The sequence below is a fragment of the Fibrella forsythiae genome (assembly GCF_017353175.1).
Classification (GTDB): domain Bacteria; phylum Bacteroidota; class Bacteroidia; order Cytophagales; family Spirosomataceae; genus Fibrella; species Fibrella forsythiae.
Window position 1 is genome coordinate 287,795 of sequence record NZ_JAFMYW010000008.1, and the last position, 86,109, is coordinate 373,903.

The window sequence follows — 86,109 nt, forward strand, 5'->3', positions numbered from 1 at the left end:
CATACACCGCCGTAATTGCGCCAAGCGCTGCCTGCACGGTGTTGCGTTCGTCGGCCTTCCGAAACTGGAGCAGCACCCGAAGTGGTGCCGTTGCCACTGCTTTTGCAGATGCCGACCCGGCCGTCGATATGCCGAGGCGATCGTCTGTACCAATGGCCAACTGCTTACCCGATGGCAGCGCAACGTACCTGGGCGACGTTTTTTTTGCAGGCACATCGGCGGTATGCAACATGAAGCCAGCCGGTACGTGCAGGCGCGGCGCCTCAACCCATTCGGGGTCATTGCTCAGGTACGTATGTAATTGGATGGCGGGTTCTGTCAGTTCATTAATAGCTGTTTGCCACTGAAGCGGATTAGGCGGCGAGGCTGATGGTAATTCAGTCAGTGTCACCACGGGCGTTACCGGCGTAGTAGCCCACATTACCCGTTCTTTCTTTGCCAGCGCCTGTTCCAGTTCAAACCGGTATGCGTTGGTCACAGTGGTATTTGGTTCAACCAAATGGACTTTACGCCCAACCGGGACCGTTTCATCTTTTTTAAAAGAGGGACGTGCCAGCAACAGGGTCAGGGCTATCAGCAACAGACAGCGCACTAGCAACAGCAGCCAGTTATCAAACCGAAATCCGCGTTTGGGCGGCTGGTTGGGCGTTTCGAGCCAGCGCAACATAGCCCAGGGCATTGGTTTGGCCTGTTGCTGGTGCCAGAAATGGAGGGCAATCGGCACGGCCACAGTTAGCAAACCCCAGAGAAGCGACGGATGTTGAAACAGCATATTGGTTGGTACTGGTCATTAAGTGGTCATCATACGTTACTGTCATTTGTTGTTTCAGGAAGAATGACCACCAATGACGACTTAACGACAGCGAAGCGTAATGACTATTTTTTCATCAATAATTCCTGCATAACCAGCGCGGGCGGGTCGGTCAGCAGGGCACGAACCCGACTCAGGTACGGCAAATGCAATTGCTCGTTCAGCGTCTGGAAGTAAGCTGTTGCCGCCGATCGTACCTGCGCCTGAACAGCCTCCGACTGTACTTCAACCGTTTGGCCGGTTTCCAGATCCTGAAACTGATAAAATCCGCTCAGGTTGAACGCCACTTCCTGTTGACCCAATACCTGGATGAGCAGCACCTCGCGGCGTGGTGTGGCGGCGGCCCGTAAAAGAGTCAGCCATTCATCGTTTAGTTGCAGCAGGTCGGATACCAGCACGAGCAGTTCGGTCTGGTTACGGCGTTGGCCCGGCAGCACCGGCACCGTATCAGACCAGCCACCGGCTGCTTTTACGCCCGCCAACGTACCCAGCACTTTCTGAAACGCCTGTTTACCCGGAGGCACCAGGGCATCGATCGTTCCGTTTTGCAGGCCGTATAAACTCAGTTGATCACCCTGCCGGTTGGCGATGTAGGCAATAGACGCCAGCAGCACCCTGGCGTAGTCGAGGCGGCTTACGGCTCCTTCGGTGTAGTTCATCGAACCCGACAGGTCGAGCAGTAACCGTACCTGATGGCTGCTTTCTGTTTCCGACTCGCGCACCAGGTGTTTATCCGTTTGGGCAAACCGTTTCCAGTCAATCCGCTTCGGATCGTCGCCGGGCCGATAGTCGCGGTACTGCGCAAACTCCACACCCACCCCCGACCGGCGGCTTCGATGTAACCCCAGCGTCATTTCATCGCTGACGAGTTGCCCCACCAGCGGAAGGTTATTGAGTTTAACGAGTTCGAGAGCGGTCATTTTGCTGATGAAGCGTACAGAGCAGAATACATAGCTAAAGCTACAAAGCTGCTACAATTGCCACGCATCCGGCCTCCCGTAGCCAGCAAAATTTATATAGATACGCGGTTTGATCCTATCTGCCTGCCTCGTTCAGCGGTTATCTTCTTCTTTCCATGGTAAATACAGGCCCTGTAACGACCTGCTGTACTGTGCTTCTGTCGGCCTATCCTTCTGGTCGGTTCAACGTTATCTCTCTATAAAATCGCCCTTGAACGCGTCAGAACGGACTGATACGAACCAGCCCCTTCTGCATAGACTAGGCTGTGTACGTCTATTAAAAGTAGAGGTTGAGGATTGGCGTGCTGCCTGAACTAAATACCTCGTAGCTAACCAGCCGATTCAAATTGAACCGGACACCGTCAACGACGATAAAGTCTCCGGCAAAACTAAATACGCCGTATTCCACCTGTGCGGTGCCAATATAGACCCTGGCAATACGCGTGGTCGACGTAGACGAGGGAAGTTCTGCCTGAATCCTGGTAGCGGTTTGTTGACCAAACGACACCACCTCATCTTTTTTGCAGGCGCTCAGTGCGCTGCCGAGCAGCAGGATCAAAACTAGTTTTTTCATAACCGGAACTGTTGACTTATTGACGTTCGATGTAAACACTCACTATCCGAAATTGCCTTTTAAAACTGAGCCATTTGTCAATAAATTATAAACGTTATGATATGGTCTTAAAAACGATGTATCTGGATCAACTTCCTGAATAGCCCTTCGGATTGCCGTATAGATCCTGAATACGCGTTCCAATCCTTCTTTCTCCAAATCAGCCTCTGGCAGTCCGCCAACATGAGGTGACCAGGTATATGAACCGCTAGTTTCAATCCTCCTTTCTCTGGATTAGCCTCTGTGAGATTGTCTCCTAGGCACTGTCCGGCCAAACAGGACCACCTCATAATTCTTGAAAAGTGACACAGGCTGTCATAAACTGGCGGCGTCATGTTTACTGTTAATCGGTTGTACATTCGTTCATCGCCTATGCCAATGACCACCAACCACCCATCTATTTCCGAAACCCCCGATGTTTTCATTGTCAATGGCATCGCTGTTCCTAAAATGAAGCGGGGGCAGATACACACCTATGACCCCGCAATCATTAAGGCTATTGGCCCCGATCTGTTCTTTTAACTGGTTGGCCCTAAAGAAGCATTACCCATCCCTGATTTAGGCTTTTCTGATGCAGAGTGGGACAACATGGAAGAAGAAATTCACTCTGATCAATGATCTTCGACATGAATCTGGTTATCCGATATGTCAGAACGCAGACCCTGCTGCCCATTCGCGTTGTCATTCCGATTGTAGTTGTCGGTGAATTGGAAGCATTATCCCTGAAAAATGGTTGGGGTTATTAAGAGTAAAATTCCTACAACACCTGATCGATTCGTGCCCTATCGCTGATCTGAATCGGGAAGTGACGCGCATCTACGCCGAGATCGATGCGTTCAGTCGAGGCAAATCGAAATAGATGCCTTTACCCTAAGGAGTTACCGCCCGTAATATGGGCAAAAACGCCCTCTGGATCGCCGCCCTTGCTTTATATCTCGACATGGAATAACACACAGCCGATAATGATTTTGATCATCTGATTTACAGCGCATTAAAATTGATCAAGCACAATGCCTGATCGTCATTCACACCTCAAACTTCCCAATTCTACCCTTCAAATACGCCCGAAAATCGTCGGGGGTGTCGATACGTACCTGACCGGGCAAGCCAAGCACGAACCGGCCGAGGCCAATTCAGCTACGTACCTAACCATGATAACGATACGGAAAGTCGGTATCGTCGCGGTCCCGGCTGGTGTTGGGGGGCGTACATTCCAGAAGTTGGGCTGACTGATTGAGGCTTTTACCGGGGCGCTGCTTGAGCAGACGAATAAGTTTGAGTACGCGGAGTACGTTTTGCTATGCAGCCAAGATGAGAAATAGTAGTGGTGTAGTTACGGTTAGGAGACACCAGTATACTCACAAGTCATCGAAGCAGCGATAAATTTTTAGTAATCGGTCGATGTAACGGCAGTGACAGGCAATTTATGAAACCAACGAAGTCTTCTCTCTTGTCATCCCGAGTGACGAGGGATCTTGGCGTTCTTTTAGGTAGTGCCTGGCCCTTTCATAAGGAACGCCAAGATCCCTCGTCACTCGGGATGACGAAAAAGGCCGTTTCTCTCACCTCCTTCTTGCTTCTCTTACCCTATTTCTTAACATCCCCTTGTTTCACAATTTCGCCGATCACCTTATCAGTTGTAATCCCCTCTGAATCGGCGCGGAAATTCAGTGCGATTCGGTGGCGGAGAACAGGGTAGGCCAACGTTTGTATATCTTCAGGAATCACCGAGAAACGACCATTCAATACGGCGCGGGCTTTAGCGCATAGAATCAGGGCCTGTCCGGCGCGGGGGCCGGCGCCCCAGTCGCACCATTGTTTAACGAACGGCACCGGGCTATCGGCCGGGCGGCTGCTACGCACGATCTTATTTACGTACCCCAGCAACTCGTCGGAGATGAACACCTGCCGGGTCAGCGTCTGCAGGTCCAGTACGTCATTATCCGTCAAGATCGTGTTCAGCACGGGGCGGTCGGTACCGGTGGTGGCGCGGAGTACGGCCAGTTCTTCCTGTTCCGACGGGTAACCGAGGCGGATGTAGAGCAGAAACCGGTCGAGCTGGGCTTCGGGCAGTGGGTACGTTCCCGCCTGTTCAATCGGGTTTTGCGTGGCAATGATCAGAAATGGTTTTGGCAGCGGATGGTCAGTGCCCGCGTAGGTCACCTTATATTCCTGCATGGCCTCCAGCAGGGCCGCCTGCGTTTTAGGTGGCGTCCGGTTTATCTCATCGGCCAGCACTACATTGGCGAAGATCGGCCCCCGGTTGAACTGGAAGAACTTCTTACCGGTATCATGGTCTTCTTCCAGCACTTCAGTTCCTACAATATCGCCGGGCATGAGATCAGGCGTGAACTGAATACGCTTGAACGACATGCTCAGCGTTTTTGCCAGCGTGCTGACCAGCAGCGTTTTAGCCAGCCCGGGCACGCCCTCCAGCAGGCAGTGACCGCCAGCCAGCAGGGTGATCAGCACTTCGTCGATGGCTTCTTCCTGACCAATAATAACTTTACCAATCTCTGCTTTCAGTAAGGGCAGTTTGGCAACCAGTGATTTGTAGTGTTCTGTATTCATAGAAAAGAGGGAGAGAAGGAGGAAAGGGAGGAGGGAGTAAAGGGAGCTTCGCTTAAATAAGAATGTCTGTTGATGGGGCGGAGCTCCCTTTACTCCTTCCTCCCTTTTCTCTTCTCCTCCTTTTTTAAATACTCGTTAAGGCATGAACCACAATATTGACCCCGAACTTGGTGTTGTCTTCGGCCAGGAAACGTTTGTTGCGGAAATCATAATCCCACTCGCAACCGTAGTCTTTATTACTATAGAGCACCCCGATACGCCCGTTGATCAGGATAGCCTTCAGGTAATCGTGCACCAGATCGTCGCCCCAGCCGTTTAGCTCGAACGAGGTAGTTGGCGGGCCATCGGGAAACTTAAAAAACGATTTGTAGAGGGGGTGATTATTCGGGATCTTCTGCAAAGCTTTCGGCCCAAAGGTGCGGGCCATCTCCTGCTCGAACGATTTGGCAAACAGGCCGTCGATGTCATGGTTGCAGTCATCGACGAACACGAAACCACCATTCTGCACGTACCGCTTGAAGTGATCGCGTTCGACAGCCGAGAACTCAACCAATTTGTGTCCGCTGAGGTAGCAGAACGGGCTTCGAAACAAGTCGTTGCTGTTGAGCTGCACCACCCGCTCCTTTTCCTCAACCGGAATGGTCGTGTACTCAATCAGCGAATGTAGGATGTTAGCGGGCATCCGCTGGTCAGTGTCCCAGTCGCCGGAGGTATATTGGATGCGTGTGAAGATGAAGGGTTTCAAGAGATTCCAAAGAAAAGACATATTAGACTTTTCTCATAGACCAAGATAATAAATAATTCTCTGACGAAAAAAATTGTAATTATTCCAAGATTTAGTTGCTAGCTGTCAGAGACACAGCCCTTTGCTGCTCAGCGATCGGTTTACCCCTACACTAGTAATCGGATAGCACGTCATCGTAGCTATAATAGACGGTTTTTATGGGTCGGTTGCCTGCTGACCACGCTGACGAAACTTTCGTGAAAAATTATCGGCCTATTTTCAAATCGTGCAACTTTTTACTCACTACCGTCGTTTTACCCATAACTATCGCAAAAATCCCGTCGGCACTCCGCCAACGGGATTTTTGCTTTTACGCGTTGCCGTAGTCCTCAGCAGAACGAGCCTAAACTATTCTGAAAAATTATCGGACTATGTTTAGCACCTGAAACTTTTAGTCCGCTTTGGTGGTTTTACCCATAACTATCACGAAAAGCCCGTCAGCACCCCGCCGACGGGCTTTTTGATTTTTGTTCAGCTGTACGTATGAAGCTGGGCCTAACTCATTTGCGCTCAACCATGAAAGACCCCGTTTCACCATTCGACTGGCAACGCATCTGGCTGCACGAGTATCCTCTAACGTACCTGGGCGAAGTTGCTTTCCGTACCTTGTTCATGTTTGTGATCATTCTGACAGCGTTAACCGTGTCAGGCAAACGAGAGGTACGTCAACTCTCGATTTACGAACTGGTATTGTTGATTGGTCTCGGCTCGGCAGCGGGCGATCCGATGTTCTACCACGACGTTCCGCTTGGTGCAGCTGTGGTTGTTTTCATCGTGATCATGAGTTGCTACAAATTCATTACCCGGCTGAGCGATCGCAACGAAACCATTCGCCATAAGCTGGAAGGGGAGCCGGTCTATGTGATCGAAAATGGCCGTATCCTGACCGATAATTTTGATGACGAAGATTTGGGTAAAGAAGAGCTCTTTGTTGACCTGCGTCAGGCAGGAATTGAGCAACTAGGTGAAGTTCGGGTCGCCATACTGGAGCCAAACGGGCAGCTCAGTCTGTTCAAACAGCCCGACGACCAGATAAGACCAGGTTTACCGATTTTACCGAAAGACCTGGCAAAAGCCACCAAAACCATTGATGTTGCTATGCTGTATGCCTGTATCCGTTGCGGTAATACACAGACACTACAACCGGCACAAACGTGCGACTGCACCAACTGCCAGGATCAGTTATGGGTGAAGGCTCGGGGAAAATGAAAGTATTCTGAAAAATTATCGGTCTATTTTTAAATCGTGCAACTTTTTACCCACTACCGTCGTTCTACCCTTAACTACCGCAAAAAAGCTCGTCAGCATCTCGCCGACGGGCTTTTTTGCTTTCCGGCCAACATGGCGTCAAGCAGTTGTACGACGCTTCACTGTAACACGATGAATAACGGCTTCCGTATTGGGATGCAGGCGAGGAAGTTGAGATCGTGAAAATTTTCCGAAAAATTATCGGACTATGTTCAGCACCTGAAACTTTTGGGCCGCTTTGGTGGTTTTACCCATAACTATCACAAAAAGCCTGTCTGCTCTCAGCCGACAGGCTTTTCTGTTTTCATAGAACTTTCCTTTCTGATTCACAAGATTGCTTACCCGTCAGCAAACTCCTTCGGCGACGTACCTGTGAACTTTTTAAACGCCCGGTTGAAAGTTGCTTTTGAGTTGAAGCCACAGTCGAGCGCGAGGCCCAGGAAACTCAGATGCGCATTGACCGGCTCACGTATCTGCCGCTTGAATTCGTCGACTCGGTACTCATTTACAAAATCATTGAAATTTTTGCCCGCCCCTGCATTGATCACCTGCGAGAGAATGACCGGATTTGTGTGCAGTCGCCGGGCCAGATCGGGTAACGCAAGGTCTGGCTCCAGATACGGTTTTTCGGTGCGCATGTAATCGAGCAGGCCCGCGAGTCGCTCGGGCAGGTCGGGCAGCATTGGCCCTTTTGTTACTTCATCGGGCAAGGCCACAGGTACGTTCGCCGCTGGGCCTGCGTCTATCTCTGCGGTTGTCAGAGCAACCTGAACCGGCATAGTAGGAAAGGTATCGGCCAGATCTGGTTTAAACACCAGTTTTCTGGTGACCTGTGCGTAGCCATTGATGCTGACGTAATAGATCAGAAAAACCCCGGCCAGATCACCCCACCAGTCTTGCCAGAACGACAGGTTTAGCCACAGATCAACTAAGGTTACGGCCAGGCTGAATGTCACGGTTGCGGTTAGGGCAATCAGAAAGTTGCGGTACCAGCGGAAACTGATCGTGTCGGTCTCAGAAAACTGGTGCTTGATCCATTGCCGGTACCCCCGGTAGAGCTGAAACGACCAGTAGAGATACAGGTATTGCTGCACCTCGCCGCCGATGAATTCCAGGTCGTTGATGCCTTTGTCATGGACGTTCATTTCCCACTGCCTCACAAAGTCGGGACCCTGCGCAAAGATGAGGATATGGTAGGCCCAGTGAATAACAAACGGTAGTGCGTGCCAGGCATCGCGGGGACGAAACCGGAAGGTAGCGTCGAACTGACTTTTCAGGTAAAAATAGATCAGCGGAGGCAGCAGGAAGGAAATGGTGCGCGGAAAGAATTCCAGCTCTTTCCACAGAACCTCGATACCGCCGAAACCCAGCATATAGACCCAAATCTGAAAACAAAGGCCCACAAGCACCCAACCCAGCAGCTTGTCAGACAACCGCTCTTCACGGTATCCTCTGATCCACAGAAGAATAGCATATAACCAGCCCTGAACGAAGCCGAACAACAAAGGAGTTGAATAAACTGAGAAATAGAACGACATGGACGTATTGGTATGAACAGGCCTATGGCTATACTAATCGAGATCGATTATCCGACCAGCGTCTTCTTTTTTCACAACCAAAAAAGGCAAACCACTATCGATCCGTTTACCGCTCATGACTATGCTGACGTCGTCGTCATTGGCTAGATAAAGCTTTGTATCGGCAGGGAACGAGAATTTTTTATTGCCTTTAGGTAAGATCGTAAAGATATTGGTTCCGTTGCCTCGCTCGCCAGGTTCGTAACTGATCAGCGCGATTTTTCGGGGCAATAAGCTCGTATTGTGAAGCACAAACGTGATCCGGTTCGGTGTTGCGCTGGCCGTTGGCTGTTCATTCCGTGTTTTATCGGTCGTGACATCGCCCGTTGTCAGGGTTTTGCCGGCGTCAGCCTCCGTGACGGTCAGGATGAGCCCTTTTGTTGTTTCGCCGTCGCTGCTAAAATAAAGCTTCGAGCCAACCGGCCAGCTACACGGAACGGTTTCGCGCCTGTTCATGGTGAATCCATATGCTATCCCCGGTCCTTCAACCCGGAACATGCGGTGGTAGCCCAGTGTATTTTTGAGCATAAACGAAATACGGTCTGTGCTACCCAACGCAGCAACAGGTACGTTGACCGGCTGGGTAAAACTAGTGGCCGGGGAAGCTGCCATAAGCAATGACAGGACTACAAACAAGCGTCTTATTTTCATGGAAGTGATTCGTTTAATTTACAGATTACCTTTTGTTTTAATGCGCTCAACACCGGTGTTGTCTTTGCGCTCGCGGACGCCCTTTACTTCGTTGTTGCCGAAGCGGTAGCTGAACCGGATCGTGGCGCGGCGGCTTTCCCATTTGCGGTAAATGTCGAACTGCGCGCCACCGGCAAACTCACCGGCCTGTTTCCAGCGCATGGTGTTCAGCAGGTCGTCGATGCCGAAGCTGACCCGGCCGCGACCATCCATCACTTTCTTCTGCACGTTCAGATTCAGCGCGCCCAGGCCGCCAATCTGGTAGATCGTTTGCCGGGTTGGTGCATTCCAGAAGCCCGATATCTGCGCTTCCCATACGTTCGAGAGCGTGAATGAGTGCTGCATGTACCCCTCGAAGGCAAACGCCCGCTGGTCGAACGCCTGGCCGGTGGTGATTTCACCCTGATACCGATTCCAGGTAGCACCGGCATAGAGGTAGGCATTCCACCACTTTTTGATGGGTATCGGTGTGTTCAGCGATAGGTTCAGCACATTGGCCTTGCCCACGTTGGCCACCGTCTGGTAGGCGGTCAACCCCTCCTGACGAATTACATCGGTCGAAAAATCGCTGGTACTGCTGTAGGCCACTTTAACGGTCATGGACCATTTGTAGGTGTAGCTCAGTTCGGCGTTGTGGGTGTAGGTAGGCCGCAGGAACGGGTTGCCGCGCTGACTGGTATACGGGTCGATCTGGTACACAAACGGATTCATATCCTGGTAGTTGGGCCGACCGATACGCCGACCGTAATTCAGGGAAAGCTGCCCGTTTTTCGATACCTGATACTGCACGTAAGCCGTTGGGAAGAGATTCAGGTACGTTGTATCCGGGCGATTGACGATGCGGTTCAGCAAATCGGTCGACCGGCCGTTAACCGTCGAGTTTTCGGCCCGAAGCCCCGCCTGCATGGTCAGCTTACCCGTTTTCCGGTTCAGCGACGCATAGGCGGCCGTCACGATTTCGCGGTAGGTGAAGCGGTTGGTTCGGGTTGCATCGGGCCGGTTTTCGAAGCCCGTAAAGGCCAGCAAGTCGTTGTTGGTATCGACGTCAGTGTGCTTAAACCCTGCTTCCAGTGTTACCGAAGCATCAGATTGGCTCCGACTCTTCCACTCCTTCGTCAGATCAGCCCTGAAGGTCAGAATCGTAATATCGGTGTTGGCGTCGAACCGGTTTTGGGTACTGTATAACGGCCGGCGATCAGCGTCGACGAAGTCACTGCTGATGCGGCTGGGGGCCGTGTTGGCAAAGTTGGTATAATCGGCATCCACGTACAGGTTCATGCCCAGCGTGTCGGTGTACTGGTAGTTGAGCGCCGCGTTGATCCGGTCATTGTTACTTGGGCTGTCGACCCGGTTTGTCAGGCTCGAATCGGGTGTGGTACGCTTACCGAAAATATCCGTAGTGGTATAGGTGCCAAACTGATTGCTGGCCCTGTTGCCCGCTACAATCAGGCCAACGGTATGGCGGGTGCCGATGGCGTAGTCGGCACCGGCTTTGTAAACGACTGCCCGCGTGCCGTCGGAATCGAACCCGCGCTGGGCAAACCGCGTCCCCGTCAAATACCGGTTGATGCTTACGTTAGTATTCTGGAAATTATCGCTCCCCGACAGGTTGCCGAACAGGTTCAGCCGTTTGGCGCGGTAGTTCAGGTCAACGGCGGCATTGGCACGATAATGATCGCTCTGGCCGTAGCCCGCCGAGGCGTTGCCATTCAGGCCCAGACTTTTGTCGCGCCGGAACTTGATGTTGATGATACCCGCCCCACCCTGTGCATCATACCGCGCCGAGGGGTTGGTGATGAGTTCAACCGTGGCGATGTTGGCCGCTGGCGTTGCCCGAAGCAGGTTAGCCAGATCACGCGACGACAGGTTAGCCGGCTTCCCGTCGATATACACATTTACGCCCTGCTTGCCCGCCATGCGCACGTTATCGTTCGGGTCGATTACCACGCCGGGGGCCTGCTGCAGCAGTTCATAAGCTGTTTTGCTCTGTGCCGACGCGTTGGCCGCCACGTTCAGCACCGTCTTGTCGGCCTGCTGGTCTACGTACGGTTTGCTGGCCCGAACCGTCACCGTTTTCATTGCCTGCGCCGACGACCGAAGAACAATAGGTTCCAGGTACGTTGCCTGTCCTGCGTACACCGATACTACGTTAGTCGTGGCATCAGTCATGCCTACAAACGAAGCCTGCACCCGGTAGCTGCCCGCAGGTACGTTGCCGAACGTAAAGCGGCCCGCTTCATCGGCCACGGTGCCTTTTACGAAGGTAGAATCGGCCGTCCGAAGCAATTTCAGAGCAGCAAATGAAGCCGGTGTATTCCCGGTATTCTGGATGGTACCCGTAATGGTCTGGGCTGAAGCCGAAAGCAGAACGAACAGAAAAAGCGTGGAGTAAAGTAAGCGTGCCATTGGTCGGATCATCAGCGGCATGTTGGTCGACGTTGGCCAGTTAATGCGCTGATTGATGATCCAAAGGTGGCCGATGCTCCTCCCCCACTCGCCTCATCATTAATTTGAGACGGCTCAGATTATAAGTTGAGCCCTCAAACGCGGCCCAACGGCCTCATTTCCGACCTTGTAGGTACGTTACGGCACGTTCCAACACAATGTCTTTGCCGCTGATAACGTCTGCTACCGTCGGTTTCACCTCGATGTCTGGCAAAACACCGATGCCCACAAAATCACTACCGTCGGCATACGTGTCCCGTTTAGTACAGATCCGTGCCGATCCGCCACCCGGCATATCGAATGGTAGCGGCTGGCCGGTGCTGCCTGTGGACGGTGCACCGATGATCGGAATTTTACGCGTTTTCAGTTGCTTCACCAGGATGAGCATATCTTCAGCGGCCGACCCTGTACTGTTACCGGCCAGTATAACAGTGGGCACCAGCAGTTTCGGCCCGGTCGCGTCGTTCTCAAACGTATTCACATCGGCTTTGTACCAGAAATCACCTTGCGCCGTTTTGGCCGAACGGACATACCATTCGTCTGTTTTCAGCCGGGCCGAATCAACAGCTTCTTTCAGGGCGTAAGTACCCCATGCTTTGTAGGCCGCACGATGCTCGCGGGTTCGCCAGGCTGAGCCCAGCAACTCTTTCTGTTCCGTGAAGTAGTAGAGAATAGCGGCTCCGTTACCAGTATTACCCCCGCCGTTTTGTCGGATATCGAGAATGATTCCTTTGGCCATGCGTAATTGCGGGAGCATCGCTTTAAACTCATCGACTATTTTCTCGTTCCCGAAGGAGTTCAACTCAACCCGGGCAATGTCCCCTGGTAGCATAGTCAGGCTGGATAGTTTCGATTGGGCTACCCCGCTTCCATCGCCGTTGATCCAGGCCGAGCCGTTGCGTTCACGCTGCGAAAACAGGCGGGAGTTGTAGGCAATCACCTTGCCGGCTGGCGTGCGCAACGTCATTGGATAAATGGTAGTGGTATCGGCAGTAGCACTCCAGAGCCGAAACATGGCGCTGTTCCATTTTTCGTGTTCAGCCGAAGCCGATACGTAGGGAAAGACCTGCTGCTCGAGATACTGCCGGATGGGTTGCCCGTTCACCGTCAGCAGCTCTGACCCCACCGGCACCGAATCTGACAACCCTTTCAGCACCCGCGATACATACGGTTTCTGGTCGATGATCGTCCAGCGGAACGGAACATAGGTTGAGAACTGATAGAGCGACCATGGGCCGTTTATGTTGGTATGGCCGTCTTTAAGCAGGGCACAAAACCGCTCCAGCGTACGGTAGTACTCGAAGTCGTTTTTAGTGGCCAGTACCTGCGGAATATAAGCCCGGTATGCGCTGTCCCAGTTAATCTTAGCCTTGTCGAAATAAGCAAAATTGTACTTCGCTTCTGACCAGAAAGTAGACAGACCATAGAGTTTTTCAGTATCCGTGATGGTAGCCGAACGAACTACCTGCGCCCGTAGCAGCACGGGAAACAGTAAACAGAGTGACACTAAAAGAGCTTTCATAAGCCGTTTGGGTTAACTGTGCAGACTACCTGAACGATGCATGTACAGCAATAATCGTTGCGTTATCAAGTACTGAAAATCGGATTAATGTATGCTACCGGTTGTTTGTAGCAGATAAACAGCCAAAAAAGGCGGCTACTGCGTGATGTCTTCGCCTATCGACCGACCAATTTGAAGTCATAGTATGACACAAAAAAAGGGCGAACTGAAGTCCGCCCTGCAAAATAGTGTATCACTCTAAACTACTGAAATCAAGCTGGTTAACAAACTGAATGCTCAAGCATTGTACCCTACAGACGCTCAGTTTTCATCAGTTGCTGTAGCGTTTCCAGATTCAATTGCTGGTCAAATATGGCTTTTACGGGAATACGAAATCCCACTACAGTCAGGGCGTCAAGTGTGTCGTCAACAAATAGGACCGCCGCCGAAGCAAAGGCCATCGTGGCCTCATCTAGCTGATATTGCTCCAGCGATTTGCGTACCGGGTCAATAATCCAGTATTCGCGAACGCCGTGCGCGGCATAATCCTCAAATTTTATCCCCCTATCCCGGCCGGTCGTGCTCCTCGACAGAATTTCAACGATTAAGTCGGGCGCCGGATGCACCGTCGTTTCGTCATCGGACGTACTGGCTACTTCTTTGTTCCAAAAGCAGATATCTGGCCGCATCGGCGGCCCGATCATAATCGTTCCGTGTCAGGCTGACCAGTGCTTTCTCTGAGTCAACAGCGCCAAGATCGTTAAGCTGCACATACACGCGCAGTAGCATCAGTAAATTTTGTGTAGCGTCTAAATGTCGACGGCGCACGGGTGAGTGCATAATCACTTTGCCGTTGATAAACTCGGCTTTCACATCATCCGTCAGCCATTCGCGGAACGCACGACGCCGTTGTGTTTCATCATCCAGAATAGCCTGAACGCGCTCAATAACGAGCCGGGCACCAGGTGCTTCAAGCAAACGAGCAACGCGAGTGGTTAGCATGGCACTAATTTAACAGTTAAACGGAACAAGAAAGCGGGCACGGTCGAATGAGGCGTTTCCGCTCGACCTGTGCCCGCTTTGACTAGCCATCGACCAATCTAATCAGTGAAGCATTGTGCAGTGGGCTGCATTCCTGTCATCCCGACGGAAGGAGGGATCTTGAGTTTTATTTAACCTTTTTGTCAGGAAACGTCAAGATCCCTCCTTCCGTCGGGATGACAGGAGTGCAGCCCACCAACGTCTAAAAATTCACCTTGAAGCGTGTTAGGCAGCACATCTCTACACCGCGTCTGACAAGCTGCTGAACGTGAACTCGCGGATTTTCATGGGCGGAACCAGGTAGTTCGCATCGGATTCGGTGCTGACCACGCGCTCGGGTTTGCCCAGTGTTTCGAGGTTGTTGAGCATGATCACCGGGCTTTCGTTGAAGCGGAAGTTCTTCACGGCATGCTTGATCTTGCCGTTTTCGATATAGAACGTCCCGTCGCGGGTCAGGCCGGTCAGCAGTAGGGTTTGTGGGTCTACGGTGCGGATGTACCATAGCTTGGTCACCAGAATACCGCGTTGGGTGCTCTTGATCATGTCTTCGAGCGAGGCTGTTCCACCCGCCATGATCACGTTATTGGGGAATGGAACGGGCTTCACCCCTTTTTTCTGTGCCCAATAGCGCGAGTAAGCCATGTTTTTCACTACGCCTTTCTCAATCCAGCTCATCTTCTGCTGCGCCTGTCCATCGCCTGCCCAGGGTGAAGCGGGCAGTTCGGCGTTGGTCGGATCGGAGTAGATCGTTACGCGGGGGTCAACGATTTTTTCGCCAAGCTTGGTCTTGCCACCGGGCTTACTCAGGAAACTCCGCCCTTCATCGGCCGAGCGGGCATCCATGGCAAAGAAGATGTTTTCGAGGAGTACGGTGGCCGCCGTTGGCTCCAGAATGACGGTGTACTTACCGGGTTCCAGCGCTTTAGCATCGGCCGAAGCAGTCGCTTTCTGCATGGCGATGCGCGTAGCGGCGGCCGTATCGAGCTTGCTCACGTCGCTGAAGCCTTTGATAACGTACCCAGACCCTTTGCCATCGTCGGTCCGTACCGTCAACGAGAAGTTGACATTGGTATCGGGGTAGTAGGCGAACAGGCCTTTCGAGTTCATCATGGCCGAATAGCCGTGGTAATCCTCCATAAAACCGGCGGCAGTCAGTTTGGCGGCGCGGGTCAGTTCCAGGCTTTTGGCAACGGCCTCGGCGCGGGCATAGGGCGATAGGTTGGCCGTGCTGGCAAAATAGCCGCTGCTTTTCAGGTACGTTTGTGGCCCCAACACACCCACGTATTCCGGGTTTTCGGGTGCCAGTTTCGCCAACTCTTCAGCCCGGCGTACTACTTTTTCGAGCGAGGCGTCGTCGAACTCGTCAATTGTGGCTGTCCCAACTTTTTTACCGAATGCCGATTGTACCACCAGGTTCTGGTTCGTTTTGGCACCGCTCGTAGATACTTCGTTGCGAGCGTAACGGATATTTCCCCGCTTTTCGCCCGACAGGTTCACTTCGCACTCGTCGGCCTTCGAGTAGCTCAGCACTTTAGTGAGCAGGGCCTTAGCCTCCGCTTCAGATAAGATAATTGCCATATTAGGGAAGTTTACTGTTTACAGCAAACTGCACACAGTAAACTGATTTTTAGATTTTTCTAGCTGTATTGATCACATTGACACCGTTGAAACGCGTCGTAGACGAACCGTGCGATACGGCGCTGCTTTGGCTGGGCTGTCCTTTGCCATCGAAGAAAGAGCCGCCGAGGCGGTAATCCCGATCGTCGCAGATAGCAGAGCATGAGTTCCAGAACTCCTGCGTGTTCGACTGGTAGGCAACGTCTTTCAGCATGCCGGCAATCTGACCGTCTTTGATCTCGTAATACAGCTGCCCACCGAACTGGAAGTTATACCGCTGCTGATCGATCGAGAACGACCCATCTCCTACAATGTAAATGCCTTTCTTGACGTCTTTAATCATATCCTGCACTGACAGCGGCGTTTGACCGGCCGCCAGCGATACATTCGCCATGCGCTGGAACTGCACCGTGCCCCACGAGTCGGCGTAGCAACAGCCCTGCGATTCTTTTTCGCCAATGATTCCCACCTGATCGCGGATAGCCTGGTAATTAACCAGAATACCATCTTTTACCAGATCCCAGCGTTTTGTCTTCACCCCTTCGTCATCGTAGCCAACCGCCCCCAGCGAACCAACCTGTGTTTTATCGGCGAAGAAGTTGACTAGTTTGCTGCCGTACTGGAAATTTTTCGATTGCCACTTATCGAGCGTGGCGAAGGACGTACCGGCGAAGTTGGCTTCATAACCCAACACGCGGTCGAGCTCCAGCGGGTGCCCCACCGATTCGTGGATGGTCAACCAGAGGTGGCTGGGGTCAAGCACCAGGTCATATTTACCAGCCTCGACCGATTTGGCCGACAGCTTTTGTTTTGCCTGCTGCGCCGCTGCCGTCACGTCCTCGAGCATGTCGTAGCCCTTGTTATACCGCGTGGTGATGCCGGTCACTTTGTCGGCCGGATTTACCTGCAAGTATTCATAGCCCATGCCGACCGGGGCGCTCAGAGCATTCCGCGTCTCGAACTTACCCGATTTAGGGTCGATGCAGGTCACGTTAAAAATCGGCCAGATACGGTGAATATCCTGATCGGCATATGTACCGTCTGACGAGGCAAAGTACTTCTGCTCGTTGACCATAAACAACACCGAGTTCACGTAGTTGGCACCGTTTTTCATGGCCGCCGCGTTTACGCCAAGCAGCAAATCTACCTTTTCCTGAATGGGCACCTCGAACGCGTTTTTCTTGATCGGTGCTTTCCATTCCACCTCGCCGTAGCCTTTTTGTGGGGCCAGCTCGACGGGCTTTTTCATCAGGCGCGAGTTGGCTTTGGCAATAGCCACGGCCTCTTCGGCGGCACGCGCTACGTCGGCTTCGTTCTTGGCATCGACCAGGGCCGAAAAGCCCCAGCAGCCGTTGGCAATCACCCGTACACCCACCCCGTAGCTTTCGGTGTTGACGATGTTCTGCACTTTGTCTTCGCGCGTGATCACAAACTGGCGCAGGTAACGGCCAATGCGTACGTCGGTGTAGGTGGCTCCTTTTGCTTTCGCAGCAGTAAGCGCTGCGTCGGCCAGCCGTTTTTTTACGGCCACGTCGAGGCCACTCTCAAGCAGCACACTCGGATCGACAGATCGACCGAATGAGGATACGTTAGGTAACAGAATGCCAGCAGCACTCAGGCCCAGCATTTGATTAAAATGTCGGCGGTTCATTGAGGTTTTTGGTTGAAAAATGAAGGCTGGGTACGTTGGTACTTGCGTAGTCTTCCCCCGGCTAAAGATGACGATAACGGTACTGATGTTGCACGGTTGATTAAGCCGATCAGGTCCATTGAAGCCAGCTTACAAACTTTACGCATTTCGGCTAAAAGACCGCCGGAATTTACACAAACGGCGGTTAGGGTACTGGTCATTGGATGGTTATCGAATAGTGCTTTGTTGTTCACGAGGCATAACTACCCAATGATTCCGTTATCGCTTGCTTGTGGTCATTGATAACGAAGTAGTCAACCAATTGCTGACGCCCAGCCCTTCGACAGGCTCAGGGTGACACTCCCACCCAAGTTCGTCATGAACATGCTTGTGTGAGTTGTCACCCTGAGCCTGTCGAAGGGCTGGGCGTCAGCAATTGGTTGGCTACTTGTCAAGCCTACCTGGACTATACTGCGTCTGAGAGACTGGTAAAGGTGAAGTCACGGATTTTCATCGGCGGAATCAGGTTGCCGCCGGCCCGAACAGGCTTGCCCAGGGCTTCGACGTTGTTAAGCATGATGACCGGACTTTCGTTGAAGCGGAAGTTCTTCACCGGGAATTTTATCTGCCCGTTCTCGATATAAAACGTCCCGTCTCGGGTCAGGCCGGTATAGAGCTGGGTTTGTGGGTCAACGGCACGAATGTACCAGAACCGCGTAACCAGAATACCCTTATCGGTGCTTTTGATCATCTCGGCCAGCGACTGATTGCCACCCAGCATGATGAATCCACCCGGTCCCGGAATAGGCTGCACACCTTTCTTTTCGGCCCAGAAGCGCGAATAAGCCAGGTTTTTCACGATGCCATTCTCGACCCAGGTACGTTTCTCCTGCGGTAGGCCATCATTGCCACCGCCGCCGAAACGGCCACCGCCCCCGCCGCCACCAAAGGGTGATTGTGGCAACTCGAGGTTCATCGGATCAGAGATGATGGTAACGCGCTCATCGAACAGTTTTTCACCCAGTCGGGTGCCGCCACCTTTCTTACTCATAAACGAGCGCCCTTCGTCGGCTGAGCGGGCGTCGACGCTCCGCATCATGTTTTGCAGCAGTTCAACCGAGGCCGTTGGCTCCAGAATAACCGTGTACTTACCCGGCTCTAGTGCCCGTGCGTTTACCGATGCCATGGCTTTCTGCATGGCAATTTCGGTTGAGGCACGGGTGCTGAGTTTACTAACGTCATTTACGTCGGGATTGGCGTAGCCAGAACCGGTACCATCGGCCGTGCGCACGGTAATCGAAAAGTCTACGCTGGTCGATTTGTTATAACCGAACAGGCCTTTGCTATTGCCAATGGCTGTGAAACCGGTGGTGTCTTCCATGTACCCGGCCGCCGTCAGGTTTTTCTTACGGCAGGGGTCAATGCTATCGAAGGCAGCCTGCGCCCGAAATTCCGGGTTGATGTTGGCCGTGCTCTGAGCAAACGTGCTCGTGTCCAGGTACTTTTGCGGTCCCAGCATCGGCATATACTCCGGGTTTTCGGGTGCCAGCCGGGCAATTTCCTCGGCCCGACGAACCGTCTTTTCCAGCGAAGCATCGTCGAACTCGTTGATGGTGGCCGTACCCGACTTTTTACCAAATACCGACGTTACCGAAAGACCCAGGCTGTCAGATTCACCACTGGTCGACACCGAGTTACGGGCGTACCGAATATTGCCCCGGCGTCCGCCCGACAGGCCCACACTCATCTCATCGGCCTTGGAATAGGCAAGTACCTTATCGATGATTTTTTTAGCTTCTTCTTTTGATAGGATGGCCATAAACAGTTTACTGTTTATAGTTTACAGTTTACAGTTTGCCGTTTACTGTTGCTTCGCTATGGCACGACACGTACCTAGAGCAGCGCAACAGTAAACGGCAAACTGTAAACTGTAAACTGTTTTTAGATTTTCCGAGCTGTATTGATCACGTTGACACCGCTGAAACGGGCTGTAGCGCTACCGTGCGACACGGCGCTGCTTTGGCTTGGTTGCCCTTTGCCATCGTTGAAGGCACCGCCCAGCCGGTAGTCGCTTTCGTCGCAGACTGCTACGCAGGAGTTCCAGAATTCGCGGGTGTTGGCCTGATAAGACACGTCTTTCAGCATACCGGCAATCTGACCGTCTTTGATCTCGTAGAATAACTGACCGCCAAACTGGAAGTTGTACCGCTGCTGATCGATCGAGAACGAGCCGTCGCCGATGATGTAGATGCCTTTCTTCACATCTTTAATCATCTGCTCGACAGAAAGCGGTGTTTTGCCCGGAGCCAGCGACACGTTGGCCATCCGTTGGAACTGTACCGAACTCCAGTTGTCGGCGTAGCAGCAACCCTGCGATTCTTTTTCGCCAATGATGTGCACCTGATCGCGAATGGCCTGGTAATTGACCAGTACACCATCTTTCACCAGATCCCATTTCTTGGTTTTTACGCCTTCATCGTCCCAGCCCACGGCCCCCAGCGAATTGGGCTGCACCTTATCGGCAAAGAAGTTGACCTGCTTGCTGCCGTACTGGAAATTCTTCGACTGCCATTTATCGAGCGTGGCGAAGGACGTACCTGCGTAGTTGGCTTCGTAGCCCAACACGCGGTCGAGTTCCAGCGGGTGCCCCACCGACTCGTGGATCGTCAGCCAGGTGTGCGATGGGTCGAGAACGAGGTCATATTTACCGGCCTCTACTGATTTAGCCGTTAGCTTTTCCTTCGCCTGTTTCGCCGCCAGCGTGATATCCTCCAGCATATCGTAACCCGTATTATAGCGTGTGGTTATACCGGTTACTTTGTCAGCCGGATTCACCTGCAAGTACTCGTAACCCATGCCCATTGGGGCGCTTAGCGAATTACGCGTCGAGAATTTACCACTTTGCGGGTCAACGGCGGTTACCGTAAAGCTGGGCCCTATGCGGTGAATATCCTGATCGGCGTAGGTGCCATCGGTCGAGGCGAAGTACTTCTGCTCATTAACCAGGAACATCACGTTGTTCACGAAGTTGGCGCCATTTTTCATGGCGGCGGCATTACAGGCCAGCAGCAATTCGACTTTTTCTTTCACGGGCACCTCAAAACCGTTTTGCTTGATGGGCGCTTTCCAGCTTACCTCGCCAAACCCTTTTTGCGGAGCCAGTTGTACGGGTTCGGTCAGCAGCCGGGCGTTGGCTTTGGCAATGGACACGGCCGTTTCAGCCGCTTTGGCCACCACTGATTCGTTGCGGGCGTCGCCTACCGATGCAAAACCCCAGCAGCCGTTGACAATGACACGAACTCCTACCCCGAACGATTCTGTATTGATAATGCCCTGCACTTTATTCTCGCGGGTCAGCACCGACTGATTGAGGTAGCGGCCAATCCGAACGTCGGCGTAAGTGGCACCTTTCGCTTTGGCCGCGTTGAGTGCCGCGTCGGCCAACCGTTTTTTCACGGCAATATCGAGGCCAGGTTCCAGCAGGGCTTCGGCTGATACCGAACGGGCAAAAGCTGGCATCGTGGGTGCCAACATGCCTACGGCACCCAGGCCCAGCATTTGGTTAAAATCGCGTCTATTCATGGAAGAAGGAATTTTTTAGTTTTCAGTTTACTGTTTGCTGTCTTCTGTTGCGCTGCTTAGTAGCAAATCGTTGCGTTATAGCAGAGCAACTGAAAACTGTAAACGGCAAACAGTAAACACCTTTTTTACACTGCGTCTGAAAGAGAAGTGAAGGTGAAGTCGCGGATCTTCATGGGGGGAACCAGGTTACCACCCATCCGAACCGGTTTGCCAAGGGCTTCGAGGTTATTGAGCATAATGATCGGACTTTCGTTGAAGCGGAAGTTCTTCACCGGGAATTTGATCTGCCCGTTCTCAATATAAAACGTCCCGTCGCGGGTCAGGCCGGTATAGAGAAGCGTCTGCGGATCGACCGGACGGATGTACCAGAACCGCGTAACCAGAATGCCTTTTTCCGTGCTTCTGATCATGTCGGCCAGCGACTGCGTACCACCTTCCATGATGAAGTTGCCACCGCCCGGCGTAGCGTGAACGCCCTTCTTTTCGGCCCAATAGCGCGAATACGGCATATTTTTTACCACGCCTTTCTCAATCCAGGTCACTTTTTCCTGCGGCCGACCGTCGCCACTGAACGCCCCGTTGGGTACGTCCAGATTCGTGGGATCAGAATAGATCGTTACGCGTTCGTCGAACAGTTTTTCGCCCAGTCGGGTGCCGCCGCCTTTCTTGCTCAAGAACGAACGTCCTTCGTCGGCCGAGCGGGCGTCCATCGACCGCACCATCGCGTTCAGCAGCGACGCATCGACGTTGGCCACCAGCGCCGCCGGTTCCAGAATAACCGTGTACTTCCCTGGCTCCAGGGCCCGGGCATTGGTCGAGGCCATGGCTTTCTGCATGGCGATTTCAGTGGCCTCGCGGGTGTTGAGCTTGCTCACGTCGGTTACGTCGCGGGTCGCGTACCCAGAGCCCGTACCATCAGCTGTACGCACGGTGACCGAGAATTCGACTGATGTTTCGCGGTTATAGGCCGACAATCCTTTGGTGTTGCCAATGGCGTTGAACCGGGTCGAATCTTCCATATACCCGGCCGCCGTCAGGTTTTTCTTCCGGCAGGGATCCACGCTGTCAAACGTCGCTTTGGCCCGGTAGTCGGGGTCCATGTTGGCCGTGCTTTTGGCGTACGGATCCGTTTTCAGGTACGTCTGCGGCCCCAGTAAAGGCATGTATTCGGGGTTTTCGGGTGCCAACCGGGCAACTTCCTCAGCCCGACGCACCGTCTTTTCCAGCGAGGCATCATCCAGTTCGTTGATGGTAGCCGTACCCGTTTTTTTGCCGAAAGACGCCGTTACGCCCAGCGATATATTCTCCGACTCACCGCTGGTCGACACCGCATTGCGGGCGTAGCGAATATTACCCCGGCGTCCACCCGACAAGCTCACGCTGAGGTCGTCGGCCTTGGAAAACGAGAGTACTTTATCAATAATTCGTTTTGCTTCTGCTTCTGTTAGAATAGCCATAACATTTCTGTTGGCTGTTTACAGTTTGCTGTTTACAGTTGCTTCGCTTCGGTACGTATCGTGCCATGGCGAAGCAACTGTAAACAGCAAACTGTAAACAGTAAACTTTTTTAGATTCTCCGTCCGGTATTGATTACGTTGACGCCGTTAAAGCGCGTGGTGGGTGAGCCGTGTGATACGGCGCTGACCTGCGAAGGCTGCCCTTTTCCGTCGAAGAACGAGCCGAACGTGCGGTAATCGTCTTTGTCGCAAAGTTGGGCGCAGGAGTTCCAGAACTCCTGCGTGTTGGCCTGATACGCCACGTCGTCGAGCATACCAACGATTTCGCCGTTCTTGATCTCGTAGAAGAGCTGACCGCCAAACTGGAAGTTATACCGCTGTTGATCAATGGAATACGACCCACGACCGATGATGTAAATGCCTTTATCGACACCTTTGATCATATCGATCACCGACCGTTTTTCGGTGCCGGGTTTTAACGATACATTCGGCATCCGCTGGAATTGTACCGAGTCCCAGTTGTCGGCATAGCAGCAACCGTTTGATTCTTTCCCGCCCAGAATAGCCACCTGATCGCGGATAGCCTGGTAATTGACCAGCACGCCGTTTTTGATCAAATCCCACTCCTTGGCCGGAACACCTTCATCATCGTAGCCAACCGTGCCCAGCGTGTACGGCTGTTTTTTGTCGGCCACAATGTTGACCAGGTCACTGCCGTATTTAAACGACTTGGTTTTCCATTTATCGAGCGTGGCGAAAGACGTACCTGCGTAGTTGGCTTCGTAGCCCAGCACCCGGTCAAGCTCCGTTGGGTGACCCACCGATTCGTGGATCGTCAGGCCGAGGTGGTTGGGATCGAGAACAAGGTCGTATTTACCCGCCGTAACGGTTTTGGCGGTCATCTTCTGTTTCGCCTGCTTGGCGGCCAGCGTCGCATCCTCAACGATGTCGTAGGAGTTACGGTAGCCGACGAGTCCGTTGGGACCAGGGATTTTCTCCGAGGCCAGCCCGTCCATGTATTCGTAGCCCATGCCCATCGGTGAGCTGAACGCGTCACGGGTTTTGAACTTCCCGGCGGCCCGGTCCACGGCCGTTACCGTAAACGTTGGCCAGATCCGGTGAATATCCTGATCGATGTACGACCCGTCTGTCGACGCGAAATATTTCTGCTCATTGATCATGAACAGGTTCGACGTCACAAAACCAGCGCCGTTGTCCATGGCGGCGGCGTTCGTTTTCAGCAGCAGATCGATTTTGTCTTTAACCGGAATCTCGAACGCGTTTTTGACGATCGGCGTTTTCCACGACACCTCGCCAACGCCTTTTTGCGGGGCCAATACTACCGGCTCACTCTGAAGCTTGGCATTTGCTTTAGCAATAGCTACGGCTGTTTCGGCGCATTTGGCAATACCGGCGGGCGTTACGTCGCTGGTGGCCGCAAAGCCCCAGGTTCCGTTGGCAATCACCCGAATACCCACACCAAACGATTCGGCGTTGCTGATATTCTGTACCTGCTTCTCGCGGGTGAACACGTACTGTTGCAGGTAGCGCCCAATGCGAACGTCGGTGTATGAGGCCCCTTTACTCCTGGCAGCGTTGAGCGCAATGTCGGCCAGTCGTTTTTTGGTAGCCACATCCACGCCGGGTTCAAGCAGCCGTTCTACCGATACCGTATTCCCGTAAACGGGCACGCCACCGACCAGCAGCCCCCCAACACCCAGTCCAGACAAGTTGATGAAGTTACGTCTATTCATATAATGAAGATAATATTGGATTATTGGGCAAACGCGCTAAAAAGCAGCACAATCTACTGCCTACACGCGCTACAGACAACTTTTTGTGACGAATGGCCGTATAAAAAAGGCATATAACAAAAAGAGGCGGCGTGTGCGGCACACACCTGTATAGTGGAACGCTAGTGTCTTTTGCTCAACTCATCAATTCTCACTAACTTGATTACTCATTCAACAAGAGGAATGTATGACTGCGATTGCCGACAAACAGACACGTACCCAACCGCGCCGCTCATCAAAGCGCAACGTACCTGCTGCGCTTATCTACGAGCAGTGGGTAGGGAAGCCTGTCTATTACAAAGGCTACCGCGATGTGCTGGCGGGGAAGAAGACCATCGAAGAAGTTATGTCATGCTCCGATTTACAGGGCGTCTTGGTAGCGCTGCTAACCGGTTATTTGTATGGTCAGATTGACCGTAAGCAATATCTCTTAGCCACGAATGAAATTGGCTTACATCTCGCTTTAAATGACAACCTCTGTAACGATGTCGTTATTTATGAGAAGGCAAAAATGGACAAACTACGTGGAAAGTACTTCGACATTCCACCCAAAATTGTCATTGAAGTAGACATCAAGGCTGATGTATCTGGGTTTGAGAACGGGGCTGATGGGTACGTCATGCAGAAAGCCCGAAAATTGCTCGACTTCGGCGTCGAACGGATCTTCTGGATTATCACGAGCATGCAAAAAGTCTACGTTATTGACCGCAACGACCCCACCTGGCACATCGTCGACTGGTCAACGTCTATTTCTGTTCTGGATGACTGCCCACTCAACATCAAGCAGTTGCTGGACGAGGAGGAGATTGAGTATTAACTCCCTTGTAAGTGCCAGGCTACGGCTGGCTTTACTGATTCTGTTACTCTCTGTAAGCATGCATGGCCAGTGTGCGCATGTACAAAATAGAGTATACACAGTCGTGAAAAGAACCCTGAATTTCCGGGTGGGCAAGCAGCGATGTATGCCTGGCTCGGTAGCAATCTGCGTTTTCCAGAACGCCCCTATGAGTATGTTGGAAAGATGGTTATTGGCTTCACGGTGAGCCAAACAGGGCATGTGCGTGATATTGATCTTGTACGACTACAGGCAGCCAGCAAACGTTACGTCATCTCAGTGTTCAAAAGAATGCCGCGCTGGAAACCCGGTTTCCATAAAGGGAAGCCTGTCATCGTGCGCTATTACTTACCCATAAACATTTAACGTGAGTAGCGTATAACTTACCACATCAATCGATCTACACCCATTTCTAACCCTAAAACCGGATCTTGCAGCAGGCCGTTTGGGTACGTTAGCTGAGTGCCATCTGGTAATAGAATCTGAACGAGATGAAGCAATGGAACAATGAGCTACACTGCTTTTACACCAGCCGGAAAGTAGACCTTGAATGCTTTGTTTGTCAGTTAGGTCAGATAAACCCTGTTTGGGAGACAGTACTTCAACGGCAATTAAAGGCGGCTGGGTAAAGTAGATTATATGGTTGAACCAGTCGTTCCCGATTTTAGCGTAGATGGGTATGTCAGGCTTGCATTTACTTGTTGATCATTCTAATTCCAGTTCTGGGAGAACATCATACTCAGTATCACATCAGTCAAGAGCAACGCATATCCGGCCAATCAGTTTTGAATGATTTACAGATTGCAGCGGCGAACCGATTACATCTTCAGATTGAAACTTCTCAGTTAGGTCAACAACAGGTGTTTCCATAGCACGAGGTGAGTTTTACCGAAGATACCCGAAAGCCTAAAATCGATTCACCATCCTTGAAGATTGTACACTGACTGTAGAATTTTCAAGGATAACTGCTGACAGCGAGTAAAACGTATAGCGTCATTCGGCTCAACAACGTACTATCCTGTCGGCGTACTACATCTGGCCTGACTCACCCGTCAATGCCGTACTCCTGAATCTTGCGATAAAGGGTTGTCAGTCCGATGCCGAGGAGGCGGGCGGCTTCGGGTTTCTGACCGTTGGTGTGGCGAAGAACGTACCTAATGTGCTGTTTTTCAACCGTGGCCAGATCGAATGTACCTACCGACGAGGTTCCGCCCGTTTGCAGATCGAAGGGCAGGGTGTCGGGCATTAGTTCGGTCGTGTCAGATAGGATCACGGCGCGCTCGATCACGTTTTTCAGCTCGCGGATGTTGCCCTTCCAGGTATGTTGCCGGAGCTTCTGCACAAAGGCAGGGCTGAGTTGTAGCGCGCGTTTGCCCACTTTGGCACCTACTTGCCGGGCAAATTGAGCGGCCAGTTCGGCAATGTCCTGCGGGCGGTCGCGGAGGGGTGGCAGTTCGATGGTGAACACCGAGAGGCGGTAATACAGGTCGAGGCGAAACTGGCCGGCCGCGGCTTCCTGTTCCAGGCTCCGGTTGGTGGCGGCAATGACCCGCACATCGGTTTTAGTGGGCTTGGTATCGCCTACGCGCAAAAACTCGTGGGTTTCCAGCACGCGCAGCAGTTTAGCCTGCAGATCGAGCGGCATTTCGCCAATTTCGTCCAGGAAAATGGTGCCTTTGTTAGCTTCGGCAAACAGCCCTTTCTGGTCGCGGCTGGCCCCGGTAAATGCCCCGGCACGATGGCCAAACAGTTCACTTTCCAGAATATCCTTCCCCAGCGCGCCGCAGTTGATGGCCACGAACGTACCTGAGCGGCGCAGACTGGCCCCATGAATCGCCTGCGCAAATACTTCCTTCCCGGTGCCGGTTTCGCCCGTCAGCAGAACGGTGGTGTCAGTCACGGCCACGCGTTGCGCCAATGAAATCGCCTGTTTAATGGCAGCAGATGTACCTATGATCCTGGCGAAGTCGGTTCGTTCGCTAATCTGCGCCTCCAGCTGACGTACCCGGAACTGCAGTTGCGCTTTCTCGACCGCCCGGCTCACCAGCGGAATGATCCGGTCGTTGTCATCGCCTTTGGTGATGTAGTCGAAGGCACCGTTTTTGATGGCCGTCACCCCGTCGGCAATGGTCCCGTAGGCGGTTAGCACGATGATTTCGGTGGCGGGGTAAAGTTGCTTGATCTGCGCGGCCAGTTCTATGCCGTTTCTATCGGGCAATTTTACATCGCTCAGTACCACGTGAACCTCTTCCCGTTCCAGTATTTTCAGCCCTGATCGGGCGTTTTCGGCCTCCAGCACCGTGTAGCCTTCAAGGCTCAGGATCCGGGCCAGCAAGCCGCGAAGCCGGGCTTCATCGTCAATAATCAGGAGAGTAGCGGGCATAGGACAAACGCTGAAGGCAATGCCAAAATTGAATTAAAAAAGCCGTGCCCACTAACGATGGGCACGGCTTTTTATAAAAAACCGGGTGATCGGCCGTCTGGTCAGTCACCAATGGTAGCATCATCAGCCCGTTTTTTGGCCCGTTTCCGGGCTATTGTACTATCCTGGCTCGCATTAATTGATGGCTTCTGCATCTTGTAATTACGGTTGGCCAGTTCTTCGTTCAGCGTATGCGGCACCGTTACCCCGCCAACCGGTGGCTGACCTGGCACCTGCGTTTTATAGTTGGCCAGGCGGCTGTCCTGCATCGAAGGCGTCTGCACGGTTACGCCCTCTTTGCTTTCCCAGTTCCGGGCTGTTACCGCCTTGTTCGGGTGTTTGTAATTGTGTGTCGAATAGGTTGGATCCTTGCGAAGCTTCGAATCATCCTGCGCCCTGGTGGGGGCAGAACAGGCCAACAGGCCGAGGCCTATCAGCAGGGTGGATATCGATTTCATGACGTTCTGTGGTTTTGTTGACGACAAACTTAGTTTGTCTTGTTTCACTTAAAAACACCCGGTAGAACCACTCTGTTTCAGCACCCAATCCTACTATTTTACCTCGTTTTGTTTATATTGTAATAGGCCGACATTCGTTCTCCTTTTTGCGATAACACTATATAATCCAATACTCATTACGCATTTTTACCGAATAAAATTTCCTCATTAGAATTTGCTTAGAAAGCTCACCTTTTGCCTGTTGGGTGTTCGAACCGGGTGTTGTTTAATCGTATCATTTACTTGTGCAGTGCCCTCGAATTCGGCTAGCTTTGTTAGATAAACAGGCAAAGTGATTCGTCCTGGTTTACTTGATAACCTGTCGTATACCCTTCATTTTACTAAATCATACGCTATTGTTTGCTTACCATAAGCCATTTTTTCCTTAAAAAAGTACCATCATCTTGTATATTGAAGCGTAAGCTTAACTGGTAACCATTCTTGACAGTCGATGTCGACCGATAAACTCAACACTAACGTAGACGATTGCCAGCTATGGAACGATTTCCGGGCAGGCGACCGGGTTGCGTTTGCCCAGTTATACGAGCGATATGTAACGGTGCTGTACAATTATGGCTTTCACATGGTTACCGATTCAGATTTGGTAGAGGATGCCATTCAGGAACTGTTCATTGACTTATGGCGGCTCAGAACAACCCTGTCTCCAACAACTTCCGTTAAATTTTACCTTTACCGGGCTATGCGCCGCCGAATCCGTGTAAGTATCGACGCACAACAGCATATGGTGCCCGTCAATGATATGTTTGCGACGGCAGCGCTCCCTTTAACTCCTCCCTGTGAGGCCGAATACATTCTGCAGGAACAGCAGGAATTGGATCTGCAACGCCTGCATCAGGTCTTGCCGCAGTTACCGCCCCGCCAATATGAAGTGATTCGCCTTCGTTTCTTCGACAATTTTTCCTGGGATGAAATTGCGGCCATCATGCAGATGAATGAGCAATCGGTCCGAAACCTGGTTCAGCGGGCTATCAGGAAGCTGCGCGAACTGTTCGGGATACTGTTCATGATTGCCTTGTGGGCTATTCTCAGTTGACACTATACGATGAATTTATTTTCATCGGAAGTGAGTTAAAACCAATTTTTCCCCCTTTAGTACTATCAAACCGCCGAAAAGGCATCCAACTTCCTGATGCAGCAGGGCGGATTTGATACGGATGAACTACGAAAATTACGAAGCTGACGAGTTTTTGCTCGACAGCCAGTTCGTTGATTGGGTCAAGACAGGACAGCACGATGCATTCTGGCAGGAGTTCCTGCATCTCCACCCTGCTCAACGTCCCACGGTCGATCAGGCCAGAGCAATCATACAGGCCACAGCTACCCTACCGTTGATCGCGCCTACAGGCGAACAGATTCGGCAGATGTGGCAAACGGTTGAGCAGTCGATTCAAGAGCAGCCTACCGAACCGATCATAAAACCACTTTGGTCGGCACGTACCTGGCTTTACTGGGCGGCGGCATCGGTCATCCTCCTCGTAATCGGCACGGTGTGGTACACCAGTCAGCCAACCTCAGTCACGTATAGTCAGCTCGTTACGCAGTCGGCGGTAGCCTTGCAGGAGGTGGTGAATACAGGCACGACGCCCAAACTGGTCAGGCTACCCGATGGCAGCACAGTTCGACTCGAGACCAACAGCCGCCTGAGCTACCCGGCTTCGTTCACCGCATTGGCCCGGCGGGAAGTCTATCTGTCTGGGAAAGCTTATTTCGACGTGGCCCGCAATGCCAAACAACCGTTTCTGGTCTATGCCAATGAGTTGATCACGAAAGTGCTGGGCACCAGTTTTACCATCGATGCCCCCGAAGGCAATCAGCGTATAACGGTCGACGTGCGAACGGGTCGGGTTGCGGTATTCACGCAGTATGACCCCCAGATTACCGAAAAACAGACTAATCAGCTAGTGTCGGGTCTAGTGGTCACGGCCAATCAGCACATTACGTTCAGCCGCGAAACGAAGCAGCTGGCTAAATCGCTGGTCGACCAGCCGGCTTTGCTGCCAACGGTACCTCCCACTACTTCTTTCGATTTCGATGAAACGCCGGCACCTGTCATCTTCAACGCGCTCGAAAAGGCCTACGGCGTAGAGATCGTCTACGATGCCGAGCTGCTGAGCAATTGTCGCCTCACCGCCTCGCTGACCAACGAGTCCCTGTTCGATAAGGTCCGACTGGTCTGTCAGGGTCTCGATGCGACCTACGAAGTCATTGACACGCGAATTATTATTTCCGCCAAAGGCTGTAGTACTCCTTAACCTTTAACCCCGTTCACGCCGATGAGACTTCCCTCAGGATAAACCGAAAAAGGCCAGCCATGCGCCACACAGCTGACCTTTCCCCGATTACCTCCCTACACGATTGCCATCGTTTTAGCCAACTCCGGACAGAGACTGGCTGGGAGATTTTTGCCTTCCGTTGAATAGCACCCCAAAAGACACATTAAAACTATGAAAAAAACACTACGATCCGATTCGTTCGTGGTCCAGCTTATGCGCATATCCATTACCCAGCTCTTGCTGCTTATACTGGGGGTGAGTTTTGCTCTGGCACATGATGGACGTGCCCAGGAATTGCTTCACCAGCCCGTATCGATTCAGGTTCATGAGCAAAGCCTGAAGAAAGTTTTTCAACTGATTGAAAAGCAGACAGCCGTTAAATTTCTGTACCGGGCCGACCTGATTCAGAACAGCCACCCCGTTACGTTATCGGTTACCGGAAAGTCGCTGAATGAGGTGCTGGAAAGTATTCTACAACCCAATCAGCTGACCTACAACCTCTCTGACCGACAGATCATCCTGTCACGGATCAGCAAGGCGAACGTACCCAGGGTGCAGGGCGCGCTGAGCGCACCCACCAGCGAACTGATCGACCAGGTGATCACGGGCAAGGTCACCGACGAAAAAAACGTTGGGCTGCCGGGGGTGAGCGTCGTGCTCAGAGGCTCAAACCGGGGGGCCACCACCGATGCTAATGGCGTGTATAAACTGACGGTTCCCGACGGTGACAATGTCTTGCTCACGTTCTCGTTTGTCGGGTATCAGAGCCAGGAAGTAACGGTTGGCAGCCGAACTACGCTTAATATTTCCATGATTCCCGACGTCAGCGCGCTCGATGAAGTGGTGGTAATTGGCTACGGTGCCGTTCGCAAAAAAGACCTGACCGGTTCGGTAGTGCAGCTGAAAAGCGAGCAACTGAAAGAAGTACCAACGGCCAACGTATTGGAAGCCGCACAAGGTAAAATTGCCGGAGCCGACATTACCCGCAGCAGCGGTCAGGCAGGTGCACGCGTCAACATCTCGATCCGCGGTAACCGCTCAATTGGCGGCAACAACTCGCCCCTGATCATTGTAGACGGTATTCAGTACAGCAACCTGGAAGACATCAATGCCAACGACATTGAAACGATGGATGTCTTGAAAGATGCTTCCTCGATTGCCATTTACGGCTCGCGCGGGGCTAACGGGGTTATCCTGATCACAACCAAGAAAGGCAAGACAGGCAAACCCGATATTTCGTTCAACGCCTATTCGGGCATATCGCAGGTGACGATGTATCCCAAAGCAATGGACATCAACGCCTTCCGCGATTTCAAACGGGAAGCCTGGCGCGCAGCCGGTGTCTGGAAAAGCCCTGCCGATGACCCGGCGATCTTTACCAATGTAGCCGAATACAATGCCCTGCAAAACAACATATGGACCGATTATCAGGACGCCCTGATTCACAACGGCCTGCAACAGGATTACCAGGTAGGCATCCGGGCAGGTACCGACCGTCTGAAATCGTACGTATCGGTTGATTATTACAACGAGAAAGGCATCTTGAAACTCGATGAACTGAGCCGGTACACCGGTCGACTGAACGTTGACTACACTATTAACGACTGGATGAAAGTGGGCCTGCAAAGCCAGCTGACCTATTACAACCAGAGCGTACGCCGCGACCCGCTCAACCAGGCGAACAAGATCAGTCCGCTGGGTTCGCTGTACGATGCTAATGGTAACTTCAACTACATCATGCTGGATGGGCAAACGGCCAATCCTCTCTCTGATGAGCAGCCCAACGTGTTTAAAAACCAGGTATTGACCACGCGTATGCTGACCAACGGGTATCTGGAACTCACACCGTTTAAAGGCTTCACGGCCCGCACAACGCTGGGGGTTAACCTGGCCTCGGTACGCGATGGAGCCTATTCGTCACCCAAATCAATTGATCGCTCCCTGACGGGCAAGTCACTGGCCACGTATAATACCAGCAACAGCCGGAGCATCAACTGGGAAAACGTACTGACCTATCAGCGGACTATCGGCCAGCACGCCTTCACCCTGACGGGTATTGCCAGCTACCTCGACAACTCGTCTGACAATGCCTCGGCCTCGGGCGTGAATCAGTTGTTACCAGCACAGTTGTTCTACTCGATCGGTAGCGCTACCGAAGAGATCAAAATCAACTCGGCCTACGCCCAGAACGACCTCGTTTCGTTTGCCGGTCGCCTGAACTACAGCTTCCGCGATCGGTATCTGGTTACGCTGACTGCCCGTGAAGATGGTTCGTCGAAGCTGGCCGTCGGCAACAAATGGACGTTTTTTCCCTCGGCAGCCGTTGCCTGGCGGTTGATTGAAGAGCCGTTCATGCAGAACATCAAAGGGCTGAGCGATCTGAAAATCCGGGCCAGCTACGGGGTTGCCGGTAATGACCCCTCTGGCCCATACGCCACCCAAACCACGCTCACCCGGATTGCCTTCGGGTATGATGAAGTAGCTGCCCCCGCCTATACGTTCTCCCGCAATGTGGGCAACGCGGCCCTGGGCTGGGAACTCTCGAACACCAAAAACCTGGGTCTCGATATCGGCCTGTTCAACGGTCGGGTCAACGCATCTATCGATTATTATGACACCCGTACCTCTGACCTGCTGCTCGACCGGGGCCTTCCGCCAACGACGGGGGTGACCACCGTGAAGCAGAACATTGGCAAAACTCGCAACCGCGGTCTGGAGATGTCGATCGGCACAACCAACATCAAAACCCAGCAACTAAGCTGGACCAGCAACCTGACCTTCAGCCGCAATAAAGAAGAGATCACCGAACTGGTTACCGGGGGCAACGACATTGGCAATGGCTGGTTCATCGGGCAACCCATCAGCGTATTCTACGACTACGAAAAGCTGGGCATTTGGCAGACGTCGGAGGCTGACCTGGCGGCTAAACTGTCGCCCACGCAACTACCGGGCGAAATAAAGGTGCGCGATCAGAATAACGATGGCAAGATCGACGCCGTTAACGACCGGATCATTCTGGGTACGCCCCGCCCGAAGTGGAGCGGCGGTTTTGATAACACTATCAAGTACAAAGGGTTCGATCTGAACGTGTTTCTCTACGCACGGGTCGGGCAAACGATCAACTCCGACCGGTCGGCTCGTTTCGATCAGCAGGGTGTTGGCAACAGCACCGCCGGCCTGGATTACTGGACCCCTGAAAATCCAACAAACGCCTATCCCCGTCCGAACAAGAATGGTGGCCTGAAATACCTGTCGACCCTGGGCTATCAGGACGGCACCTATGCCCGGATCAGGAACATTACGCTGGCCTATAACTTGCCGGCAGGGTTACTGCGGTCGAAGATTATCCGGAGCGTTCGGCTCTATGCAACAGGTAAGAACCTGTTCACTTTCACCAAGCTGAATTATGACCCGGAGCGGGGTGGTTCCGAGAACTTCCCCATGACCAAGCTCTACGTCTTTGGCCTGAACCTTTCTCTCTAACCCCAACGCCTGACTCTATCATGAACGCATTTCTTAAAAAATCGGGGTTGCTGACTTTATTGCTGCTGACCCTCGGCGCCTGTAAAGACACGCTGGAAGAATACAACCCCAGCGGCCTGACCGCCGAAACAGTGTACACCACACCCGAGGGCTTCGAAACCCTCGTCAATGCTGCCTATACCTACCAACGCTGGTGGTATGGCAAAGAGGAAGGCTACAACATCGCCGAAACCGGCACCGACATCTGGACCAGCGGCTCAGGCGAGGTGTATCGCGACCTGACCCAGTACCTGAACCTCCAGGGCAGCAACGGCGCGTTGAGCAACGAATGGCGGGAGTTCTACGCTGCTGTCAACCTGTGCAATGGCGGTATTGCCCGAATCGACAAAGCGGGGCTGTCGGCCACACTACGACCCATCCGCGAAGGCGAATTACGCTTCCTGCGTGCCTTTTATTACTGGCATATCGTTGAAACCTGGGGCGGTGTTCACTTCACCACGCAGGAGACAAACGGCATTGTGGCTACGGCTAACCGCACACCCGTTGAAACGTTTTACAATCAGATTTTTGAGGACCTGAAACTGGCCGTAGCCAACCTGCCCGTTACCCAGCCGCAATACGGCAAAGTAACCAAGGGTGCCGCCCAGGCTTTTCTGGCGCGGATGTACCTGACGCGGGGACTCTACAAAGAGGCGCTGGATATGGCGCAGGCGGTTATTACCAGCAATACCTACAAGCTGGAAACAAACTACGCCGACCTCTGGAAAATGAGCAATCTGAAGACGAAGGAAGCCATCTACGTTGTCGATTACTCGACCAACCTGGCGTTGAACGACCTGGCCAACAGCACATTCAACCCATACGGACATGGTCGGGGAAGCAACAATGGCCATCTGCTATTCCTGATGAAGTATGATGACCGGCCCGGTATGACCCGCGACATCCTGAACGGACGGCCCTTTAACCGCTACATGCCTACCCGTTTCCTACTCGACCTGTACAGTGATGATGACGCCCGCTACGAAGGCTCGTTTAACCAGGTGTGGCTGGCTAATTCAACGTCACGCCCGGCGGGTATGGCCCTTGGCGACACGGCCGTTTACTGCACAAAAAAGGAGATCCCCGACGCCTTTGAGGCAACCCGAAAATACCAGACCTATGACCGTAGCAAAATATACAATGCCAACGGCACCGTGAAAGATAACCTGCGTTACCCCAGCCTGTCGAAGTTCATGGACCCAACACGCGCCAGTTTAAACGAAGCCCAGAGTGCCCGCGATGTGTTTGTTATCCGGCTGGCCGAGGTCTACCTGATTGCCGCCGAAGCGCAGCTAAAGCTAGGCAATGCACAGGCTGCTGCCGACTACGTTAACGTACTGCGTACCCGCGCCGCCAAACCCGGCAAAGCCGCCGCCATGCAAGTAACCGCCGCCCAGATGACAATCGACTTCATGCTCGACGAACGCGCTCGCGAACTGGCGGGTGAACAGCTCCGCTGGTTCGATCTGAAACGGACAGGGAAGCTATTGGAACGTATCCGGGCGAACAGCCCCGACAATACGATGAACCTGCAGGATTACCACGTGTTGCGCCCCATTCCACAAACCCAGCTCGACGCCATCACAAACAAGTCGGAATTTACCCAGAATCAGGGGTATCAATAGCTGTATCGAGTCTACTACGTATAACCTGGCTTGTCTACACCATTTACTTGCGGGTGTGGACAAGCCAGTCTATTTTCAATGGATACCTGTCTGATACCTTCATCTCCCGAAATTACACTCCAATGACGTACCCGATCCTTACGCTTATTGCCGCTTTTGCCAGTGTGTCGGCACTGGCCCAACCTACCCGCTTGCAGCCCGTTGCCCGCCCGGCAGCGGCTCTTTCCAGCGTTTGGGTGTCGGACCTGGGCAATGGCACCTACAAAAACCCGGTGCTGAATGCCGACTATTCAGACCCTGACGCCTGCCGGGTAGGCGATGACTTTTATATGGTCGCCTCCAGTTTCGATGCTATTCCCGGCCTTCCCATTCTGCACTCGAAGGATCTGGTGAACTGGACGCTCATTGGCCACGCCCTGAAACGGCAGCCACCCATCGAGCATTTCGAGAAAACACAGCACGGCAACGGCGTTTGGGCACCCGCCATCCGCTATCATAACAATGAGTTCTACCTATACTACCCCGACCCCGACTTTGGCATTTACCTGACCAAAGCCACCAACCCGGCGGGCCCCTGGTCGGAACCGGTACTGGTCGAAGGCGGCAAAGGACTGATCGACCCCTGCCCCTTCTGGGACGACAACGGGCAGGTTTATCTGGCACACGGCTGGGCGGGTAGCCGGGCGGGTATCAAAAGTATTCTGACCATCAAAAAGCTGAGTACCGATGGCCAAAAGGTGCTCGACGAGGGGGTAATCGTGTACGACGGCCACGAAACCGACCCAACCATCGAAGGCCCCAAGATGTATAAGCGCAACGGCTACTACTACCTGTTTGCGCCCGCCGGTGGCGTATCGACGGGCTGGCAGTTGGTGTTGCGGTCGAAAAACGTGTACGGTCCCTACGAACGAAAAGTGGTGATGGATCAGGGCAAAACTCCGATCAATGGGCCGCATCAGGGTGCCTGGGTAACCACCAATCCAGCGAAGGGGAAACCAGCCGAAGATTGGTTTCTACATTTTCAGGACAAAGAAGCCTACGGCCGCGTGGTGCATCTGCAACCGATGAAGTGGGTCAACGACTGGCCCGTTATCGGGGTAGATGCCGACGGCGATGGCAAAGGCGAACCCGTGCTGACCTACCGAAAACCCGCCGTTGGCCGGACGTACCCACTAGCCACTCCGCCCGAATCCGATGAGTTCAACGTATCCACGCTGGGATTGCAATGGCAGTGGCAGGCAAATCCAAAAGGCGTGTGGCATACCACCAGCAAGCAGGGCTTTCTGCGGCTCTATTCGTACCAGGTGCCCGACGAGGCGAAGAACTATTGGGACGTACCCAACCTGCTGCTACAGAAGTTTCCGTCCGAAACATTTATGGCAACCACCAAATTCACGTTTACCCCCAACCCGAAGCTGGTGAATGAAAAAGCAGGGCTACTCATCATGGGTCTGAGCTACGCCAGCCTGTCGCTGAAGAGTCAGAAAGACGGAGTGTCGCTGGTATATGCTGTCTGTAAAAAAGCGTCGGATGGGAAAGCGGAGAACGAATCGGTGATCACGAACGTACCCAATGGCGCAACGGTCTATGTCCGCGTGCAGGTATCAGAAGGAGCCAAATGCCAGTTTAGCTATAGCCTCGACGGAACATCGTTCATCAAAGCAGGCGACGTCTTTCAGGCCGAAGTGGGCCGCTGGATTGGTGCCAAAATGGGCCTTTTCTGTACCCGTGCCACCCAGATCAACGATTCGGGCTACGCCGACTTCGACTGGTTCCGGGTAGAGCCAGTGGCAAACTGATGGTCAGGCGGCAACGACAGTAGACTCGGGTTCGGGCTGCCTTAGGCTACTCAGTACCTGACAGGCAACGTTCAGCGGAGCCATCACCTGCTTTCTATGTCAACCAACTCACCACGCTGCCTCATGAAATCCCTGATTGCGCTCGTCTGTCTGGGTCTCGTATCGCTACCATCAGCCTCGGCGCAACAACCCCGGAAACAGGCAAACTGGGTTTCCCTGTTTAACGGAAACGACCTGACCGGCTGGGAAACGTACCTGGATCGGCCGTACACAGCAGACAAGTCAGCGGAAATGAAGCCGCTGGGCCTGAACAACGACCCATCCCGCGTTTTCTCAGTCGTAACCGTAGACGGCAAGCCTGCCCTGCGCATTTCGGGCGAAACATTTGGCGGCATCAATACCCTGGCTGACTTCGGCAATTACCACCTTCGGCTGGAATTCAAATGGGGTACGTTGCAATGGCCACCCAAGCTCGGACAGCCCCGCGACAGCGGTCTGCTTTACCACAGCGTTGGCGAACACGGCACCCCCATGCTCTGGATGGAATCATTCGAATATCAGATTCAGGAGGGCGATACCGGCGATTACTGGGGCGTCATGAACGTGACGACTGATATTTCAGCCCGTAGGAATGACAAGGGCAAATTCGTGTACCAACCGGGCGCCCCGCTCGTTCGATTTCAGGATCAAACGCCTAACGGTCGCCAGTGTGTCAAAAATCCGGACGCCGAAAAACCGTCTGGCCAGTGGAACGTAATTGACCTGTACTGCGTGGGCGATACCTGCCTGCATGTGCTGAACGGTAAAGTCAACATGATGCTGACCCATACCAGTCATCTGGTCAACGGGAAGAGTGAACCATTGACTAAAGGCAAAATCCAGATTCAATCAGAAGGGGCCGAAGTCTTTTACCGCAACATACAGGTACGTCGTATCAGCGCGTTACCCGCCAACTTGTTGCGGTAAGAAACGGTACTGGCTCCAGCTACGGCCTGGTCTTCCGCACCATGCGGCTGATGGATTCGGAGTTGGATAGTTGATCGGCCTCATCAAGCGATACCCAGCGTATACCTTTCACCTCCCGTTTTTCGCCGCTCAGAGCCTCTTCCCGATTTGCCGTTAACAGAAAACGGATGTCATAATGCAGATGCTCAGGCAGGTCGCCTTTCGCCGGAATCGGGTGAATATCTACATCGAAAATGGCCGGACTCACCAGTTGTATGTCAGTCAGCAGCGTTTCTTCCTGCGCTTCCCGTAAGGCTACCGCCGCCACGTCCGGGTCACCATCGGCATGACCACCGGGCTGAAACCAGCGATCAAGCTTACGATGATGGATCAGCAACACCTGCGGCTCGTTCGACGTCTCGCCAGGTACGTTCTCAGCCGACAGGATCCAGGCCGAACCGGTGATGTGCCCTTCGAGCAGTGAGCGCTCCAGGCAGTTGGGATTGGCTTCTACAAAGGCAATGGTGCGGGCCGTCATCTCGGCTTCGTTGTCGTCAGCAGGCTTGTGTTGCTGGAGTAAGGTCAGTAAGGGGGTCATCGTTTGTAATCATCGGCCGGGCGCTACGCCGACTTACGTTTTTTCGAGCTAATTTCGTGGCGAAACTAACAGACCAAATACACTCTGTACCATGAAAAAAATGATGCTTTCGGCCGTTGGCCTTGTGCTGGTAGCCCAACTCGCTACTGCTCAGATCAGAACGCCATCGCCGAGCCCCGGTGCTACCGTAGTACAAACCATCGGTGTTACCGACGTTACCGTGAAATATTCACGCCCCAGCCTGAAAGGTCGCTCACCCTTTACTGGTGAGTTTGTTCCTGCTGGTAAAGTGTGGCGCACAGGTGCCAACGGTGCCACGGCATTCACCACAACCACCGACATGATGGTGAACGGCAAAAGCCTCGCCGCGGGTTCATACGCCATCTTATCTATCCCAACGGCTACCGAGTGGACGCTGATCTTTAGCAAAGACATGGCCGTGACCGAGCAGAGCTATAAGCAGGATCAGGATGTATTGCGCGTAATGCTGACTCCAACGAAAGCGGGCGAAAAATTAGAGACGTTTACCATCGGTTTCAGTAACGTTACCGACAGCACCGCCAGCATGGACATCCTGTGGGCCGATGTGAAAGCATCAGCAAATCTGGCCGTGAACACCTCGGCCAACGCTGCCGCTTCGGTTGATAAATCTGTGGCCGAAAAGCCCGATGATGTAAACACGCTGACCGCCGCTGCCAGCTATAACCTCAGCAAAGGCCGTAATCTGGAGCAGTCGCTCTCGTACGTTGATAAAGCCATTGCGGCCAAAGAAACCTACCGCAACCTGTGGCTGAAGTCGCAGATTCTAGCCAAAATGGGCAAGTTCAGCGACGCGCTGCCACTGGCCCAGAAAGCACTGGCGATGGGCGAAACGTCGGGCGATGCATCGTTCTCGTTCTTTAAAGATGCCATTGCTAAGGGCGTAACAGAGTTCCAGTCGAAAATGCCGGTAGCCATTCCAGCGAAAGGCAAGGGCAAGAAGAAAGCCTAACGTACCCCTGGTATTCTTCGTAAAAAGCCCGTCTGCACCATGCTGGCGGGCTTTTTAATGGGCAACGTCCTGCCATCGGAACAGGCTACCCCAAACGGGCGTTTATGCACTAGCAGCAGTCTTCGTTAAGAACATGTTTGGCATTCGGTCTCTCAGACGCTTAGCGCTGTAGGGCTGAAGCTCCAGCTTCGGTCGCAAACTCCCAGTACATCATTCCTACCGAAGCTGGAGCTTCGGCACTACAGCGCTACACCGTGACGTTTGAACTAACCAAAGAATACCTCGACCAGATTCAGACGGCGATCGATACCGGCGACGATACTATGCTTCGTGCCGAGATGGAAGAGTTGTATCCGGCCGATATTTCGGGGATTCTATACGAACTCGACACGGAATCGGCCCGCTACCTGCTCAACCTGGTCGACCGGGGCGTTGGGGCCGAGATCATCGCTAACCTCGACGATTCCATCCGTGATGAATTTGTAGCTTCGTTTACTTCTGCCGACCTCGCGCCTTTCGTTGAGGAGATGGACTCCGATGACGCCGTAGATTTGCTCAATGAGCAATCGGTTCAGGTACGTGAGGAGGTGATCGGCCTGATGGAAGACCGCGAACAGGCTCGCTTCATCATCGATCTGCTGCATTACGACGAAGACGTAGCGGGTGGCCTGATGCAGAAGGAGCTTATCAAGGTCAACGTCAACACGAACGTCAATCAATGTATCGAGGAAATTCGGCAGCAGGCCGAAGACGTCGAGAAAGTGTATGCCGTTTATGTTGTCGATGACGCTGGTATTCTGCTAGGGTTTGTCTCATTGAAGAAGATCGTGCTGGCGCGGAAATACGCCAAAATCGCCGACATCTACGAGCAGGACATTGTTTCAGTCGAAACCTATCGGCCCGTCGACGAAGTAGCCGAGATCATGCAGAAATATGACCTCGACGCTGTGCCCGTTGTTAATGTGCAGGGCAGGCTACTCGGCCGGATCACCATTGATGATGTGGTCGACGTAATTACGGAACAGGCTGAGGACGACCTGCAGGCTATTTCGGGTCTGTCGGGCGAGGTCGAAGAAGACGATACACTCTGGGTACGTGCCAAAGCGCAGTTGCCCTGGCTGGTGGCTGGTGCGGTAGGTAGCCTGATGGCAGCCACGGTGATCAATGGCTTTCAGAGTGAATTGGGCAAAGTGGCGGCGCTGGCGGCATTTATTCCCATCATCGGGTCAACGGGTGGCAACGTCGGCATCCAAACGGCCTCACTCATCGTGCAAAGCCTGTCTGACTCATCAGGCCTGACATATTCGCTTGGCCAGCGTTTGTTACGGACATTCGTTCTTGCCCTTCTGAATGGTGCCGTAGTGGGTCTGATGGCGGGTTGCTACACGTTGCTGATCGGCGAACCGCGCCTCTTTCCGGTCGTAGCCTTGTCACTATTGAGCGTGGTATTACTGGCCTCGTTCATGGGCACCATCACTCCCCTCCTATTGGATCGTATCGGCATCAATCCGGCGGTGGCGTCGGGTCCATTCATCACCACCGCCAACGACCTCATTGGCATTGGCGTTTACTTCTCCATCGCCAACGTGCTATTGGCTGAATTGTAGGTATACGTACGGAAAGACGCATTGGCGGTGTAGTAAACATGTCGCACCTTCGGCGCTCTGATTCGGCCCAGCCCAAGAATTTCTATTGACATACAATTCTGATAACCTACCGCCCTTTTCGGGGCTAGTTATAAAACGAATGAACGCTGGTTTTAAGCGTCTGCTGCCATGCCCTTCACCTACTGCACATACACCGCGCTACCATCTGAACCCATTTTGGCTAAACTGCTCGATTTGCTAATTGGTATTTTCACGAATCAATCGCGGGAGGAATGGCTGGCCGATCTGACCGCCAAAGCAACGTACCCAGGCTTTCAGCTCCTCGTGGTTCTTGATGGCGACCGGCTAGTTGGCTGCAAACTTGGCTATACGTGGCAACCGGATGGGAAACCAACTAACACCTTCTACAGCTGGCTGGGCGGCGTTGATCCGGCTTATCGCGGACAAGGGATCGCGGCCGAACTAATGCGCCTACAGCATGAAGCCTGCCAAACAGCTAGGTACGTTACCATTCGTACGCACACCTACAACCAATGGCGGGATATGCTGATTCTGAACCTCCGCCACGGATTTCACATCGTTGGCACACAACCCGGCAAGCGCGGACTGACGATTATACTGGAGAAGACATTGGTGTAAATTTGTTTTCTTATTAATTACTACGCTCTTGCCGCTGGCTACTCACGTTACGAATTCGCTCCGTCATGGCCCTGTTGAAGGGCATCAGTTTGGCTATTCACGGCTGCCGTGGCCAAGGCCGGTGCCTGTCTGGACGTATTACGTTGATGGGCTGCTGATCGACACGGGATCGCGGCATACACAACGGGAGGTCATGCGGACGTATGCAACGTACCCCATTGAACAAATTGCGCTGACCCATTTTCACGAAGACCATGCCGCCAATGCGGCTTCGCTGGCCCGGCAACATACCTGTCCGGTGCGTTGTGGTGCGCTAACGGCTGAGCTAATTCAGCAACCCTATCACCTGTTGCCTTACGAACACTACTGGTTTGGGGCTATTGAACCCTGTTCGGCGGCGGTGGACGTTGAGGTGTTGGGTACGTTCCCCACGCCGTTTGAAACAGCCCATCACCGGTTCATCCCTGTATCGACGCTGGGGCATTCAAACGATCATTATGTGTTGCTTGAACCAAATCAAGGCTGGCTATTCGCGGGCGATTTTTACGTGGGTAACCTACGCATCTTTCGGCGGGGCGAGAATATATACCAGCAGATCGAAGCCGCCCGACACGTGCTTACGCTCGACTTCGATACGCTCTTTTGTGGCCATAACCCGGTGCTCACCAACGGAAAAAAGGCCATTCAGCGCAAGCTAAACCACCTGCAACGCATTGTCGATCAATCAATTGACGGATCAGAAAAAGGACTATCCGAGTCCCAAATTTTGCGCCGGATTGGCCTGCGGGAAGACTGGTTCATGCGTTTGTTTACCAGCAACGACGTAGCAGCAACGTACCTGGTTCGGTCGGCACTACGTGATAAGCCCGCGTAACCAATATATTTGGGTCTGAGTCAACCTGAAACGGATTTTTATGCTCGTTACTACTACCTCAAACATAGAAGGTAAAACCATATCGACTTACATCGGTCTGGTTAATGGCGAAGCCATTATTGGCGCCAATATTCTGAAAGATTTCTTCGCCAGCATTACCGATGTGGTGGGCGGGCGGTCAGGCGCGTATGAGCAGGCACTGCGCGAGGCAAAAAGTATCGCGATCAAAGAAATGATGGACCAGGCAACCCGGCTCGGCGCTAACGCCGTCATTGGCGTTGATATGGATTATGAGACTATCAACAATACCATGCTCATGGTGTCGGCCAATGGCACCGCCGTTGTCATCGACTAGCTGGTCTGGGTTAGTTTTGCCGAAATGGCAGTGTCTGGCAATGCCTTTCCTGGCGCTAATGGCCTTGCGCTTGTGGCCCTTCGACCAGGTCGGTCCGGTCGGAGGGCCACAAGCCAGCAAGCCAACCCGAAACTAGGGATCAATACGTCGCCCCGTAAAACACAACCTATTAATAATCAATCAATTGATTTTTCGAAAAAAATATATTACAGACGCCCATAAATCATTGAATTTTGTGTGGTGATCCCCTGTTTTATTTGTAGTATTTTTACCCCATAGCCAAAATCGACAAGCAACCTCTTTCACTGCAACACCGTACGATGAATGTACTCATTCCGATCAGCTCCAACGGGGGGGAGCCGATGGATAACCAACCAATCAACAACACCGACACTACAAAACAACAAGCCGTAGCGGCTAACCACGCTTTCGACGAAACCGTAAAACAATTCCTGCGCGACTGGATTGAGCAGGGGACCGTTTCGGGCATTGCGGGTCATGAAGCCATCAGCACGGCCACCGGTACGTTCGCCGACTTTGTCAGGTTCGTGGCCCTGGAAGAGGAGATCGAAACCTTTGTGGAACAGGGCGCACTACGCAGCTTTTTCAAACACCATGACGATGCGCTTGAGCGGTTGCTTCAGCAGCCAGCCATTGCCAGCCATTTGATAAGGCCGGGGCACGACGTGTTTTTTGAGCCCGACGCGTACGAGCCTATGCTGGCCAAATTCGAGCGGCGTATCTATAACCTGGCCGCCCACCGCGAACACCTTGAAGTTCCGTTCCGCTACAGCCCAACCAGTCGACAAGGCACGCACGGCGACTCAATCGGCTGGGCCGACTTGCCGCTCGATCATAACGTTCGGGAAGATATTGGCTATTATTTCGGAACCCGGCGCTCTGACGCGACGGCGCTGGGCATTCTTGGCCGACAGTTGCATCGGGAAGCCCAGCTAGCCGATCAGTTACCTGTGCATGTGGTGCTGGAAGGACACATGGATGAATCGCTCCGTGCTGTCAAAATGGCTACGGAGCAATTGCAGCAGGAAGGAGACATACGAATGCACTGCTTTATTATTCAGCGCCGCCACGCCCACGATGACCGGCATCTGGGGGCTGCCCTTTTGCTGATGAATCCGGCAGTGCCCGACCAGCCACAACGGATCATCTTTTGCGATACGCTCAACCCCAACGGGCAGCCGCCCTGGTGGGAGTCATTTAAGCGGAAGATCGATGCAGCCTTTCCGCAACCGGAAGGCGCGATGCCAGTATCTGACCGGCTCGAGGATGGCGGTGTGAACCTGCAACGGTTACACGATGGCGTTCCTGTCCGGCATCAGGATATCGACTGCGCCTTTTACACAGCATCGATGGCCCGCGCTTTGATTCAGACGGCTATTCAACACCCTGAAGTGATCTTGTACGGCCCAACCGACGCGGTGGTGAGTCATATGACCGGCCGAATGACCGATTATTTCGAGTCGGCCAACTGCCCGAAAGATCCCGCCATTGTGCGCGAAGTCAACATTATCCGCCGCTGGAATACCGGCCGCGAAGCATTGCTGGCTATTCAAAAACAGGAAGAGTAAGCTAACCTCATAGCTATAGTGTATGCTGATGCCATTCCCTACGACTGGCATCAGCATACACTATAGGACTATCAATTATTTCTTATGCCAGCACGGCCGCTGAGGGTTTCAACGCATTAGCGTGTAGAATCAGCTGTTCGCGCCAGCGGGCGTAGCCGATGGGGCTCAGGTGTAGGCCGTCCATCTGGTATAAGTCCCGTTCAGGTTGCCCGTCCTTTGTCAGCATCACCGATGTAGCGTCGACGAACTGAAACGTAGGCATGTCTTCTATCGCTTCAGCAATCAGGATATTAGTCGTGCGTATCTGGTCGACGAGCGCCCAACGCGCCGGACTGGGCTTAATCGATAAAAATGTGACAGGTACGTTCGGTAAATGATGCTGAATTTTCTCGGCCAGGGCGTAAAAAAACAGGCATACCTCCTCGGGTTGTCGGCCTTCAGCCAGATCGTTATCTCCCGCGTAGAGTACTAGTGCACGGGGCTGGGCGGGTACTACGAGTCGCTCGAAATGCCAGGCGCAGGCGGCCAGCGTTGATCCGCCAAAGCCTACGTTTATTGGTTGGACTTCCGGAAAATCCTGCTCCAGCGTATCCCAGAGGCGCATTGACGAGCTTCCGTAAAAAACCGTGCCGCCCCTTGGGTACGTGCTGATCCGGCGTTCAAGCTCGCGAACTTCTTCTTCAAACAAAACCATCTTGACGAAACAGATGCGGGTAAATATGCCTCACCTGTTCTAAAGCCCGTCTCCATTTCCAGGAAATACGGGTACGGTATTCTGGTATAACAACCAGTATTGACTACAATATACAGCATCGAGTGATTATACGGCACTACATTTTATCTACTTAGCAGCTAGACCAACTTAAATTTCAATTAAATTACGTTTAAACGAAATTCGTTTAAACAAATGTCGGTTATGTTTACGAGCCGCTTTTACAGCCATGGACAAACAGTATAAGAACGCCTACCACCAACTGATCGCCAATCTGCACAAGACTGACGGGTACATTTTCAATTACTTCGGTCAGAAACTAGCTCCATTCGATCTGTCGGTACAGCAGTACATCGTTCTTCGTCGCCTGTCAGAAGCTTACCCTAATAGCCTGACTGCTGGTGAGTTGAAAGAAAAAATGACGGATATCAACTCCGACATGACCCGACTAACCGATCGGTTAGTCGCCAAAAATTTGATCATTCGCGAGAGTGACCCGCAGAACCGGCGACGGGTGAATCTGCGATTGACCGAAGCCATGAACAAGTACGTGGAGACTGTAGCCGCCGAGTTCAGCGACTTTGAATCAGTCGTCAATCACCTGACCGACGATGAAGTACACACAATGAATACACTCCTGGATAAAATTAGAAATCGACTAAAATGAAGAAGTACGTAGTAGGGGCCAGCCTTTGGTTACTAAGTATGGGGCTGGCAGCTGCCCAACCCATGCCATTGAGCCAGGCCATTCAACTGGCCCTCCAGAATAATAAAGGCATTAAGCTGGCCGATTCGCGGACGCTAGCCGCCGAGTCGCGCTCGCAGGAAGCCAAAGACCGCAGTTTGCCACAGGCTAACGCCTCGCTGGCGTATTCGCGCTACAGCCTGACCGGCCCCTTCGCCTTAGGGCAAGGCAGCGACGGAAAACCGTTGCTGGGCATTCCGGCCGGGGCGTTCAACGCAACCATCGGAGGCGTAACGATCAGCAAAGAAGTATTCGGTGGCTTTGCCGAAAAGTCGGCGGAGAAGTCGGCGCAGTTGCTGGCCAAAGCCAGTCGGCTGGATGCGCAGCGTAACCGGTCTGAGCTGGTTTACACAGTAACAGACGCTTATTACAACATTGTCAAGCTGATTCGCTCAACGACGGTCATTGATCAGAGCATCAAGCAGTTCGACGAGAAAGAGCGCGAGGCTAATAACCTGCTGAAAGAGGGTATCGTAACGGCTAACGAGGTGCTGAAGATTCAGTTGCAGAAGAATAACCTGCAACTCAGCCGCCTCCAGGTGGATAAGGCCCGTCAAACCGCGCTGTACAACTTCAACCTGCTCGTTGGTCTTCCCGACGATCAGCAGGTGACGATCGACACGACCCTGACGAACCCGACTACGACGGTTGAGCCGTTGGGCAACTTCCTGGCGCAGGCGGTTCAGGTACGTCCCGAAGTGCAGGCCAATGCGCTACGATTACAGTCGGCCGAAGCGTTGCTGGTGAATACGAAGAGCGCGATGTACCCCCATTTTGGCGTATCGGCGGGCTACAATTACATCAACCCATCGGCGCGGTTGGTTCCTGAGGCGGGTTCATTCATCAGCGCCTGGAACGTGGGGGCCGGGCTCAGCTACAACATCGGTTCGCTGTATAACATGAAAGGGCGCATGAGCACGGCTAAAACGGCCATTGATCAGGCAAGCCTGCAAAGTCAGCAACAGACCGACCAGATTCGGTCGGAAGTAGTAACGGCTTACAACAATTACCAACTCGCGCTGGAACAGCAGAACGTCATTCGTACGGCGGTGACGCAGGCACGCGAGAACTACCGCCTCACCGAATCACGGTTCCGCAATGGGCTGGTTGGCTCAACTGATTTGCTGGAAGCCGACAGCTTCCTGCTTCAGGCACAACTCAACGTGATCAACGCCACCGTAGACGCGCAACTGGCTTACCAACGGCTACTCCGTGCCACTGGCACAAACCTCAATTAATCTCTTTTCGATAGTACAATTCGTCATGAACAAGACAACATTATTTCGCCTTGGGGGCATCATTATTCTGGTTGCTGCTCTCTTTTTCGGGTACAGTGAATTCAGTTATTTACAACGGCACGAAACAACCGACGATGCCCAGATTGATGGCGACGTGAACCCGGTTATTCCGAAAGCCGGTGGATACGTCAAGGCCATTCGCTTCAAAGACAATCAGTATGTTAAAGCGGGGGATACGCTTGTGGTGCTCGATGATGCCGATTACCGTATCCGGGTGGCCCAGGCCGAAGCGGCGCTGCAAAGTGCGATGGCCAGCGCGGGCGTGACCCGTTCAAACGTAGGAGTAGCGTCGGCTACCGTGCAGAGTTCACAAGCTGGCGTGCAAACAGCCCGCAATCAGGTGCTGACCGCACAGGCCAACGTAACAGCCGCCCAGGCCCGGTTCCGTCAGGCCAGTCAGGATTTTGACCGGTACGGTCGTCTGCTGGCTGAAAAAACGGTTCCTCAGCAACAGTTCGATGCCATTCAGGCGCAGCGCGACGCAGCCCAGGCGCAGTTACAAGCGGCTCAGGCCCAACTGCAAACGGCCCAGGCTCAGGTCAGCGCGGCGGGCACGCAAACGGGCGTGACGAACTCACAACGCCGGGCCACCGAGGGGCAAATTTCAGTAGCGCAGGCAACGGTGAAGCAACGCCAGACCGAGCTCGACATGGCGAATCTACAGTTGTCGTACACTGTTGTCCGGGCACCTATTTCGGGCATCGTGTCTAAACGGTCTGTACAGATTGGCCAGTTGGTTCAACCCGGGCAGGCACTATGTTCGGTTGTCGGTAACTCATCGCTTTGGGTAACGGCCAATTTCAAGGAAACGCAGTTGAACGAGATGAAGCCCGGCCAAACGGTTGAGGTCGAAGTCGATGCGTTTGACGACCAGAAACTGGTTGGTCACGTCGGTTCGTTCGCCGGAGCAACGGGTGCCAAATTCACCCTGCTTCCTCCCGACAACGCTACCGGTAACTATGTGAAAGTAGTGCAACGCGTACCCGTTCGTATTGATCTGGACAAAAACAGCCCGGTATTCGCCAGCCTTCGTCCCGGTATGAGCGCAACGGTAGCGGTGGACATTAAGAAATAAAGGTTGATTGGGTGACTGGTTGCCTGGTTTACTGGGTCTACGATTGCGCCAGTAAAACAATCAACTAATCAACCAATCAACCACCTCTGTTATGAAAAAGCTAGGTTTTGATAAATGGGTCGTCGTCTTGACGGTAACGACAGCTGCCCTGCTGCAAACCATCGACTCATCGATTGTTAACGTTACCCTGAACCAGATGATGGGTAACCTGGGCGCATCGCTCGGTGATATCAGCTGGGTGGTAACGGGGTACGCCGCTGCCAGTGCCGTCATGATTACGATGTCGGGCTGGCTGACAGCTAAGCTGGGCCGACGGAATTACTTCGCGGCGTCGATTATTCTCTTCACGATAGCATCTATTTTCTGCGGCACATCGACAAACGTGTGGGAACTGGTCTTCTTCCGGGTTGTGCAGGGGATCGGTGGGGGCGGCCTGCTGACTACCGCCCAATCTATTCTGATTCAGACGTTTCCGAAAGAAGATTTAGGTATTGCCAACGCTATTTTCGGCATGGGCGTAATCATTGGTCCGTCGATTGGGCCAACGCTGGGTGGGTATATCACCGATAACCTCTCGTGGAACTGGGTGTTCTATATCAACATTCCCTTCGGTATTCTGGCCACAGTGATGACCTATGCGTATATCAAGGAACCCGCTGAGAAGATTGCCGCCGGGTCTATGGACTGGCTGGCGTTGATTCTGCTGATCATGGGTATCGGCGGGTTGCAGATCGTATTGGAAAAAGGGCACGAAGAAGACTGGTTATCGTCTGGCTTTATCGTCGGCATGTCGATCGCGGCGGGTGTTGGATTGATCGGGTTTATATGGCGGCAGTTAACCGTCAGCATTCCGATTCTCGATCTGCGCCTGTTGAAGGAACGTCGGTTTGCGGTAGGTACGTTGTTCAACTTTATTCTGGGTTTTGGTCTGTTTGCGTCGGTGTTCATTATTCCGGTTTTCTGCCAGACCATCCTTGGTTTCACGGCCAGCCAAACGGGGTTACTGTTGATGCCCGGCTCGATCATGACAGGCCTGATGATGCCTATCGTGGGCGGTTTACTCAGCAAGAATTACATCTCCCCGATCTGGTACGCGGCCATTGGCTTTTTGCTGTTCTTCGGCTTCTGTTATGACCTGTCGGGCATTAGCTTGGTTGCCGGACCGGACAATTTCTTCTGGCCACTCATTATACGGGGCATTGGCATGGGCATGATTTTTATACCCTTGACAACCATCACATTAGCCAGTTTAAAGAGTATTAGTATTCCACAAGGCTCGGCGCTGACGGGTATGATTCGCCAACTCGGAGGTACGTTCGGAACGGCGATCATGACTACGTATATCTCAACCCGCACCATGTTCCATGCGTCGCGGTTGGGTGATAACGTGTCGATCTACAATCCGTTTTCGGCTGATCGGATCAAGCAGTACACGAACCTGTTTCTGTCGAAAGGCGATGCGCTGGCAACAGCAACCAGTAAAGCATACGGCCTGATGCAGGGTTCCGTCATGAAACAAGCCCTGGTCATGACCTACGCCGATACGTTCCTGGTTATCGGGGGCTTCTTTCTGGCCTGCGTGCCCCTGTTGCTGCTGTTTATTGGTAAGAAAATCGAGAAACCTGCTCACATCGACATGGCGATGGAATAAGGCAGAGCAATCAATTTTGTGTTCAGGTGAAGCCCTGTTCTGGCGATACGTCGCTGGATCAGGGCTTTTTTCAGCGTAGCCCCCGCCGGAATGCCGGACTACCTAAAGGAAGTCTGCTTTTCGGCGAGGGAGCTATAGTAACGTACCCAGACCCGCTACCTAAACCCCATTGAACCTATAGGAACACTTATTATCAGATGTCGTTAAGTACATTAAAACGTTTTAATCCAACTAGTACACTCAACGACACGTAATGAAAACTACGATTCGCCCCCTGCTCTTAGCAGGCATTGTCTTTACTTCCCTATTAGCGGCCTGTAGCAAAGATGAGATTACAGCCAAAGTTCCGGAGACGAACAAAGAGCCAACGTCGGCCCAGGTTGTCGGTAATGTTTTCGAGCCAGCATTGGTACCAGCCACCGATCAGCGGATAGCTCAGTTGCGCGTTCCAGCCGGTTTCACCATCGCTAAATACGCTGATTCACTTGGGAAACCGCGTCAGTTGGCCGTTAGCCCGGCCGGGTATGTATATGTAACGAACCGGGAAGCCGGCACCGTTACCCTCCTGCGCGACACCAATGGTGATGGGAAAGCGGATCAGAAACGGGTAGTGGCCACCATCAAAAGCGTACACGGCATTACGATCAATAACGGGCAGATGTATCTGGCTACTATCAAAGAGGTATTCCGGGCGCCGATCAACGGCGATGGTACATTGGGCAGTCTTCAACAACTGATCAATAATCTGCCCGATGCTGGTCAGCACCCGAACCGTACGCTGGCCATTGGTCCCGACGGGCTATTGTACATCACGGTAGGGAGCACCTGCAATGCCTGCGCTGAGCCGAACCCCGAACACGCTACAATGCTGCGCGCTAATGCCGATGGCTCGAATCGGACGGTTTTTGCCAGTGGCCTGCGTAACACGATCGGTTTTGGCTGGCATCCGCAGACGAAGGAACTGTACGGGTTCGACCACGGCATTGACTGGCTGGGCGACGAGCAGCAGAAAGAGGAGTTGAACGTGATCAAGCAGGGTGCGTTCTACGGCTGGCCTTACATCTACGGCGATGGCAACTACAATCCGCATCCTCGGCCCATGGGCGACACCACCTATGCGCAGATTCTGACTAAAACAACGCTGCCTGTTATTTCGTACAATGCCCACGCAGCACCACTCGCTATGGTATTCTATACCAGCACAACGGGAACCAGCACTTTTCCGGCGGAATACCAAAACGACGCTTTCGTAACCATGCGCGGCTCGTGGAACCGGACGCAACCGTCGGGCTACAATGTGGTGCGCGTGCATTTCGAGAATGGCAAACCAACCCGCATTGATGATTTCGTAACGGGTTTCCTGGTTAACAATAACCAGTCGCAGTTTGGCCGGCCGGTTGGCATCGCTACCCTCCCCGACGGTTCACTTATCTTTTCGGAGGATAACAATGGCGTAATCTACCGGGTAAGCCGTACGAATTAAGCGGTTAAGGGGGATTTACCAATTAATAAACGAGGTACCGAAGTGGCCCAGAATTTGTGGCTATTTCGGTACCTCGTTTTATTTATCTATCAGGTTGTGAGCAGATTAAAATTTCTACTAATTATATAGACATACTACTTTTTATCGATCGACCAGTATATTAGTCGAACTATAACAGCAGATACGTAGATACTCTTTCCTAGTTTCCTATACGTCAGTATCCGTCACTTTAATACGCCACCCTTCTTGTACTAGTTTAACTTTTCAGACTGCCAACAGCTTCGTACTCATTCCGTAACGCACCTAATCTTTTTACAGATTGGTCTGCGATTTGCACTTATGTGTCAAGCCGTTTAGCGATCTCCTTCTACGCCCCGTTAGCTAAACCGGTAGCCTCTTTTTCAAAGCCTTACTACGTCCAATCAATCCACACAATAATGACTCGCACTATGCGCAAACTACTACTTGGTACCATTCTCTTTTTTTTGGCGTTCCTGACACAGGCGCAAACGAATCCGGCTCCCGTTCGATTAAGCATTACCTCGGTCATGCCTGCCGAAAATACTGGGCAGGATTATTCACCCTGGCTGAACGATAACCTTAACAAGCTGGTACAAAGCGCCTGGTCGGGTAACGAAAAGTGGGTGCAGGTTACGCTGAAACTCCAGCAGAAAAGCTTGGTTACCAGCCTCTCGCTCTACGATTACGAAGGCACGTTCACCGATAAACCCGCGCTGTTGTATGCTATGAATGGTACCCAGCGCGTACTCATTGGCTCGTTTACGGGCGAGAGCTACAAGGCTTGGGTGACGCTGACGCCCCTGCAACCGTTGATAGCTGATGCCATTATGATTTACAAGTATGGCAACAACATTCCGCAGAAAATCAAGGCGTTTGGTCAACCCATCACCGCCAGTACTGTCATTCCCAAACCGCTCGATCTGCTCAAACTAGTCTCGGCTACCGACAAGCCCGTAACTGGTCAGAATTATTCGGCCTACCTCAATGATGACATGAGCAAGCTGGTACCAACGCATTGGTCACCAGACAATCAGCAGTGGACCGATGTGACCATCAAGTTTGACAAAAAGAGCCTGTTGACGAAACTCGAGGCCTACGATTATGAGGATTCATTCGAGGCTACTCCCGCCGACATTTACGCCTATAACGGAAAAGAAAAAACGTTGCTTGGCCGGTTTACGGGAGACAGCTACATGGAATTCAAAACCTACGCCCCCAGCGAACCCATTGTTGCTGAAGGGCTTATCATTCATAAATACAACAACGCCATTCCCGTTAAACTCAGAGCATATGGTAAAGTGCTGCCCGCTGATCCGCTCGATGCCATTCTGTATGCGCAGGAACGGGTGAAGGTAGTAGCGATCAATACCGACGTACCTACGCCACAGAGTTACGCCGCCTACCTGAACGACGACATGAACAGCCTGGTGCAGGACGAATGGCACCCGGACAATAACCGCTGGGTTGAGCTAAACCTGAAACTCGAACACTTAGCGGAGGTTACCAAGCTGGAGTTGTTCGATGGCTCTAACGTGTGGAACGACACGCCCGCCTCGATCTACGCCGTGAAGGGTACGACCCGGACCTTGCTGGGTACGTTTACCGGCCCTGATTATATGACATGGCAAACTTTGACTCCACCACAATCACTCACCGCCGACGCCATCATCATTCGAAAGTACGGTAATGCTTTACCGCTCAAAGTTCGGGTATATGGCCATCTGGTCGATGAACCGGTTGTCATCACCCCCCCAACCTCGCCTACCGTAGCCCCTCCCGTTGTGCTGGGCGACAAAATTCCGCTCACGGCCAGCCGTTGGTATCAACTCAATAACACAACCAGCGGACTCGACGGCCTGTTCGATGGCAATACGCAAGGCGAAATCCAAACGGGCTACGGGAAGATCCTGAGCAATTACGACGCCTATTACCCGCTGCAACCCGGCGAGTCGATGTCGATTAAGGCCATTAAGTTTTTCGATGGAAACGGCACCAATACAAATGCCCCGCTTCGCCTGTCGATTATCACCAATGACTGGCGACGGGTGGAAATTGCGCAATTCCAGGGATTGGAATACGAGGCTTGGGTAGGTCCCTATCCTGGTCGTCAACCCGCCGGCAACGCCAAGTTCCTGCTCGACAATGTCATCACCGATGCCCGCTATCTGGTCATCAACACATCGGATTTCTGGCCGCGCGAGATTGAATTGTATGGGTCGTATCAGGCACCAACGCAAACGGCCAGCGCCGCACCGAGGAAGTCGCCGACCTTTAAAAACCTGACGGGTATCAACGGCTTCGAGTGGGATTTCTTTCCGCCGGGCGTGTCAACCATCGACGAGGCGAAAATGAAGGCGTTGCAGTCGTTTGGCGTGATCCGGCACTACATGGACTGGGAGAAGCTGGAGCAGACCGAGGGGAATTACACATTCAATCCAACCCACTCAGGCGGCTGGAATTACGACCTGATGTACGAGCGTTGCAAGGCGGCAGGTATGGAAGTAATGGCCTGCCTGAAAGACATTGCGCCCTACCTGAAAGCAACGTACCCAGCCGATCAGCAGGGCAATGACAACGTACCTGTGGCCTACGGTCGCGACTATAGCAAGCCAGCTTCGTACATCGAGCAGGCTCGGGTGGCGTTCCAGTATGCAGCTCGTTACGGCAAAAACACGCAGGTTGATCCCGCGCTGGTAAAAGTAGACAGCCGCACCCGCTGGACCAACGACCCGGCCAACGTGGTGAAGATTGGCTTGGGCCTGATCAACTACATCGAGTGCGACAACGAGCGCGACAAATGGTGGCGCGGACGGTTGGCTTACCAGACTGGCCGCGAGTATGCTGCCCAGATGTCGGCGTTTTACGATGGACACAAGAACACGATGGGGCCGGGCGCGGGCGTCAAAAATGCCGACCCGAGCATGGTCGTTGTCATGGGTGGACTCTGTTCGGTCTACGCCGGAACCGACTACATCCGCGGCATGATCGACTGGTGCAGGGAGTTCCGGGGCTACAAAGGCAACGGCCAGGTAGATCTCTGCTGGGACGTGATCAACTATCACCTGTATCCCGACAACAACAACTCCTCGCAGGGGGGCAGTTCAACACGCGGCGCAGCGCCCGAACTATCGATTGCCACGCAGGTGGCTCGTAATGTGGTAAAACTGGCCCACGAAGCCTGCTACGACATGCCGGTTTACGTGTCAGAAACGGGTTATGACCTGCATCAGGGCAGTCCGCTGCACGCCATTGCCATTGGCCCGAAATCGGTGGAGCAAACTCAGGCCGACTGGAACCTGCGGACGGCGTTGTTGTATGCCCGCGAAGGTGTTGAACGGGTCGACTTCTACCAGACCTACGACCTGAACATCGACTGTGCTACACAATTCTGCTCGATGGGCCTTATTAACCAGAACTTTAGCCGCAAGATCACTGCCGACTATTTCTACCAGACCAAAAAGCTGATCGGCGACTATGTATTCAAGGAAACGTTGAGCACAAACCCTAACGTTGACCGCTACGAACGCAATGGACAGTCGGTCTACGCGCTGTGGGTTCCTGATGAAGTGGGCCGCACGAGCCAGTATACATTGAATTTGGGTACGTCGTCGGCGAAAGTCTACACGCCGCAGACCGCACAGGATACGCTGGCGATGCGCACGATGAACACCTCGGGCGGCAATCTGGCCTTAACAGTAACCGAAACGCCGATCTTCGTTGTGGCTGATGGCTTCACGGGTGCTCCTCGTCTGGCCGCCGAAGTCACCGATCAGCCGCTCACGATCCGGGCGTATCCGAACCCATCTACTGACTATGTTATGCTAGAGTGGGCCAATGACTACATCGGCGACGTTGCTGTTCAGGTTGTCGATGGTAACCTCGGAACGACTCATAAACAACTGACGATCCAGAAAGAAGGCCCATCTTTTTCAACCAAAATCGATCTATCATCGCTGCCCTATGGTCTTCACCTGATCAATATTCAGCAAGGCAGCGAGCGGTTTGTGAAGAAGATATTGAAAGTGTGGTAGAGGGGAGTTTGTCAAGTCAGGTTGCTTCGCGTTTGTGTCCCTTCGACAGGCGTCAGCAATACTGTGAAGCGCGAAGCTTTTTTTACCCTATCCACCGAACGTGCCCAGCCAGGTAAATACACCAAAGCGGGGCACGTTTTACTTAAATGATCATTAAAACGGAGCCAGAACGGGCATTTCGACGTTACTTGAGTAGGATCATCAAGCACAACACGTTCGTATGGCCCGTTCAGCAACGAAAGCGCACCTGGAACCCTTTCGCGGTAAGTGGACCGATGATGACGTACGGCACCTACTCAGACGCACGATGTTTGGGGCCAACCCAGACGACGTAGCGCATGTGAAGGCGCTCTCGCCCCGGAAAGCTTTTCGCGAGTTACTGGCCGATGAGCCCGCCCCCGCCCCGCCGATCAATACCTATAACGACGACAAGTTTACCGACGACGAAATACTGGCCGGCGATACCTGGACTACCTCCATCAACTACGATGGCATGAACAACGGGCGGCGGAAGAACTCGTTCAAAGCGTGGTGGCTAGGGTTGATGCTCAACCAGAACCGGACGCTTCGGGAGAAGATGGTCATCTTCTGGCACAACCATTTTACCACCGAAACCAACATGGTCGATAACGCGCTGATGTGTTACCGGCACAATGCGCTGTTACGGCAACACGCCCTCGGTAATTTCAGGGACATGGTGAAGGTGGTGACTAAAGACCCAGCCATGCTGAAGTACCTGAACGGTACGGCCAGCAACAAAAAAGCCCCCGACGAAAACTACGGCCGCGAGCTACAGGAACTGTTTACGGTAGGAAAAGGCCCCGGTTCGCACTACACTGAAGACGATGTTAAAGCCGCGGCCAAAGTGCTGACGGGTTTCCGGAACGATACCACGACCTACGTCAGCCTGTTCGATCCCGGCCGGCACGACAGCAGCGACAAAACGTTCTCCACATTTTATCAGAATACAACCATTAAGGGACGACGCGGCCCCGAAGGCGAGCAGGAGCTCGACGAGCTACTGACGATGATCTTTGCGCAGGAGGAAGTGTCGCGGTTTATCTGCCGGAAGCTGTACCGCTTTTTCATCTACCACCAGATCGATGAAGCGACCGAAGCCAGCATCATTACGCCATTGGCCGCCGTTTTTCGGGAGAATAACTACGAGATAAAGCCGGTGTTGCGGGAATTGCTGGGGAGTCAGCATTTCTTTGAGGCGACCAACCGGGGAGCCATCATCAAAAGTCCGCTCGATTATACGGTTGGCCTCTGTCGCGAGTTTGGCGTGGCCTTTCCGGACGGGACCAGTTTCGCCGATCAGTACGGTTTGTGGCAGACGGTTCAGAACCAAACGGCGGGCATGCAACAGAACATTGGCGACCCGCCCAACGTGGCTGGCTGGCCCGCTTACTACCAGGAACCGATGTTCGACAAGCTCTGGATCAACTCGGATACGCTGCCCAAACGCAACGTGTTTTCGGATAACATGGCCAGTGGAAAATTCAGCCGGAATGGTAAAAAGTTAACGATCGATGTGCTCGCCTTCACCCAGACGCTGACCAACCCGGCCGACCCATCTGCCCTGATCAACGACGCAGCCCGGCGGTTATACGCCATTCCCTTGTCTGAAAAAGACAGGCAGTACATCAAAACCAGCATTCTGCTATCAGGTCTTCAGGGTATGGTATCCGATCATTACTGGACACAGGCCTGGGAAAACCTCACCGCCAAACCCGACGACGCGGCCAACAAAACCAACGTGACCCGGAAGTTGCAGAGCCTGTACAAGTACCTGATGAACCTACCTCAATATCAGCTTACGTAATGGTGAAAGAGTGATGCTGACGCGTCTTTTCGCCCTTTCACTCTCTCGTTCTTTCACTTTTTCGCATCATGAAACGCAGACACTTTCTTCGACACACGGCCGCAGCCGGCATACTGCTTCCTCAGTTTCTGAATGGGTTTTCAGTGCAGGCGATGGCACAATCGGCGCTGGTTCCTGACCGCGCGCATGATTCGACCAATGACCGGGTGCTGGTGCTGATTCAGCTGAATGGCGGTAATGATGGGTTGAACACGGTGATTCCCGTCGATCAATATGGAACGTACCTGGCGGCCCGGCCGAACATTGCGCTACCCCAGGCCAAAATCCTCAAACTCAATGGGTTCGACGCTACGGGTATCCACCCTGCCATGACCGAGTTTCAGCAGTTGTTCAACGACGGAAAGGCGGGCATTGTGCAGGCAGTGAGCTATCCGAAGCCGAACTTCTCGCATTTCCGCGCCACCGATATCTGGATGACGGGTTCCGACGCCGACAAGGTAGTCAACACGGGTTGGGCGGGGCGGTATCTGAACGGCTCGTTTCCAGGCTTTCCCGACAAATATCCAAACGAGACCATGCCCGATCCGCTGGCCATTCAGATCGGCTCGGTGATTGCCTCGGCGTTTCAGGGACCCGCTTTCACGATGGGACTAGCCATCAGTAACCCCGCCAACTTCTACGATCTGATCGAAGACAAAACCGACGAAACGCCTAACACGCGCTGGGGCGAGCAGTTGGCGTATCTCGAAAAGATGTCGCAGAAGACCGACCAATATGCCGGTGTGATCAAGAAAGCGGCCATGAGCGTGACGAAACAGTCAGACAAATACCCGGCACCAGGTAAAAACCAACTGGCCGACCAGCTTAAGATCGTGGCGCGACTGGTGGCGGGTGGGCTCCGCACGAAAGTGTATCTGGTGAGTACGGGTAGCTTCGACACCCACGCTAAACAGGCTGAAGCCGACGACACTACCACGGGCACGCACGCCCAATTGCTCCGACGCGTGTCAGAAGCAATCGGCGCGTTCATGGACGATCTGCAGGGCCTGAACGCCGCCGATCGGGTAATGGGCATGACCTTCTCGGAGTTTGGGCGACGTATTAAATCCAATGCCAGTGGCGGTACAGACCACGGCGCAGCGGCCCCCGTTCTTTACTTTGGTAACGGCGTGAAGGCGAGCGTGATTGGCACTAATCCACAATTGCCCACCAATGTGACACCGAATGACAACGTACCCATGCAGCACGACTTCCGGTCGGTCTACGCTACCGTTCTGCAACAGTGGCTCAACCTGCCAGCCGCCGACGTACAGAACGTGTTGATGGGGCAATTCGCACCGCTGGCGATGGTGGTTTAACTTGGTCGACATTAATAGCATCGTAAACTCCATTTCTCATCACTCGCAGGTCGGCAGTCGCCCTAATGCGCCGCCCATTTTGCAAGCAAACTGGCTGATTTTTTTATCTTACGATAGATCGACAACAAACTTTGCTATGACCGTACTCTCTGTGCAGATATTGAATCCTAAGGCCCTGCGTCTGCTGGAAGATATGGCCGATCTACAGCTTATCGCTCTACAGCCACATACACCGTTAGCCCGACAGCGCCCCATGACTGACGAGGCAAAAATAGCAGCGCAGACTGCTATCTCGAAAGGCAGTCCTAACATGGACCTTTATCGTGTACTGGATCATATAAGCAAATCCAGGAAGGACCGTAGTTTACCTTTTCAAGATGAATAGTGAAGTTAATAGACTCGAATCTGATCTATTTATTCAGCTAAGCCTGATTACGCGTTCTTACGATCACTCATACTAGCGCCCGACTCGTATGTATCGCTCATCACTAAGCTAGAAGTGTTGGGCTTCCGAAATTTGTCGGTTGATGACAAAAGCTACCTGGAAAGTATCTTCAGTACAATTGCCGTTCTAGCCATTGACGACGATCTCGCTGAGCTGGCTATTGACTTGCGCCAGGCAAAGAAAATGTTGGTTGGCGATGCCTTTATAGCCGCTATAGCGCTGTTAAATGGTCTCGACTTGTACACGAACAATACGCAGGACTTCGACCATATTTCTAACCTGACGCTTATCAATCCACTTGGATAAGGCGCGCTGGTTATTTGTCTAAATTCTACCACGCTGCTTACCGCTCCAACCCAACATAATCCAGCCAGAACCTGACTGACTGCGTGGTTGACGGCATTACCTGGATGTCTATTCGCTCACTGTCTGTGATATTGAACCTACCTGACGAGGAAGGCTGAAACTGGAGCGGTTGAAAGTCGGGGTAGGGTCGTGGCAATAGTAGCATGGCACCTGGCGTCAGGCTACTTAAGGGTATGTCGATGTCGGTCAATTGCTGAGGTAGCTGTACCACCGTTGAAAACGTAGCGCCATACTTGTCGACCAAACCAATTTTCAGTGAAACAGACTGACTATCAGCGGATCTTCCACGCACGACCAGCTTTCTAAAGCCCGGCAATTCAGGGCTGCGACCCTTTACTTTATCCCCAAAATAGACCTGGAAACCCATTGGCTGGTTAGCGCGTATCGTGCCAATGCTGGCTTTGAGCATGAGTTGATTCGGCTGCTCGTCGGGCACAAACTCGATTTTGTTTTCCCGGTAATCCGGGTTGTTCGTCAGCAGGCGAGTGCGGTCGGCATTGGCGTTAAAGAGATCTAGCCGTGTATTTTCCGACGCGACGATGGTCTGGTACATGACCGTAGGCAGGTAATCCCAGGCATACGGATCACCTTTCTGACCGGCTGGGTACGTCCAGTAGGCAGTGCCTTTTTGCAGTATGATCCGGTAGGTCAGCAAGCCAGCCTTAACCAGTTCAGCAGGTACGTCCGCGTCGTAGCGATACGGCGCTACCCGTTGCATGGCCAGCATACGGGGACGATCCGCGCCTGCTGCGTGCACTTCAACCGTAGCCTTGCTGGTCGAATCCAGCCCCACGATGGTTGCCGATAGTTTAACCGACTGTTGCGACGATACCTCGCTATAGGCTGAGTGCACGACTATTGGCTCACCTGTTGACCGGTCGGCGGGCGCAACGAATTCAGCCAGGCCTATCACGGTGGAAGGCATCGTCGCAGGCATTTTAGCGGTGGGCGTTTTTAGCAGGTACGTGCCGGGACGAATCTGGAAGCTGCCGTTAGTGGCTGTGGTCGTCAGTGAATTGCCCGCATTCTGTGCGGTAATGGAGAATGACGCACCCAGATTAGGCAGATTGATCTGCATAGGGTGCGTACTCCAGCGAATGGTCGTTACCTCTTTGCTGAGCGATGGCCGCTCAAACGGGTCGCGCACCAGAATAGCGTCGGGCATCACTTCGAGCCGCCAGATGCCATCGCCGATTTTATCCAGGAAATAGGCACCCGTTCCAGCGTAACGAACTATGGATGAGCTCCCTACGCCAGCCACCTGGGTCAGCTGAGTCGGAGATGCTGTCTTTGTTTGAGTAGTGTTCGAATAGAAGAACGCCCCGGCACTGTTCATCTCGCTCAGCGACTGGCTATAGCTCAGGCGAAATGGCCCAAACATACTGTCTTGCGGATACTTACCGTAGTTTTTGAACCGGGGCGTTTCGCGGAAGACACGGCCGGCAATGAGCATGCTGATCGCTTTCGAAGGGGTATAGGCCAGATTCAGGTAATGCGTCTGGTATTCGGTGTTGGCGTAGGCGGTCGACATTGGGTCATAGGCGAACTGGGTAGCCCACTGAAAGCCCGCGCCCCGGAAGCTCCGCGCCATGGCCGGGTACATATACGACGCGTAGATGTCGCCCGCATCGAATTCATACACAATACGCGCCTTGTTCTTGTACTCGGGAATGGTATCGAATGGAATCTGGTAAGTATCTACGTGCGTCAGCGGGTTACCGCCCAGTGTGCGTCCGGCCACCAGACCAAGCGGATACCACTGAAATGTATAACCGTTCACCGCCGAACGGGCCACCGCATCGGCATACCAGGGGTTCTGGGCCATGTTGTAGAAGATCGGTTTGTCCCAACCGGTACTCCGCACGGCCGCGTTGATCCGGTTGATGTAAGTTGTTACGGTCGGTTTAGGGCCGCTGTGGCTAGGTTCGTTGTTCAGCTCCACCGCAATGACAGAGACGTCGTTGCCGTAAGTCGATTTCGTATACGGATTCACGTGCCGTAAAAACTGCCGGACGTATTCTTCCTGCGCCTTGATCGCCAGTTCATTCTGGTTGGCTTGCCCTTTGCCATATACCCGAGAAAAACCGGGGGTACGTTCGTCGCGTTCGGGGTAGCCGTTGCCCCAGTAGGCGATAGGCGTAATGATGATCTTGATGTTCCGTTTCTCGAGTTGAGCCAGCAGGTAGTCGAACAACCGTAAGTGCTCGTTATCCAGCAGGTTGCCCAGCGAATCGCTAATCTCGGTATCCCAAACGTGGACCCGGAAAGCATCAACGCCCATTCGGGCCATATGGTACACATCCTGATCGATCGCCGTTTCGGGCTTGATACCCAGCGTTTTCACCGCCCGATACCCGTAGGCAAACGGCAGGCAGTAATTGACTCCGTAAAACGCCGCTTCCTGCTTCGTTTTGGTATACCGCACCACCCCAGCCGGATCAACGTAGATCATATTTTTGGGGTTAGGCTTTGTTTGAGCCACGGCTCCGAACGTGGAAAAGATGAGCAGAAAGACAAGCAGGGATCGGGTACAGAGCAAAGTCATGAGGGTGTGTTGAGAAAGGAAGCGTTGATTGAGGGGTGAGTTTGCTTTCACTAGTACGCTGCCATTTTGATTTCCAGACGTTGCTGAGCAACGCTTTTGTCGTCCCGACGCCAGGAGGGATGACAAAAATATCATTTAAGAAAAGCGTCGAGGGCGGCGGTTGGTTTCCCGGAATCGTCGAACGCACCCAGGCCATAGCCTTGCCACTTTTTGTAGGCTTGCGGTTCCCAGTAAAAAACGCCCATGCCGTTGCCATTCGGTACGGTTTTTAGTTTGGTGATAAGGTCTGTAATGAACGCGTTGGCCGTAGCCGGGTCGTTGGCGGGCATTCCTACTTCAACCACCATAACCGGTCTTTTGTACTGAGTGACCAACGTGCTGATATTGTTCAGACACTGCTCATTCCTGGCCGCCCAATCCGTGGCAGTTGGGTACAGAGACATACCAATCATATCAAACTTGGCACTGTTACTGGTCAGCCCATTAAACAGCCACTGGAACAACGCTTTGTCATACCCATTCGACAGATGAACCAGCACCTGCGAGGTTGGGCTAACCGATTTTACCGCCTCATAGCCCGTCGTGACCAGCGCCGCGAAATTGGCCATATTGGTCGATGCCTGCCCGTCAGGCCAAAGCATGCCGTTGTTGGTTTCGTTACCGACCTGCACCCAATCGGGCGTAATGCCGTTCGTTTTGAGCCGGTTCATGACGTCGACAGTATGATCGAAAAGGGCCTTTTTCAACTCCGCGAAGGTTAGCTTTTGCCAGGCGGAGGGTTTTGTTTGCTGACCGGGATCGGCCCAGGAATCGCTGTGATGAAAGTCGATCAGGAGCTTCATACCCGCCGCGTTGGCTCGTTTCGCTTTGGCCAGTACATCGTCGGCACCGTTCCAGCCGCCCTGTGGATTCACCCACACACGCAGCCGGATCGAGTTCACGCCTTTACTTTTCAGGATAGCAAAAATATCGCTGGCAGTTCCGTCAGGTTGGTAAAACCGGACACCGCCAGCCTCCTGTTGGGTGATCCAGCTCACGTCGGCTCCTTTGTAAAAGCTGGTTACCAGCGTAGGATCGGGCATACTGGGTTGCGGCTGAGTAGTGGTTTTCTGGCAGCTGATCAGGCCAACCAACAGCGAAACTAGTATCCCTATTTTCGTACTATTCATTGAGTTTGTATATAAAAAAGCAACGCTATAGTATCGTTTTCCATTCCAGCCAGTCTACGATCGCTCCACCTGTTCACTGGTCTGACTCACCATGAAAGTGCCATAAATAGGGGGAAAAGAGGCCGGATTTCCGATTGTCGCATCGAAGCCGATGGCAGCCCGGTTGTTTTTGCCTAGATTACCGAACAGAATCAACCTGGTAAGTCATTCATCTTCAACAATCAAGTCAATGAGAAAACTCGTTACCTCACTTCTGCTTTGCACATCCCTTTATTCCTTTGGGCAGAATGCCGATTCGGTAGCCATCCGAAAGATTTATAATGAAGCGCTTTCCAACGGAAAATCGCATGAATGGCTTCGCCATCTGACCAAACAAATTGGTCCTCGGCTGAGTGGCTCTGAAGGCGCGCAAAAAGCCGTTGACTGGACCAAGAAACTGATGGACCAGCAAGGTTTCGACCGGGTGTTTCTCCAGGAAGTGATGGTACCTCACTGGGTACGTGGCGCCAAGGAAGTGGCTTATATTCAGAACGGTAAGCAGAAAACGAACGTACCCATCGCCGCGCTGGGCGGATCGGTGGCGACGGCCGCTAAAGGTGTTGAAGCACAGGTAATTGAGGTAAAGAGCTTCCCCGAACTGCGGGCGCTGGGTGCCGAGAAGGTCAAAGGCAAAATCGTCTTCTTCAACCGGCCGATGGACCCCACCAAAACCATCACCTTCGACGCGTATGGCGGGGCCGTTGATCAGCGGGCTGGCGGTGCAACGGAGGCCGCTAAACTGGGCGCGGTCGGGGCAATTGTCCGATCGATGGGCCTGGCGCAGGACGATTACCCACATACGGGCGGCACGCGCTATGGCACCGGCGTCCCCCTGATTCCAACGGCGGCGATCAGTACCAACGGTGCTAACCTGCTCAGCAAGTCGCTGGCCGAAAACCCGAACCTGACGTTCTATTTCAAGCAAAACTGCGAGACGCTACCCGATGCTAAATCGTACAACGTGGTAGGCGAGCTGAAAGGCTCTGAGAAACCTGACGAGATCATTGTCGTTGGCGGTCACCTCGATTCGTGGGACCTGGGTGAAGGCGCACACGACGACGGCACCGGCTGCATGCAGTCAATCGAGGTGCTGCGGATCATGAAAGCGCTGGGTATGAAACCGAAACGCACCATCCGGGCGGTGATGTTCATGAACGAAGAGAACGGTCTGCGCGGTGGTGTGAAGTATGCCGATCTGGCCAAACAGAATAACGAAAAACACATTGCCGCCATCGAGTCCGACGAAGGTGGCTTTACGCCTCGTGGTTTTGGGATCGTAGGCACGCCGCAGCAGAAAGAGAAAGTCATTCAGTGGAAACCCCTGCTGGCACCGTATGGTCTGCACGACATTGGGCCCGGCGGAGGTGGCGCCGACATTGGTCCGCTGGTCTACATCGGAACTGTCCTGTTCGGCTTCAAACCCGATTCGCAGCGCTATTTCGATTTTCACCACACCGCCGCCGACAAGTTTGAGATGGTGAACAAACGTGAACTTGAGCTTGGCGGTGCCTCCATGGCCGCGCTGGTTTACCTGCTCGATACCTACGGGTTATGAGTATAAATAAGTAGCCCCTGTATTGAGTAATACGAAGCGCAGGAAAGTCGTTTTTTAGCAACTGTTTTTACTTTTCAGCTAATACGTTTTTGTCATCCCGACGACAGGAGGGATGACAAAAACACTTTCGAAACGACGAGAACCAAACGTATAAGCAACCTTGCAATATGGCTACGTCTTTTCCGCATCCGGCAACCCTTACCCGGGCTGATCGGCTGCAACCGCAAACCGGGTTTCCCTCCAGTCGGCTTATGTCGATAGACGCGTACCGGGGGTTCGTTATGTTTCTGATGGCGGCGGAGTTGCTGCAGTTTTCCAGGTTGCATGAAGCCTTACCGGACAGCTCATTCTGGGAATTTCTAGCGTATCAGCAAAGCCATGTCGACTGGGCGGGCTGTTCGCTGCACGACCTGATTCAGCCATCGTTTTCGTTTCTGGTGGGTGTGGCCCTACCCTATTCGATGGCTAGTCGGGCAGATCTGGGTACGTCGGCGCGGTCGCAGTTCATCCGGGCGCTACGTCGGTCGCTGGTGTTGGTGTTTCTGGGTATCTTTTTACGGTCCATCCACAGTACGCAGACCAATTTCACGTTTGAAGACACCCTGACGCAGATTGGCCTGGGCTACCCGTTTCTGTTTCTGCTCGGAAGAGCCTCAACCCGAACGCAATGGCTGGCATTGGCGAGTATTCTGGTCGGCTACTGGCTGGCCTTTGTGCTCTATCCGGCTCCCACGTCGGCCTTTAACTATGAAGCCGTAGGTGTACCCGCCGACTGGCCCAACCACTACACGGGACTCTCGGCTCATTTCAACAAGAACAGCAATCTGGCCTGGGCCTTCGACACCTGGTTTCTAAATCTCTTTCCCCGCTCATCAGCTTTCCTGTTTAACCGGGGTGGGTATGCGACGCTGAGTTTCATCCCTACCCTCGGCACCATGCTGCTGGGCTTACAGGCCGGTCAGTGGGTACGTTCCGACCAGTCGAACCGACTGATTGTGAGATATCTTGTAGCAGCGGGTGCCGTTGGGATTTTCCTGGGGATTATGCTGCATGTAACCGGCATCTGCCCCATCGTTAAGCGCATCTGGACACCAGCCTGGACCTTATTCAGTGGTGGCTGGTGCTTCTGGCTGATGGCCCTGTTTTACACAGTTATCGACGTAATGAAGCGTCGGAACTGGGCATTCTTTCTCACCGTGATCGGCATGAACTCCATCGCGATCTACTGCCTGGTTCACCTGATCGACGGCTTCATCATCAGTTCCTTCTACATTCATTTCGGCCACGCGCCGTTCCAGACCCTCGGCCCAGCCTTCGAGCCGTTGCTTATCGGGGCAGCTACGCTGGGTACGTTCTACGTCATCTTACTGTGGATGTACCGCCGGAAACTGTTTATTCGGGTGTAGTGTGTTGATTTGGCTTGTTGCTTCGCAAGCTAGTGAGTATGGATAACGATTTTTTGTCATCCCAGCTCTGGCTCCGGTCCTCGGAAAGCGTCTTTTTTTGATACCGTCTGGAGCTTTACGGGCCGACCTTCGCGGGCTGACTGGTAAATGGCTTCCATTATTTTCTGATCCTGAAGGCCCTCTTCGCCGGGTGTAAACGGCTGTTTGTTGTTCTTCACACAATCGGAGAAATGATCGATCTCGGTGGCAAACTGGTTTTTGGGGGCCATCGTGGGGGTCTCCTTACGTTCAACCATCCCGTCGGCATGGGCCGTTTCGGCGCGCAGTCCCTGGTACGAGAAAGCCGGGTCAAGGCCCATCCAGCCGCGTTCGGCCAGCACCCGGTATCGGCGCGATTCGTGCACGTTGTAGTGCGTCGCGCAGTTGGCGATGACACCGCTCGGAAACCGCATTTGCCACGACATCACTTCTTCCACTTCCCTGAACAACGGATTGCCGGGCGTACTGTACTGATAGCCAAACACCTCGGTTGGCTCTTCTCCCAGCACGAAACGCGTCGTGTTCAGGCAGTATAGGCCAATGTCGGGCAGCGCACCACCGCCGGCCAGCGCTTTAATATGCCGCCAGTGTTGCGGGTTAGCCGAACTCTGACAGTTAAAGGATTCAATAAATTTCGGTGCGCCAAACTGCTTCGACCGCACCATGTCACGGATCATCCGGTTGTTCGGTTCGTACTGAATCCGGTAGGCAATCATCAGTTTTTTACCCGCCTTGTTACAGGCGTCGATCATGGCCTGCGCCTCCTGCGATGAATTGGCCATCGGCTTTTCGCACAGAATATGCTTACCTGCCTGGGCCCCGCGAATGGTATATTCGGCATGCATCGAATTAGGCAGCACAATGTAGATCGCCTGCACCTCCGGGTTATCTTTTAGCCGGTCATACTGCTCGTAACTGTAGCAATTACTCGACTTGATACCGTATTGCGCGGCCACTTTCTGCAGTTTCTCGGGGCTACCACTCACCAGGGCTACCGGTTTCGATTTTTTGCACTGCGCAAACGCGGGCAGAATCTCTTCCAGCGTCAGGTGGCCCAGACCAACCAGTGCATAACCAACTCGCTGATCCATCGGAAGCGGCGTTGGTGTCGGGGCAGATTTGACGTCTACTTCCGATTTCCACTGTTCCAGTTCAATCGGCTTATCAGCCTCCTTCGGTACTTTGGCGGGCGGCGAATACGGGGCCGACGACGGAACCTGCTGGCCGGTTGGCGACTGGTATACCGTTGATGGATTGGCCGGATAGCGCGTGCCCGACTGGCTGGTTTTGCAGGAAGCCGCCAGCCCACCGGCTACACCAAGAGCAAGGCCTTTTCCGGTAAGGCGCAAAAAATCAGTCCGGGAGAGGCCCTGTACCTCTACAGCGGGTTCTGTCTTAAAGAGTTGAAGCAGGTGATCGATTTGTTTCATAACGGCTGAGCTTGTCAGAAAGTAACCGTATCCGGCTGCTTTAGTTATGAAAAGAAAGGCTGTACTGGTCGTTCATGCCCAGACCCATGCTGATTACGGGCCCTGACAGCCAAGTGCATATCAGGCGTGGCGGGTTCAAAAAAAACTTCCCTGGATAAACTCCCTTCAGGGGCGTATCCAGGGAAGAAGCAATTTTCAGGGAAGGCAGATGTGGATAAAAAGGGCATGACAAAATTGCTCCGGCTAAGGCTCTGTTCCCATACCGCTTTCGGGGTATTTTTCAGGAAACAGATCAGGGTTATTTTTGAGAAATATCATTCCGAAATGAATCGTTGCAACGGCTTCATTATCCTGCTATTGATCCTTCTGCCGCTGATGGGTCGGGGGCAGGGCCTGTTTCAGCCCTTACCAGAACTGGCGGTTAGTCGGCGGGCCGATGCTGCCTACCTCGATAGCCTTTCTCTGCTGGCCAAAAAGAGGTACCACGCCCTAACTACTCTGCCGCACAGCGCCAAACAGGATACGCTCCGTTTCAGAGCGCTTTATTTTCTGAGCCGACTCTATAAGATCTGGCACGGTCGGCGCGATAGTACACTCTATTTTGGCAATGAGCTAGTCTATCAGGCGCGCCAGAGTAATAACCTGTTTTACGAACTCAACGGCAAACTTTCGCTGGCCGACTACTACAGGTCCAGCGAGTTGAACACGCCACTGGCCTTCCGGATGAACCTGGAGATATTACCCCTTATTCCCAAAACGGCAACGTATAAGAACGTTCGCTTTCAAACCAATAATAACCTGGGAAGCCTATACCGGCTATCGAAAGATTACGCCAACGCATTATGGCATTTGTCGCAGGCCCGTGACGCCATTATTCGGGATACCCTCACCCGGTCGGCCAAAGTATACAGCCAACTCATTGATCTTGAGCAGAATATTGGTGCCATCTATAATCAGCAGGATAAATTTGCCGAAAGCGAGCATCATTATTTGTTGGCCGAATCAATGCTAGCCTACAGCACGTCGGCGGTTGAACACGCCTACGTATATGATGACCTGGCCGAGCTGTACGTGAAATTCGAGCGTTACAACCAGGCGCTTACATATGCCAAAAAAGCGGAAGCGATCTGGAACCGGTTACGGCCGGTCGGTGAATCGAAAGGGTGGGGAACGCTGGCGGTGGTGTATGCCGGCCTCGGGCAGCATGAACTCGCTTACCAGTATGCTCACTACGTACTCCAATTGCCAAAGCCTACAACCTTTACGCTGGAACAGGCCTACAAAGCATTGTATCAGCTCTTTGACCAAAAGCAGGATTGGAAAAACGCCGCTTATTACCACAAAAAATACATTGTCATCCGCGATTCAATTGCCCTCAACCAGCGTACGCTCGAGTTAACGGCCATTCAGAAACAAGCTGAGTTCGAGACAATCGCTCTGCAAAACAGGCAGACACAACAACTTCAGGCACAACGCCTGCTGACAATTGAGCAGCAGGCCGAACTCATCCAACTGAAAGCTAACGTACAAACGGATGCATTGATCAAAAAAGCGCAGTTGAGCGAGCAGCAACGCCGGTTCGATAACGAACGGGCTACCGCACGGTTAACGAAACAGCAGGTGGCCCAAAAAATACAGCAGCAGGCCTATGAACAGCATGTGCTGGAGCAAAAAAACCAGACCCAGACACGGCTGATCTATTATCTGTTCAGTTCACTGATCCTGCTGGTTGGCATTGTAGCTCTGCTGCTTTATCTAACGTACCTGCGCAAACGGAAAGTAGAGGCAGAACTTCGGCTGTCGCACGAGCGTAAGGAAGCCAACGCCCGTATTATTCAGACGCAGGAGACCGAACGGCAACGCATTGCTGCTGACCTTCACGACGATTTGGGCGGCACGCTGGCTACGCTACGGCGCCGACTGGCCGATATTCGACAGCAGACAACAGATGCCAACACCAAACGCGCCTTCGACGATGCGGAGCCGCTGATTCAGAAGAGCAGCGATGATCTCAGGCGGATATCGCATAACCTGATGCCACCCGAGTTTGTCCGGATCGGCCTGCGCCATGCCGTTGAACAACTGGTTCGTCAGCAACCGCCGCACCCTACCCGATTTACGTTTATCATGTCGGGCATTGAACAGAAGCTACCCGTAGACCTTGAGCTGAACACCTACCGCATCGTCTCTGAACTGATTCAGAACATTAACAAACATGCGCACGCCCATCGGGCCGCCATACAGCTCCTTTACCACGATGATCACCTGACCATTACGGTTGAAGACGATGGGCTTGGAAACCGTGCGGTAGTAAATGCGGAACAGTCAACCGGGATTGGGCTGAAAAATAGTAGCTTACGAGCCGAATATATTGGAGCAAAACTGTGGCATGACCTTAGCGAAGCGGGCACACTCGTTGTTCTGGATGTTCCATACCCGTCGCCCCTGTATGCAGCCCGTACCAGCCTTCCGAATTCTCTTAATTGATGATCATCGCCTGTTTAACGATGGCGTGAAAAGCCTGTTGAATGACCAGCCCGATTTGATGGTGTGCGGCCAGGTATTTCAGGCATCGGAGGTTCTGTCTGCTATCCAGCGCACCAATCCAGACCTGATTCTGCTGGATATAAACCTGCAGGGCAGCAACGGCATAGACCTCGGCAAAACGATTCTCGGGCATTACCCCGATCTGCGGGTGTTGATACTGACGATGTATAGCCAGCCCAAACTGCTCGATGAGACCCGTAAGGCCGGCCTGCATGGTTACCTGCTCAAAGATGCCACTACCCACGAACTGCTTCAGGTGATCCGGGAGATACTGGGTGGCAATACCTACTTCGATACCAACGTGGCTGATCTCTCATCGACAGCCGACAATACATTCAGCGATCGGTTTGCCCAGCGACTTAATCTTACCTTCAGAGAGCTTGAGATTGTTTCGCTGATCAAAGAAGGCCTGAACAATGAACAGATTGCCGAACGCATTCACCTCAGCATCGAGACGGTGAAAACGCATCGGAAAAACATTTATTTCAAACTGGATATCAGTAAAGCAACAGATTTGGTACGATTCGCCATTGAGCACGGCCTGTAAGGCGTTTCAGGTACGTTCTCAGACATAAAAAAGCCGCCATGCTCTCTGCAAGGCGACTCTTTCAGGGGTGGCTGCCCAGATACGTTGCCGTAGCGTGGCTTAATTTTTCTAGAAACGGTCGTCGTCGTCCTCTTCTTCATCTTCTTCCCCAAAATGCTTGGTGGGGTCGAACATCGAGCCAACGAGGTCTTTGAATTGAAGGCCCGTATCCATGGCTTTCTTACCGACCAGTGAATACTCGGCAATGCCGTGCAGGGCAAACTCCATCAGGAACAAACGCTCCTGCTTGCTCAGGCGGGGATGAAACTGATCGACCAGATCGTCGAGACCATCGATGGTACGGAGACGACTTTCGTAGTCCCGGTTCGAGAGATCATTGAGCAGGTCCATCGTGTTGCCATCGCCAAACCAGTCGGTGATTTTCTTGTATGGGTTACCGCGCTTGTCTTTCTTGGCCTTTTCCGGGTTCGGGAAATAGTTCAGGAACTGGGTACGTATCGCCTTACCAATCAGGTTCTGGGCTACGATAACGGGCCCTTCAACCTCACCTTCATACACGAGCTCGACCTTACCGCAGATGGCCGGCACCACACCGTATACATCGGCAATGCGTACGTACGTTTCTTTCTCGCTGTTGAGCAGTGTACGCCGCTCGGCCGACGACAACAGGTTTTCATATGCCGAAATGGTCATCCGGGCCGATACCCCCGATTTTGCATCCACGTATTCGCTCTGGCGGGCTTCAATGGCAACCTGTTCAATCAGGTCGGCCACCAGGTCGTTGGTTTTCACCAGGCCTTTCTGTTCGGTTTTTACCACGGCCTCCTGCTGCGTAATCTTCCGGCCCATCTCGATCGTTTTCGGGTAGTGCGTCACAATCTGGCTGTCGATCCGGTCTTTCAGCGGCGTTACAATGCTACCCCGATTCGTATAGTCTTCAGGGTTAGCCGTGAACACAAACTGAATATCGAGCGGCAGGCGCAGCTTGAACCCACGAATCTGAATGTCGCCTTCCTGCAAAATATTGAATAGCGACACCTGAATACGGGCCTGTAAATCGGGCAATTCGTTGATCACGAAGATGCAGCGATGCGACCGGGGAATCAGACCGAAGTGGATCGTCCGTTCATCTGAATACGGCAGTTTCAGCGTGGCGGCCTTGATCGGGTCAACGTCGCCGATCAGATCGGCCACCGACACGTCGGGGGTAGCCAGTTTCTCGGTGTAACGGTCGCTCCGGTGCATCCACGAAATAGGCGTGGCATCGCCGTGCTGAGCAATCAGATCATGGGCAAACCGCGAGAGGGGTTTCAGCGGATCATCATTCAGTTCAGACCCGTCGACTACCGGAATATATTCGTCTAACAGATTGACCATCAAACGGGCTATCCGGGTTTTGGCCTGTCCGCGAAGCCCCAGCAGGTTGATGTGGTGCATCGACAGAATGGCACGTTCCACATCGGGAATAACCGTTTCTTCGTAGCCCCAGATGCCCGGGAATACCGATTCTTTGGCCTTAATTTTTTGAATTAGATTTTCGCGTAATTCCTGTTTAATAGACCGGGACTGATACCCGGCGGCTTTCAGTTCGCCAAGGGTTGTAATGGCAGTTAACTCCTTTGCTTTCAGGTTATAGTAACTCATTCGTTGGGAACGTTCGTTGGCAACACTCGTTGAAGAAAACAGATAGACTGAACGGGGACTAATGTAGAATGGACAACCGCTACTGATTTGTTGCAAAACTGCCTGCATCCAGTAACCATTGTCCATCATACCGTATAAATCTAACAGGCTTTTGGGCCAAATGGTTTATCCCGTTTATAAGCTGCCACAAGCTTACATCACTCCCGCTTTGCGCCTATATCTCCTTGAAATAAGTCAATAAATAGTCAGCTAACTGGCCGTTTACCTCAAAAAAATAGCATTCAGCTAGAGCGGCTGTAATCTTAACCGTAGTTTTACGTTTTAAAAGTCAAATTGGCCCAGGTACGTAGTATGATGAAATACTGTTGGCTTGCGTTCCTGCTAATCGGGTGTTTATTCGGCCCACTTAGCCAGGCGCAGGACCCAAAATCACTTCAGATCAGTCTCCCACAACAACCCGAATGGAACGTTGTGGCCGAAGGGCAATCCATCCGATTCGCCCTGAAAACAACTGGCAATGCGGCCGATTCGGTTACGTATAGTATTGCACAAGGTATGCTGGACGGCATGACCTTCGATTCGCTCGGACATTTTAGCTGGACACCCGGCTACGACCTGGCCGACCGCCTGAAAACCACCCGGACTGTGCCCGTCATTTTTGAGGTTCGTAACCGGCGGGGCGAATCGGCCACTCAGTTAGTTGAGTTCAAAGTACAACATGTCAATCGCCCGCCGGTGGTTGAAGAGCTACTTCCGTTCTACGTTCGGTTTCAGACCCAGAACGTCTATAAATTCGACCCCAAGCAGGTATATGATGCCGATGGTGATCCGGTCGCCTTTATTGCCATTCCCGATCAGATGCCGGAAGGAAGCAAGCTCAGCGCTCAGGGTGAACTGACCTGGACGTTGTCGAAGAACCAGTTCAATCAGCTGAGAGCCAAGCCCATTTATATTGAGTTCTGGGTGGAAGATCAGCCGGCAAAGATCCGCACCAAGGGCCGCCTGAAGGTCGATGTGACGCAGATGGACCTGCCGCCAGTGATTTCGGTAGTGCCCAAGGAACGTACCTACCGGGTTCGCGAGAACGCCACGATCAACCTCAAATTCTATCTGGCCGACCCGAACGGTGATGACGACATCAGCACCTTCGATTTCCTGAGTACCGACCAGCGGATACCCAAATCGGCCCTGGTGAAAAACACAAACAACCAGTACGAATTTATCTGGGCACCCGGCTATGATTTCGTGCGCGACCCAAACGACACACTTCGGCTTGATCTGACTTTCTTTGTATTGGATAAAGCGCAGAACCGCGATGAACAGACAATTGCCATTACGGTGCTGAACACGATCAATGAAGAGGCGAAAGACCGGTACACCTACGCCCTGTATAATCAGGCGCTGGTACAGGCCTGGAACCTGGTAACGCAACTGGATGAGAAGGAAGCAGAACTGAAACGTGACTACCGGAAAGCAAAAGGCGGCAAGCGGAATCGATCGGTAGCCAATGCTTCGTTAGGCGCTGTTACGGGTGTTGCGCCAGCGGTTACAAACGCTCAGTCGAGTGTGCAGGCACAAAGCAACCAACGACTTATTTCGGCCATTGGCGGTACTGCGGTGTTGACTATGGGTACGCTGGAAGCTACAGAGGTAATTGGTAAATCAATGAAAGACCTTCTTGATCGATACAACTACGTACTGGGTAAGAAAAGCGAGCTTCAGAATAAAGGCGATGTATTTGCCCGTGAATTTGCGTTGAAATCGGCCCGGCGTTCGCCTGAGTTCATCAAGCGCCTTGACGAGTTCCGCAATGCGATGAGTTTAAGCGGGCTGGTAGCGCTCGAACTTGACGCCAACTGGCAAAACAAAAAGGAAGCCACAGATAAGGCACTCAAACGCACATTCAAAGATTTCACGCCACTAGACGAGGCGCAGTAAGCGAAGCGGGCATTAAAATTGATCGACTGATGGCATGTACCTCCGTGACCATTCAGTCGATTTTTTGTCTCAAAAGAGAAATAAGTACCCAACCGTTTTGCTCAACTTATCCCTGATGAAGCCGTTAGCCCTTGTTGTGTTGGCGATTAGTTTTATCGTGGCACAACAGACAGACGGCCGGGCTACTGCCCTTAGTACCCATATTACTGCCCCTATCAGTAATCGTGCCGATTTGTCTCTGATATACCCGGCAACAGATGCCCCTCTTTTATCCTTGCCGCTGCCTCCCGTACATTTTTGCGGTGAAATGGTGCCGATGCATGAAGAGCGCGTGGCCCGACGATTAATCTCGGCCCTGTCGCACAGTTCGGTGCAGGCTTCAGCCCTGATCCGGATGCGGCAACGAGCGGCCTCGTTTTTCCCACTAATCGAGCCTGTGCTGGCCAAGTACCATATTCCACTTGATTTCAAATACCTCCCCTTGGTAGAGAGCGCGCTGGTTGGTACGGCAGTGTCGCCGAAAGGGGCGGCGGGCTACTGGCAATTGATGCCCGCTACTGCCCGTGAACTGGGGCTGACGGTGGAAACCCACCGCGACGAGCGGCTCAATTTGATGCGCTCAACAGAGGCTGCATGCCGGTATCTACAGTTCCTGCACAACCGACTTGGGTCGTGGACGCTGGTGGCGGCGGCGTACAATGTTGGCATAGGTAATTTGTTGGGCAATATCCGGAAGCAGCAGCGAAACAACTATTATTACCTGCGCCTTAACGCCGAAACGGGTAAATACCTGTATCGCATTCTCGCCTTCAAGGAGTTGTTCACCAACAATACACAGTATCGTGATCTGCTCTCCGACCGGATGCTGGCCACGTTGAACCAGCCTGTTGTTTCTGAAGCACCAGCACAGGCGCAGGATGTGCTATTCAACGAGAACGTGATGGTTAATATGGAACGGGAAGCGGTGACGACGGCGGCTCCGCTGGCAACCATTCTACCCACAAACGACCGTTCTGAGGATTTGCCACTGCCCAATGCTGCCGATGTGTTTCGGGGTGGTATTAAGGCCAGACTTACAGAAGCCGGTGAATTAAAGCGCGGTGCCGTATGGGTTTTCAATTTAACCCGAAATGGTTTTGCCGAAAATGTGACCGTAAGCGAGGGTGACCGTCTTTATGCTGTGATTGAAGATATCGACAATAAAACAGGGAAAATATACTTCCGCGCCGACAAACTATATACCGACGGCTCGCAGCAATCCATGCAGTTACCCCTTGCCGCCGTTGATGCATCGACAGGCCGGATAGGGCTTAAACTCCCCGACGTTGACCAAATGAAAGCCGGTTGGATTCTGACCTGGAAAGTTCTATAAAACCTTACCACAGCCCACTAGAGGCCCGTTCTGATGGATAAAACCACTGGAAACGGGCCTTTTTTGTTGCTCTCCAGTAAGCCCGCCCAGATTAAACCATTGGCTAGATCATGGATCATAGAAGAACTTATACCGGAAATCATCCGTTTCTTAAAAGCACCAAACAAATTGCCTTGAAACAAGAAAGCCAATTTCGCAAGTACTTCATAGTAAGCAGCTTAGCACTTCTATTCATTGCACATTTCTCCGTTGCGCAGAAAGTAAGCACTTCCGCAAAAGGGAAGAAAAAGGGGCCTATTAAAACACAACTCCCTACCCAACAACCCATTCAGCGGACAAATTTTGCGGGTGAGCTTGTGCCTACTGAACAGGGAACGGTAGCAGCAAAGCTCGCGCTAGCCCTCATGAGTACGTCGGGTTATGCCAAACGTGTACAGGCATTAAACCAACGATCGGCCCCTTATTTTGCCGTGATCGAACCGATTCTGGCGAAACATCATATTCCGAACGATTTTAAGTACATGCCTCTCATTGAGAGCAACTGGAAAGCCGATGCCGTTTCATCGGCTGGTGCAGTCGGTTACTGGCAGTTTATGGACGATACGGCCAAAGACATGAACCTCCGTATTGAACCCGGTAATGACGAACGGATGGACCTGGTGAAATCGACCGAAGCGGCTTGCCGGTACCTGAATGCATTGCATAAACGGTTAGGCTCCTGGACGCTGGCAGCAGCGGCCTACAATGGCGGTATGGGGATGGTAGAGAAAAAAATGATTCGGCAGGCTACGCGCAGTTACTACGAAATGGCCATGAACGAAGAGACAGGTTATTACCTCTACCGGATGCTGGCCATGAAAGAGCTGATGCAAAATCCGGGTCGTTACGCCGGCATGAACGCTGGTATGCTGGCCTACGCCGATGACCCTTACGAACGCGAACTGCAACAGGCCCGCCGGATGGGCTGGATTGTTGATGAAGACCCCGAAGTTAAAGGCGTACCTGTGGAATCGTATGAGCCGGCACCCGGTAGCGAAGCCGCTGTTATGGATAGTCTGCTGACTCAGTTGCTGGCTCAGAAGCCCAAAACGCCGACCATCTTCATGGGTGAGGTTGAGGCCAAACTCCAGAAAGCAGGCAAGGCTCAGTTGGGCCAAAGTTGGGCATTCGTGGTCACGCGGGATGCACAAGTTGGCGAGGTAGAATTGAAAACCGGCGACATGCTGTATGCCGTTGTTGATGATATCGATAGCCAGAAGCAGCTTTTCCTCCGGGCTACCAAAGTGGTATCGGCAGAAACGAAAGAAGTTACGCCTTTAATGATCTCAGCCATGAATCCCGTTACCGGTTTGCTGGGCCTGCCGATGCCTAAAAACCTTCAGGCTGGCTGGCTGGTGCAATGGAAGTCAGAGTTCTAGATTGCCGCAACATCAGGTACGTTGACTAGGTCAGGTACGTTACGAATAGCTATTTCCAAACGAAAGCAGGCATTCATTGGTTGATTGTCATATCCCTGTCGCAATCCATCAACCAAGCAACTCATGAAAGCCATCTGGAACGGCGAGACCATTGCCGAGAGTACGAACACTGTTGTGGTTGAAAATAACCACTATTTTCCCAAAGAGTCAGTAAAAGCGGAGTTTCTGGCCGACAGCCAGACACACACGACCTGCCCCTGGAAAGGTCTGGCGTCCTATTATTCGCTGACAGTTGACGGACAAACCAACAAAGACGCAGCCTGGTATTACCCCGACCCCAAACCAGCCGCCGGCCAGATCAAAGATCACGTCGCTTTCTGGAAGGGTGTCACCGTTGTTGCCTGATAAACCGGCTGGGTACGTTATTTACCAATTAAAACGGCACTGGATGATCATCCAGTGCCGTTTTAATGTAGGTACGTTCCTGCTTACAGTTGCGGCTGTTGAGCGGCCACAGAGTCAAGTTCGTGACTTGGCTTCTTGTTACGCATATAAAAGTAAAGGCCAGTGAACGCCACAATCAGAATAATCGGGAATGTGGTCATTTTAGCCAGCGTTGCCTGCCCGGCAGCCAGTTCCAGCGCGTCGCCGGTTTTACCAGCCGCAGCCTGAATAGCCCGTTCGCCATCAAGCCACCGGCCAATGATTGGCTGGAAGATAGACGTAGAGAACATGCCCACGCCACCCACGATAGACATACCCAGGGCACCACTCAGCGGGATACGTTCGGCCACGAAACCAATCATCGTTGGCCAGAAATAGCACACGCCAATGGCAAAAAAGACAGCCGCAACATAAGCCATAGCGCCTGTCTGCGTGCTGAACAGGTAAATACCGATGGTTGCAAAAATGGCACCGCCCAGCAACACACCTGTTTGATCGAGACGGTGAATGATTGGTCCACCAAAATACCGACCAAAGGCCATTAACCCCGTTACCAGTGCCAGAATGAGCATTGGGCTAGCACCGCTTTTGCTCATGATCAGGCCAACCCACTGCTGCGGACCAAACTCTGAGATAGCCGTTAGGGCCATGCAGCAGAAAATGAAGAGGTAGAGCGGTGTAAGCATGGCCGCAAAATTCTTGCTGATCGACGTTACGCCTTCCACACGTGGCTTTGGAAATGCCTGGCCGAAGAACATGAACGCATACGTAATAGTCGGGATCAGGATTACCCATATCTGCGTCTGCCACGAGAGACCCGAGTCAGTCATGAATTTAGATAGCAGGCTACCCACTACGATGCCACCCGGGAACCACATATGGAAACGGTTGAGCTTCTTGTTCATTTCTGCTCCCGAATACATATCGGCGATCAGGGGGTTACAGGCAGCTTCTGTACAACCGTTACCGATACCGATGAACAGCGTTGAGATCAGAAGGCCTGTGTAGCCGCCTGAGTAAATGGTTAGCAGAATGCCTAACGTGTGCGATACGAAGGCAACTGTCATAATTATTTTTGGCCCAACCGTATGGTACACCAACCCGCCAACGATCATGGCTATTGGAAAGCCCAGAAACCACATTGAGTTGATAAATCCCAATTGTTCGGCGCTCAGGCCAAACTCGGTTCCCAACTGGGGCAAAATGCCCGCCCTGATACTAAACGAAAAGGCAGTGGTGATAAGGGCGAAGCAGCTTGCCAGGAAGAGCCTCGAACTATTAACAGTCGTGTTCATAGAAAGACAATAAAGAAAGTTTGATCGAACAAGTAGATTAGGTTTTCAGATAAAGGGATTAATTAACAGTAATTACCCGATTGGGCAGCGCAAGGCGTACAAAATTTCCTAAAAAAAAGGAAATCCGCTAATTTTCCGATCAATAAGTAGATGATTGTCTTCTGAGCTATTTACAGAGTACGAATAGCTGCTAAACGCCTTCTTTCGCATTTTATGACGCCTCAAGCCTCAACAAACCTCTCTCCTTCTGTTAGTCAGACCAGTACACACCGCAAACTCCGCATGGGTATGGTGGGTGGCAGTCTGGATGCCTTCATCGGGGCCGTTCATCGCCGTGCGGCAGCAATGGACAACGAAATTGAACTGGTCTGCGGATCGTTTAGCTCAAATCCCGAAAAGTCGAAGCAGACAGGTCATGCGCTTTACCTCCCCGAAAATCGCGTTTACGCCAATTTCGAAGAAATGATTCTTCGGGAGAAAGAACTTCCCGAAGGCGAACGTATGGATTTTGTGACCATCGTTACGCCAAACCATATGCACTTCGCCCCGGCTAAAATGGCACTCGAAAACGGTTTCCACGTTGTTTGCGACAAGCCCGTTACGCTGAATATGGCTGAGGCCAAGGAGTTGAAGCGTATCATCGACGAAACCGGATTACTCTTCTGCCTGACGCACAACTACACGGGCTACCCGATGGTGAAGCAGGCGCGGGCCATGGTAAAGGCGGGCAAATTGGGCAAAATACGCAAAGTAATCGTTGAATACCCCCAAGGCTGGCTGGCACAGTTGGTTGAGGCCACCGGCCAGAAACAGGCTGGCTGGCGCACCGATCCGGCTCGTTCGGGTGCCGCTGGTGGTGTTGGCGATATCGGCACCCACGCCGAAAATCTGGCTGAATATATCACCGGCCTGAAAATCACCGAACTCTGCGCTGACCTAACCATTTTTGTGGAAGGTCGCCTGCTGGATGATGACGCCAATATGCTGCTCCGCTTCGAAAACGGCGCAAAGGGCACGCTTGTCAACAGTCAGATTGCCAACGGCGAAGAAAACCCGTTCTCGATCCGGGTATATGGTGAATTCGGCGGCCTTGAATGGCGGCAGATGGAACCCAATACGCTCATCTACAAAACAAACGAAGAAGGGGCTCGCCTGTTACGTACTGGTGTTGGTGATCTGGCTCCCGAAGCCCAGGCAAACACACGCTTACCAGCTGGCCACCCCGAAGCGTTCCTGGAGGCATTTGCCAACATCTACTACAACTTTGCGCTCACCCTCCGCGCCCGCATGAACGGACAGGAACCCGACCCAATCCGGCTCGATTTCCCCGGTATTGAGGAAGGGTTGCGCGGCATGGCCTTTATTGATACTGTCCTCGCTTCTGATAAATCATCGGAGAAGTGGACGAAGTTTAAAGAGTGAAAGAAGGTCTACGTATAGAGCATCGTTTTACTCATTCTTTATCCCTTTCACTCATTCATTCTTTATCTCTTTCACTCTTTATACCCCCTCATGTCAAAAATTCAAGTTGGTGTGGTTGGCACCGGATTTATCGGACCCGCTCACATCGAAGCCCTGCGCCGTTTACCCAATGTTGAGGTAGTTGCTCTTTGCGAAGTAACCCAGGAGTTAGCCGAAACAAAGGCAGCTCAATTGGGCATTCCCCGCGCGTACACGTTCGATGAACTCCTGAAGCAGGACGATATTCAGAGCATTCATATCTGCACGCCAAACTTCCTGCACTACAGCCAATCGAAAGCGGCGCTGTTGGCCGGTAAGCACGTTATCTGTGAAAAGCCACTGGCTAAAGATCTGGTCGAGGCCGAAGAGTTGGTTCAGTTGGCGAAAGAGTCGGGTCTGGTCAACGCCGTACACTTCAACCTGCGTTATTATCCGCTCGTTCGCCAGATGAAAGTGATGCGCGAGAAAGGTGAACTGGGCGATGTGTACAGCATCATCGGGTCATACCTGCAAGACTGGCTGTTCTACGAAACCGACTATAACTGGCGTCTTGAACCCGACAAATCGGGCGATTCACGCGCTATTGCTGATATTGGCTCACACCTGATGGATATCATCGAATATATCACAGGCTTGAAAACCACTGCCGTACTCGCCGATTTCAACACGATTCACAAGACACGGAAGAAGCCATTGAAACCGGTTGAAACGTATTCTGGCAAAATACTCCAGCCAGACGATTATGCCGACGTGCCCATCAACACCGAAGATCACGCCAACGTGCTCCTGCGGTTCGATAATGGCAATCGCGGCGTAGTGACCGTATCGCAGGTATCGGCGGGCCGCAAGAACCAGTTGAAACTTGAGATTTCGGGCGCTAAAAAGACTTTTGCGTTTGACTCTGAATCGCCGAACCAGCTTTGGCTCGGTAACCGTGATGGCTATAACCAGACCATGACGGATGATCCGTCGATCGTTCATGCCGAGGTACGGTCAGTGATCGGTTTCCCCGGTGGTCATAACGAAGGCTTCCCCGACACGTCGAAGCAGATGTTCAAGGAGGTGTATGCGGCAATTGAAGCAGGCAAACAACCAGAGCACCCAACGTACCCAACCTTCGCCGACGGTTACCGCGAGCTGCTGATCTGCGAGAAAATTCTGGAAAGTAATAAAAAGCAAGCCTGGGTAGAGGTGTAGGAGGCTGATAAGGAGTCCAGGTACGTTCCAGAACGTACCTGGACTCACGGCGTACCCAACCCCATTTAACTTTCAAAAACATGAAATCACTTAAAGGCCCTGCCGTTTTTCTGGCACAGTTCATGGGCGATGAAGCGCCCTTCAACTCGCTGGATACGATTGCCAGATACATGGCCGATCTTGGCTATAAAGGCGTTCAGTTACCAACCTGGGATTCACGGGTTATCGACCTTCAAAAAGCGGCTGACAGCATCGAATATTGTAATGAGCTAAAAGCGAAACTGGCTGATATCGGTGTTGAGATTACTGAGCTTTCTACCCATTTGCAGAGTCAGTTGGTAGCTGTTCACCCAGCTTACGCTCCTATGTTCGACGGGTTTGGTCCTGCGGAGTTAGCCGGTAAGCCTACTGAGCAACAGGCCTGGGCTGTGAACCAGATGATGTTGGCTGCCAAAGCCAGCAAGAATCTGGGGCTGACCTCTCACGTTTGCTTTACCGGTGCCTTACTATGGCCATTCATGTATCCCTGGCCACAACGCCCCGCCGGACTGGTTGAAACGGGTTTTGCCGAACTGGGCAAGCGCTGGAAACCCATTCTGGATGCGTTCGATGAAGCGGGCGTAAACGTTGGCTTCGAGTTACACCCTGGCGAAGACGTACATGATGGCGTTACGTTCGAGATGTTCCTGGCAGCCGTTGATAATCACCCGCGCGCCGGTATCAATTATGACCCAAGCCACTTCGTCTTACAATGCCTCGACTATCTGGACTTCATCGACATCTATCACGACCGCATCTATGCGTTCCACGTAAAGGATGCCGAGTTTAACCCTACGGGTCGTCAGGGCGTATATGGTGGTTTTCAGGGATGGGTAGAACGCGCCGGCCGATTCCGTTCACTGGGCGACGGTCAGGTCGATTTCAGCAGCATTTTCAGTAAGCTGGCGCAGTACAATTACGACGGATGGGCAGTTCTGGAATGGGAATGCGCCATCAAACATCCTGAGCAAGGTGCCGCTGAGGGTGCCCCGTTCATCCAGGATCACATGATTCGCGTAACCGAGCGTGCCTTCGATGACTTCGCCGGAGCAGGCTCAGACGAAGCGTTCAACAAGCGCGTGCTAGGTTTGTAAAATCCCTCTTTTTCACGCAAAAAGCCCGCTCCCAGGTAACGTACCTGGGAGCGGGCTTTTTGCGTGAAAAAGTACCCATTCCCTCACCATCCTGGCCCTACAATAATTATATATGAAGATTGATTAATACAATAATAGATGATCTATGGATTTACTCTTTATTTATATAACTAATTAAAAACCAGCGCATTGTTAAGTACAACTCGTTAGTTAACTTTTCCTATACACTTAAACTCTATTGACAATGATTACTCAACTACGTTCGATGGGTCAACTATGGCTTTGGTTGGCGGTGCTCTCAGTATCTCAACACGTATCCGCTGATATAATTGGCGTTCACTATTACGCAAGCGCTCCACCAGCCTCTCTTGCTGCGCCCGTGATTTCAGTTACGCCCTCGGCGCTAACGCTTCTCAACTCGACCCAGCTGCCTGGCAGTAACTCAAAGACCTACATTGTGTCAGCCACTGGTTTAATCACGTCAGACTTCCGAATCACTGTGCCGTCACCTTTTGTTGTGAGTGCTCCTAATGCGGGCAGCTATCCTGGCGGTATCACTCTGCCCGTTAATAGCGATGGCACACTGACGCCAACAACAATTACGGTTGCCCTGTTGTCATCCTCGCCAGGTACGTTCACCGGAACTATAGCAAACACCAGCGGCTCGACTACAGTAACGGTCGCCGTAAGCGGCACTTCCGTGAGCCCTTCTCTAAGCGTCCAGTCTTCCTTTTTGACCCCCTTTTCAACCACTACTGGTACGCCCTCAGCTATTCAGACCTACACGATAACAGCCCTGAGTCAAACGGGGGGCACCGTCACGGCACCAACAGGATTTGACATTCGTACGGGAAATAATGCGTTTGGTTCTTCCTTAACGATCCCCAGCAGCCTTTCAGCTATAGATATTCCGGTAGATGTACGGTTATCGGGTAGCACAGCTGCACAAATCTCGGGCTCAATCACCCATCGGTTAAATAACAGTTCAAACCAATCGATAGCCAATGTAGCCGTAAGCGGCACTGTTTCAGAGCCCGCGACTCCGTCTATCACTGTGACACCATCATCACTTACGCTTGTCGATTACAGTGAATATCCAGGCTCATTTCCGGCTTCATTCACCGTATCTGCTCGTGGTTTAACAGAGGATCTACAGATTTATGCGCCGCCTTACTACCTGCTCACGGCAAACGGTAAATCTGGCCCTGCTTTGCTCATACCAGCTACTAATGGGATTGTGACCCCTACATCCGTTTCGGTCGCGCTGATTGCATCATCGTCCGGTGTGTTTGACGGACAGATCACCAGCTGGAGTGGTTCAGCTACGGCTACTGTTGGGCTTAGCGGCACCGCCCTATCTCAATCTGTAACGGTTACCCCTTCATCACTCAGCAACTTCACTACGACGTTTGGCACCCCTTCCGCCAGTCAATCGTATACGGTGGCAACACAAGGCGGGTTACCAGTCCTCGTCAACGCACCGTCTGGATTTGAGATTCGCTCTGGTAACAATCCATTCAGCTCGTCGTTAACAATCGGCACGAGCAGATCAGTTGTTCAAACACAAATAGATGTACGCTTAGCAGGGAATACCATAGGGTCAGTTGCTGGTACGATCACACAAAACACTTATTTTCATTCAAGTCACGGCATATATCCTGTGACAGTGAGCGGCCTTGTGTCCGGCAATAGCAATGTACTTCAAGTGCTTCACCGCGATGTAGATAATTATGCGGATAATAACGCTATCCAGCCTCTATTGGAGGTAGTAAACCAAGGTAGTACTAACCTAGCACTCTCAAGCCTAACGCTACGCTATTACCTGACAGTAGAGAACTTTGTCCCTTTAACGAATCTGACCGTTTCGTATGCCAAATTAGGCGCATCCAACATCAGAATGCGTTATGTGCCGCTGGCTCAACCCGGCCAAGGAGCCCTAGGCTATATTGAATACAGTTTCACACCGGGAGCGGGCAGTCTGATGCCTGGTACCAGTACAGGGCCTATTCAAAGTTACATTGCTAAGACCGACTATTCTGGTTTCAATGAACTGGATGACTACTCGTACGCTAGCGTGCGCGACCGGGTACAAGCCAATCAGCATATAACAGCCTATTACAATGGAACGCTGGTTGCAGGCCAGGAACCATCGCTGGTAACGCCCCGTGCTTACCTGGTGCCTTACACTGAAAGCAAAAATGGCCCCTCGGCAACTCAGATCAGCACGTATCTGGAATTACGCAACGAAGGGAATCTGCCAATAAGCTATAATGATATAACGGTACGCTACTATTTCACCACCGACGGTTCTCAGCCGTTGAATTTTGAGCTAGACTACACAACATTGGGGATGGGAAATGTGCACGCTCGCTTTGTGCAGATCAGACCGCCGTTGACCACCGCTGATACGTACCTTGAATTGAGTTTTGCGAATTTAGGTCAACTTATGCCCCAGAGTAGCACAGAATTAATTCGATATCGAATTCAAAAAGCTGACGGAGGACGTTTTAACCAACTCAACGACTATTCATATCAGGAACAGCATGCCAGTTTGAGCCCCAACGCTCGTGTGGCGATCTATGTAGGTAATCAGAAATATTGGGGTAATGAAGTAGGTGCCGGCGCGCGATTAGCGGCAAACACTGAAGCCATTACTGATCTGGATGTACTAATATTGGGAAATCCGGTGCGAAATGATAAGGTGCTGTTTAAAGTCAGCGGTGCGGATTCCGAGCCTATTCAAGTAGAGTTAATCAATACGCATGGCCAGGTTATTACGCACCAACAATTGCTCCACTCTCAGGATATACAGACACACCAATTGTCTCTATTTAATCAAGAAGCGGGGACTTACCTTCTTAAAGTGAGTACGCCCACGCAGCGTAAGACCATTAAAGTAGTGAAGACCGAATAAAATTCTCGCCTGTCATTCGATAAGACCCAGGCAGGCTCCTGATCGTATAACCAGAAGCCTGTCTGGGTCTTATATGGCTACTACTCTCTCTGCAG

General features: G+C 52.6%; 67 protein-coding genes (1 of these 67 running past the window's edge). 41 read left to right on the forward strand and 26 right to left on the reverse strand.

Going from position 1 to position 86,109, the window contains the following annotated elements; all coding sequences use genetic code 11:
• The 3 genes from J2I46_RS24225 to J2I46_RS24235 all read right to left on the reverse strand — a co-directional run.
• On the reverse strand, positions 1 to 772 hold the 5' portion of the coding sequence (locus J2I46_RS24225; protein ID WP_207331657.1) for a BatA domain-containing protein. Its footprint begins 425 nt before the window's first position; 772 of the gene's 1,197 nt are visible here — the first part of the coding sequence; its start codon is at positions 770 to 772; the stop codon falls past the left edge of the window.
• A gap of 104 nt (positions 773 to 876) precedes the next feature.
• Complete coding sequence (locus tag J2I46_RS24230; RefSeq protein WP_207331658.1) at positions 877 to 1,731, reverse strand: DUF58 domain-containing protein; 855 nt, start codon at positions 1,729 to 1,731, stop codon at positions 877 to 879.
• Between the two features lie 316 nt (positions 1,732 to 2,047).
• Entirely contained in the window at positions 2,048 to 2,344 is a 297-nt protein-coding gene (locus J2I46_RS24235) for a hypothetical protein (RefSeq protein WP_207331659.1), read from the reverse strand.
• Between the two features lie 372 nt (positions 2,345 to 2,716).
• Between J2I46_RS24235 and J2I46_RS24240 the strand changes: the two genes are divergently transcribed.
• From J2I46_RS24240 to J2I46_RS24245, 3 genes are all read left to right on the forward strand, one after another.
• On the forward strand, positions 2,717 to 2,905 hold the full coding sequence (locus J2I46_RS24240) for a hypothetical protein (RefSeq protein WP_207331660.1): 189 nt from the start codon (positions 2,717 to 2,719) through the stop codon (positions 2,903 to 2,905).
• A 92-nt stretch (positions 2,906 to 2,997) separates the two neighbouring features.
• A complete protein-coding gene (locus tag J2I46_RS33210; RefSeq protein WP_262898051.1) occupies positions 2,998 to 3,129 on the forward strand; it encodes a hypothetical protein in 132 nt (43 codons plus the stop codon).
• Positions 3,130 to 3,393: 264 nt separating this feature from the next.
• The gene (locus J2I46_RS24245; RefSeq protein WP_207331661.1) at positions 3,394 to 3,612 is read left to right on the forward strand and encodes a hypothetical protein; all 219 of its coding nucleotides are present in this window, start codon (positions 3,394 to 3,396) and stop codon (positions 3,610 to 3,612) included.
• A 358-nt stretch (positions 3,613 to 3,970) separates the two neighbouring features.
• On the opposite strand, the gene J2I46_RS24250 is transcribed toward J2I46_RS24245, so the two are convergent.
• Both J2I46_RS24250 and J2I46_RS24255 read right to left on the reverse strand, forming a co-directional pair.
• On the reverse strand, positions 3,971 to 4,954 hold the full coding sequence (locus tag J2I46_RS24250; RefSeq protein WP_207331662.1) for an AAA family ATPase: 984 nt from the start codon (positions 4,952 to 4,954) through the stop codon (positions 3,971 to 3,973).
• Between the two features lie 124 nt (positions 4,955 to 5,078).
• Entirely contained in the window at positions 5,079 to 5,699 is a 621-nt protein-coding gene (locus J2I46_RS24255; RefSeq protein ID WP_207331663.1) for a DUF4159 domain-containing protein, read from the reverse strand.
• A 555-nt stretch (positions 5,700 to 6,254) separates the two neighbouring features.
• Between J2I46_RS24255 and J2I46_RS24260 the strand changes: the two genes are divergently transcribed.
• Complete coding sequence (locus tag J2I46_RS24260; protein WP_207331664.1) at positions 6,255 to 6,947, forward strand: DUF421 domain-containing protein; 693 nt, start codon at positions 6,255 to 6,257, stop codon at positions 6,945 to 6,947.
• Positions 6,948 to 7,324: 377 nt separating this feature from the next.
• Here J2I46_RS24260 and J2I46_RS24265 read toward each other — a convergent pair whose 3' ends face one another.
• The 12 genes from J2I46_RS24265 to J2I46_RS24315 form a co-directional block, all read right to left on the reverse strand.
• Positions 7,325 to 8,524 carry a helix-turn-helix domain-containing protein gene (locus J2I46_RS24265; protein ID WP_207331665.1) on the reverse strand — a complete coding sequence of 400 codons (1,200 nt, stop codon included), beginning with the start codon at positions 8,522 to 8,524 and terminating at the stop codon, positions 7,325 to 7,327.
• A gap of 33 nt (positions 8,525 to 8,557) precedes the next feature.
• A complete protein-coding gene (locus J2I46_RS24270) occupies positions 8,558 to 9,214 on the reverse strand; it encodes a hypothetical protein (protein ID WP_207331666.1) in 657 nt (218 codons plus the stop codon).
• 18 nt (positions 9,215 to 9,232) lie between these two features.
• Positions 9,233 to 11,659 carry a TonB-dependent receptor domain-containing protein gene (locus J2I46_RS24275; protein ID WP_207331667.1) on the reverse strand — a complete coding sequence of 809 codons (2,427 nt, stop codon included), beginning with the start codon at positions 11,657 to 11,659 and terminating at the stop codon, positions 9,233 to 9,235.
• A gap of 154 nt (positions 11,660 to 11,813) precedes the next feature.
• Complete coding sequence (locus J2I46_RS24280; protein ID WP_207331668.1) at positions 11,814 to 13,220, reverse strand: S41 family peptidase; 1,407 nt, start codon at positions 13,218 to 13,220, stop codon at positions 11,814 to 11,816.
• Between the two features lie 290 nt (positions 13,221 to 13,510).
• Positions 13,511 to 13,888 carry a Uma2 family endonuclease gene (locus tag J2I46_RS32940; protein WP_229379921.1) on the reverse strand — a complete coding sequence of 126 codons (378 nt, stop codon included), beginning with the start codon at positions 13,886 to 13,888 and terminating at the stop codon, positions 13,511 to 13,513.
• On the reverse strand, positions 13,836 to 14,201 hold the full coding sequence (locus tag J2I46_RS32945) for a Uma2 family endonuclease (protein ID WP_229379922.1): 366 nt from the start codon (positions 14,199 to 14,201) through the stop codon (positions 13,836 to 13,838). Before J2I46_RS32945 ends, J2I46_RS32940 begins: the two co-directional genes overlap by 53 nt.
• Positions 14,202 to 14,480: 279 nt before the next feature.
• The gene (locus tag J2I46_RS24290) at positions 14,481 to 15,818 is read right to left on the reverse strand and encodes a TldD/PmbA family protein (protein WP_207331669.1); all 1,338 of its coding nucleotides are present in this window, start codon (positions 15,816 to 15,818) and stop codon (positions 14,481 to 14,483) included.
• 49 nt (positions 15,819 to 15,867) lie between these two features.
• Entirely contained in the window at positions 15,868 to 17,508 is a 1,641-nt protein-coding gene (locus J2I46_RS24295) for a TldD/PmbA family protein (RefSeq protein WP_207331670.1), read from the reverse strand.
• A gap of 445 nt (positions 17,509 to 17,953) precedes the next feature.
• Complete coding sequence (locus J2I46_RS24300; protein WP_207331671.1) at positions 17,954 to 19,306, reverse strand: TldD/PmbA family protein; 1,353 nt, start codon at positions 19,304 to 19,306, stop codon at positions 17,954 to 17,956.
• A 122-nt stretch (positions 19,307 to 19,428) separates the two neighbouring features.
• Positions 19,429 to 21,069, reverse strand: a complete 1,641-nt coding sequence (locus J2I46_RS24305) for a TldD/PmbA family protein (protein ID WP_207331672.1) — start codon at positions 21,067 to 21,069, stop codon at positions 19,429 to 19,431.
• A gap of 125 nt (positions 21,070 to 21,194) precedes the next feature.
• Positions 21,195 to 22,526 (reverse strand): TldD/PmbA family protein, encoded by a 1,332-nt coding sequence (locus tag J2I46_RS24310; protein ID WP_207331673.1) that lies wholly within the window; start codon positions 22,524 to 22,526, stop codon positions 21,195 to 21,197.
• A gap of 110 nt (positions 22,527 to 22,636) precedes the next feature.
• On the reverse strand, positions 22,637 to 24,280 hold the full coding sequence (locus J2I46_RS24315) for a TldD/PmbA family protein (protein ID WP_207331674.1): 1,644 nt from the start codon (positions 24,278 to 24,280) through the stop codon (positions 22,637 to 22,639).
• Between the two features lie 226 nt (positions 24,281 to 24,506).
• On the opposite strand from J2I46_RS24315, the gene J2I46_RS24320 reads away from it, so the two are divergent.
• Together J2I46_RS24320 and J2I46_RS24325 are read left to right on the forward strand one after the other, a co-directional pair.
• Entirely contained in the window at positions 24,507 to 25,136 is a 630-nt protein-coding gene (locus J2I46_RS24320; protein ID WP_207331675.1) for a Uma2 family endonuclease, read from the forward strand.
• A 141-nt stretch (positions 25,137 to 25,277) separates the two neighbouring features.
• Positions 25,278 to 25,520 carry an energy transducer TonB gene (locus J2I46_RS24325; RefSeq protein WP_207331676.1) on the forward strand — a complete coding sequence of 81 codons (243 nt, stop codon included), beginning with the start codon at positions 25,278 to 25,280 and terminating at the stop codon, positions 25,518 to 25,520.
• Positions 25,521 to 26,199: 679 nt separating this feature from the next.
• Here J2I46_RS24325 and J2I46_RS24335 read toward each other — a convergent pair.
• Positions 26,200 to 27,537 (reverse strand): sigma-54-dependent transcriptional regulator, encoded by a 1,338-nt coding sequence (locus J2I46_RS24335; protein ID WP_207331677.1) that lies wholly within the window; start codon positions 27,535 to 27,537, stop codon positions 26,200 to 26,202.
• Positions 27,538 to 27,638: 101 nt separating this feature from the next.
• The gene (locus tag J2I46_RS24340; RefSeq protein WP_207331678.1) at positions 27,639 to 28,034 is read right to left on the reverse strand and encodes a hypothetical protein; all 396 of its coding nucleotides are present in this window, start codon (positions 28,032 to 28,034) and stop codon (positions 27,639 to 27,641) included.
• Between the two features lie 490 nt (positions 28,035 to 28,524).
• Between J2I46_RS24340 and J2I46_RS24345 the strand changes: the two genes are divergently transcribed.
• The 6 genes from J2I46_RS24345 (at position 28,525) to J2I46_RS24370 (ending at position 38,279) form a co-directional block, all read left to right on the forward strand.
• Complete coding sequence (locus J2I46_RS24345) at positions 28,525 to 29,127, forward strand: RNA polymerase sigma factor (protein WP_207331679.1); 603 nt, start codon at positions 28,525 to 28,527, stop codon at positions 29,125 to 29,127.
• 121 nt (positions 29,128 to 29,248) lie between these two features.
• Positions 29,249 to 30,346 carry a FecR family protein gene (locus tag J2I46_RS24350; RefSeq protein ID WP_207331680.1) on the forward strand — a complete coding sequence of 366 codons (1,098 nt, stop codon included), beginning with the start codon at positions 29,249 to 29,251 and terminating at the stop codon, positions 30,344 to 30,346.
• 192 nt (positions 30,347 to 30,538) lie between these two features.
• Positions 30,539 to 33,850, forward strand: coding sequence for a TonB-dependent receptor (locus J2I46_RS24355; protein WP_207331681.1), 3,312 nt, complete (start codon positions 30,539 to 30,541; stop codon positions 33,848 to 33,850).
• Positions 33,851 to 33,870: 20 nt separating this feature from the next.
• Positions 33,871 to 35,514: a RagB/SusD family nutrient uptake outer membrane protein gene (locus tag J2I46_RS24360; RefSeq protein ID WP_207331682.1), complete on the forward strand. Its 1,644-nt coding sequence runs from the start codon at positions 33,871 to 33,873 to the stop codon at positions 35,512 to 35,514.
• A 122-nt stretch (positions 35,515 to 35,636) separates the two neighbouring features.
• Positions 35,637 to 37,313 carry a glycoside hydrolase family 43 protein gene (locus J2I46_RS24365; RefSeq protein WP_207331683.1) on the forward strand — a complete coding sequence of 559 codons (1,677 nt, stop codon included), beginning with the start codon at positions 35,637 to 35,639 and terminating at the stop codon, positions 37,311 to 37,313.
• Positions 37,314 to 37,436: 123 nt separating this feature from the next.
• A complete protein-coding gene (locus tag J2I46_RS24370; protein WP_207331684.1) occupies positions 37,437 to 38,279 on the forward strand; it encodes a 3-keto-disaccharide hydrolase in 843 nt (280 codons plus the stop codon).
• Between the two features lie 19 nt (positions 38,280 to 38,298).
• Here the strand turns inward: J2I46_RS24370 and J2I46_RS24375 are convergent, their stop codons facing one another.
• The gene (locus J2I46_RS24375) at positions 38,299 to 38,856 is read right to left on the reverse strand and encodes an NUDIX hydrolase (protein WP_207331685.1); all 558 of its coding nucleotides are present in this window, start codon (positions 38,854 to 38,856) and stop codon (positions 38,299 to 38,301) included.
• A 91-nt stretch (positions 38,857 to 38,947) separates the two neighbouring features.
• Between J2I46_RS24375 and J2I46_RS24380 the strand changes: the two genes are divergently transcribed.
• From J2I46_RS24380 to J2I46_RS24405, 6 genes are all read left to right on the forward strand, one after another.
• The gene (locus J2I46_RS24380) at positions 38,948 to 39,847 is read left to right on the forward strand and encodes a DUF2911 domain-containing protein (protein WP_207331686.1); all 900 of its coding nucleotides are present in this window, start codon (positions 38,948 to 38,950) and stop codon (positions 39,845 to 39,847) included.
• Between the two features lie 254 nt (positions 39,848 to 40,101).
• Positions 40,102 to 41,454 (forward strand): magnesium transporter, encoded by a 1,353-nt coding sequence (gene mgtE, locus J2I46_RS24385; protein ID WP_207331687.1) that lies wholly within the window; start codon positions 40,102 to 40,104, stop codon positions 41,452 to 41,454.
• 168 nt (positions 41,455 to 41,622) lie between these two features.
• Positions 41,623 to 42,093, forward strand: a complete 471-nt coding sequence (locus J2I46_RS24390) for a GNAT family N-acetyltransferase (RefSeq protein ID WP_207331688.1) — start codon at positions 41,623 to 41,625, stop codon at positions 42,091 to 42,093.
• A 28-nt stretch (positions 42,094 to 42,121) separates the two neighbouring features.
• Positions 42,122 to 42,967 (forward strand): MBL fold metallo-hydrolase, encoded by an 846-nt coding sequence (locus J2I46_RS24395; RefSeq protein WP_207331689.1) that lies wholly within the window; start codon positions 42,122 to 42,124, stop codon positions 42,965 to 42,967.
• Positions 42,968 to 43,007: 40 nt separating this feature from the next.
• Positions 43,008 to 43,322, forward strand: a complete 315-nt coding sequence (locus J2I46_RS24400) for a YbjQ family protein (RefSeq protein ID WP_207331690.1) — start codon at positions 43,008 to 43,010, stop codon at positions 43,320 to 43,322.
• A 320-nt stretch (positions 43,323 to 43,642) separates the two neighbouring features.
• Positions 43,643 to 44,911 carry a hypothetical protein gene (locus J2I46_RS24405; RefSeq protein WP_229379923.1) on the forward strand — a complete coding sequence of 423 codons (1,269 nt, stop codon included), beginning with the start codon at positions 43,643 to 43,645 and terminating at the stop codon, positions 44,909 to 44,911.
• A gap of 82 nt (positions 44,912 to 44,993) precedes the next feature.
• Here the strand turns inward: J2I46_RS24405 and J2I46_RS24410 are convergent, their stop codons facing one another.
• Positions 44,994 to 45,605, reverse strand: coding sequence for a GDSL-type esterase/lipase family protein (locus J2I46_RS24410; RefSeq protein WP_207331691.1), 612 nt, complete (start codon positions 45,603 to 45,605; stop codon positions 44,994 to 44,996).
• Between the two features lie 247 nt (positions 45,606 to 45,852).
• On the opposite strand from J2I46_RS24410, the gene J2I46_RS24415 reads away from it, so the two are divergent.
• The 11 genes from J2I46_RS24415 to J2I46_RS24465 all read left to right on the forward strand — a co-directional run bounded on the left by J2I46_RS24415 (position 45,853) and on the right by J2I46_RS24465 (position 59,861).
• Entirely contained in the window at positions 45,853 to 46,290 is a 438-nt protein-coding gene (locus J2I46_RS24415) for a MarR family winged helix-turn-helix transcriptional regulator (protein WP_207331692.1), read from the forward strand.
• Positions 46,287 to 47,606 carry a TolC family protein gene (locus J2I46_RS24420; protein WP_207331693.1) on the forward strand — a complete coding sequence of 440 codons (1,320 nt, stop codon included), beginning with the start codon at positions 46,287 to 46,289 and terminating at the stop codon, positions 47,604 to 47,606. The genes J2I46_RS24415 and J2I46_RS24420 overlap by 4 nt, the downstream gene beginning before the upstream one ends.
• Positions 47,607 to 47,631: 25 nt before the next feature.
• On the forward strand, positions 47,632 to 48,741 hold the full coding sequence (locus tag J2I46_RS24425; protein ID WP_207331694.1) for an HlyD family secretion protein: 1,110 nt from the start codon (positions 47,632 to 47,634) through the stop codon (positions 48,739 to 48,741).
• Between the two features lie 91 nt (positions 48,742 to 48,832).
• A complete protein-coding gene (locus J2I46_RS24430; RefSeq protein WP_207331695.1) occupies positions 48,833 to 50,392 on the forward strand; it encodes a DHA2 family efflux MFS transporter permease subunit in 1,560 nt (519 codons plus the stop codon).
• 26 nt (positions 50,393 to 50,418) lie between these two features.
• A complete protein-coding gene (locus J2I46_RS24435) occupies positions 50,419 to 50,565 on the forward strand; it encodes a hypothetical protein (protein WP_207331696.1) in 147 nt (48 codons plus the stop codon).
• A gap of 80 nt (positions 50,566 to 50,645) precedes the next feature.
• Positions 50,646 to 51,875, forward strand: coding sequence for a PQQ-dependent sugar dehydrogenase (locus J2I46_RS24440; protein WP_207331697.1), 1,230 nt, complete (start codon positions 50,646 to 50,648; stop codon positions 51,873 to 51,875).
• Positions 51,876 to 52,324: 449 nt separating this feature from the next.
• Entirely contained in the window at positions 52,325 to 55,927 is a 3,603-nt protein-coding gene (locus J2I46_RS24445) for a T9SS type A sorting domain-containing protein (RefSeq protein WP_207331698.1), read from the forward strand.
• 220 nt (positions 55,928 to 56,147) lie between these two features.
• Entirely contained in the window at positions 56,148 to 57,752 is a 1,605-nt protein-coding gene (locus tag J2I46_RS24450; RefSeq protein WP_207331699.1) for a DUF1800 domain-containing protein, read from the forward strand.
• Positions 57,753 to 57,820: 68 nt separating this feature from the next.
• Positions 57,821 to 59,110 carry a DUF1501 domain-containing protein gene (locus J2I46_RS24455; protein ID WP_207331700.1) on the forward strand — a complete coding sequence of 430 codons (1,290 nt, stop codon included), beginning with the start codon at positions 57,821 to 57,823 and terminating at the stop codon, positions 59,108 to 59,110.
• A gap of 136 nt (positions 59,111 to 59,246) precedes the next feature.
• Entirely contained in the window at positions 59,247 to 59,495 is a 249-nt protein-coding gene (locus tag J2I46_RS24460; RefSeq protein WP_207331701.1) for a hypothetical protein, read from the forward strand.
• Positions 59,496 to 59,522: 27 nt separating this feature from the next.
• A complete protein-coding gene (locus J2I46_RS24465) occupies positions 59,523 to 59,861 on the forward strand; it encodes a type II toxin-antitoxin system VapC family toxin (protein ID WP_207331732.1) in 339 nt (112 codons plus the stop codon).
• 37 nt (positions 59,862 to 59,898) lie between these two features.
• Here J2I46_RS24465 and J2I46_RS24470 read toward each other — a convergent pair whose 3' ends face one another.
• A complete protein-coding gene (locus tag J2I46_RS24470; protein ID WP_207331702.1) occupies positions 59,899 to 62,466 on the reverse strand; it encodes a cellulase family glycosylhydrolase in 2,568 nt (855 codons plus the stop codon).
• Positions 62,467 to 62,597: 131 nt separating this feature from the next.
• Positions 62,598 to 63,635, reverse strand: coding sequence for a glycoside hydrolase family 53 protein (locus J2I46_RS24475; protein ID WP_207331703.1), 1,038 nt, complete (start codon positions 63,633 to 63,635; stop codon positions 62,598 to 62,600).
• 229 nt (positions 63,636 to 63,864) lie between these two features.
• Between J2I46_RS24475 and J2I46_RS24480 the strand changes: the two genes are divergently transcribed.
• Both J2I46_RS24480 and J2I46_RS24485 read left to right on the forward strand, forming a co-directional pair.
• Positions 63,865 to 65,229 carry a M20/M25/M40 family metallo-hydrolase gene (locus tag J2I46_RS24480; protein WP_207331704.1) on the forward strand — a complete coding sequence of 455 codons (1,365 nt, stop codon included), beginning with the start codon at positions 63,865 to 63,867 and terminating at the stop codon, positions 65,227 to 65,229.
• Between the two features lie 167 nt (positions 65,230 to 65,396).
• Complete coding sequence (locus J2I46_RS24485; RefSeq protein WP_207331705.1) at positions 65,397 to 66,635, forward strand: acyltransferase family protein; 1,239 nt, start codon at positions 65,397 to 65,399, stop codon at positions 66,633 to 66,635.
• Between the two features lie 56 nt (positions 66,636 to 66,691).
• On the opposite strand, the gene J2I46_RS24490 is transcribed toward J2I46_RS24485, so the two are convergent.
• Positions 66,692 to 68,104 carry a Gfo/Idh/MocA family oxidoreductase gene (locus J2I46_RS24490; protein WP_207331706.1) on the reverse strand — a complete coding sequence of 471 codons (1,413 nt, stop codon included), beginning with the start codon at positions 68,102 to 68,104 and terminating at the stop codon, positions 66,692 to 66,694.
• Positions 68,105 to 68,428: 324 nt separating this feature from the next.
• Between J2I46_RS24490 and J2I46_RS24495 the strand changes: the two genes are divergently transcribed.
• Positions 68,429 to 70,591: a tetratricopeptide repeat-containing sensor histidine kinase gene (locus J2I46_RS24495; protein ID WP_229379924.1), complete on the forward strand. Its 2,163-nt coding sequence runs from the start codon at positions 68,429 to 68,431 to the stop codon at positions 70,589 to 70,591.
• Complete coding sequence (locus J2I46_RS24500; RefSeq protein WP_207331707.1) at positions 70,554 to 71,198, forward strand: response regulator; 645 nt, start codon at positions 70,554 to 70,556, stop codon at positions 71,196 to 71,198. The genes J2I46_RS24495 and J2I46_RS24500 overlap by 38 nt, the downstream gene beginning before the upstream one ends.
• A gap of 108 nt (positions 71,199 to 71,306) precedes the next feature.
• Here J2I46_RS24500 and J2I46_RS24505 read toward each other — a convergent pair whose 3' ends face one another.
• Positions 71,307 to 72,842 (reverse strand): P-loop NTPase family protein, encoded by a 1,536-nt coding sequence (locus tag J2I46_RS24505; protein ID WP_207331708.1) that lies wholly within the window; start codon positions 72,840 to 72,842, stop codon positions 71,307 to 71,309.
• Between the two features lie 354 nt (positions 72,843 to 73,196).
• Here J2I46_RS24505 and J2I46_RS24510 point away from each other — a divergent pair, with 354 nt between their 5' ends.
• The 4 genes from J2I46_RS24510 to J2I46_RS24525 all read left to right on the forward strand — a co-directional run bounded on the left by J2I46_RS24510 (position 73,197) and on the right by J2I46_RS24525 (position 77,975).
• Positions 73,197 to 74,780: a hypothetical protein gene (locus tag J2I46_RS24510; protein WP_229379936.1), complete on the forward strand. Its 1,584-nt coding sequence runs from the start codon at positions 73,197 to 73,199 to the stop codon at positions 74,778 to 74,780.
• Between the two features lie 115 nt (positions 74,781 to 74,895).
• Positions 74,896 to 76,152 (forward strand): transglycosylase SLT domain-containing protein, encoded by a 1,257-nt coding sequence (locus J2I46_RS24515; protein ID WP_207331710.1) that lies wholly within the window; start codon positions 74,896 to 74,898, stop codon positions 76,150 to 76,152.
• Positions 76,153 to 76,325: 173 nt separating this feature from the next.
• A complete protein-coding gene (locus J2I46_RS24520; RefSeq protein WP_229379925.1) occupies positions 76,326 to 77,570 on the forward strand; it encodes a lytic transglycosylase domain-containing protein in 1,245 nt (414 codons plus the stop codon).
• A gap of 123 nt (positions 77,571 to 77,693) precedes the next feature.
• Entirely contained in the window at positions 77,694 to 77,975 is a 282-nt protein-coding gene (locus J2I46_RS24525; protein WP_207331712.1) for a DUF427 domain-containing protein, read from the forward strand.
• Between the two features lie 83 nt (positions 77,976 to 78,058).
• On the opposite strand, the gene J2I46_RS24530 is transcribed toward J2I46_RS24525, so the two are convergent.
• Positions 78,059 to 79,309, reverse strand: coding sequence for an MFS transporter (locus tag J2I46_RS24530; protein WP_207331713.1), 1,251 nt, complete (start codon positions 79,307 to 79,309; stop codon positions 78,059 to 78,061).
• A gap of 282 nt (positions 79,310 to 79,591) precedes the next feature.
• Here J2I46_RS24530 and J2I46_RS24535 point away from each other — a divergent pair, with 282 nt between their 5' ends.
• The 4 genes from J2I46_RS24535 (at position 79,592) to J2I46_RS24550 (ending at position 86,014) form a co-directional block, all read left to right on the forward strand.
• Positions 79,592 to 80,731, forward strand: coding sequence for a Gfo/Idh/MocA family protein (locus J2I46_RS24535; protein WP_207331734.1), 1,140 nt, complete (start codon positions 79,592 to 79,594; stop codon positions 80,729 to 80,731).
• A 90-nt stretch (positions 80,732 to 80,821) separates the two neighbouring features.
• On the forward strand, positions 80,822 to 81,967 hold the full coding sequence (locus tag J2I46_RS24540) for a Gfo/Idh/MocA family protein (protein WP_207331714.1): 1,146 nt from the start codon (positions 80,822 to 80,824) through the stop codon (positions 81,965 to 81,967).
• A gap of 80 nt (positions 81,968 to 82,047) precedes the next feature.
• The gene (locus J2I46_RS24545) at positions 82,048 to 83,100 is read left to right on the forward strand and encodes a sugar phosphate isomerase/epimerase family protein (protein ID WP_207331715.1); all 1,053 of its coding nucleotides are present in this window, start codon (positions 82,048 to 82,050) and stop codon (positions 83,098 to 83,100) included.
• Between the two features lie 244 nt (positions 83,101 to 83,344).
• On the forward strand, positions 83,345 to 86,014 hold the full coding sequence (locus tag J2I46_RS24550) for a cellulose binding domain-containing protein (RefSeq protein ID WP_207331716.1): 2,670 nt from the start codon (positions 83,345 to 83,347) through the stop codon (positions 86,012 to 86,014).
• Positions 86,015 to 86,109 lie beyond the last annotated feature (95 nt).

What these genes read in the sequence shown, in the direction of transcription:
- J2I46_RS24230 (WP_207331658.1), bottom strand. Translation starts at nt 1,731, where the DNA reads ATGACCGCTCTCGAACTCGTTAAACTCAATAACCTTCCGCTGGTGGGG.
- J2I46_RS24235 (WP_207331659.1), bottom strand. Translation starts at nt 2,344, where the DNA reads ATGAAAAAACTAGTTTTGATCCTGCTGCTCGGCAGCGCACTGAGCGCC.
- J2I46_RS24240 (WP_207331660.1), top strand. Translation starts at nt 2,717, where the DNA reads ATGTTTACTGTTAATCGGTTGTACATTCGTTCATCGCCTATGCCAATG.
- J2I46_RS33210 (WP_262898051.1), top strand. Translation starts at nt 2,998, where the DNA reads ATGATCTTCGACATGAATCTGGTTATCCGATATGTCAGAACGCAGACC.
- J2I46_RS24245 (WP_207331661.1), top strand. Translation starts at nt 3,394, where the DNA reads ATGCCTGATCGTCATTCACACCTCAAACTTCCCAATTCTACCCTTCAA.
- J2I46_RS24250 (WP_207331662.1), bottom strand. Translation starts at nt 4,954, where the DNA reads ATGAATACAGAACACTACAAATCACTGGTTGCCAAACTGCCCTTACTG.
- J2I46_RS24260 (WP_207331664.1), top strand. Translation starts at nt 6,255, where the DNA reads ATGAAAGACCCCGTTTCACCATTCGACTGGCAACGCATCTGGCTGCAC.
- J2I46_RS24265 (WP_207331665.1), bottom strand. Translation starts at nt 8,524, where the DNA reads ATGTCGTTCTATTTCTCAGTTTATTCAACTCCTTTGTTGTTCGGCTTC.
- J2I46_RS24270 (WP_207331666.1), bottom strand. Translation starts at nt 9,214, where the DNA reads ATGAAAATAAGACGCTTGTTTGTAGTCCTGTCATTGCTTATGGCAGCT.
- J2I46_RS24275 (WP_207331667.1), bottom strand. Translation starts at nt 11,659, where the DNA reads ATGGCACGCTTACTTTACTCCACGCTTTTTCTGTTCGTTCTGCTTTCG.
- J2I46_RS24280 (WP_207331668.1), bottom strand. Translation starts at nt 13,220, where the DNA reads ATGAAAGCTCTTTTAGTGTCACTCTGTTTACTGTTTCCCGTGCTGCTA.
- J2I46_RS32940 (WP_229379921.1), bottom strand. Translation starts at nt 13,888, where the DNA reads ATGCGGCCAGATATCTGCTTTTGGAACAAAGAAGTAGCCAGTACGTCC.
- J2I46_RS32945 (WP_229379922.1), bottom strand. Translation starts at nt 14,201, where the DNA reads ATGCTAACCACTCGCGTTGCTCGTTTGCTTGAAGCACCTGGTGCCCGG.
- J2I46_RS24290 (WP_207331669.1), bottom strand. Translation starts at nt 15,818, where the DNA reads ATGGCAATTATCTTATCTGAAGCGGAGGCTAAGGCCCTGCTCACTAAA.
- J2I46_RS24295 (WP_207331670.1), bottom strand. Translation starts at nt 17,508, where the DNA reads ATGAACCGCCGACATTTTAATCAAATGCTGGGCCTGAGTGCTGCTGGC.
- J2I46_RS24300 (WP_207331671.1), bottom strand. Translation starts at nt 19,306, where the DNA reads ATGGCCATCCTATCAAAAGAAGAAGCTAAAAAAATCATCGATAAGGTA.
- J2I46_RS24305 (WP_207331672.1), bottom strand. Translation starts at nt 21,069, where the DNA reads ATGAATAGACGCGATTTTAACCAAATGCTGGGCCTGGGTGCCGTAGGC.
- J2I46_RS24310 (WP_207331673.1), bottom strand. Translation starts at nt 22,526, where the DNA reads ATGGCTATTCTAACAGAAGCAGAAGCAAAACGAATTATTGATAAAGTA.
- J2I46_RS24315 (WP_207331674.1), bottom strand. Translation starts at nt 24,280, where the DNA reads ATGAATAGACGTAACTTCATCAACTTGTCTGGACTGGGTGTTGGGGGG.
- J2I46_RS24320 (WP_207331675.1), top strand. Translation starts at nt 24,507, where the DNA reads ATGACTGCGATTGCCGACAAACAGACACGTACCCAACCGCGCCGCTCA.
- J2I46_RS24325 (WP_207331676.1), top strand. Translation starts at nt 25,278, where the DNA reads ATGTATGCCTGGCTCGGTAGCAATCTGCGTTTTCCAGAACGCCCCTAT.
- J2I46_RS24335 (WP_207331677.1), bottom strand. Translation starts at nt 27,537, where the DNA reads ATGCCCGCTACTCTCCTGATTATTGACGATGAAGCCCGGCTTCGCGGC.
- J2I46_RS24340 (WP_207331678.1), bottom strand. Translation starts at nt 28,034, where the DNA reads ATGAAATCGATATCCACCCTGCTGATAGGCCTCGGCCTGTTGGCCTGT.
- J2I46_RS24345 (WP_207331679.1), top strand. Translation starts at nt 28,525, where the DNA reads ATGTCGACCGATAAACTCAACACTAACGTAGACGATTGCCAGCTATGG.
- J2I46_RS24350 (WP_207331680.1), top strand. Translation starts at nt 29,249, where the DNA reads ATGAACTACGAAAATTACGAAGCTGACGAGTTTTTGCTCGACAGCCAG.
- J2I46_RS24355 (WP_207331681.1), top strand. Translation starts at nt 30,539, where the DNA reads ATGAAAAAAACACTACGATCCGATTCGTTCGTGGTCCAGCTTATGCGC.
- J2I46_RS24360 (WP_207331682.1), top strand. Translation starts at nt 33,871, where the DNA reads ATGAACGCATTTCTTAAAAAATCGGGGTTGCTGACTTTATTGCTGCTG.
- J2I46_RS24365 (WP_207331683.1), top strand. Translation starts at nt 35,637, where the DNA reads ATGACGTACCCGATCCTTACGCTTATTGCCGCTTTTGCCAGTGTGTCG.
- J2I46_RS24370 (WP_207331684.1), top strand. Translation starts at nt 37,437, where the DNA reads ATGAAATCCCTGATTGCGCTCGTCTGTCTGGGTCTCGTATCGCTACCA.
- J2I46_RS24375 (WP_207331685.1), bottom strand. Translation starts at nt 38,856, where the DNA reads ATGACCCCCTTACTGACCTTACTCCAGCAACACAAGCCTGCTGACGAC.
- J2I46_RS24380 (WP_207331686.1), top strand. Translation starts at nt 38,948, where the DNA reads ATGAAAAAAATGATGCTTTCGGCCGTTGGCCTTGTGCTGGTAGCCCAA.
- J2I46_RS24390 (WP_207331688.1), top strand. Translation starts at nt 41,623, where the DNA reads ATGCCCTTCACCTACTGCACATACACCGCGCTACCATCTGAACCCATT.
- J2I46_RS24400 (WP_207331690.1), top strand. Translation starts at nt 43,008, where the DNA reads ATGCTCGTTACTACTACCTCAAACATAGAAGGTAAAACCATATCGACT.
- J2I46_RS24405 (WP_229379923.1), top strand. Translation starts at nt 43,643, where the DNA reads ATGAATGTACTCATTCCGATCAGCTCCAACGGGGGGGAGCCGATGGAT.
- J2I46_RS24410 (WP_207331691.1), bottom strand. Translation starts at nt 45,605, where the DNA reads ATGGTTTTGTTTGAAGAAGAAGTTCGCGAGCTTGAACGCCGGATCAGC.
- J2I46_RS24415 (WP_207331692.1), top strand. Translation starts at nt 45,853, where the DNA reads ATGGACAAACAGTATAAGAACGCCTACCACCAACTGATCGCCAATCTG.
- J2I46_RS24420 (WP_207331693.1), top strand. Translation starts at nt 46,287, where the DNA reads ATGAAGAAGTACGTAGTAGGGGCCAGCCTTTGGTTACTAAGTATGGGG.
- J2I46_RS24425 (WP_207331694.1), top strand. Translation starts at nt 47,632, where the DNA reads ATGAACAAGACAACATTATTTCGCCTTGGGGGCATCATTATTCTGGTT.
- J2I46_RS24430 (WP_207331695.1), top strand. Translation starts at nt 48,833, where the DNA reads ATGAAAAAGCTAGGTTTTGATAAATGGGTCGTCGTCTTGACGGTAACG.
- J2I46_RS24440 (WP_207331697.1), top strand. Translation starts at nt 50,646, where the DNA reads ATGAAAACTACGATTCGCCCCCTGCTCTTAGCAGGCATTGTCTTTACT.
- J2I46_RS24445 (WP_207331698.1), top strand. Translation starts at nt 52,325, where the DNA reads ATGCGCAAACTACTACTTGGTACCATTCTCTTTTTTTTGGCGTTCCTG.
- J2I46_RS24450 (WP_207331699.1), top strand. Translation starts at nt 56,148, where the DNA reads ATGGCCCGTTCAGCAACGAAAGCGCACCTGGAACCCTTTCGCGGTAAG.
- J2I46_RS24455 (WP_207331700.1), top strand. Translation starts at nt 57,821, where the DNA reads ATGAAACGCAGACACTTTCTTCGACACACGGCCGCAGCCGGCATACTG.
- J2I46_RS24460 (WP_207331701.1), top strand. Translation starts at nt 59,247, where the DNA reads ATGACCGTACTCTCTGTGCAGATATTGAATCCTAAGGCCCTGCGTCTG.
- J2I46_RS24470 (WP_207331702.1), bottom strand. Translation starts at nt 62,466, where the DNA reads ATGACTTTGCTCTGTACCCGATCCCTGCTTGTCTTTCTGCTCATCTTT.
- J2I46_RS24475 (WP_207331703.1), bottom strand. Translation starts at nt 63,635, where the DNA reads ATGAATAGTACGAAAATAGGGATACTAGTTTCGCTGTTGGTTGGCCTG.
- J2I46_RS24480 (WP_207331704.1), top strand. Translation starts at nt 63,865, where the DNA reads ATGAGAAAACTCGTTACCTCACTTCTGCTTTGCACATCCCTTTATTCC.
- J2I46_RS24485 (WP_207331705.1), top strand. Translation starts at nt 65,397, where the DNA reads ATGGCTACGTCTTTTCCGCATCCGGCAACCCTTACCCGGGCTGATCGG.
- J2I46_RS24490 (WP_207331706.1), bottom strand. Translation starts at nt 68,104, where the DNA reads ATGAAACAAATCGATCACCTGCTTCAACTCTTTAAGACAGAACCCGCT.
- J2I46_RS24495 (WP_229379924.1), top strand. Translation starts at nt 68,429, where the DNA reads ATGAATCGTTGCAACGGCTTCATTATCCTGCTATTGATCCTTCTGCCG.
- J2I46_RS24500 (WP_207331707.1), top strand. Translation starts at nt 70,554, where the DNA reads ATGCAGCCCGTACCAGCCTTCCGAATTCTCTTAATTGATGATCATCGC.
- J2I46_RS24505 (WP_207331708.1), bottom strand. Translation starts at nt 72,842, where the DNA reads ATGAGTTACTATAACCTGAAAGCAAAGGAGTTAACTGCCATTACAACC.
- J2I46_RS24510 (WP_229379936.1), top strand. Translation starts at nt 73,197, where the DNA reads ATGAAATACTGTTGGCTTGCGTTCCTGCTAATCGGGTGTTTATTCGGC.
- J2I46_RS24515 (WP_207331710.1), top strand. Translation starts at nt 74,896, where the DNA reads ATGAAGCCGTTAGCCCTTGTTGTGTTGGCGATTAGTTTTATCGTGGCA.
- J2I46_RS24525 (WP_207331712.1), top strand. Translation starts at nt 77,694, where the DNA reads ATGAAAGCCATCTGGAACGGCGAGACCATTGCCGAGAGTACGAACACT.
- J2I46_RS24530 (WP_207331713.1), bottom strand. Translation starts at nt 79,309, where the DNA reads ATGAACACGACTGTTAATAGTTCGAGGCTCTTCCTGGCAAGCTGCTTC.
- J2I46_RS24535 (WP_207331734.1), top strand. Translation starts at nt 79,592, where the DNA reads ATGGGTATGGTGGGTGGCAGTCTGGATGCCTTCATCGGGGCCGTTCAT.
- J2I46_RS24540 (WP_207331714.1), top strand. Translation starts at nt 80,822, where the DNA reads ATGTCAAAAATTCAAGTTGGTGTGGTTGGCACCGGATTTATCGGACCC.
- J2I46_RS24545 (WP_207331715.1), top strand. Translation starts at nt 82,048, where the DNA reads ATGAAATCACTTAAAGGCCCTGCCGTTTTTCTGGCACAGTTCATGGGC.
- J2I46_RS24550 (WP_207331716.1), top strand. Translation starts at nt 83,345, where the DNA reads ATGATTACTCAACTACGTTCGATGGGTCAACTATGGCTTTGGTTGGCG.